The organism is Pseudomonas veronii (assembly GCF_001439695.1).
GTDB lineage: Bacteria > Pseudomonadota > Gammaproteobacteria > Pseudomonadales > Pseudomonadaceae > Aquipseudomonas > Aquipseudomonas veronii.
This window is the reverse complement of record NZ_JYLL01000004.1, coordinates 230685-346027: the sequence shown is the minus strand read 5'-3', so window position 1 is coordinate 346027 and position 115343 is coordinate 230685. Positions and strand designations below refer to the sequence as shown.

General features: G+C 60.2%; 100 protein-coding genes and 1 pseudogene (2 of these 101 cut by a window edge). 49 read left to right on the top strand and 52 right to left on the bottom strand.

The window, feature by feature from the left end; genetic code table 11:
• On the bottom strand, positions 1–489 hold the 5' portion of the coding sequence (modA, locus tag TU80_RS07645; RefSeq protein ID WP_046383545.1) for a molybdate ABC transporter substrate-binding protein. It extends 279 nt beyond the left edge of the window; only the first 489 of its 768 coding nucleotides appear in the window; it begins with the start codon at positions 487–489; the stop codon falls past the left edge of the window.
• Between the two features lie 221 nt (positions 490–710).
• On the opposite strand from modA, the gene TU80_RS07640 reads away from it, so the two are divergent.
• Entirely contained in the window at positions 711–4451 is a 3741-nt protein-coding gene (locus tag TU80_RS07640) for a hypothetical protein (RefSeq protein ID WP_057004178.1), read from the top strand.
• Between the two features lie 6 nt (positions 4452–4457).
• Here the strand turns inward: TU80_RS07640 and TU80_RS07635 are convergent, their stop codons facing one another.
• The 5 genes from TU80_RS07635 to TU80_RS07620 all read right to left on the bottom strand — a co-directional run bounded on the left by TU80_RS07635 (position 4458) and on the right by TU80_RS07620 (position 7923).
• Complete coding sequence (locus tag TU80_RS07635; protein ID WP_057004177.1) at positions 4458–5519, bottom strand: NAD(P)H-dependent flavin oxidoreductase; 1062 nt, start codon at positions 5517–5519, stop codon at positions 4458–4460.
• A gap of 118 nt (positions 5520–5637) precedes the next feature.
• Positions 5638–6684 (bottom strand): bifunctional DNA-binding transcriptional regulator/O6-methylguanine-DNA methyltransferase Ada, encoded by a 1047-nt coding sequence (gene ada / locus TU80_RS07630; RefSeq protein WP_017846315.1) that lies wholly within the window; start codon positions 6682–6684, stop codon positions 5638–5640.
• Between the two features lie 75 nt (positions 6685–6759).
• A complete protein-coding gene (gene alkB / locus TU80_RS07625; protein WP_057004176.1) occupies positions 6760–7425 on the bottom strand; it encodes a DNA oxidative demethylase AlkB in 666 nt (221 codons plus the stop codon).
• Between the two features lie 4 nt (positions 7426–7429).
• The gene (locus TU80_RS33020) at positions 7430–7594 is read right to left on the bottom strand and encodes a hypothetical protein (protein WP_017846313.1); all 165 of its coding nucleotides are present in this window, start codon (positions 7592–7594) and stop codon (positions 7430–7432) included.
• A gap of 26 nt (positions 7595–7620) precedes the next feature.
• Positions 7621–7923 (bottom strand): DUF1883 domain-containing protein, encoded by a 303-nt coding sequence (locus tag TU80_RS07620; protein WP_017846312.1) that lies wholly within the window; start codon positions 7921–7923, stop codon positions 7621–7623.
• A 214-nt stretch (positions 7924–8137) separates the two neighbouring features.
• Between TU80_RS07620 and TU80_RS07615 the strand changes: the two genes are divergently transcribed.
• From TU80_RS07615 to TU80_RS07600, 4 genes are all read left to right on the top strand, one after another.
• Positions 8138–8488, top strand: coding sequence for a hypothetical protein (locus tag TU80_RS07615; protein ID WP_046383541.1), 351 nt, complete (start codon positions 8138–8140; stop codon positions 8486–8488).
• A 175-nt stretch (positions 8489–8663) separates the two neighbouring features.
• Positions 8664–9311, top strand: coding sequence for a c-type cytochrome (locus tag TU80_RS07610; RefSeq protein WP_057004175.1), 648 nt, complete (start codon positions 8664–8666; stop codon positions 9309–9311).
• Positions 9308–10225, top strand: a complete 918-nt coding sequence (locus TU80_RS07605) for a c-type cytochrome (protein WP_057004174.1) — start codon at positions 9308–9310, stop codon at positions 10223–10225. The genes TU80_RS07610 and TU80_RS07605 overlap by 4 nt, the downstream gene beginning before the upstream one ends.
• A 77-nt stretch (positions 10226–10302) precedes the next feature.
• Complete coding sequence (locus tag TU80_RS07600; protein WP_046383538.1) at positions 10303–10533, top strand: hypothetical protein; 231 nt, start codon at positions 10303–10305, stop codon at positions 10531–10533.
• Positions 10534–10542: 9 nt separating this feature from the next.
• On the opposite strand, the gene TU80_RS07595 is transcribed toward TU80_RS07600, so the two are convergent.
• A complete protein-coding gene (locus tag TU80_RS07595; protein WP_017846307.1) occupies positions 10543–10824 on the bottom strand; it encodes a hypothetical protein in 282 nt (93 codons plus the stop codon).
• A gap of 192 nt (positions 10825–11016) precedes the next feature.
• Positions 11017–11202 (bottom strand): hypothetical protein, encoded by a 186-nt coding sequence (locus TU80_RS07590; RefSeq protein WP_017846306.1) that lies wholly within the window; start codon positions 11200–11202, stop codon positions 11017–11019.
• Between the two features lie 310 nt (positions 11203–11512).
• On the opposite strand from TU80_RS07590, the gene galU reads away from it, so the two are divergent.
• Positions 11513–12352 (top strand): UTP--glucose-1-phosphate uridylyltransferase GalU, encoded by an 840-nt coding sequence (galU, locus tag TU80_RS07585; RefSeq protein ID WP_003212579.1) that lies wholly within the window; start codon positions 11513–11515, stop codon positions 12350–12352.
• A 105-nt stretch (positions 12353–12457) separates the two neighbouring features.
• Positions 12458–13816, top strand: a complete 1359-nt coding sequence (gorA, locus tag TU80_RS07580) for a glutathione-disulfide reductase (protein ID WP_057004173.1) — start codon at positions 12458–12460, stop codon at positions 13814–13816.
• On the opposite strand, the gene TU80_RS07575 is transcribed toward gorA, so the two are convergent.
• The gene (locus TU80_RS07575) at positions 13817–14824 is read right to left on the bottom strand and encodes a DNA-binding protein (RefSeq protein ID WP_046383536.1); all 1008 of its coding nucleotides are present in this window, start codon (positions 14822–14824) and stop codon (positions 13817–13819) included.
• 170 nt (positions 14825–14994) lie between these two features.
• Here TU80_RS07575 and TU80_RS07570 point away from each other — a divergent pair, with 170 nt between their 5' ends.
• The 3 genes from TU80_RS07570 to ahpF all read left to right on the top strand — a co-directional run bounded on the left by TU80_RS07570 (position 14995) and on the right by ahpF (position 18307).
• Entirely contained in the window at positions 14995–15927 is a 933-nt protein-coding gene (locus TU80_RS07570) for a site-specific integrase (protein WP_057004172.1), read from the top strand.
• A gap of 133 nt (positions 15928–16060) precedes the next feature.
• Complete coding sequence (gene ahpC / locus TU80_RS07565; RefSeq protein ID WP_010210361.1) at positions 16061–16624, top strand: alkyl hydroperoxide reductase subunit C; 564 nt, start codon at positions 16061–16063, stop codon at positions 16622–16624.
• A 117-nt stretch (positions 16625–16741) separates the two neighbouring features.
• A complete protein-coding gene (ahpF, locus tag TU80_RS07560) occupies positions 16742–18307 on the top strand; it encodes an alkyl hydroperoxide reductase subunit F (RefSeq protein WP_057004171.1) in 1566 nt (521 codons plus the stop codon).
• A 129-nt stretch (positions 18308–18436) separates the two neighbouring features.
• Here the strand turns inward: ahpF and TU80_RS07555 are convergent, their stop codons facing one another.
• Complete coding sequence (locus TU80_RS07555; protein WP_057004170.1) at positions 18437–19432, bottom strand: aldo/keto reductase; 996 nt, start codon at positions 19430–19432, stop codon at positions 18437–18439.
• Between the two features lie 105 nt (positions 19433–19537).
• Here TU80_RS07555 and TU80_RS07550 point away from each other — a divergent pair, with 105 nt between their 5' ends.
• Positions 19538–20434, top strand: a complete 897-nt coding sequence (locus tag TU80_RS07550; protein ID WP_046383531.1) for a LysR family transcriptional regulator — start codon at positions 19538–19540, stop codon at positions 20432–20434.
• Between the two features lie 243 nt (positions 20435–20677).
• Here TU80_RS07550 and gloA read toward each other — a convergent pair whose 3' ends face one another.
• Positions 20678–21199, bottom strand: a complete 522-nt coding sequence (gloA, locus tag TU80_RS07545) for a lactoylglutathione lyase (protein ID WP_057004169.1) — start codon at positions 21197–21199, stop codon at positions 20678–20680.
• Positions 21200–21396: 197 nt separating this feature from the next.
• Here gloA and TU80_RS07540 point away from each other — a divergent pair, with 197 nt between their 5' ends.
• A complete protein-coding gene (locus tag TU80_RS07540) occupies positions 21397–21933 on the top strand; it encodes a DUF4946 domain-containing protein (RefSeq protein WP_046383529.1) in 537 nt (178 codons plus the stop codon).
• Positions 21934–22048: 115 nt separating this feature from the next.
• Here TU80_RS07540 and TU80_RS07535 read toward each other — a convergent pair whose 3' ends face one another.
• The 3 genes from TU80_RS07535 to TU80_RS07525 form a co-directional block, all read right to left on the bottom strand.
• Positions 22049–22411, bottom strand: a complete 363-nt coding sequence (locus TU80_RS07535) for a histone-like nucleoid-structuring protein, MvaT/MvaU family (RefSeq protein WP_017846297.1) — start codon at positions 22409–22411, stop codon at positions 22049–22051.
• A gap of 196 nt (positions 22412–22607) precedes the next feature.
• The gene (locus tag TU80_RS07530) at positions 22608–24149 is read right to left on the bottom strand and encodes an EAL domain-containing protein (RefSeq protein ID WP_057004168.1); all 1542 of its coding nucleotides are present in this window, start codon (positions 24147–24149) and stop codon (positions 22608–22610) included.
• 47 nt (positions 24150–24196) lie between these two features.
• The gene (locus TU80_RS07525) at positions 24197–25111 is read right to left on the bottom strand and encodes a LysR family transcriptional regulator (protein WP_046383527.1); all 915 of its coding nucleotides are present in this window, start codon (positions 25109–25111) and stop codon (positions 24197–24199) included.
• Between the two features lie 78 nt (positions 25112–25189).
• On the opposite strand from TU80_RS07525, the gene TU80_RS07520 reads away from it, so the two are divergent.
• The 3 genes from TU80_RS07520 (at position 25190) to TU80_RS07510 (ending at position 28825) form a co-directional block, all read left to right on the top strand.
• Positions 25190–26113, top strand: coding sequence for a DMT family transporter (locus TU80_RS07520; protein WP_057004167.1), 924 nt, complete (start codon positions 25190–25192; stop codon positions 26111–26113).
• 245 nt (positions 26114–26358) lie between these two features.
• The gene (gene hppD, locus TU80_RS07515) at positions 26359–27435 is read left to right on the top strand and encodes a 4-hydroxyphenylpyruvate dioxygenase (protein WP_057004166.1); all 1077 of its coding nucleotides are present in this window, start codon (positions 26359–26361) and stop codon (positions 27433–27435) included.
• Between the two features lie 175 nt (positions 27436–27610).
• Positions 27611–28825: a dermonecrotic toxin domain-containing protein gene (locus TU80_RS07510; protein WP_234427212.1), complete on the top strand. Its 1215-nt coding sequence runs from the start codon at positions 27611–27613 to the stop codon at positions 28823–28825.
• 53 nt (positions 28826–28878) lie between these two features.
• On the opposite strand, the gene rarD is transcribed toward TU80_RS07510, so the two are convergent.
• The 3 genes from rarD to TU80_RS07495 form a co-directional block, all read right to left on the bottom strand.
• The gene (gene rarD / locus TU80_RS07505) at positions 28879–29760 is read right to left on the bottom strand and encodes an EamA family transporter RarD (RefSeq protein ID WP_057004165.1); all 882 of its coding nucleotides are present in this window, start codon (positions 29758–29760) and stop codon (positions 28879–28881) included.
• A gap of 158 nt (positions 29761–29918) precedes the next feature.
• The gene (locus tag TU80_RS07500; protein WP_057004164.1) at positions 29919–30929 is read right to left on the bottom strand and encodes an aldo/keto reductase; all 1011 of its coding nucleotides are present in this window, start codon (positions 30927–30929) and stop codon (positions 29919–29921) included.
• A gap of 81 nt (positions 30930–31010) precedes the next feature.
• Complete coding sequence (locus TU80_RS07495; protein WP_057004163.1) at positions 31011–31913, bottom strand: LysR family transcriptional regulator; 903 nt, start codon at positions 31911–31913, stop codon at positions 31011–31013.
• A gap of 101 nt (positions 31914–32014) precedes the next feature.
• On the opposite strand from TU80_RS07495, the gene TU80_RS07490 reads away from it, so the two are divergent.
• On the top strand, positions 32015–32719 hold the full coding sequence (locus TU80_RS07490; RefSeq protein WP_017846288.1) for an SDR family oxidoreductase: 705 nt from the start codon (positions 32015–32017) through the stop codon (positions 32717–32719).
• Positions 32720–32757: 38 nt separating this feature from the next.
• Here the strand turns inward: TU80_RS07490 and TU80_RS07485 are convergent, their stop codons facing one another.
• Entirely contained in the window at positions 32758–34068 is a 1311-nt protein-coding gene (locus TU80_RS07485) for an MFS transporter (protein WP_057004162.1), read from the bottom strand.
• A gap of 161 nt (positions 34069–34229) precedes the next feature.
• Here TU80_RS07485 and TU80_RS07480 point away from each other — a divergent pair, with 161 nt between their 5' ends.
• Together TU80_RS07480 and TU80_RS07475 are read left to right on the top strand one after the other, a co-directional pair.
• Positions 34230–35336 carry a sugar diacid recognition domain-containing protein gene (locus tag TU80_RS07480; protein ID WP_046489470.1) on the top strand — a complete coding sequence of 369 codons (1107 nt, stop codon included), beginning with the start codon at positions 34230–34232 and terminating at the stop codon, positions 35334–35336.
• Positions 35337–35427: 91 nt separating this feature from the next.
• Complete coding sequence (locus TU80_RS07475) at positions 35428–36579, top strand: glycerate kinase (RefSeq protein ID WP_057004161.1); 1152 nt, start codon at positions 35428–35430, stop codon at positions 36577–36579.
• Here the strand turns inward: TU80_RS07475 and TU80_RS07470 are convergent.
• The 3 genes from TU80_RS07470 to ccoN form a co-directional block, all read right to left on the bottom strand.
• Entirely contained in the window at positions 36576–37268 is a 693-nt protein-coding gene (locus TU80_RS07470; protein ID WP_057004160.1) for an aspartate/glutamate racemase family protein, read from the bottom strand. The genes TU80_RS07475 and TU80_RS07470 overlap by 4 nt on opposite strands.
• Positions 37269–37358: 90 nt before the next feature.
• Complete coding sequence (locus TU80_RS07465) at positions 37359–37568, bottom strand: cbb3-type cytochrome c oxidase subunit 3 (protein ID WP_046383517.1); 210 nt, start codon at positions 37566–37568, stop codon at positions 37359–37361.
• Positions 37568–38995 (bottom strand): cytochrome-c oxidase, cbb3-type subunit I, encoded by a 1428-nt coding sequence (gene ccoN / locus TU80_RS07460; protein WP_057004159.1) that lies wholly within the window; start codon positions 38993–38995, stop codon positions 37568–37570. The genes TU80_RS07465 and ccoN overlap by 1 nt, the downstream gene beginning before the upstream one ends.
• Positions 38996–39235: 240 nt before the next feature.
• On the opposite strand from ccoN, the gene TU80_RS07455 reads away from it, so the two are divergent.
• The 4 genes from TU80_RS07455 (at position 39236) to TU80_RS07440 (ending at position 42673) form a co-directional block, all read left to right on the top strand.
• Complete coding sequence (locus TU80_RS07455; protein WP_057004158.1) at positions 39236–40900, top strand: nitrite/sulfite reductase; 1665 nt, start codon at positions 39236–39238, stop codon at positions 40898–40900.
• Positions 40897–41361, top strand: coding sequence for a DUF934 domain-containing protein (locus TU80_RS07450; RefSeq protein WP_057004157.1), 465 nt, complete (start codon positions 40897–40899; stop codon positions 41359–41361). The genes TU80_RS07455 and TU80_RS07450 overlap by 4 nt, the downstream gene beginning before the upstream one ends.
• A 68-nt stretch (positions 41362–41429) precedes the next feature.
• On the top strand, positions 41430–41924 hold the full coding sequence (locus TU80_RS07445; RefSeq protein ID WP_017846279.1) for a hypothetical protein: 495 nt from the start codon (positions 41430–41432) through the stop codon (positions 41922–41924).
• A gap of 77 nt (positions 41925–42001) precedes the next feature.
• Positions 42002–42673 carry a DUF3313 domain-containing protein gene (locus TU80_RS07440; protein WP_057004156.1) on the top strand — a complete coding sequence of 224 codons (672 nt, stop codon included), beginning with the start codon at positions 42002–42004 and terminating at the stop codon, positions 42671–42673.
• 13 nt (positions 42674–42686) lie between these two features.
• Here the strand turns inward: TU80_RS07440 and TU80_RS07435 are convergent, their stop codons facing one another.
• The 3 genes from TU80_RS07435 to TU80_RS07425 all read right to left on the bottom strand — a co-directional run bounded on the left by TU80_RS07435 (position 42687) and on the right by TU80_RS07425 (position 48388).
• Complete coding sequence (locus TU80_RS07435) at positions 42687–44087, bottom strand: DUF1254 domain-containing protein (protein WP_046383513.1); 1401 nt, start codon at positions 44085–44087, stop codon at positions 42687–42689.
• Positions 44088–44251: 164 nt separating this feature from the next.
• Positions 44252–44617, bottom strand: coding sequence for a response regulator (locus TU80_RS07430; RefSeq protein ID WP_057004155.1), 366 nt, complete (start codon positions 44615–44617; stop codon positions 44252–44254).
• Between the two features lie 147 nt (positions 44618–44764).
• Positions 44765–48388, bottom strand: a complete 3624-nt coding sequence (locus tag TU80_RS07425; RefSeq protein WP_232565618.1) for a hypothetical protein — start codon at positions 48386–48388, stop codon at positions 44765–44767.
• A 278-nt stretch (positions 48389–48666) separates the two neighbouring features.
• Here TU80_RS07425 and TU80_RS07420 point away from each other — a divergent pair, with 278 nt between their 5' ends.
• From TU80_RS07420 to TU80_RS07400, 5 genes are all read left to right on the top strand, one after another.
• Positions 48667–52164 (top strand): response regulator, encoded by a 3498-nt coding sequence (locus TU80_RS07420; protein WP_057004153.1) that lies wholly within the window; start codon positions 48667–48669, stop codon positions 52162–52164.
• Complete coding sequence (locus tag TU80_RS07415; protein ID WP_017846273.1) at positions 52165–52995, top strand: CheR family methyltransferase; 831 nt, start codon at positions 52165–52167, stop codon at positions 52993–52995.
• On the top strand, positions 52992–53591 hold the full coding sequence (locus TU80_RS07410; protein ID WP_057004152.1) for a chemotaxis protein CheB: 600 nt from the start codon (positions 52992–52994) through the stop codon (positions 53589–53591). The genes TU80_RS07415 and TU80_RS07410 overlap by 4 nt, the downstream gene beginning before the upstream one ends.
• On the top strand, positions 53585–54778 hold the full coding sequence (locus TU80_RS07405; RefSeq protein WP_046383509.1) for a hybrid sensor histidine kinase/response regulator: 1194 nt from the start codon (positions 53585–53587) through the stop codon (positions 54776–54778). The genes TU80_RS07410 and TU80_RS07405 overlap by 7 nt, the downstream gene beginning before the upstream one ends.
• A gap of 78 nt (positions 54779–54856) precedes the next feature.
• Complete coding sequence (locus TU80_RS07400) at positions 54857–55234, top strand: response regulator (protein ID WP_017846270.1); 378 nt, start codon at positions 54857–54859, stop codon at positions 55232–55234.
• A 50-nt stretch (positions 55235–55284) separates the two neighbouring features.
• Here the strand turns inward: TU80_RS07400 and TU80_RS07395 are convergent, their stop codons facing one another.
• The 5 genes from TU80_RS07395 to TU80_RS07375 all read right to left on the bottom strand — a co-directional run bounded on the left by TU80_RS07395 (position 55285) and on the right by TU80_RS07375 (position 65539).
• Positions 55285–60048 carry a hypothetical protein gene (locus TU80_RS07395; protein ID WP_057004215.1) on the bottom strand — a complete coding sequence of 1588 codons (4764 nt, stop codon included), beginning with the start codon at positions 60046–60048 and terminating at the stop codon, positions 55285–55287.
• 111 nt (positions 60049–60159) lie between these two features.
• A complete protein-coding gene (locus TU80_RS07390; protein ID WP_057004151.1) occupies positions 60160–61869 on the bottom strand; it encodes an ATP-binding protein in 1710 nt (569 codons plus the stop codon).
• Positions 61866–63368 (bottom strand): ATPase domain-containing protein, encoded by a 1503-nt coding sequence (locus TU80_RS07385; protein WP_046383506.1) that lies wholly within the window; start codon positions 63366–63368, stop codon positions 61866–61868. The genes TU80_RS07390 and TU80_RS07385 overlap by 4 nt, the downstream gene beginning before the upstream one ends.
• A 142-nt stretch (positions 63369–63510) precedes the next feature.
• A complete protein-coding gene (locus TU80_RS07380) occupies positions 63511–64569 on the bottom strand; it encodes a tetratricopeptide repeat protein (RefSeq protein WP_057004150.1) in 1059 nt (352 codons plus the stop codon).
• A gap of 76 nt (positions 64570–64645) precedes the next feature.
• Positions 64646–65539 carry a bestrophin family protein gene (locus TU80_RS07375; protein WP_057004149.1) on the bottom strand — a complete coding sequence of 298 codons (894 nt, stop codon included), beginning with the start codon at positions 65537–65539 and terminating at the stop codon, positions 64646–64648.
• 236 nt (positions 65540–65775) lie between these two features.
• Between TU80_RS07375 and TU80_RS07370 the strand changes: the two genes are divergently transcribed.
• The 5 genes from TU80_RS07370 to TU80_RS07350 are packed head-to-tail and all read left to right on the top strand — an operon-like array spanning position 65776 to position 71335.
• Positions 65776–67425, top strand: coding sequence for an AMP-binding protein (locus tag TU80_RS07370; protein WP_057004148.1), 1650 nt, complete (start codon positions 65776–65778; stop codon positions 67423–67425).
• Between the two features lie 22 nt (positions 67426–67447).
• Positions 67448–68215 carry an SDR family NAD(P)-dependent oxidoreductase gene (locus TU80_RS07365; protein ID WP_017846263.1) on the top strand — a complete coding sequence of 256 codons (768 nt, stop codon included), beginning with the start codon at positions 67448–67450 and terminating at the stop codon, positions 68213–68215.
• A gap of 13 nt (positions 68216–68228) precedes the next feature.
• Positions 68229–69413, top strand: coding sequence for an acetyl-CoA C-acyltransferase (locus TU80_RS07360; RefSeq protein ID WP_017846262.1), 1185 nt, complete (start codon positions 68229–68231; stop codon positions 69411–69413).
• Between the two features lie 9 nt (positions 69414–69422).
• Positions 69423–70550: an acyl-CoA dehydrogenase gene (locus TU80_RS07355; protein ID WP_057004147.1), complete on the top strand. Its 1128-nt coding sequence runs from the start codon at positions 69423–69425 to the stop codon at positions 70548–70550.
• 11 nt (positions 70551–70561) lie between these two features.
• Positions 70562–71335, top strand: a complete 774-nt coding sequence (locus tag TU80_RS07350) for an enoyl-CoA hydratase (RefSeq protein WP_057004146.1) — start codon at positions 70562–70564, stop codon at positions 71333–71335.
• A 63-nt stretch (positions 71336–71398) separates the two neighbouring features.
• Here TU80_RS07350 and TU80_RS07345 read toward each other — a convergent pair whose 3' ends face one another.
• The 14 genes from TU80_RS07345 to arnC form a co-directional block, all read right to left on the bottom strand.
• A complete protein-coding gene (locus TU80_RS07345; protein ID WP_057004145.1) occupies positions 71399–72550 on the bottom strand; it encodes an acyl-CoA dehydrogenase family protein in 1152 nt (383 codons plus the stop codon).
• A gap of 3 nt (positions 72551–72553) precedes the next feature.
• On the bottom strand, positions 72554–73657 hold the full coding sequence (locus tag TU80_RS07340) for an enoyl-CoA hydratase/isomerase family protein (protein ID WP_046383501.1): 1104 nt from the start codon (positions 73655–73657) through the stop codon (positions 72554–72556).
• Positions 73658–73791: 134 nt separating this feature from the next.
• Positions 73792–74637, bottom strand: coding sequence for an alpha/beta hydrolase (locus TU80_RS07335; protein WP_017846257.1), 846 nt, complete (start codon positions 74635–74637; stop codon positions 73792–73794).
• A complete protein-coding gene (locus TU80_RS07330) occupies positions 74634–76259 on the bottom strand; it encodes a cytochrome P450 (protein ID WP_057004144.1) in 1626 nt (541 codons plus the stop codon). Before TU80_RS07330 ends, TU80_RS07335 begins: the two co-directional genes overlap by 4 nt.
• A 2-nt stretch (positions 76260–76261) precedes the next feature.
• Positions 76262–77779, bottom strand: a complete 1518-nt coding sequence (locus TU80_RS07325; RefSeq protein WP_046383499.1) for an acyl-CoA dehydrogenase family protein — start codon at positions 77777–77779, stop codon at positions 76262–76264.
• A 233-nt stretch (positions 77780–78012) separates the two neighbouring features.
• The gene (locus TU80_RS07320) at positions 78013–78723 is read right to left on the bottom strand and encodes an HPP family protein (protein ID WP_046383498.1); all 711 of its coding nucleotides are present in this window, start codon (positions 78721–78723) and stop codon (positions 78013–78015) included.
• 188 nt (positions 78724–78911) lie between these two features.
• Positions 78912–80522: an ArnT family glycosyltransferase gene (locus TU80_RS07315; protein WP_057004143.1), complete on the bottom strand. Its 1611-nt coding sequence runs from the start codon at positions 80520–80522 to the stop codon at positions 78912–78914.
• A gap of 15 nt (positions 80523–80537) precedes the next feature.
• Positions 80538–81917, bottom strand: coding sequence for a UDP-glucose dehydrogenase family protein (locus TU80_RS07310; RefSeq protein ID WP_057004142.1), 1380 nt, complete (start codon positions 81915–81917; stop codon positions 80538–80540).
• Positions 81914–82327 (bottom strand): 4-amino-4-deoxy-L-arabinose-phosphoundecaprenol flippase subunit ArnF, encoded by a 414-nt coding sequence (gene arnF, locus TU80_RS07305; RefSeq protein WP_046489489.1) that lies wholly within the window; start codon positions 82325–82327, stop codon positions 81914–81916. Before arnF ends, TU80_RS07310 begins: the two co-directional genes overlap by 4 nt.
• Positions 82324–82671, bottom strand: a complete 348-nt coding sequence (gene arnE, locus TU80_RS07300) for a 4-amino-4-deoxy-L-arabinose-phosphoundecaprenol flippase subunit ArnE (RefSeq protein WP_017846250.1) — start codon at positions 82669–82671, stop codon at positions 82324–82326. Before arnE ends, arnF begins: the two co-directional genes overlap by 4 nt.
• Entirely contained in the window at positions 82668–84323 is a 1656-nt protein-coding gene (arnT, locus tag TU80_RS07295) for a lipid IV(A) 4-amino-4-deoxy-L-arabinosyltransferase (protein WP_057004141.1), read from the bottom strand. The genes arnE and arnT overlap by 4 nt, the downstream gene beginning before the upstream one ends.
• Entirely contained in the window at positions 84320–85204 is an 885-nt protein-coding gene (gene arnD, locus TU80_RS07290) for a 4-deoxy-4-formamido-L-arabinose-phosphoundecaprenol deformylase (protein WP_046489491.1), read from the bottom strand. The genes arnT and arnD overlap by 4 nt, the downstream gene beginning before the upstream one ends.
• Positions 85204–87195, bottom strand: coding sequence for a bifunctional UDP-4-amino-4-deoxy-L-arabinose formyltransferase/UDP-glucuronic acid oxidase ArnA (gene arnA / locus TU80_RS07285; RefSeq protein ID WP_057004140.1), 1992 nt, complete (start codon positions 87193–87195; stop codon positions 85204–85206). The genes arnD and arnA overlap by 1 nt, the downstream gene beginning before the upstream one ends.
• The gene (gene arnC / locus TU80_RS07280; RefSeq protein WP_032804319.1) at positions 87192–88229 is read right to left on the bottom strand and encodes an undecaprenyl-phosphate 4-deoxy-4-formamido-L-arabinose transferase; all 1038 of its coding nucleotides are present in this window, start codon (positions 88227–88229) and stop codon (positions 87192–87194) included. The genes arnA and arnC overlap by 4 nt, the downstream gene beginning before the upstream one ends.
• A gap of 512 nt (positions 88230–88741) precedes the next feature.
• On the opposite strand from arnC, the gene TU80_RS07275 reads away from it, so the two are divergent.
• Both TU80_RS07275 and TU80_RS07270 read left to right on the top strand, forming a co-directional pair.
• Positions 88742–89554, top strand: coding sequence for a M949_RS01915 family surface polysaccharide biosynthesis protein (locus tag TU80_RS07275; RefSeq protein WP_046383491.1), 813 nt, complete (start codon positions 88742–88744; stop codon positions 89552–89554).
• Between the two features lie 108 nt (positions 89555–89662).
• Complete coding sequence (locus tag TU80_RS07270; protein WP_017846244.1) at positions 89663–90577, top strand: site-specific integrase; 915 nt, start codon at positions 89663–89665, stop codon at positions 90575–90577.
• Positions 90578–90620: 43 nt separating this feature from the next.
• On the opposite strand, the gene TU80_RS07265 is transcribed toward TU80_RS07270, so the two are convergent.
• Complete coding sequence (locus TU80_RS07265) at positions 90621–91832, bottom strand: multidrug effflux MFS transporter (RefSeq protein WP_057004139.1); 1212 nt, start codon at positions 91830–91832, stop codon at positions 90621–90623.
• 190 nt (positions 91833–92022) lie between these two features.
• On the opposite strand from TU80_RS07265, the pseudogene TU80_RS33915 reads away from it, so the two are divergent.
• Together TU80_RS33915 and TU80_RS33910 are read left to right on the top strand one after the other, a co-directional pair.
• A pseudogene (locus TU80_RS33915) lies at positions 92023–92787 on the top strand (MCP four helix bundle domain-containing protein); the annotation flags it as partial.
• Entirely contained in the window at positions 92782–93645 is an 864-nt protein-coding gene (locus TU80_RS33910; protein ID WP_371920069.1) for a methyl-accepting chemotaxis protein, read from the top strand. The pseudogene TU80_RS33915 and the gene TU80_RS33910, both read left to right, overlap by 6 nt.
• Before the next feature lie 182 nt (positions 93646–93827).
• Here TU80_RS33910 and flgG read toward each other — a convergent pair whose 3' ends face one another.
• Both flgG and flgE read right to left on the bottom strand, forming a co-directional pair.
• Complete coding sequence (gene flgG / locus TU80_RS07255; protein WP_057004138.1) at positions 93828–94613, bottom strand: flagellar basal-body rod protein FlgG; 786 nt, start codon at positions 94611–94613, stop codon at positions 93828–93830.
• Between the two features lie 75 nt (positions 94614–94688).
• Complete coding sequence (gene flgE / locus TU80_RS07250; protein WP_057004137.1) at positions 94689–96005, bottom strand: flagellar hook protein FlgE; 1317 nt, start codon at positions 96003–96005, stop codon at positions 94689–94691.
• Positions 96006–96318: 313 nt separating this feature from the next.
• On the opposite strand from flgE, the gene TU80_RS07245 reads away from it, so the two are divergent.
• Complete coding sequence (locus tag TU80_RS07245) at positions 96319–96825, top strand: P-loop nucleotide/nucleoside kinase family protein (protein ID WP_057004213.1); 507 nt, start codon at positions 96319–96321, stop codon at positions 96823–96825.
• A gap of 87 nt (positions 96826–96912) precedes the next feature.
• On the opposite strand, the gene TU80_RS07240 is transcribed toward TU80_RS07245, so the two are convergent.
• Positions 96913–97815, bottom strand: coding sequence for a LysR family transcriptional regulator (locus TU80_RS07240; protein ID WP_046383487.1), 903 nt, complete (start codon positions 97813–97815; stop codon positions 96913–96915).
• Between the two features lie 147 nt (positions 97816–97962).
• Between TU80_RS07240 and TU80_RS07235 the strand changes: the two genes are divergently transcribed.
• The 5 genes from TU80_RS07235 to TU80_RS07215 all read left to right on the top strand — a co-directional run bounded on the left by TU80_RS07235 (position 97963) and on the right by TU80_RS07215 (position 103443).
• The gene (locus TU80_RS07235) at positions 97963–98736 is read left to right on the top strand and encodes an SDR family NAD(P)-dependent oxidoreductase (protein ID WP_046383486.1); all 774 of its coding nucleotides are present in this window, start codon (positions 97963–97965) and stop codon (positions 98734–98736) included.
• Between the two features lie 40 nt (positions 98737–98776).
• The gene (locus TU80_RS07230; protein ID WP_057004136.1) at positions 98777–100096 is read left to right on the top strand and encodes an MFS transporter; all 1320 of its coding nucleotides are present in this window, start codon (positions 98777–98779) and stop codon (positions 100094–100096) included.
• 316 nt (positions 100097–100412) lie between these two features.
• The gene (locus TU80_RS07225) at positions 100413–101144 is read left to right on the top strand and encodes a GntR family transcriptional regulator (protein ID WP_046383484.1); all 732 of its coding nucleotides are present in this window, start codon (positions 100413–100415) and stop codon (positions 101142–101144) included.
• Positions 101145–101279: 135 nt separating this feature from the next.
• Positions 101280–102569 (top strand): MFS transporter, encoded by a 1290-nt coding sequence (locus TU80_RS07220; RefSeq protein WP_046383483.1) that lies wholly within the window; start codon positions 101280–101282, stop codon positions 102567–102569.
• A 28-nt stretch (positions 102570–102597) separates the two neighbouring features.
• Complete coding sequence (locus TU80_RS07215) at positions 102598–103443, top strand: amidohydrolase family protein (RefSeq protein ID WP_057004135.1); 846 nt, start codon at positions 102598–102600, stop codon at positions 103441–103443.
• 122 nt (positions 103444–103565) lie between these two features.
• Here the strand turns inward: TU80_RS07215 and TU80_RS07210 are convergent, their stop codons facing one another.
• The gene (locus TU80_RS07210; protein WP_057004134.1) at positions 103566–104183 is read right to left on the bottom strand and encodes a CatB-related O-acetyltransferase; all 618 of its coding nucleotides are present in this window, start codon (positions 104181–104183) and stop codon (positions 103566–103568) included.
• Between the two features lie 613 nt (positions 104184–104796).
• Positions 104797–105336 (bottom strand): hypothetical protein, encoded by a 540-nt coding sequence (locus TU80_RS07205; protein ID WP_057004133.1) that lies wholly within the window; start codon positions 105334–105336, stop codon positions 104797–104799.
• A 374-nt stretch (positions 105337–105710) separates the two neighbouring features.
• Between TU80_RS07205 and TU80_RS07200 the strand changes: the two genes are divergently transcribed.
• The 7 genes from TU80_RS07200 to copD all read left to right on the top strand — a co-directional run bounded on the left by TU80_RS07200 (position 105711) and on the right by copD (position 111617).
• A complete protein-coding gene (locus TU80_RS07200; RefSeq protein WP_057004132.1) occupies positions 105711–106106 on the top strand; it encodes a hypothetical protein in 396 nt (131 codons plus the stop codon).
• A 101-nt stretch (positions 106107–106207) separates the two neighbouring features.
• The gene (locus TU80_RS07195; protein ID WP_057004131.1) at positions 106208–106639 is read left to right on the top strand and encodes a hypothetical protein; all 432 of its coding nucleotides are present in this window, start codon (positions 106208–106210) and stop codon (positions 106637–106639) included.
• Between the two features lie 265 nt (positions 106640–106904).
• The gene (locus TU80_RS07190; protein ID WP_057004130.1) at positions 106905–107177 is read left to right on the top strand and encodes a heavy-metal-associated domain-containing protein; all 273 of its coding nucleotides are present in this window, start codon (positions 106905–106907) and stop codon (positions 107175–107177) included.
• 267 nt (positions 107178–107444) lie between these two features.
• Positions 107445–109310 carry a copper resistance system multicopper oxidase gene (locus tag TU80_RS07185; protein WP_057004129.1) on the top strand — a complete coding sequence of 622 codons (1866 nt, stop codon included), beginning with the start codon at positions 107445–107447 and terminating at the stop codon, positions 109308–109310.
• A 9-nt stretch (positions 109311–109319) separates the two neighbouring features.
• On the top strand, positions 109320–110204 hold the full coding sequence (locus TU80_RS07180; RefSeq protein WP_057004128.1) for a copper resistance protein B: 885 nt from the start codon (positions 109320–109322) through the stop codon (positions 110202–110204).
• 78 nt (positions 110205–110282) lie between these two features.
• Positions 110283–110669: a copper homeostasis periplasmic binding protein CopC gene (gene copC, locus TU80_RS07175; RefSeq protein ID WP_057004127.1), complete on the top strand. Its 387-nt coding sequence runs from the start codon at positions 110283–110285 to the stop codon at positions 110667–110669.
• 3 nt (positions 110670–110672) lie between these two features.
• Positions 110673–111617, top strand: coding sequence for a copper homeostasis membrane protein CopD (gene copD / locus TU80_RS07170; protein ID WP_057004126.1), 945 nt, complete (start codon positions 110673–110675; stop codon positions 111615–111617).
• A 154-nt stretch (positions 111618–111771) separates the two neighbouring features.
• Here the strand turns inward: copD and TU80_RS07165 are convergent, their stop codons facing one another.
• The 3 genes from TU80_RS07165 to TU80_RS07155 all read right to left on the bottom strand — a co-directional run.
• On the bottom strand, positions 111772–112644 hold the full coding sequence (locus tag TU80_RS07165) for an ADP-polyphosphate phosphotransferase (protein WP_057004125.1): 873 nt from the start codon (positions 112642–112644) through the stop codon (positions 111772–111774).
• Between the two features lie 250 nt (positions 112645–112894).
• Entirely contained in the window at positions 112895–113542 is a 648-nt protein-coding gene (locus TU80_RS07160) for a response regulator (RefSeq protein ID WP_057004124.1), read from the bottom strand.
• On the bottom strand, positions 113535–115343 hold the 3' portion of the coding sequence (locus TU80_RS07155; protein WP_186355013.1) for a response regulator. Its footprint extends 1371 nt past the window's final position; only the last 1809 of its 3180 coding nucleotides appear in the window; its start codon lies off the right edge, out of view — the gene reads right to left on this strand; its stop codon occupies positions 113535–113537. The genes TU80_RS07160 and TU80_RS07155 overlap by 8 nt, the downstream gene beginning before the upstream one ends.

Here is a 115343-nt window from a genome sequence, read left to right as displayed (position 1 = left end):
CTTGAGCTTCTCGGTCAAGCCTTCCTTGGCCAGCACTTGGGTGGCGGCCAGCCCGTAGGGCGCGGCTTTCGGGTTGGCGATGGACAGGTGCTTGAACGCGTTCTGCTTGAGCACATCGCCCTTGGCATCGACATAACCTTCCTTCGCCGACCACAGCGCCAGGGTGCCGACCGCGTAGGTAAAGCGCGAACCCTTGACGGTATCGCCTTCGGTTTCGAGTTTTTGCGGGGTGGTGTCGTCGGCGCTGAGGAACACTTCGAACGGCGCGCCGTTCTTGATCTGGGTATAGAACTGCCCGGTGGCACCGTAGGCGGCGATCAGCTTGTGACCGGTGTCCTTCTCGAAGTCGGCGGCAATCGCCTGGATCGGTGCGGTGAAGTTGGCGGCGACGGCCACCTGGACTTCATCGGCGTGGACCGCAGCGGCGGTGACAAGCGCAATGACGGCCGCCAGGCCGGGGCGAATCAAGCGTGGGAGGCTGAAGGTCATGGATAGCTCCGTATGAGAAGGAAAAAAGCCAGTATTGAGCGCTGCCGGACCATGGGGGGCGGTCAAGCGGTGTATGTATAGGTATATAGCGAAAAAATGGCAAGGGGAATCCGCCGGCCCCGCGCTGACATTTCCCGGCGGCAACGGCCCGCCTCCTGACAGCCAATGCACGGGAACCCGTTGATAGTGCAGCTCCTTTAGCCGGCAAAGGAGCAAGTGCCATGCAAAGGGAATATGCCTATATCAACGTCGGTGCACCGAACAACCTTACCAGCGAGGCCGCCGTGAAAGCCTGGCTGGACCGCGTACTCAGCGCTTCGGCACTGGAACCGCAGGCCAAGGCGCTGATCACCACGCAATCGTTGATACCGGTGGAGTTTTCGATCCTGGAGGAGGGGGCCGAGCCGGGAAGTCCTGCGTTGATTGTCGAGCGCCAGGAAATGCCCCTGTGGAAAATCCTCGACAAGCGCTTCACCTGGCGCGCGAGTGTCGGAAAAAACCAATCGACTGACAGCGTGCAGGTCAATGTCCTGTTTCCCAAGTTTTACGGGGCATTGGCCCAACGCTTGACGGCCCATCGATACTTTCTCGACAGCCTGCGAGTGTCAGGCCAGGCCCAGAGTGTCGAGTGGGAAGAGCGTGGCCTGGCGATCGCGACACGGCCTTTGCTCAAGACCGAGGTGGTGCTGTTCTCCGTGTGGGGGGCCAGTAAGCGCCTGCTTGCGGATATCTGGTTCGATCTCCCGCTGATTTCCCTGGGGGCCGGGCAATGGCCCAGGGCGATTGGCACCGGTTGGCCGGGGATGCGTATTGGCGCACGCAGCGGCGATCACATTCGTTATTCCGATGAGCCCGGCAAAAACACGCTGTGGGTCAAGCCGTTCGGCGAGGCGGTACTCGACGCCGATTTCAGCATTTTCCCGCGCTGGACGCCCCGTGCCGTCCTCCTCGCCGACCAAGCGCTGAAGGCCGACGAAGTGATCGAGGTGACCCTGAGCGCAATGCCTTATCAGGCCGATGAGGAGCGCTACATCATCGAGGTTCCGGCCTCGCGCCGCGCCGCTGCGGATTGGCACTACTATCTCAGCGTCTACATGAGTTACCGCTGCCCCTGGGTCAACTGCGGCGTCTTGCAGGAAGACGGCGGCATCCGGCTGCAGAGCGAGCGGCCCAATCAATGGTTCGTGCGCTGCGATGCCGCGCGGCTGTTTATAGCGGTCAGCATTCAGCCCCGCGAACGTACCGGCTGGAAGGCCCCCACCGCGCCTCCGACGCCCGAGGCAACCACAACCCAGGCCTGGCAAAAATGGGATGGGCTGAGGGAGTGCGTGGGCAATAACAAGATCGCCAAAGACTATATCGAATCGTTGATCGATCGCTGCCTGAAGAAGTCCGGTCTGTCTCAAGACACCCAGCAATTGTTCAAAAAAGAACGCCAATTCAAGTTCAAATACCTGATAGGCCACCCCACATATTCTCCTGGCGTGAGTGCATTCGTGCCGCCACGCTACAAGTACTTTTCCTTTGAACAAGTGCTGTTGGGTGAGCCGCAACGGCGTGCGTACTTCCAGGAAAAACTCAGTGCCGTGCATGTGCAGGGGCAAGCCTTGCCAGCGTCGCAAGTCGCGACATTGACCGGGATGCGCGACGTGTTGCTGGCTGACTTCCTGGCGGATATCGATGCGCTGGCCGCCAGCGACGACTACCAGAAACTGTTCGGCGAAACCTGTGACGCCCTCGCCAGGGTGCGGGTCGCACGCTACCTCGCGCAAGTCGATGCAGCCGACGAAGACTTGCGAGGGTGTGCGTTCCGCTACTTGAAAGGCGAGTTGAAACCGCGACTGCTGCTATTCAATGAAGCGGTGGTGCCCAATGCGATTGTGCTCAAATTCAACTCACAGAAGGCATTGCTGATATCCCTCAACTTCACCGAGCTCAAGTGGGCGGTCTGGGCACCAAGCACCACCGCCGGGCAACCCTCGGAGGTGTTGATGCGATTTGTCGCGGAACATTCCCCTTTCCCGCAGAAAATGAACCTGGTGCCCCAGGATTTTTTTCCGCAAAAAAAACGCTATGGCTACCATTACCGGCGTTTCGCCCCGGAGCCGGTGTCCTTTCGTGATACCCAGCACATCAACGCGCAATTGCAATTGGCGGCCATCGCGGATATCAAGGGGCAGGTCGACTACGCAGTGTTTTCGTCCGACGAAGAGCGGCGCCGGGTAAAACTGGCGATGTTCAAAAGTGTCGCCCGTGCGGTGTCCGGCCTGGTGACGGCGGCCGTCGGGCCTCTGAGTGGGTTGGGCGCGCTGCTGCTTTCCGGCATGGCGCGCTTCATCGCCAATGTCGGTGATGTCGGCCTTACGTATGCGTTGGCGCAAAATACCGATCGTCCCGAGGACTACGCCCACTACATCCATGAGTGCAAGCTGGGGGTGCTATTGGCGATGGTCGACCTGGGGGCCGACCTGCCCAGCGCCAATGCCAAGTTGCGCATATTGCTCAAGCAGTCGACGCTCGGCGGTCGGACTGTCGCGCCGATTCTGAATGCGCCCATAGACTACGACGTCCCGATAAAGTTGAAACAGACCAGTGAGTCCGAGACTTTTGTCTCCACGCCGTTCTGGTTGATCGACCTGCGCCAGCGCATGGAAAAATCCTTCGACGACCGGGGCAAAGGCGCCGAACTCAAAGGTTACCTCCAGGCAACCGCCACCTGCGGTTATGCCGAGGCGAAAAGCTGTTCCGACTTTTTGCGCAGTCAGCGCTGGGAGACACAGGCCGTCGGCGTGCTGATTTTCTCCGAACTCGGCGATCAGCGCCCGCAAACGCATTTTGCGTTGTCGATTCGGGATGCGACGGACACCGCGATGGTCGATTTCAGCCTGGGCGACCTCGATGCCTCAATGAACGGTCGCGGCTATTTCGGTACGTTGAAAGGCTGGGAGGACTGCGTGCGCGGGTTGCCGGCCTTGGAGGGCGCGTTGGTGATTTACAAGTTTTATCCGGATTTTGCCAACGCAAGCCTGGAGGTTGACGGGGCGTTTGCGCTGGGCATCAGTTGGAGCCCCTTCGTCAATGGCGGCGATTACAGCGTGCTGTCGTTTCCCCTGGATTTCGTCTGCGGGGTTCGCGAGCAGTTGGAGCGTGTCTGGGCCCAGGTCTTTCACCAGTTGCCGATCAATGCATCGCTATCGCTCAATGAACCGGCGACCTTCAAGCAGTCTGAACTGCTGGCGCAAGTCAGCAACCTCAGCGGCCTGGTCGACGAGGCGGAAGGGCTATTGCGGCGCACCATTGGCGTGCAGGCGATCGGTGAGTTGCGGGCCTTGATGCTGGGCTTCCTTCAGGCATGGCGTAACGAACCGCGGGGCGGCTATCGAGAACTGATGGAGGGCGTGATGGCTGAGGAGGCAGACTTGGTCAACCAGGCATTGATCCACCTCGAAGCCCTGCAGGCCGGTTTGCCAAGCACGCTCGCGAGCGCGCAAAACGCGCTGGTCGATTGTGTCGACTGGGTCGCGGTGCGGGCCGGAATCGACGACGATGCGTGGCGACTGTTATTTAAACAACAACTGGAACTTCATGTGTCAGGCGAGCAGGCGATGGTGGATTTATACACCGCCGCTGAACTGGACGCGCTGTATGAACAGCTCGCCCGGGGCCAGCAGCGCGAGTGTCATCACCAGCGCAGCTCTGGTTATGAGCGACTGACCATGACCAGTAGCCGGGCGTTGCTGGGGATAGGGTTGGGATTGATCCGCAAGATGGCCCAGGAGCGCCAGGCCGAATGCTGTTTCGCGCTGATCATGGCGAGCCAGCCCTATGACGACAGCAACGAACACTTTGCCCGAGTCGTATATGGCATCTGTGCGTTGCGTCAACAGCGGTTTACTGTGTTGACGCCGCTGCACGAACGTCGGCTCAGCGGCCTTCCACCCGCAGAGCCGATACTGATCTGACTTGCGTTACCGAGACAGCCGGCTCAAGGCTTGTTCTGCCAGCCAGGTGGTCAGCTCGCGGGTTGCGAACGGATGCCGCAGGCCCACCGCCTGGCCCGCCCACAGGTTGCTGAAGCCGGCTTCATCCTTGGCCTTGAGTGGCAGCAACGCACCGCCGGCCCTGGGGAAGGCCGGGGCCAGCGGGTTGATCGCGCCGAGTTCTCGCATCACCCGGTTGACGATGCCGCGTGCCGGTCGGCCGGTGAACAGGTTGGTCAGCGCGGTTTCGCTGGCCTGGGCGTGGCGCAATGCATGGTGGTGCGAGGGGCTGACCGTGGCTTCGGGGGTCAACAGGTAAGCGGTACCGATCTGCACTGCCGAAGCACCCAAGGCAAAGGCGGCTGCGATGCCGCGTGCGTCAGCGATACCGCCGGCGGCGATCACTGGCACGCTCACGGCGTCGACGATCTGCGGCACCAGCGCCATCAAGCCGATCTGGCTGTTGAGGTCGTCGCTGAGAAACATACCGCGGTGGCCGCCGGCTTCAAGGCCCATGGCGATGATCGCGTCGCAGCCATGCTGTTCCAGCCAAATCGCTTCTTCGACGGTTGTGGCCGATGAAAGTACCTTGGCGCCGGTCGCTTTGACGCGGTCCAGTAAGGACTTTTCCGGCAAGCCGAAATGGAAACTGACCACCTCGGGACGGAACGCTTCCACCACTTCACAAGCCGCTTCGTTGAACGGCGCACGGTTGGTCACCGGCGTCGGAGCATCAAAGTCGGCGCCCAGTTCGCGGTAGTAGGGTTGCAGCAGGTCTTTCCAGCGCCGATCACGGGCGTCGTCCGCCTCGGGCGGTTGATGGCAAAAGAAGTTCACGTTGATCGGCCGCGTACTGGCCTGACGGATAGTGCTCAACGCATCGCGCAATTGCTCGATACTCAGCGCCGCCGCCGGCATCGAACCGAGCGCGCCGGCCTCGCTGGCGGCGATGACCATTTGCGCGGTGGTCGCACCGGCCATGGGCGCCTGGATAATCGGTACATCGATGCCCAGCAGATCGAGAATGCGCGTGTCTGACCAGGTGCTCATGGGATGCGTCTCCAGCGTTGGTAAGAGTTTTCGCTGTTTTAGCAGGGCCCTTGGCATCCGGCCAGTCTGTTTTATTCACTGGACGCAGCCTGGGTTTCGTGTAGTGGCGCGGGCTGTTTTAGCGATCGCGCTCGCGTTCCAGCAACTGGCGCTTGCGCTCCACACCCCATCGGTAGCCCGACAACTCGCCATTACTGCGCACCACGCGGTGGCAGGGAATCGCCACTGCGAGGCGATTGGCGCCACAGGCCTGGGCCACGGCCCGAAAGGCGGTGGGCGCGCCAATCCGTTCGGCGATCTGCGCGTAGCTGGCGGTGCTGCCCACCGGGATGTCGCGCAAGGCCTGCCATACCCGTTCCTGAAAGGCCGTGCCGCGCAGGTCCAAGGGTAAGTCCAGGCCCAGGGCCGGGGCTTCTATAAACCCCACCACCTGGGCGACCAACTGTTCGAAGGCTGGGTCGGCGCCCAGCAGTTCGGCGTTGGGGAATTGGTCCTGCAGGTCGCGCACCAGCGTGTCCGGCTCGTCGCCCAGCAGAATCGCGCACACGCCGCGATGACTTTGCGCCACCAGAATCGCGCCGAGGGAACATTGGCCGACGGCAAAATGGATGTGAGTATTCGTGCCGCCGGCTTTGTAATCGCTTGGCTTCATGCCAAGCAGTTGGTCCGCCGATTCATAGAAGCGGCTGTTGGAATTGAAGCCGGCGTCATACAGCGCGTCGGTAACGGTGTTGCGACCTTTGAGCCCCTTGCGCACTTTGCGTGAGCGCTGGGCGCTGGCATAGCCCTTGGGGGTGAGGCCGGTGACAGACTTGAACACGCGGTGGAAATGGAACGCACTCAGCCCGGCTTGCTGTGCCAGTTGGTCGAGGCTGGGCGGGGTTTCGGCGTGTTCGATCTGCCGACAAGCGTTGGCCACCAGTTCGGCGTGACGCGCCGCGCGTTGCGTCTGGTCACCGGTCGCGCGTTTGCTTGGGCGATAGCCTGCCGCCTCGGCCTGTTGAGGTGTCTCAAAGAATTCGACGTTTTCCGGGCGCGGCAAGCGCGAGGCACTGCTGGGACGGCAATACACACCGGTGGTTTTTACCCCATAGACGAACAGCGCGTCGGCCTGAGGATCACGGGCGAGGATCGCTGCCCAGCGCGGGTCATGTTCGTTATTCATTGCCTGCTCTCATGACGGGTCACGGCCAGATTAGTCGTGTCGCGGCGGCCTGGCACTCTGAAGCTTGCGGTCAAATCAGCCGGCGGTGCGAAAGGTCAGGTTGATGCGTTGCGGGCCCATGACCGGATGCGTGCCGTCCTTGACCGGCATGACTCCGTGGAAGCGCAGACGATCAACCCCGCCCCACACCACCACATCGCCATGGAACAACGAGATTTTTTGCGGCTTGTCGCTGCGTGCATGGCCGCCGAACAGGAAGATCGCCGGCAGCCCCAGCGACACGGAAACCACCGGCGCGGTATAGCAGCGTTCGTTCTTGTCCTGGTGCAACGACATCTTCGCCCCCGGCACATAACGGTTGATCAGGCAGGCATCGGGCACAAAATCGCTGAACCCGGCGTCGTCCGCCGCGTGTGCCGCCAGTTGGCGCAACGTTTCGGGCATGACTGGCCAGGGGTGGCCACTGCGCGGGTCAAGCGCGGTGTAGCGGTAGCCGCTGGGATCGGTGGTCCAACCCAGTTCTCCGCAACTGCTCAGCGCGGCCGACATGGTGAAACCACCGGGCGTGACCATTTGCCGAAACGGCGACTGAGCCAGCACGCAGCGCAACGCTGGCAGAAGATGCTCAATCCAGGGCAGGGCATAGCCCCTCAGAACGTGGGACTGTTCGCCAATCTGCTCACGCCCTGCGGGTTGTTGCAGGGCGTCGTCGGCGAACAGGTCGACGGTCGGGCCGGGCATGGGCTTACAGCGCCTTGCTCACGTTGATGTCAGTGATTTCATCGCTGGCGTCGTGAATCTTCGCCAGTACTAGCTTGGCTTCTTCGACGCTGTTGCTGTGCAGTTGGGCAAACTCAAAGCGGCGTTCGCCGTTGAGTTTGTACTTGATGACGTATTTGGTCGTGGTCACAGCTTTTTTCCTGTCGAGTGTTCGGGTCAGCTCAATTTGCTGTTGGTGCGACGAACGATGCGGATCTTGTGGGACAGCGCAGGTTTGCGGGTAACGCTGATGGCGCGGCGCGTCACAACGTCCAGGGTGATGTTCCAGAAACCGGTGCTCGGTGCGGTGATTTTCGCCGGGAACTTGTCGAACGCGCCGCCGTGGTAGGTGTGACGACCGCCATTCTTGAAACTGCGAAAATTCGCATCGCTCATCAGACGAATATTACAAGTCTGTGAGCATTCGATGACGACAATATCTCCCTCGTTGAGGTGCTCACGCTGGTGGATGAATTTCATGGGCGGGTGTCTCCAGAAGGGCTTTTTCTGAAAAATCAGAACGATACGTAGGTTAAGATAGAGTTTATCAGCCCCAGCGCGTTTATTATCGGGCCGTCGTCGACGACTTCGACAATTTAAAACAGTTATTTACCGAGTTATCAGGGATAAATCCTACGTGGGCGGGAGAAAATTACCATCCCCGCTGTCCTAGGGTCTTTATCGGAGGTTTTATATGAAGTGGAGTGTGTTGGTTCTGGCCTTGGCGATAGGTGGGTGTGCTTCGGTTGCAGATATCAAGCAGACCCCCCCGACCTTGGCGGTCATTTCAGGGAAAAAACCGCAGGAATATGCCGCCTGTGTGGTACGCAAATTGTCGACTACCCGCCGGCCGCCGCAGATCGAGCCGCATAAAGACGGCGTGCAGGTGATTGTGCCGCAGAAATTCTCCGCTGACCCGTCGGCTATTTTCGAGATTGACGAGCGCTCCAGTGGCAGCAGCATCAAGCTCTACGAGAGCATGTCCAATGTGCCGATCCGCCCAGGCGATGTGAAGAAGGCCGGGGAGGACTGCATTTCCGGCTGAGGCCGCGCGTTTACACGGTCCGTTTGAATCCGATAAAAAAGCCTGACCTGCCATTGCGGTGTCAGGCTTTTTTTTGCGCGCGTTTTCGCAGTTGTCGTGACGGGAAGGTTCTCCTACCATTTGTAGGCTTATGACATAAACGCCTAAATATATAACTATAAAAAATGGAGCCGTGATGATGTCTCTGGAACGAGTGCTGATAGGCAGTGCGCTGATGTTGCTGCTGGGCAATGCCCACGCGCTGGATGGGAAGAAGATATTCACCGAGGGCGGCTCGCAGCCGGGCGCCATGCCCTGCGTAGCCTGCCATGGCGCCGATGGCGCGGGGCTCGCCGCCGCGGGCTTCCCCAGGTTGGCGGGGTTGCCGGCCCTGTATGTGCGTAAACAGTTGGAAGACTTCAGGCGCGGCACGCGTGTCAACCCGGTGATGCAACCCTTGGCGAATGCCCTCACTGACGCTGAGATCGACGCTGTCAGCCAGGCGCTGGCGGCGATGCCAGGCGCCGTCCCGCAACCGATCCATCGCAGCGAGATGCCTATCGGTGCTGCGCAAAAGCTCGCCCAGCAGGGCGCGTGGGAACGGCAAATTCCGGCATGTGCAAGTTGCCATGGTCCTGCCGGTACGGGTGTCGGCGACACGTTCCCGCCTCTTGCCGGTCAGCCTGCCACCTACCTGGCAGCACAGTTGACGGCCTGGCAAAACGGCACCCGTCACAACGACCCGAATGATCTGATGGGCCACATCGCAAAATCCCTGACGCCGGATGAAGTACAGGGCGTGGCCCAGTATTTCGCCTCACTGAAACTGGAGGCCAAGCCATGAGCCCGTTTGTTTTAGTTCTAGGACTGTTGGGTCTGCCGTCCGCCCACGCCGCTACGATCGCCATGGAAGACCAGTCGCAGTTGCAGCCTTCTGCCGGCCACGCGGCTGTCAGTCAATTCCAGCCGCCCCAAGAGAGCGAGCTGCCTGACAATGCCTACGGCAAGCTGGTCAAGGAGGGCTACGCGTTGTTCGTGGATACCAAACGCCTGGCGCCAACATTCGTCGGTAACGGGCTCAACTGCAGCAATTGCCACCTGGATCAGGGCCGCCTGGCCAACTCGGCGCCGCTGTGGGGCGCCTACCCGATGTATCCGGCCTATCGAAAGAAGAACGACAAGGTCAACACCTTTGCCGAGCGGTTGCAGGGGTGTTTCCAATTCAGCATGAACGGCGGTACGCCGCCGACCGCTGATAGTCGCGAAATTACCGCGCTCTCGGTGTACGCCTACTGGCTGGCCAGCAAAGCACCGTTGGGCGTGGAGTTACCAGGTCGTGGGTATCCCGACGTGGCCCAACCGGCCAAGGGTTATGACCTGTCCGGGGGCGCGCAGGTTTACAAAGGGCAATGCGCCGTCTGCCACGGCCCCGAAGGGCAGGGCCAGAAGGCCGGTGACAGTTACGTGATGCCACCGTTGTGGGGGAAGGACTCCTACAATTGGGGCGCCGGCATGCACCGCATCAATACTGCGGCGTCCTTCATCAAGCACAACATGCCGCTGGGCAAGGGTGGCAGCCTGAGCGACCAGCAAGCCTGGGACGTAGCGGCCTACGTCAACAGCCACGAGCGACCGCAGGACCCGCGGCTGGTTGACGGTTCCGTGGAGAAAACCCGGGTCAAATTCCACGCCAACGATGGGGTCAATCTCTACGGCCAAACCGTAGAAGGCGTGTTGATTGGGCAGGGCATCCGTTAGACTCTCGCCCAATCAACGCAAAAATGCCGCGCAAACCCTCGGTTTGTGCGGCATGTGTCTTTTTTGGGAAGTCTTTCATGAAGCGTGAACACGTCAGGGCTCGCCAGGCCGAAGGTCAGATATCGGCCACTCACATCATCCAGAACCCGGCTGACCTCGGGGAATGGATCGTATTCTTCAAGAAAAGCGGCGGTCGCAGTTTTTTCCTGGTGGACGATCAGGATGAAGTCGAATCTTTCTCGCGCCTGGATGAGCTGGTGGAGACCGTCCGTGGCCTGGGTATCAAGTTTGCCGATATCCAGCTGTAGACGTAACGCTTACTTGCAGACCACCACCACACTGCGGCTTTTGAAATTGCCCACGTCCTGGCCCAGGGTCTTTTCACTTTCCTTGAGCGAAGGCGTGCCTTCGGTACCGACGATACGGTAGCCGGTGCCCGCACAAGAGGCGTCGGCCTTTTCGTAGCAACTGGCCCAGGAATTGGCTTCGCCCGAGCAGTCGATGGTCAGGCCTTGTTCGCCGTTTTTCAGGTAGACATCAGACGTGGTCGTGCAGCCGGCGAGCGCCAATACTGCAGTGAGTGCCAGAATCTTGTTCATGTGTGTTCATCATCGAGGGTGTTGGAGGGCGCGCTGACACTGTCATGGGGCGTTTCGACGAGACTATAGCGAACTGCCATCTACGTATAGACATGTCTCGTTCTGAAAGTCAGTTGTAAGCCTATTCCAGGGTTAGACAAAAGATACAAAAAAGCCCCGTTCACCGGGGCTTTTTTACGCAGCTTCCAAGGCTTACTTGCCCTTCGGTCGCTTGCTCGATGCGTGGCCCGCTTCATCCACAAACACTTCTGCAACCGCAGTTGCCTGGCTCTCGGTCGCGAATGCGCCAGCGACGCTGTCGCCGTGGAAGTTGATCAGGTGCCAACCGTCCGCTCGCTTAGTGATCAGGTAGCCGTTCACGCCTTTGGGTTCTGACATCTATTAACAATCTCGTAGTCTGGTTCAAGGGCGTAATGATAGCGCCAATTGTCGCGCCACCGCCCAAGTTATTCCAGGTCAATGTTTGCGGCGCCAAAGCGTGCTAAAAGGGTTGCAGCCCTTTTCAAGCCACAGGGCTACGCTGTTTTTGTCGGGGTATTGGTGAAGCTCTTTGTAGGATTAGCGGAACTTACGCCGACATTTTTTCTCTATGATGACATCGCAACGCCAGCAGGACCCATTGTAAGGTGACTGCGGCCTGATTAGACTGCGCCGAATTCCGTACGCACAGCCCTTTGTAAGGACCCATATGATCAAGAAATGCTTGTTCCCAGCAGCCGGTTACGGCACTCGCTTCTTGCCAGCGACCAAGGCCATGCCCAAAGAGATGCTGCCGGTGGTGAACAAGCCACTGATCCAGTACGGCGTCGAAGAGGCACTGGATGCCGGTTTGAATGAAATCTCTATCGTTACCGGCCGTGGTAAGCGCGCGCTGGAAGACCACTTCGACATCAGCTACGAGCTGGAAAACCAGATCAAAGGCACCGACAAGGAAAAATACCTGGTTGGTATCCGTAAGCTGCTCGACGAGTGCTCGTTCTCCTACACCCGTCAGACCCAGATGAAAGGCCTCGGCCACGCCATCCTGACCGGCCGTCCGCTGATCGGTGACGAACCGTTCGCCGTGGTACTGGCCGACGACCTGTGTGTGAACCTGGAAGGTGACGGCGTACTGACCCAGATGGTCAAGCTGTACCAGAAGTACCGTTGCACCATCGTCGCGGTTCAAGAGGTCGATCCTCAAGAAACCAACAAGTACGGCGTGATCGCCGGCGACGACATCGGCGATGGCCTGATCCGCGTGCGCGACATGGTCGAGAAGCCAGCGCCTGAAGATGCTCCGTCGAACCTGGCGATCATCGGTCGTTACATCCTGACCCCGGACATCTTCAAGCTGATCGAAGAAACCGAGCCGGGCAAGGGTGGCGAGATCCAGATTACCGACGCCCTGTTGAAGCAGGCCAAAGACGGTTGCGTGATCGCGTACAAGTTCAAGGGTCGTCGTTTTGACTGCGGTGGCGCCGAAGGCTACATCGAAGCGACCAACTTCTGCTACGAGCACTTCTACAAGACTGGCAAGGCTTACTGATTCACGGTTGCCCGCCTGTTGTAAGAGAAAGCCACCTTCGGGTGGCTTTTTCGTTTTTCGCCCCCAACTAAGTCGGTATGCTGATTGCCTGCCGAGGAGAGTGAAATGGCCTACGATTTTGACCTGTATGTGATTGGCGCCGGTTCCGGCGGTGTTCGTGCTGCGCGCTTTGCCGCCGGTTTTGGCGCCAAGGTGGCCGTGGCGGAAAGCCGCTACCTGGGCGGCACGTGTGTGAACGTCGGCTGCGTGCCGAAGAAACTGCTGGTCTACGGCGCGCATTTTGCCGAAGACTTCGAGCAGGCCAGCGGTTTCGGCTGGTCCCTGGGGGCGGCGAACTTTGACTGGGCGACCCTGATCGCCAACAAGGACCGCGAGATCAACCGCCTCAACGGCATCTATCGCAACCTGCTGGTCAACAGCGGCGTGACCCTGCATGAAGGGCATGCGCGACTGGTCGATCCGCATCAGGTGGAAATCAATGGCGAGCGCTTCACGGCCAGGCACATCCTGATCGCGACCGGCGGCTGGCCGCAGATCCCGCAGATACCGGGGCATGAGCACGCGATCGGTTCCAATGAAGCGTTCTTCCTCAAAACGCTGCCCAAGCGCGTGCTGGTGGTTGGCGGTGGCTATATCGCCGTTGAGTTCGCCGGAATTTTCCATGGTTTGGGTGCGCAGACGTCTTTGCTGTATCGCGGCGACTTGTTCCTGCGCGGTTTTGACGGTGCGGTGCGCAAGCATCTGCAGGAAGAATTGACCAAGCGTGGCCTGGATCTGCAGTTCAATGCCGATATCGAACGGATCGACAAGCAAGCCGACGGCAGCCTCAAGGCCACCCTCAAAGACGGGCGCGTGCTGGCAACAGACTGCGTGTTCTACGCCACCGGCCGTCGGCCGATGCTGGATAACCTGGGCCTGGAAAACACCGGGGTCAAACTGGATAAGCGCGGTTTTGTCGAAGTGGATGACCTGTACCAGACCGCCGAATCGTCGATCCTGGCGATTGGCGATGTGATCGGTCGCGTGCAGTTGACCCCAGTGGCCCTGGCCGAAGGCATGGCCGTGGCGCGTCGCTTGTTCAAGCCGGAGCAGTATCGTCCGGTGGACTACGCGATGATCCCGACGGCCGTGTTCAGCCTGCCGAACATCGGTACGGTCGGTCTGAGCGAGGAAGATGCGAAGGGCAAAGGCTATAAGGTGAAGGTTTTCGAAAGCCGTTTCCGGCCGATGAAGCTGACATTGACCGGCTGCCAGGAGAAAACCCTGATGAAACTGGTGGTCGACGCCGACACCGACAGGGTCCTGGGTTGCCATATGGTCGGCCCGGACGCCGGGGAAATCGTGCAGGGCTTGGCGATCGCGCTCAAGGCGGGCGCGACCAAGCAGCATTTTGATGAAACCATTGGCGTACACCCGACGGCGGCCGAAGAGTTCGTCACCATGCGAACGCCCGTGGCCGACTGATCAGGTGCTGGGCGTTGCCTCGGCGGTCGCTGCAACGGCGGCTGTCAGGCGCAACGCCTCGATGCTGGCCTGAGCCTTGATCAGGTCCAGTTCCAGCGCCTTGTTGGCCTGCTGGAATTCGCTCAGCGCGGCTTGGCGTGACTGACTGTCTTGCACCGCGACCCGCAGGCGTTCCTGGAGCAGGGTGCGTTCGCTGTCGATCTGCTTCAACTGTTCGCTCAGGTTGAGTTGCTGCGCCTGGTCCTTGCGCACTTGCTCCTGCAGTGCCGCCAACTCCTTCACCGTCACCCGATGTTCGATCAGCAGGCGCTCGTTGTCGCGGTGCAACTGGGTGATCTCGTCCTGGCGCACCATGGCGCTCTGCTGGGCCTGGCGCAGTTCCGCCTGGACCTGTTGCACCTGGCCTTCGTGGCGTCGCTGCTCCTGTTCGCGCTGCTCTTTGATGGCGTTGCGGTAATGCTCCAGGGCATCCCGAGCGTGCAGGTGTTTGTCTTCCAGCGAGCGAATCTGTTCGTCCTTGTCGCTGATGCGCAGCTCGTAGTCACTGCATGCCTGGCTCAACCCGGCGTTACGGGTTTGTTCGGTCTGCAGGCTGGTGCTGGCGGTTTGCAGGGCTGCGCTTTCTTCGGCAAGGGCCGCGGCCTGGATATCGAATTGCTGTTGCAGTTGGTTGTGGGCTGCTTGCAGCGTTTCGAGCTGGGCGAGCAGGGCGGTTTTCTGTTGTTCGAATTGCGCCAGGGCCAGGTCGATGGGCTCTTGGGCTTTCTCTTTCAGGCGCTGGGCAAGCCGTGCCACCAGTTCGCCGAGTTCATCGTCGATGGGCGCTTCGGTGATGGTCTGCCGCGTTTCGCTCTCGTCCAGTTCCTTCAAGTAGCGATGAATCGTGGTTTTCGAGCCGGTATTGCCCATTTCGATGCGTACCGCATCGATGCTGGGGTTTTCGCCGCGGGCGAGGATCGCCAAGCGTGCCGTTTGAACGACTGCTTTGTTTATGCCGCCACGAGCCATGGGGTCTCCGTCGATTTAGTACTGCGGTACATGGTATGTATTTACATATCATATCATGAATAAAAACGAGTTGAAAATCATGATCTAACAGATGGGATATTGGCGTATTATCCCGTATCAGCGCGGTTTTCACCGTGAGTGCGCCCTATCAGCAGTACGAAAAGGCTTTCATGAGCGATCTGGATCGTTACCTAAACGCCGCTACCCGCGATAACACGCGCCGCAGCTATCGCGCTGCCATCGAGCACTTCGAGGTGAGTTGGGGCGGATTCCTGCCCGCCACCAGCGACAGCGTGGCGCGTTACCTCGTGGCCCATGCCGGGGTGTTGGCGGTGAATACCTTGAAGTTGCGCCTTTCGGCATTGGCGCAATGGCATACGAGCCAGGGTTTTCCCGACCCGACCAAGGCGCCGGTCGTGCGCCAGGTGCTCAAGGGAATTCGCGCCGTACACCCGGCGCGGGAGAAGCAGGCGCAGCCGTTGCAGCTCAAGCATCTGGAACAGGTGGTTGCATGCCTGGAAGGGGAGGCGCGCGCAGCGAGCGAAGCCCAGGACCCCGCCCGGCTGTTGCGCGCCAAACGCGACAGTGCATTGATCCTGCTCGGCTTCTGGCGCGGCTTTCGCAGTGATGAGTTGTGCCGATTGAGCATCGAGAACGTCCAGGCCGTGCCCGGGGCCGGCATCAGCCTGTACCTGCCACGCAGCAAAAGCGACCGCGACAACCTCGGCAAGACCTACCAAACCCCGGCATTGCTGCGGCTGTGCCCGGTGCAGGCTTACAGTGAATGGCTCAGCGCTTCGGCGCTGGTCCGCGGCCCGGTGTTTCGCGGGATTGACCGCTGGGGCAACCTGGGCGAGGCGGGGTTGCACCCCAACAGCGTGATCCCGCTGCTGCGCCAGGCCCTGGAGCGTGCGGGCATTCCGGCCGAGCACTACACCAGCCACTCCCTGCGTCGGGGCTTTGCCACGTGGGCCCATCGCAGTGGTTGGGATTTGAAGTCGTTGATGAGTTACGTCGGCTGGAACGACATGAAATCCGCCATGCGCTATGTTGAAGCGACACCCTTTCTAGGCATGACCCTGGCAACTGCGCCGCTGATTTGAGGTTTCTTCTATTAATACTGTCGGCTGATAGAGAAAGCCAATCGCGAGCATCAGGTTTGCCAATGAGCCATCGGCCAAGAGAGTGGGTAGGATTCACTTCATCAACTTACCAACCCCTGACGGAGAATCAACGATGCCTATCATCAACAGCCAAGTAAAACCGTTCAAAGCGACCGCCTACAAAAACGGCAACTTCGTAGACGTGTCTGACGCTGACCTGAAAGGCAAATGGTCCGTAGTGTTCTTCTACCCGGCCGACTTCACCTTCGTTTGCCCGACCGAGCTGGAAGACCTGGCTGACAACTACGCCGAATTCCAGAAGCTGGGCGTCGAAATCTACAGCGTTTCCACCGACACCCACTTTGCCCACGCTGCCTGGCACAACACCTCGCCAGCCATCGGCAAGATCCAGTACACCATGATCGGCGACCCAACCCTGACCATCTCCCGCAACTTCGACGTGCTGATCGAAGAAGCCGGCCTGGCAGACCGCGGTACTTTCGTGATCAACCCAGAAGGTCAGATCAAGATCGTTGAACTGAACGACGGCGGTGTTGGTCGTGACGCTTCCGAGCTGCTGCGCAAAATCAAAGCCGCTCAGTACGTCGCTGCCCACCCAGGCGAAGTGTGCCCAGCCAAGTGGAAAGAAGGCGAAGCCACCTTGGCTCCGTCCCTGGACCTGGTCGGCAAGATCTAAGTCTGTGACACATCAAGGGCGGGATTCCGCACCTAAGTAAGCTGCAACCGCCCTCAAAAACGCCCGGGCGAGATTCGCTCGGGCGTTTTTTTTACCAAATTCAAAGGAATCGCCCGTATGTTGGACGCCAATCTTAAAGCTCAGTTGAAGTCATACCTGGAACGGGTCACCCAGCCGATTGAGATCGTCGCCTCCCTCGATGACGGCGCGAAATCCCAGGAAATGCTTGCACTTTTGCAGGACGTAACCAGCCTCACCACGCTGATTACCCTGAAAACCGAGGGTGACGATGCGCGCAAGCCCTCGTTTTCCATCAATCGCCCGGGTGCCGAGATCAGCCTGCGTTTTGCCGGCATCCCCATGGGGCATGAATTCACTTCGTTGGTGTTGGCCCTGCTGCAAGTCGGTGGCCACCCGTCGAAGGCCAGTGTCGAAGTGATTGAACAGATTCGCGCGCTCAAAGGCGAGTTCAGCTTCGAGACTTACTTCTCGCTGTCATGCCAGAACTGCCCGGACGTGGTCCAGGCGCTGAACCTGATGGCCGTGCTGAACCCGAACATCAAACATGTGGCCATCGACGGCGCGCTGTTCCAGGCCGAAGTCGATGAGCGCCAGGTCATGGCCGTGCCAAGTGTCTACCTCAACGGTGTGAACTTCGGCCAGGGCCGCATGGGCCTGGAAGAAATCCTCGCCAAGCTCGACACCAGCGGTATCGAAAAAGCCGCCGAGAAGATCAGTGCCAAAGCGGCATTCGATGTGCTGGTGGTCGGCGGTGGCCCGGCCGGTTCGGCGGCGGCTATCTACGCTGCGCGCAAAGGTATCCGTACTGGTGTGGCGGCCGAGCGTTTTGGCGGCCAGGTGCTGGACACCATGTCCATCGAGAACTTTATCTCGGTACAGGAAACCGAAGGGCCGAAACTGGCCGGCGCGCTTGAAGCTCATGTGCGTCAGTACGACGTGGACATCATGAACCTGCAGCGTGCCAGCAGCCTGGTGCCGGCGAAAAATGCCGGTGACTTGCACGAAATCCGTTTTGAAAGCGGTGCGACGCTCAAGTCGAAGACGGTGATCCTGGCTACCGGCGCCCGCTGGCGTGAAATGGGCGTTCCGGGCGAGCAGGAATACAAGGCCAAGGGCGTGTGCTTTTGCCCGCACTGTGATGGCCCGCTGTTCAAGGGCAAGCGCGTAGCGGTGATTGGTGGCGGTAACTCCGGCGTCGAAGCGGCCATCGACCTGGCCGGCATCGTCAGCCACGTTACCTTGCTCGAGTTCGACAGCAAGCTGCGGGCTGATGCTGTGTTGCAACGCAAGCTGTTCAGCCTGCCGAATGTCGACGTGATCACCAGCGCACTGACCAGTGAAGTTAAAGGCGATGGCCAGAAAGTCACCGGCCTGGTGTACAAGAATCGCGACAATGGTGAGTTCACGACCATCGGCCTGGAAGGCATCTTTGTGCAGATCGGTTTGTTGCCCAACACCGATTGGCTCAAAGGCACCGTCGAACTGTCGCCCCGGGGCGAGATTATTGTCGATGCGCGTGGCGAAACGTCACTGCCGGGTGTATTCGCTGCCGGTGACGTGACCACTGTGCCGTACAAGCAGATCGTGATTGCGGTGGGCGAGGGCGCCAAGGCTTCGCTGAGCGCGTTCGATCACCTGATCCGGACCTCGGCGCCGGCCTGAAGTCCGCGCCGTAAATAAAAAACCCCGTGTGTAAACATGGGGTTTTTTATTTCAGGATGGTTTCGGTAGCGTATTTTGCTGGGCTACGCCACTGCCCGATACACAAGGTCTGCACCTTCAGTGCGGGTTTTATTTCTGAGACATCACCTCAAACGCTGCCGGGTATCGGTTGCCCGAGATGTTTTCGGGCGAGAACGTCGCTTCGAGCCAGGTGCATTCCTCTTCGGTCAATTTCAGGCGGGTCGCGGCGACGTTCTGCTCCAGATGTTCGAGGCGTTTCGCACCGGGGATCGGAATGATGTCGTTGCCCTGGGCCAGCACCCAAGCCAGGGCGACTTGCGCAGCGCTCACTCCTTTTGCGGCGGCGATTTCTTCGATCACGCTCACCAACCTGCGGTTTGCCTCGACGTGCCCAGGCTGGAAGCGCGGCAGGTTGTGTCGGAAATCTCCCGCTTCCAGCGTGGCGGTAACGGGCGCCTTGCCGGTCAGGAAGCCGCGGCCGAGCGGGCTGAACGGCACGAAAGAAATGCCCAGCTCGCGGCAGGTGTCGAGAACGCCATTGGTTTCGACATCACGCGTCCACAGAGAATATTCGCTCTGTAACGCGGTGATCGGGTGGATGGCGTGGGCTCGGCGCAATGTCTCGGCAGAGACTTCGGAAAGGCCGATCGCGCGAACCTTGCCCTCGGTGACCAGTTCGGCCATTGCTCCGACACTCTCTTCGATGGGCACCGCTGGGTCGACACGGTGCAGATAGTAAAGATCGATGACGTCGGTATCGAGGCGCTTGAGCGAAGCGTGCGCGACGGCCCGGGCATTTTCGGGACGGCCATCCGTTCCGGTGATTTCACCGAAATCGTTCCGATCCCGGTTGTAGATGAAGCCAAACTTCGTCGCGATGACCACGCGTTCCCGATACGGCTTGAGCGCCTTGCCCAGAAGTATCTCGTTGCGATACGGGCCATAAACCTCGGCAGTATCGAAGAAGGTTACGCCAAGTTCGACTGCACGATGCAGTGTCTGGATTGAACTGGTTTCATCTTGGACGCCATAGGCCTGGCTCAGTCCCATGCAGCCCAAACCGATGGCCGAGACGTCGATTTTGCCTAATTTGCGATGTTCCATAACGTGTTCCTCTGTGAAGTTAGCCGGAATACGAACAGGGTAGTGCGAGCGACTAGCGCTGATAATCCGTGCAAGCGAGATTGTGTTGATCTAAAATTTAGAACAATGGACAGAACACAGCTTTCCCAACTCGTCGTTTTCGTCGCCGTCGCCAAGACAGGCAGCTTTCGCGCGGCGGCCGATCAACTCGGCATCGCGCCTTCTGCGGTCAGCCATGCGGTCTCCACGTTAGAGGGCGCCTTGGGGCTGCGCCTATTGGCAAGGACCACACGCTCGACACGCCCGACAGAGGAGGGCGAACGCCTTCTGGCACGGGTCACAGGCCCCCTCGCCGAAATCGAAACCGGGTTCGCGGAAGTTACGGAGGATGCTGTTGCGCCTTCTGGTCCCTTACGGATCACGATGCCGCTCCTCGCTGTCCAGGAAGTCATCATGCGTCGACTGCCGGCATTCGTGGCGCTCTATCCTGCGATTGAGCTCGACATTCGCGTTTCGGATACGTTTGAGAACATAGTCGAGGAAGGGTGTGACGCCGGGATCAGGCTCGGGGAGAGCCTGGAGATCGACATGATCGCGGTACGTGCTGGTGGGGCACGGCGCGGCATGATCGTTGGGGCCCCGGCTTACTTCGCCGGGCATCCCAAACCTCTGCACCCCCGCGACCTGGCCGCACACAACTGCATCCGCCGCAGGTTCCAGAGTGGCCGTATCTACCGCTGGGAATTGGAGCGCGACGGGCATGCCGTCAGTGTCGGGGTGAACGGCAATCTGATCCTGCCACAGCAGGAACTGATGAGGCAGGCCGCCCTCGACGGCATTGGGCTGGCTTTTTTGTTTGAGGAAAGCGTTTTGGCCGATGTCCGCGCAGGCAGGCTGATTTCCGTCATGGAAGAATGGTGTCCACCCTTCGATGGCTTTTATATCTACTATCCTTCCCGGCGACTGATGCGTCCTGCATTGCGGGCCTTCATAGAATTCTTCCGTTATGGAGAGTCTGCGTAACACGCCATTCGTGGCACGCTTGGGGATTGCGCGATGACGTCCGCCGGCCTGGGTCGTGTCATTGCGATTGCCGGGGCCTGGTTCTGACATGCCCACGCGTGCAACCGCTGCACACCCATATGGCCCCCAGCCCACCAAAGCGCCAGTGCTTCAGTGAGCGGAGGGCTGCGCCGTGTAGGTTTTCTTGGCGTCTCATGTCCTCACGCTAGGCGTGGCATCGGACATTTTGATGGCGTCGGATTTTTACAGCGGCGTGGGCTGAATGATCTCAACCCAGTAAGCGTCCGGGTCCTTGATGAACGCCAGGCTTTTCATGCGGCCATCGCTCAGGCGCTTCTGGAAGTCGCAGCCCAGGGCTTCGAAGCGCTCGCACGCGGCCACGATATCCGGCACCGAAATGCAGATATGGCCAAAGCCGCGTGGGTCGGTGTTGCCGTTATGGTAGGCGAAGTCGGCGTCGTTTTCGGTGCCGTGGTTGTGGGTCAGTTCCAGGATGCCTGGGATCGAGTTCATCCACTGGGTACGCTCGGTGGCGTCTGCGGGGATCAGGGCCTTGTCCACCAGTGCGAGGAAGTACAGGCTGAATTCGGCTTCCGGGAAGTCGCGCTTTTCGAGCAGCGAGAACCCGAGGACGCGGGTGTAGAAATCCAGGGATTTGGTGATGTCCTTGACCCGCAGCATGGTGTGGTTGAACACGAAGTTCGACGTGGCGGTGTCAGGCTGGGCGGTGACGCCCGGGAAAGTGTTCAGATCGTGCAGGCTCATGGGCCCTCCAGAAAAAATGGGGCAAACGCGGCGTGAGATGAGAGGTGCGTTCCCTTGGCTTGCGGCAAGCATTCGTGCGGCTGGGCCATGATACGCAAGGCCCGCCCGCCGCGCCAAATGAAAAAGCCCACGCAGGCCTTGCGAGCCGCAGGGGCTGGGCCGCAAACTTCGGCGCTTGAACCTGGGATGTTTTTGTAATGAGCGAATGTCGTACAGCGTTGTTGAGCACGTTGTGTTTGTTATTGGGTAGCCCTATGGCGCTGGCGGCCGAACCGGAAATTCACTGGCCCAGCGGCTGGCAAATCGAAGAAGTGGAGCCTGCCGGGGAGACGCCCGCCAACACTCAACCGGTGTCTCGGCAACGGGCAATCAAGAATGATGAAAATGGCGCGACAGTGATGGTCATGGAGTTGACGGGCACGCCGATCGAGGCCGGGCATGCCGTCAATCTTGAGGGCGTGTTACTGGAAATGCGCAAGTCCATCCAGAAAGACTTTGCCCAGGGCGGCTATCAAAGTGTGTGCAGCAAGATGCATCCTACAACATTGAGTCGTCTTGAGGCGCTGGAAACTACTTGTGTGATTACCGAGAACGGCCGCCACGTACTCTCGCAAACATTGGTGGGCGCTGTTGATACCGATAAAGCCTTTGTTTTTTCATACGCAGGCCAGGCGCAAGCATACGAAGCGAGCAAGGATGAAGTCCGTTCGGTGCGCGACAGCCTGAAACTTTGAAAAGGCCCCACAGTAAGCGTTTTTGAACAAAGTGAAATGTTATTTAAGTTCGCATTCGAACGTTTAAACAAAAAAAGCCCCGCTGTTGCGGGGCTCTTTGCAAGTGCGTTGTCGATCAGCCGCGAAGCCAGGAATCTACAGTGGCAGCGCCGTACTGTTCTTTCCAGGCTTTCAGGCCGCGGTGGTTGCCGCCTTTGGTCTCGATCAGTTCGCCGGTGTGCGGGTTCTGGTAAACCTTAACCACGCGTGCGCGACGCTGTTTTGGTGCGGTGGCGACCGCTGCGGCCTTGCCTGGGTTAGGGTCAAGGATGGAAATGATATCGCGCAGGCCCTTGCCATAGCTCTTCATCAACGCTTGCAGCTTTTCTTCGAATTCGATTTCTTTCTTCAGGCCAGCGTCGTTCTTCAGGGATTCCAGCTGGGCAAGCTGCTCTTGAAGGGCTTTTTCTGCTGCGCGAAATTCGGCGAGTCTGGACAAAATCTTTACTCCAATAGTGTATTTGGCTGATATCAACTGCAGATAACGCTATAAGCCAAGAGCTGTAAGGCGACTCAAGAAAGAAGCCTTCCTGCGAGTTCTGCACAGGTATGAAAAATTGTAGTAGTTAATCCGTCACGAGTAAATCATGTCTTTAGCTAATTAACACTCTTTCATCGGCGCGGTAGATGGCTATTCAATGGCTGATCAGGGATTTAATGAACTCATCGCAGGGCAGCGGGCGCCCGAACAGGTAACCCTGCAGGAAATCCACGCCTTGTGCCGCCAGGTATTCACATTGCTCGATTGTTTCCACGCCTTCGGCAACGATGCCCAAGTCGAGCTTGCCGGACAGCTCTATGATGCTGTCCAGAATATGCCGCGAGAGAGCATCTACACCGATCATGGCGACAAAGCTTTGATCGATCTTCAAGTAGTCGACATTGAAGTTGCGCAAGTAGGCCAGGCTGGAGTGACCGGTACCGAAGTCATCGATTGCAATCATCACACCCAGTTCATGCAGCGCATCGAACAGGCGGCGGGTGATGTCCGTAGGGTTGATCAGCTCGCGCTCGGTCAGTTCCAGCACCAAGGTTACCTGGCCAGGCGGGAAGGCCGCGAGAAACTCGCGACAGTCCTGCACCAGGGCCAAGTCCTGGCAATGACGCGCGGTGATATTCACGCCGATATGGAAGCCACGGGGAAAACGCTCGGCATGCGGCGCCAGTTGCGCTGCCGTCTGGCGCAGCAGCGCGCGCGTCATGGGTACGATCAGGCCGCAATCTTCGGCCAGCGGAATGAACAGGTCCGGCCGCACCAGGCCTTCCTTGGGGTGGTTCCAGCGCATCAAGACTTCGCAGCCGGCCCACTCGCGCGTATCGCCGCGTACCACCGGCTGGAAATAGGCGACGAACTCATTGGCACCCAGGGCCCGTTGCAGCTCGTGGGTCGGGGCCGACGAGCGTTTCTGCAGCCAGTGAGCCAGCACGCCCGCCAGTACACCGAAGAACACCACCAGGCTGAACAGCGCCGGGTAACGCTCTTGCATATAGCGCCAGGTTTCCCCGGCCGGCAGGCCGGCGTCGACACTGTAGTGATAACGCGGCGACACCAGATGGTGATGGGCCACGGCAAATACCGGTAGCGCCGTGTCCTGCACCTTGCCGTCAGCGCCCATCCAGTGCGGCCCGACCTGCAGGACCAGCTCTGCGTGGCGGCTGATCAGGCGCAGGGCGTTGGTCAGGTGGTAGCCGTCAATCGACGCAAAGGCGCCTTGATCGCCGTCGACCAGGCGGTATACCAGCAGCGCGGTATCCGGTGTGACCGGGTTGCCATCCATCAACCACAAGCGCCCATCGACATAATCGCCCGGGTTGACCTGCGATTCATAACCACCGCCGAACAAGGAACTGCAATAGATGTTTTTCTGCCAGGACAAGGTGGTTGCCCGGACAAACGGCCGGCGCGTGACTTGCTCGCGCAGTGCCAGCTGCACGCCGCTGTCACAGGGCTGGCCGGCCAGTGGCAGCAAGGCCTGGGCGGCGAGGGCGGTGTTGTCGAGCATCAGGTCGAACTGGCGCACCGCTTCCTGGGCCATCTGCGCGGTACTTTGTTGCAGCGTGCGTTCAGCCTGCCAGTGCAGGATGAGTATGCCCAGGCCGATTGGCAGCAGCGCGCTGAGTGCGCTGATCAGGTAGCGGGTGGCGCGTTTTTGCGGGCCGTTGACGGTCAGGGGCATGGGGCGAACGGTCTGTGGTGGGAGGCGGAACGCCGCAAGGCGCAGGATTAACTCGATGATAGATGGCCGGGCTCAATTAAGCTCGCCGCGGCAGAGAAATCCACGCTTTGTGCAACTTGAATAAAGGCCAGGGTCGCCGGCGTCGACTGGCGTTGATCCAGCACCGCCAGGCCAACTTCGCGGCTGACCGGCGGCGACAGCGGGCGCACGGTGTAGCGCGCATCCGGCGTTTCGGGCAGCGACGCCTGCGCCACCACGCTGACGCCGTCGCCGCGACTCACCGCCTCCAGGGTGCTGAGCAATTGCGAACAGCGATAACGCACATTCGGGGTCAACCGGGCGCTGTCGAACAGTCGCGAGACCAGTTCCAGCGAGCCGGCTTCGGTGAGGATGAACGGGTCGGTGCACAGCGCCTTCAGTGCCACGCAAGGGCGTTCGGCCAAGGGGTGGGCGGCGGGCAAAAGGGCGACCATCTGGTCTTTGAACAGCGCAAACGTATCGAATCGCTCGTGCTCCAGTACCACAAACCCGACGTCGATACGCCGCTCATCCAGCCATTGGATCACTTGGCGATCCGGGCCTTCGTCGACATGCACTTCAATGCCCGGATGCTGCAGCCGATAGCGCTTAAGAATGCGCGGCAGCAGGCGATTGGATGAGGTGGGGCCGAAAGAGCCGATGCGCAGCGTACCGCGTTTCATCCCGCGCGCGTCGCAGGCTTCCTGCTGCAAGGTGTCGGCCACGCCGAGCAACGTGCGGGCGCGCATCAGCAGTTGCCGGCCGATGTCGCTGAGCTCGATTGGGGACTGATGGCGTCGAAACAACTCCACCCCCAGCTCTTGCTCCAGGGCTTTGATCGCATGGGACACGGCAGACTGACTGATCCCCAGGCGAAGGGCCGCACTGGTGAAACCTTGCAGTTCGGCGACCCGCGAGAATATTTCCAATTGCGTGAGGGTCATGAGTATTTACTCATTTTACGATGAATGATCATTAGCTGGAGGATACGCCAATCCTACAGGCCACAGAGCAACCCGCCGATGACATCTTCCCCCGACCGCTCGACTTATCTGAAGCTCACCGCTGTGACCATGATCTGGGGCGGGACCTTTGTGGCCGGCCGCTACCTGGCGGCCGACCTTGACCCGCTGCTGGCCGCGACCCTGCGTTTTCTATCGGCGAGCGTTGCACTGTTGCTGTTCATGGCCTGCGCACGCGTGCGCCTGACTCGCCCTGACGCCAGGCAATGGGTGCGCCTGGCCGTGCTGGGTTTTTTCGGCATCTTTTTCTACAACCTGTGCTTCTTTTACGGCCTGCATTACATCAATGCATCGCGAGCCTCCTTGATCGTGGCCCTAAACCCCGCAGTGATCGGCGTGGCTTCATGGTGGCTGTTCAAGGAGCGCCTGGGCGCGGCCAAGTGGCTGGGGATTGCCTTGTGCCTGGTCGGCGCGGGCACGGTGATTGTCAGCCGCAATCCCCAACTGCTGCAGGCCGCAGCCAACGCGTGGGTCGGCGATTTACTGATCTTCGGCTGCGTGGTGGGGTGGGGCGTGTACTCATTGTGTTCCCGTGAGCTCAATCACAGCCTGGGCGCGTTGCAAACAGTCACGTGGTCGATTCTGCTGGGGACAGTAATGCTGACGGCCACCACCCTCATCAGTGGCAGGATCAGCCTGAATGCGCTGGCCGCCGTGCATTGGCCGCAACTGTTCAGCCTGTTGTACCTCGGGGTGCTGGGCTCGGCGCTGGCGTATATCGGCTGGTACGACGGCATCCGCCGAATCGGCGCGACCCGCGCCGGTGTGTTTATCGCGCTGAATCCGCTGACCGCCGTCATTTGCGGCGCGGTGTTGCTGGATGAGCGACTGACTCTGCCGATGCTGTTGGGCGGCGCGGTGATCCTGCTCGGTATCTACCTGTGCAACAAACCCCTTGCTCCGAGCAGGCCAATGGGGATTTGATAAGAGTGCGGACAAACACTGTTACGCTGTGTAGAATCGATTTACGCATACAAGAATATGGACTTGCGCTCACGCAAGCCTCAGCCGTCAGAGACTGATGTACCCATGAAGCTACTCGGCTCCCCCCTCATCTTCGGTGACTTCCTCGCCCGCAGCGTGCGAGGTCTCTCGTGTGCGCCTCCCTCCCACTTCATCCTTGCTGGCAATTGACATCCGTTCATCCCAAGAATGAAGAGGCGCCGAAAATGGCTGACCAATACGAAAACCCAATGGGCCTGATGGGCTTTGAGTTCATCGAATTCGCATCACCCACCCCAGGCACCCTGGAGCCGATCTTCCAGATCATGGGCTTCAGCAAAGTCGCGACCCACCGATCCAAGAACGTTGACCTGTATCGCCAGGGTGAGATCAACCTGATTCTCAACAACGAACCCAACAGCATCGCCTCCTACTTCGCGGCCGAGCACGGCTCATCGGTGTGCGGCATGGCGTTCCGTGTGAAGGACTCGCAAAAGGCCTACAACCGCGCCTTGGAACTGGGCGCCCAGCCGATCCATATCGACACCGGGCCGATGGAGCTGAACCTGCCGGCGATCAAGGGCATCGGCGGCGCGCCGTTGTACCTGATCGACCGTTTTGGCGAAGGCAGTTCGATCTACGACATCGATTTCGTCTACCTCGAAGGCGTAGAGCGCAACCCGGTCGGTGCCGGCCTCAAGGTCATCGATCACCTGACCCACAACGTGTATCGCGGGCGCATGGCCTACTGGGCCAACTTCTACGAGAAACTGTTCAACTTCCGTGAAGCGCGCTATTTCGATATCAAGGGCGAGTACACCGGCCTGACCTCCAAGGCCATGAGCGCCCCGGACGGCATGATCCGCATCCCGCTCAACGAAGAGTCGTCCAAGGGCGCCGGGCAGATCGAAGAGTTCCTGATGCAGTTCAACGGCGAAGGCATCCAGCACGTGGCGTTCCTCACCGACGACCTGGTCAAGACCTGGGACGCATTGAAGAAGATCGGCATGCGCTTCATGACCGCGCCGCCGGATACCTACTATGAAATGCTCGAAGGTCGCCTGCCGAACCATGGCGAGCCGGTGGACCAACTGCAAGCGCGCGGCATCCTGCTCGACGGTTCGTCCATTGAAGGCGACAAACGCCTGCTGTTGCAGATTTTCTCGGAAACCCTGATGGGCCCGGTGTTCTTCGAATTCATCCAGCGCAAGGGTGATGATGGCTTCGGCGAGGGCAATTTCAAGGCGCTGTTCGAGTCCATCGAGCGTGACCAGGTGCGCCGCGGTGTACTGAACACCGACTGATCACCTTCTCGTCACAACAAGCCCGGTCGAGGTCGCCTCTGCCGGGTTTTTTTGTACGCCAGGTGTGAGGAACTGTATTTCGAACCGCGTCCACAAAGATGGCAGGGCCGCAGGAAACCTCCTGTGCCTTGATGCAGGGATGCCGAACTTCAGTAGTCACGTCGGGATACATTTTATGATCAATACATCCTATGCAAGCCAACATCCGCTTACCCCTTACGCGCAAAACGAGCCCGCAGTGTCCACTCGCAGCATCCGCTCGACCAGCGACTCGGACCCAGTCGACCAGGCGTTTCAAAACTACATGGACCGCATACAGTCAGAGTTCCGCGACGGTTCGCTGAGTGCCGGCGGGCGAGCGCTGGCGACTGCCGTCGTAAGGCCTGGCAAACCGGGAGCACCCGGTGTGCAGGTGTCGACCTTTGCCGTCGATGGCGCGCAAGCCAAAGACATCGTCATGGCCAAGCGCACGCCGGCGACCGCCGAAGGGCCGAACTTTCTGATGTATTTGCCGGAGCAAGAAGGTCAGTCGTTTCACGCATTCAACACCCGTGAAGAAATGACAGCCTCGCTCAAGGCGGCGCTCAGCGATCCAAAGAAGGTGGACCAGCTTGCCGCACACTTCTCCAGTGACGCGGCGCCAAAGCAAGTGGAGCGGGTCAAGCAGGTGCTGGGGAAATTTGCCGCTGGCGATATCAATGCGGTGGTCGGCAGTTATGGGTATGAGAAGGGGGACATCTTTACGCGTCTGGACAAAGACGCCAGCACCCCGCCGGTGCCCGTCAACGGCCTGACCGACACGCGCCTCCACAGCCTGTCGCCGGATGGCAAGGCCACCTACATCGGGACACGCGAGGATGGCAATAAGGTGATTTACAATTATGACGCTTACGGCAACCTGCATGGCGGTAGCAAGGATGGTCTCTACTTAGTGCGTAACGGGCTGAACAATAACGACCCGCTCGTACTGATGACGCCTCAGGAATACAAAGCGGATGTCGGCAATCTGATCCTGAGCAATGTGGGCGCCAATGATCTGAATGGGCTCTACGGCGAATTCCTCAAGCAGCTCAGAAACCCAGGCCATGGCCTGGGGACGGCGCTGGAGGCGTTGGGCGTTCCTGAAGACGTGGCTTATTCTATCGAAAAAATCGCCAAGAACCCGGTCACAGGCACGTTGCTCGAGCTGAACCAGGGCAATCGACTGGGCAATCTGTTTGGCGTCAAGAAAGAAGTGATGGATGCCTCCCTGGAAGAGGTAGGCAATCAAGTGCAGAGCGACATCCCGTTCTACGGCTCAGGGCGCGAGCGACTGAACGCCTTGGCCGACATGTTGGAAAAGCAATTCGGCACGCCTGTTCAGCCAACAGTCCAGGTGCAAACCCGCTGAATGGCGGCGCAGCCCTGAGCAGGAGGGCATGGATGCGCCCCACGCTCTCGCGCTTATGCCCTGCGTTGGCGCACCAGGTGCTTGAAGCCTTCGTACACCAGCACCATCACCGCCAGCCAGATCGGGATGTAGGTCAGCCATTCGCCCGTCTTGATACCTTCACCCAGCAGCAACGCCACCCCCAGCAGCAGGACCGGCTCCACATAACTGAGCAACCCGAACAGGCTGAATGCGAGCAAGCGGCTGGCAATGATATAGCTCACCAGCGCCGAGGCACTGATGACGCCCAGCATCGGGATCAATGCGTACAGTTTCGGATGGGCCGCCATCACCGCAAAGCCCTGTTCGCCGCTTTGCACAAACCACCAGGCCACCGGCAGCATCAGCGCCATGTCCAGCCACAGCCCGCCCAAATGGTCGGTGGTCAGGTATTTGCGCACCACGAAATAGACCGGGTAGCCGATGATCACCACCAGCGTGGCCCAGGAAAAACCACCGGCCTGATACAGTTCGTTAAGCACCCCAAGGGCTGCAAAAAACACCGCGATCTGTTGCAGCCGCGACAAGCGTTCGCCGTACACCAGGCGTCCGGTCAGCACCATGGTCAGCGGCAGCAGGAAATAGCCCACCGACACATCCAGGCTGCGCCCATTCAGCGGCGCCCACATGAACAGCCACAATTGCACGCCGAGCAGCGCCGAGGACACCACGATGCCGCCGATCAGTCGCGGCCTGGCCGCCAGCATCCGCAGCACGTCCCATACCCGTCGCCATTCGCCGCTGATGAGCATGAACACCGTCATGCACGGCACGGTGAGTAACATGCGCCAGCCGAAAATCTCCAGGCCACTCAAGGGCGTCAGCAGCGACGTGAAGTAATACATCACGGCAAACAACACCGAAGCCAAGACCGATAACACAACACCTTTAGACACGCTGTCCTCGCGAAAACCGTTGGATACAAAAGAGGGGGGATTTCAGCAGGGGAATATAGTGCTTTTGGCGTCAGAAGGTGGCTCTGTTTTGGGGCGTTTCATCCAGGTTTGCTCACTGCCCTCGGCAGAAGGGCAGTGAACTGCGATTTTCCGGGGGGTTACGTGCGTGCCATGCGGCCCGACACAAAGTGACCGACATCATTGAAGCCCGGGGTGGACGAGTGCCCCGGCGTCACCAGCGAGTCGATAAAGGCCTCGTCCTCAACCGTGAGCTTCACATCCAGCGCGCCGGTGTACGCATCCCACTGCGCTTCGGTGCGCGGGCCGACAATCGCAGAGCTGACGGCCGCGTTATTCAGTACCCAGGCGATTGCGAATTCGACAATCCCCACGCCACGTTCTTTGGCGTATTGCTGGATTTGCTGGGCAATGCGCAGCGACTCGACCCGCCATTCGGTTTCCAGAATACGCTTGTCCTGCCGCGCGGCGCGGCTGCCGGCCTCGGGCGTGGCATCGGGTGCGTATTTTCCGCTGAGTACGCCACGGGCCAGTGGGCTGTAAGGCACCACGCCCAAGCCATAGGCGGCTGCGGCGGTGATCTGTTCGATCTCGGCCTGGCGATTGACGATGTTGTACAGCGGCTGGCTGATCACCGGCTTGTCCACGCCCAGGCGCTCGGCCACGCAAATCACTTCGGCAATGCGCCAGCCGCGGTAGTTGGACAGGCCCCAGTAACGGATCTTGCCCTGGCGAATCAAGTCGCCGATCGCCGATACGCTGACCTCCAGCGGGGTGTTGTGGTCTTCGCGGTGCAGGTAGTAGATATCCAGGTAGTCGGTGTCGAGGCGGGTCAGGCTGGCTTCCAGTGCATTGAAAATACGCTTGCGGCTCAAACCGCTGCGGTTGGGCAAACCGTCCGGTGGGCCAAAGCCGACCTTGGACGCCACCACCCAATCCTGACGCTGGCGGGCGATGGCTTCACCGACCAGCTCTTCCGAACGTCCGCCTGTATAAACGTCGGCGGTGTCGATGAAGTTGATGCCCTGGTCCCAGGCCTTGTCGATGATGCGCAACGAGTCTTCGGTGTTGGTCTGTTCGCCAAACATCATGGTGCCCAGGGTCAAGGCGCTGACCTTCAACCCGGATTGGCCCAACGTGCGATAAATCATGCAAAGCTCCTCAAATCAGGAAAACGTGTGCCATGCAATACCAGACTCGCAGGCTCTGGGACAAGCCCTGGGCGTGTTTCTTCATACGCTCAGCAGCGTCCGGCAACGTGTCTGGAGGAAGCGATGCAACACTTTCACCCGTTCCGACACTTGCAGGCGATGGGGGCACATCAGATTGAAGGGCGTGGGTTCGCCCTGCCAGTCGGTCAACAGCGGCACCAGGCGCCCGGCCTGAATGTCGCTGGCGATATCCAGGTTGGCTTTATAGGCGATGCCATGCCCGGCCAATGCCCAGCGCCGCACGATTTCGCCGTCATCGCTCAAATAGTCGCCCGTCACCTCGACTTCCTGCAGCTCGGCGCCTTGGCGGAAGTACCAGGTGTTGTTGGCCCGCCCCTGGCGCATGTAGCGCAGCGTATTGTGATGCGCCAGTTCTGCCGGCGTGCTCGGTGCGCCATGGCGCGCGAGGTAGGCGGGGCTGGCGCAGGCGATGCGGCGGTGGTCCGGCACCACTGGCAACGCCACCAGGCTGGAGTCACGGGGTACACCGAAGCGCAGGGCGATGTCGACAGTTTCGCGGAACAGGTCGGCGTTACTGTCGTTCAGCAACAGTTGAACGCGGATGTTCGGGTGCTCCAGCTTGAACTCATCCAGCCAGCCCAGCAGCACGTTGCGCCCGAAATCCGAAGGCGCGGCCAATTGCAGCCAACCGCTGAGGCTTTGGCCTTGTTGCTTGATCGCCTGTTCACCTTCGGACAGGGCTTCCAGGGCCACGCGCACGCTGTCCAGATATCGCCGGCCTTCCTCGGTCAGGCGCATGCTGCGGGTGGAGCGCGCCAGCAGCCGTATGCCCAGGCGGGTTTCCAGGCGCTTGAGCGCAATACTCGCGGCGGCCGGGGTGAGGCTGAGGCTGCGCGCGGCCGCCGACAGGCTGCCGGTGTCGGCGCTGCGCACGAAGACTTCCAGGTCGAGAATCGAGCTCATTTGTAAAAATCCTTTAAATATCTTGTCGTTTTACCGGGATTTTTTGCTGATTGCCAAGCTGGGAAGATGAACGCTCATTTTTTGACCCAGGATCTTTCTCCATGACCCATTCCCTCAGCGGTAAAACTGTCATCGTTATCGGCGGCAGCAGCGGCATTGGCGCGGCAGTGGCCAAGGCGGCAGCCGCGCGTGGCGCACAGGTGGTGCTGGCCGGACGGCGTGTGTCCTCCGGCGTCGATAACGGCGTGCGCAGCGAACCGGTGGACGTCACCGACAGCGCCTCCCTGCAACGCCTGTTCGAAGCCGTGGGGCACTTTGATCATCTGGTCTATACCGCCGGCCCGTCGGTGCGCGCCAAGAACCTGATCGACACCGACCTGGACGAAGCCCAGGATAATTTCAACGTTAAACTCTGGGGTTCGTTGCGTGCGATTCAACGGGCGCTGCCGTTCCTCGACGAGCACGGCAGCATCAGCCTGACCTCCGGTCAACTGGGACGCAAATTGGCGCCCGGTCAGTTCATCAAGACCGGTATCAATGCCGCCACCGAAGCGCTGGGCAAGCAATTGGCCAAGGAGCTGGCACCGCGTCGGGTGAATGTGATCAGCCCTGGCGTGATCGACACGCCGGCGTATGCCGGGTTGGACGACACGCAGCGCCTGGCGATGTTTGCCAAGGTGGAGGGCGCATTGCCAGTAGGTCGTGTCGGGCAGGCCGACGAAGTGGCGGCGGGGTTTGTGCTGGCCATGGAAAATGGCTTTATGACCGGCGCCGTGATCGATATCGACGGCGGCGGCCAGTTGTAAATCCCCAACCCAGAGTAGGAGCAAGCCTGCTCCAACTGTCAGACTTTGAGGGTGCGGGTCATACGCAGTGCCAACACACTGCCGCCGACGATCACCGCCGCCAGCAGGTACAGCGCGATATCCGTGGACCCGGTGGCATCCTTCACAAAGCCGACGATGTACGGGCTGAGGAAGCCGGCCATCTGGCCCATCGAGTTGATCAACGCCAGGCCACCTGCCGCCGCGCCCGCACTGAGCATGGCGGTGGGCACCGGCCAGAACATCGGCAGGCCGGTGAGGGCGCCCATGGTGGCGATGGTCAGGCCGAGAATGGCGATGGCCGGGGTGGTGGCGAAATTCACCGCGATCACCAGGCCCAGCGCGCCCATCAACATCGGCACTACCAAATGCCAGCGCCGCTCCTTGCGCAAGTCGGCGGAGCGGCCCACCAGCAACATGAACACCGCGGCCAGCAGGTAGGGAATTGCGCTGAGCCAGCCGATCACCAGGTTATCGCTGAAACCCAGGTTCTTGATGATCGACGGCAACCAGAAGTTGATCGCGTAGACGCCGCTCTGAATGCAGAAATAGATCAAGCCGAACGCCCAGATCGCCGGGTTCTTGAACACTTCGGCGAGGGAATCGGTGGTGGTTTTCGGCTTGTTCGCCAGGTCAGTCGCGTGGTCGGCTTCCAGCATTGCGCGCTCATGCGGTTGGAGCCATTTGGCGTTGGCAAAACTGTCGCTGAGCAGGAAATAGGCGAGGGCGCCCAGGATTACGGTCGGGATGCCTTGCAACAGGAACATCCACTGCCAGCCGGCGAGCCCGCCTTGGCCGGCGCCGAAGTGGTTGAGTATCCAGCCGGAAAACGGGCTGCCCAACAGGCCGGACACCGGAATCGCCGACATGAACAACGCCATGATCCGCCCACGGCGGAACGTCGGGAACCACTGCGAGAGATACAGCACCACACCGGGGAAGAAGCCGGCTTCGGCGGCACCGGTCAACAGGCGCAACGTATAGAAATGCGTCGGCGTGGTGACGAACAGCAGGCAGGTAGACAGCGCGCCCCAGACGATCATCATCAAGGCAATCCAGCGCCGCGGACCGAACTTGGTCAGCGCCAGGTTGCTCGGCACGCCACACAGCACGTAGCCGATAAAGAAGATCCCGGCACCCAGGCCGTACACGGTTTCGCTGAACTTCAACGCATCGAGCATCTGCAACTTGGCAAAGCCAACGTTCACCCGGTCAAGGTAGTTGAACAGGTAGCAGATAAAAATGAAGGGGATCAGGCGCAGGGTAATGCGCTTGTAGATGGCGTTTTTATCGTCATCGGTGGCCAGTGGTGCAACGGCGCTCTGTGACATGGGAGTCTCTCTTTATTATGATTTTTTGCGATGCGAGGGTAACGTTGATCGCCCCATGAGTCTCGGCCACCTGGCGGGGTGCTGTCTTTGTGCTCGCGCACAGTGAAGCATCCTTTGCGCTGTGCCGATGAACAACCGCCGCTTTCAAGGAAATTAGCCCCATGTTCGAGCTGGATCATGACCTGGCGCAGGATATCGTCGATCGCACCATGGCGATCCTGCCGCATAACGTCAACGTCATGGACAGCCAGGGCCTGATCCTCGGCAGCGGCGAGCCGGAGCGCATCAACACGCGGCATGAAGGCGCGCAACTGGTGTTGGCCAACGGCCGCGTGGTGGAGATCGACGGGCAGACCGCCAAGCACCTCAAGGGCGTGCAACCGGGCATCAACCTGCCGTTGATGCACGACCAGCGCCTGATCGGCGTGCTCGGCATTACCGGCGAGCCGGAGGGGCTGCGCACGTATGCCGAACTGGTACGCATGACCGCAGAAATGCTGGTCAGCCACCGGCATCAGCAAGCCGAGCAACAATGGCGACGCCAGCGCTGCGACGATCTGTTGGCGTTGCTGCTGGCCGACACCGGCGACTCGCCACGCCTGGTGGATGAGGCGCAGCAACTGGGGCTCAAGCCGCAGATGGCGCGCACGCCGTATCTGTTCGAGTTGGGGGCGGGGCAGACGGCGGAAGCGCTGAGCGCCTGGTTGACGTCGCGCTATCCGGACAGCTGGTGCGTCAGCTCCGCGCAGTATTCGCTGCTATGGTGCCGGCCGGCGGCGGTGCCGGTGGACAATCCGCGCCTGCTGGAAAAGCTCGAAGGCCTGGGCTGGACGATTCTGCGGGTGGCGGTCGGTGGGCAAGCCGATGGCTTGGCGGGGTTGCGTCGTTGTTATCGACGCGTGGGCGACCTGCTGGCCTACGGCCGCGATGTCCTGCCGCATTCACGGCTGCTGACCCTCAACCGCTATCGCCTGCCGGTGATGCTCTGGCGGCATCGCAACGATGATGCCCTGGACGAATTGCTCAACCCGCTGCGAAAAGTGCTGGCCAAGGACAACAACGGCCAACTGCAGGCGACCTTGCGCAGTTGGTGCGAACACGACGGGCAAAGCCAGGCATGCGCCGATGCGCTGGGCATTCACCGCAACAGCCTGCGCTACCGCATGGAACGCATTGCCGAACTCAGCGGGGTCGACCCGTTGACGCTGGATGGCATGCTCGCGCTGTACCTTGGCGTCCAGCTGCTGCCCCAGGTTTTGTCGGAATGACCAACAAGCCGGGTTCGCACTTGTGCATCGGACCAGCGTCATTGCCGCTGCCAACTGGCAGCATGGGCGGCATAAAAACCGGAGAACGCCCATGAAAATCATCATCGCCCCCGATTCGTTCAAGGACAGCCTGAGTGCCGAAGGCGTCGCCCAGGCCATTGCCGAAGGCTTGGCGCAGGTCTGGCCGGATGCACACGTGGTCCAGTGCCCGATGGCGGACGGTGGTGAAGGCACGGTGGAGTCGGTACTCGCCGCCTGCCAGGGCGAACTGCGGCACCAGTCGGTGAAAGGTCCCTTGGGCGCTGCGGTTGACGCGCATTGGGGCTGGCTGGCCGACAGTCACACCGCACTCATCGAAATGGCCGAAGCCAGCGGCCTGCAATTGGTGGCGCCGGGGCAGCGCGACGCGTGCTCCACGACCACTTTCGGCACCGGCGAACTGATCCGCGCGGCCCTGGACGCCGGTGCCCGGCGCATCATCCTGGCGATTGGCGGCAGTGCCACCAACGATGGCGGCGCAGGCGCGATGCAGGCACTCGGCGTGCAGTTGTTCGATGCCGAGGGTCACCCTCTGGCACCGGGCGGCCTGGCTTTGGCCCGCCTGGCGCGGATCAGCCTGGAACAACTCGACCCGCGCCTGGCCCAGGTGCGCTTTGAAATCGCCGCCGACGTGAATAACCCGTTGTGCGGCCCCCATGGCGCCTCGGCGATTTTCGGCCCGCAAAAAGGCGCCGATCCGCAGCAGGTCGAACAACTCGACGCGGCCCTCGGCCATTTTGCCGACCATTGCGCCAAGGTCCTGCCCAATGACGTGCGCGACGAACCCGGCAGTGGCGCCGCCGGCGGCCTGGGGTTCGCCGCCAAGGCCTTCCTCGGGGCGCAGTTCCGTGCGGGGGTGGAGGTGGTCGCCGAACTGGTCGGCCTCGACGAAGCGATACGCGGCGCCGACCTGGTGATCACCGGTGAAGGTCGTTTCGACGCCCAGACGTTGCGCGGTAAAACACCCTTCGGCGTGGCGCGCATCGCCCAGCGGCACCAGGTCCCGGTGATCGTGATCGCCGGCACGCTGGGTGAAGGCTACGAGCAGATGTACGCCCACGGCGTGGATGCAGCCTTCGCCTTGCCGTCCGGGCCGATGAGCCTGGAGCAGGCCTGCAGCGAGGCACCGCGCTTGTTGCGTGAGCGAGCGGCGGATGTTGCGCGGCTGTGGCGCCGCGCGGCGGGGTCAAGAACCTCGGCTTAGTCCCGTAACGCGAACGCCACCGCTGCCTGCGCATGCAGCACCGTGGTGTCGAGCAGCGGCAGGTCGCTGTGTTCGGGTTTGATCAGCAGGCCGATTTCCGTGCAGCCCAGGATGATTGCCTGGGCGCCGCGTGCGGCCAGGGATGCGATCACGCGCTGATAGACCTGGCGTGACGCCTCGCTGATCACGCCGACGCACAATTCCTCATAGATGATCCGGTGGACGGCCTGGCGCTCGTTCGCATCGGGCACCAGCACGTTCAGGCCGTGGGCGGCCAGGCGCGAGGTGAGAAAGTCCTGTTCCATGGTGAACGCGGTGCCGAGTAAACCCACGGTCAGGGTGCCGGCGGCGACGGCCGCGGCACCTGCGGCATCGGCAATATGCAGAAAGGGAATCGACACCGCCGCTTCGATCCGCGGCGCCACCAAATGCATGGTGTTGGTACACAGCACCACGCACTCGGCCCCCCCTGCTTGCAGGCGGCGCGCAGCATCCTCGAGGATCAGCGCGGCGTCGTCCCAGCGTCCGGCATGCTGGGCCTGTTCCACCGGGCCGAAGTCCACGCTGTACATCAGCAGTTGCGCCGAACGCAGCGGACCGAGCTGGTTGATGATGCGCTGGTTGATGATGCGGTAGTACTCGGCGCTGGACTCCCAGCTCATGCCGCCGATCAGGCCGATGGTGTGCATGCGATGCTCCTGACAAGAAATATCGCATCACCTTACCCATCGGCCGCCGAATAGTCATACGCAGTTGCGCGCCAAATCAGCGGAGCAGTTTCACATATCCAGATTGCCCCAGCCCGGCCTGGCTTGCTCCGCTGCCACCGCGTGGATCTGTTTGCCGGTGGCCAGCTCCACCCGGCGCGCCACCTCCGGGTCGTCGGCGAACGGAATCAAACTGGCCTCATCCAGCGTCTCCTCGGATTGACCGCGCAAACAGTACTCCACCGCGCCATACAGGCACACCACCATCAGAAAGCTCCACATCAGACGATCCTCGCGTCAAGCTGCGCGACCCGCAAGTCGGCAACCCGCACCGTGCGCCAGGTGTTGTAGGCCATCAGCAGCATGCCGCTGAGAAACAACACGCCACCGGCAAAGCGCACCACAAACCCCGGATGGCTGGCCTGCAAGGCCTCGACAAACGAGTAGGTGAGGGTGCCGTCATCGTTGATCGCACGCCACATCAGGCCCTGGGTAATGCCGTTGACCCACATCGAGGCGATGTACAGCACGGTGCCGATGGTCGCCAGCCAGAAGTGCAGGTTGATCAGCGTCACGCTGTGCATCTGCTGGCGGCCGAAGACTTTCGGGATCATGTGGTACAGCGAGCCGAAGGTGATCATCGCCACCCAGCCCAACGCGCCGGCATGGACGTGGCCGATGGTCCAGTCGGTGTAGTGGGAGAGGGCGTTGACGGTCTTGATCGCCATCATCGGCCCTTCGAACGTCGACATGCCGTAGAACGCCAGCGACAACACCAAAAAGCGCAGGATCGGGTCGCTGCGCAACTTATGCCAGGCGCCCGACAAGGTCATCATGCCGTTGATCATGCCGCCCCAGCTCGGCGCGAGCAGGATCAGCGACATCGCCATGCCCAGCGACTGCGCCCAGTCCGGCAGCGCCGTGTAATGCAAGTGGTGCGGACCGGCCCAGATGTACAAGGTGATCAGCGCCCAGAAATGCACGATGGACAGGCGATAGGAATACACCGGCCGTCCGACTTGTTTCGGCACGAAGTAGTACATCATCCCCAGGAAGCCGGTGGTCAGGAAAAAGCCCACGGCGTTATGCCCGTACCACCATTGCACCATCGCATCGGTGGCGCCGGAATACACCGGGTAGGACTTGAACCAGTCCACCGGAATCGCCAGGTGGTTGACCACATGCAGCATGGCGATCACCAGGATGAACGCGCCGAAAAACCAGTTGCCCACGTAGATGTGCCGGGTCTGGCGGCGTACTACGGTGGTGAAAAACACAATGGCGTAGGCCACCCACACCACCGTCATCCATACCGCGCCGGAGAATTCGATCTCGGCGTATTCCTTGGTGGTGGTGTAGCCCAACGGCAGGCTGATCAACATGATCACGATGACCGATTGCCAACCCCAGAAGGTAAATGCGGCGAGCTTGTCGGAAAACAGCCGCACCTGGCAGGTGCGCTGTACCGTGTAATAACTGGCGGCGAACTGCGCGCTGCCGGCGAACCCGAAGATCACCAGGCTGGTGTGCAACGGTCGCAGTCGGCCAAAAGTCGTCCAGGGCAAATCGAGGTTCATTTCCGGCCAGACCAGCTGCGAAGCGATCCACACGCCCATGGCCATGCCCACCACGCCCCAGACGATGGTGGCGATCACGAATTGGCGGACGACCTTGTAGTTATAGGCCTGTCCGATTGTTGCTGTGCTCATGCTCAGTCCTCCCACGGTTCCAAGTGGCGGGCACTGTAGGAAGTGTGGGTAAAACAAAACAGACTCAGAAAAAGCTGATTACTACGGATCAGTTTATTCGGCGTGAAAGCACGGCTTATAGCCCATCTGATCCGCTTTTTAAGCCTGCACCTGAATCTTTAATGCCCTGCGCCGCAGGCGCATAGTCGCCCCCCTAGAAGCCGCGCCCTGGGACGCGGCCAACCCTGATGAGGCGGTGATATGTACCAGTACGATGCATACGACCGGGCGCTGGTGTTCGAGCGCGTGGCGCAATTTCGTGATCAGGTCGAGCGTTTTATCGCCGGCGACTTGAGCGAAGAAGAGTTTCTGCCCTTGCGCCTGCAGAACGGCCTGTACCTGCAAAAGCATGCCTACATGCTGCGGGTGGCGATTCCCTACGGCACCTTGAGCGCCGAACAGATGCGTACCCTGGCCAGCATCGCCCGCGACTACGACCGTGGCTACGGCCACTTCACCACCCGGCAGAACCTGCAGTTCAACTGGATCGAGCTGCACCAGGTGCCCGACATCCTCGAACGCCTGGCCCAGGTGGACATGCATGCGATCCAGACCTCCGGTAACTGCGTGCGCAATATCACCACCGAAGCCTTTGCCGGGGTCGCGGCCGACGAGCTGCTGGACCCGCGCCCGTTGGCGGAGATTCTGCGCCAGTGGTCGACCATCAACCCGGAATTCCTGTTCCTGCCGCGCAAGTTCAAGATCGCCATCTGCTCGGCCCGCGAAGACCGCGCGGCGATCATGATGCATGACATCGGCCTGTACCTTTACCGTGATGACCAAGGCGAGATGCTGTTGCGCGTGATGGTGGGCGGCGGCCTGGGCCGCACGCCGATCCTCGGTTTGCAGATTCGCGAGGGCTTGCCGTGGCGGCACCTGCTGTCCTACGTCGAGGCGGTGTTGCGCGTGTACAACCGGCATGGCCGGCGGGACAACAAGTACAAGGCGCGCATCAAGATCCTGGTCAAGGCGCTGGGGATCGACGCGTTTTCCCAGGAGGTGGAGGAAGAATGGCAGTACCTGCGCGATGGCCCGGCGCAGTTGACCGATGCCGAATACGCGCGCGTGGCGTCGGCCTTCGTACCGCCGGCGTATGCGTCGCTCAGCGATACCAGCCTGGCCTACGGCACCGAACTGGCCGACAACCCGGGCTTTGCGCGCTGGGTCAGCCGCAACGTCATGCCGCATAAAGTCGCGGGCTACGCCAGCGTGGTGTTGTCCACCAAACCCGGCATCAGCGCGCCGCCTGGCGACGTCAGCGCCCCGCAAATGGAGGCCGTGGCGGAGTGGGCGGAGCGGTTCGGTTTTGGCGAAATCCGTATCGCCCATGAACAGAACATCGTGTTGCCGGATGTGCCCAAGGAGCATCTGCATGCCGTGTGGCGCCTGGCCTGCGAACACGGCCTGGGCGCGGCGAATATCGGCCTGTTGACCGACATCATCGCCTGCCCCGGCGGTGACTTCTGCGCCCTGGCCAATGCCAAGTCGATCCCCATCGCTCAGGCGATCCAGCAGCGCTTCGATAACCTCGACTACCTGCACGACCTGGGTGACATCAGCCTGAACATCTCCGGCTGCATCAATGCCTGCGGCCATCACCACATCGGCAATATCGGCATCCTGGGCGTCGATAAGAATGGCAGTGAGTGGTATCAGATCACCCTCGGCGGGGCCCAGGGCAAACACAGTTCACTGGGCAAAGTGATCGGCCCGTCGTTCAGCGCCGCCGAGATTCCGGATGTGATCGAGCGCGTGATCAGCACCTTCGTGCGCTACCGCGAAAGCGAAGAACGCTTTGTCGATACCGTGCAGCGCATTGGCCTGGAGCCGTTCAAGGAGCAGGTGTACGCGGAGCAGCCGGCATGAACAATCTGTTGAAGCTTGAGCAGGGGCAGGCGCGTCTGGTGGCGGATGATCCGTGGGTGTTGGTGCGTGACGAGGTGCCGGAGGGCGCTGCGCTGATCCTGCCGCTGGCGTCCTATGCGCCGGGGCATGGCGTGTGGCTGGGCCCGGATGATGAGGTCGAACTGCTGCAGCCCTGGCTCGCCACGCTGCCGCTGATTGCCCTGGATTTCCCCAGCTTTCGTGACGGCCGCGCCTATAGCCAGGCCTATCTGTTGCGCACGCGTATGGGCTGGCGAGGCGAGTTGCGGGCGATTGGCGATGTGCTACGCGATCAGCTCAGCCATATGCGCCAGTGCGGGTTCGATGCGTTTGCGGTGCGCGCGGACAAGTCGGCTGAAGACGCCCTGAAAGGGCTGGCGGGGATGAGCGTGCAGTACGGGCGTAGCGTGATCGAGCCGCGCCCGCTGTTTCGCAGGCGTTAATCATACGGTGAGTTGCCGCATCTGCCATGATCGCGGTTCGCACTACGGCTCACCCGAGGAAAACCGCAATGGATGATGTACAGCAACTGGGCGAGATGCTTCGTCATTACGCCGATAGCGAAGCGCACAAAAAACAGCAGTTCGAGGTGCAATCGGCGCGCTGGGCGCTAAAGCTCGGCGAGCTGTTCCAGCAGATCGAACAATGGCTGGAACCGGTCAATACCGCTGGTTTGCTTGAAGTCCACCGTGAAGCGTATGTCGCCAGCGGCCCGAGCGTTCCGGTGGAGACATCGCCGTTCAAGAGCGAAAAACTCACCGTGCAGATCACCGGCAAGAATGTGGAGTTCGTGCCGGACGTGATGGGCGTCGGCGGCTTGATTTCGGTGTCGGTCATGGGCCTGACGGCGGCACGGCACGGCAGTGTTTCACTGGTGCTGCCGGCGGACAAAAACGACTGGTTGTGGAAGAAAACCAACGGTTTGAAAGACCCGGACACCTTCGCCTTCAACGCGAACTTCCTGGCCGCACAGTTGCAGAGCCTGATCCCGCGCGAGCGCAGCTGAGCTTTTCAGCGCTTTTTTCCAGGATTGGCTATACCTACAGCTCAACGTTCTGATGATGACTGCCAAGGAGTTCGAGGATGAAACTAAGGCTAATGATCAGCACGCTCTGCATCGCCACGATCGGGATGGTGGGCTGTGCCAGCGAAGTCACGCAACCGGATGAGTATTCAGGATTCCTGTCCGATTACAGCCGCCTCAAGCCGGCCAAGTCGCCTTCGGGCGTCGAGGTGCTGCGTTGGGTCGATCCGAAACTGGATATGAGCCGCTACAACGCGGTGTATATCGAACCGACGCAGTTTTACCCCAGGCCCCAAGCCACCGCGAAAATTCCTGAGAGCACGTTGCGTGGCATCAATGACTACTTCAACCAGGCCCTCAAGCGCGAAGTCGGCAAGTCATTGCCCCTTGCCCAAGGGCCCGGCGCCGGAGTGTTAGTGGTGCGTGCGGCGATTACGGCAGTCAGCAGCAAAACCCAGGGCCTGAAACCTTATGAGTTCGTGCCGGTCGCCCTGGTGGCCGCTGCGGTGAGTACCGGCACCGGCATCCGCGACCAGGACACGGTGCTGGGCACCGAGGCGCAGTTTCTCGACGGCGCCAACGGCAAGGTGGTTGCCGAGGTAGTACGCAAGGGCACCGGCAAGCCGCTGGAAAACGACTCGCAGGTGATGACGCCCAATGACGTGAAAAGCGTGATCGACGGTTGGGCGTCGGATTTGCATCAGTCGTATCTGAAACTGAAAAAGCGGTAAGTCGCCGACCGTATCACTTCAGTGGCGTCAGCGGCGGCAGCTTCCACTGGCCGTTGTTCGCCTCGGGTTTGGGCAGGTACAGGCGCAACACCGCGTAGAACGGGCCGGGCGGTGCCGGCAACCAGTTGCTCTGTTCGGCTTTTGGCGGTTCGTGGTGTTGCAGCGCCAGGGTCAGGCCGCCATCGGCGTCCAGTTTGAGGTTGGGCAACATCCGCGAATTGATCACATAGCGCTTTTTGTGGTTGGGCACCAGCAACTTGGTCTTGGCGTTGTACAGGGTCAGTGACCAGAAGGCGTCGGCCGGCGGCAGTTGGTCCTTGGCGAAGTGGACGGTGTAGCTATGGCGCGCGCCGTTGGCGGGCTTGCCTTCACTGTCGACGACGTAATTGAAGTAGGTGGCTTCATCGGCAGAGTTGCCGAAAAGCCCCACCTCGGCACCGGCATAGCGGTACAGGTCGTTGTTTTTCAGGTGATCGCGGTTGCCGAACAGGTCGCCTATGGCGACCTGCTGGGTGTCGAGTTTGTCTTTTTTGAACGCCGCGAACTCAGCCTTGGCGTCGGCGATCCCGTCTTCCAGCGCTTTACGCTGTTCGGCGCTCAACTGGTTGACCTTGAACGGCGCACCCGGTGCGATGCCGATGGTGGCAAAGCGTGCGAGCTGGTCTTTCTCGCTGTCCTGGGGGGCAGCGAAGGCGAGCATGAAGTTCAAGTAGCGAAACAGTTGCGGGCCTTCGGTCATGTTGGCCAGCGGTTTGGGCCAATCGATCTTCGGCGCCTTGGCGGGGGCGGCTTGTTTCACATAGCTGCTGAGCGACTGCACTTTGTAGCCATTCTGGATCTGCTTGACCTTGTTCAGGTCCTTTTCATCAAACAACTGCGTGCGGTACAGCGCATAAGCGAGGTTACTTTCGCTATACACCACGCGATCCACATCGACCGGCTGCTGACCTTTCCAGTCGGGCCCGGCGATCATGTAGTGGCCGCCATTGTTGCCGGTGCTGCGCGTGCCCAGGTACGCGAAGTTATGCGTATAGAGGTCGACCAGTTGCACCGAGTAATAGCGGTTGTCTTCGATCTTGGGCAGCGTCAGCACCAGCGGCTCGCTACGCAGGTCCATCCAGACGAAGGAGTAGGGCGTGTCGGGGTTTGGCGTGGCCAGTGTGGTGTCTTTGGGGGTGAAGACCTGGGCGGTGTTGCCAATATGGTTGAACGGCGCCTTGAAGTTGACGCCGCCCTTGTCGACCGCCTGGGTGTAGAGCGTTTTGTACATTTCCACGACCGGGTAACCATACAAATAGGCTTCCTTGGCGATTGCCCGAGCCTCAGAGGGGGTGGCCGTGAAGTCGGCCCAGGCGCCAGAGCTCATGAGTATCGAGAGGCTCGCCAACAGCAGGCGCGTCGGTTTTCCAATCATGTTGTTGCGTCCTTCCAGAGGGCTTGTGAGGAGTACTATTGAATGGTGTGGCAAAGCGGCGAGTTTCCAACTTTATTGGCCGAACGTCACGTTAATCCCGGTATGACATACAGCTTGACGTAAAAATGCCGCCCCTGTGGGCGGCACTGGACAAAAACGCAACGTCAGGCTGCGTCAAGCATTTGCTTAACCTTATTGCGCAATTGATCGATGGAGAACGGCTTGGCGATCGATTGCATGCCCGGCTGAACCTCGATGCTCTCGGGATAACCACTGGCAAACAGGACCGGCAGTTGCGGGCGCAGTTTACGCGCCTGGGTGGCCAAGTCCCGGCCATTCATATCCGGCAGGCCGACATCGGTCATCATCAGATCAATGACCTTATTTGTGTCCTCTACGAATTCAAGCGCCGATTTGGCGTCTTCAGCCTCCAGCACACCGAACCCCAGCTCTTCGAGTACGTCGACGATCAGCATACGCACAATGGAGTCGTCTTCGACTACGAGAATGGTTGAGGTGGGTGCCGACATAGTGAACATTCCTGAAAAAGTGAAGGTGCTGGGCGCGACAGGTCTAAAGGCAATCCACTAGTGAGTAGCGACAAGGCCAGCAAGTTCCGAAAAATTGCTGGCATTGTGAGCTTCGCGCCGGAGAATGTCGCGTCAGGGGCGGAAAAACTACAACGGAACCGACGCGATACGGTGGACCTGTGCGGAATCGCGGTAGAACTGCATGTCACCGGACTCAAAATAACTCACTTGATACTCAGGCGTGCCCGGATTCGTACCGTAAGCCCGATGCTGAAACGGGCTGGTGCCGCGATTCAGGGTACGTTCCAGGCCATTTTTCATGGCCTCGGCCGAGTCAAATTGGGCCATCCCGAAATTCGGATCGAAGTAGAACCAGACGGGTTTGTCGTCACGCACCATGACGCCGGCCAGCAGGGCGTGATCCTTCGTTGCAATCCTCAGGCTCCTTGGCGGGCTCGCATCGGTCAGCTCGGTGGCGATCTGATGATAGGGAATCTGCCTGGGCTGCTTGCCCATATGAAAGGTATCCACGTGTTTGACTGCTTCATGAAACGACCTGAGGGTGCGGATGAACTGCGTCGCCACAGGGTCCTGTGGATCGGCGGCCGCCTTGAACATATTGCCCAGGTAGGTCGTCTCTTGGCCCGATTGCATGGACAGTGCCAGGGTATTGGCGATACCCGCACATTCGCCTGGTGAAGCCAGATTGACTTGGCTGAGGTAAAACTCCTGGGGCATCGGGGTCAAGGTGCCGCCGACGGCGTGGATATCCCGCTGGAACAGGGTAAAGCCTTCCTGGATCAGTCTGACTTTCTTGCGTTCGATCTGTTTGACCAGCGTGCCGACGTCTTCGGCGCCCAGCCACCCACGGGAGATCAGCATCTGAAGCTCGAGAATCGTCGAGTCTGATGAGAAACCCGGCACCTTGTGCGGGTCACCGTTCGCATAGCCGGCGTTGAAGTCGGAAACCTTCTCGGGGCGTTGCGCGCGTTTCAACTCGTTTTCGAACTCTTTGGGTGCATATTGACCGAGTACGGTCGGCGGGCCCTCCGGCGACTGTATTTCGCCCGCCAGTTTCTTGTAGAGCCAGTCGGTGAAGCTCTGGTTGATCTGCCCCTTCGCCGACACCGTGGTGGGTGCGAAGCCCTGGAGTGGCCCGCCGTAGGCGCGCATTTTTTCCGCGTCGAAGGCATACCACTGGCCATTTTTCAGCACCGCGGCACCGTCAATACTGTGTTCGCCGATCTTCACGGTGCCTGTGGCGACGACGCCATGCTCGTTGCTGGCGGCTTTGAGCAGGTCGTAACGGCCCGACGCGCCACGCAATGCGTTCACACCTTGCGCGCCTTTGGCGCCGAGGAACTTGAGCCCGCCACCGGCCAGGCGGGCCCCGCCAACCGCCAGGTCGCCTGCGCCGCTCAGCGGGTTGAATGCGCCGAACGTGGCCATGCCGATGACTTTGGCCGACCGTGCCACCTTGGTCGCCGCCGAAACGGTGGTCCCTGCGATCTTGACCACTTTTCCGGCCGCACCCACACCCGCCGTCACGATGCCGAACGCGTCCAGGCTCAGATCGATCAAGCCTTCAGCAATGTTGCCGTTGCGGAAGTGGTTGATCGCGGAGCGCAAAGGGACCAGGTCCAACAGGAAGTTTTCAATCATGTCGGACCGGTTCCGAATATTGTCGTCGGTGGTGAGGCCACGCGCCTGTTGCTTGATTGCCGGATCATCGAGGTTGATATGTTCAACGAAGGCATCGGCGATCAGTTGGACGCGGGGCGAGGCGAAGGTATCGCTGGGTGAATCGCCAGGCGGTGTCTGTTCTGTGTCAAGCGTGGTTTGACCGGCGCTGGGGGTGAACACCTTTGTTTCGGAGACGATATTCGCCTTCCTTGAAGAGCCAGGCTGTGCCTGCCACTGCGGAATACTGCGGATAGCGCCGGCATTGAAGTCGATCTCATAGGCCGTGGTCACCCCACCGCGCTCGATCCTTACCAGTAGTTCTTCGCCTTTGGGCAGCTCGGTTTTGTCACTGAACAAACCCAGCCCAAGTTTATGGGCGTGATTTTGATAAAAAGTGACGTTGCCATATTCAAAGTTTTTTCGGTCGTCTGCCGGCAACTGGCTGATCAAGTGCTTGATATACGTGCCGACGGCGTTCTTCTTTTCCTCGATCACCTGCTTGAATTGCGACTCGAACGCCGTGGCCACCCCAAACTCGGGATTGGCGTTCAACGCCCCCACGGGGATACGGCTGTCACGGGAGCCGTAGACCGCGTCGGGTCCAACGTCCATCATCGCGACATCCAGCAGCGAGTGCACGCCCGGCACCTGATTTCTACGCCGGATATCCCCGCCCGGCATATGGGTGACGCGAATCAAGGGTTCTTCGAACAGCGCCTCCTTGTCGGGAAAGCGTTGTTTCAGCTCGGCCAATGCCATCGCTTTACGGGACGGGATGTCTTTGTCGAAGGCCTCTGAGGCGGCCAGCATCACGGACTGGCGTTCGCTGAAGCGAGTCACCAGGTTGTTCAGTTCATCGGACGCGTACAGATGCTCGGCTTTTTTCTCCAGCAGGCCATTGGCCGTGCCCCAATCGATCAAGGCGTTACGTTGAGCGGTGTTCGTCATGTTCACGTCTGCGCCGCTGGCGTGTTCGGCTTCCAGCATGACCGCGGCGAAGCTCATATTGGCGACCCGGCCGGGTATGTGCGCGTCGACCATCGTCGCGGCGATTGCGAGGTTGACCCAGGCCGGGCTGCCAAAGGTCACGCTGTCGGGAATGTCCTTGACCAGAAATACCGGCGCACGACCCGCCAGCAGCAGGTGGGCGGCTGCGCCAGCCAGTTCTGGGCTGGTTTTACCCTGAGCCACCAGGTGTTGGCGCAGGGCATCGACGATTTGGGCGGCCGACTTGCCCCTGAGTGAGTCGTCGGCCAGGTCGAAGCCGGCCACGTTGTTGCGTTGGGGGGCGGTGATGGACTCTGGGTCCAGCTGCAGTATCACGGCCGCGAGCAGGTAATCGAGGCTGCTGCTATCGGTGGCAATGCCCTGCATCTGTTCCTGAAGCGCGTGGCCCAATGATTGTGCTTCTGGCGAACTGACAAGGGCGTTCAACGTCGCGCCCGGGCTCGTCAGCGCTTCGGCCGCGAGAGGGGTTCGATGCCGCAGGAACTCCAGTACTCCGCCAGTGGTGTGCTTGAGCGGCTGTTTTTGCCCAAGAGGGTCGGTGTAATCCTGGGTGCGGGTGTGCAAGCGTTGTTGCTCATCGGCGCTCAAGGGCACCGGCCAGCTGAGGGCGCCGCCCAGGTTACCCAACGGGTGCGCCTGGGATCGGGCGGCCATGGCGTCCGACAGCCCGGTCAGGGATAAATGGCTATAGGGTGAAAGCAATCCTCCCTGGCGATTGATAAAGCTATCCACGCTGGTGCTGCCGCCGACTTCGCTGTGATAAACCGAGTCGGGGTGAACGTCCATCGGCGTGGTCTTGAGGGCTGCCTGCACGGCCGGGGTGGAGGCGTCAGGCCCAAGCCGCAGGGCGATTTCATTGAGTTTGTCGGCAAGTGTTTTGAGGTTGTGATAATGCCCCAGCTTCGCCTTGAGGCTAGCGCTTTGCGCGACGGTGACGCTGGCTGGCGGCTGCACCGTTGGCGCAGGCGAGTCGTGGCTGGGGACGGGTGTCAACGTCGGCGGTGTAGCGGCGGGTATTGCGGGTGGCGTGGAGAGCGGCATCAATGAAACGCTGGGGAGGGTTTGCAAGGAAATAGTCATACGAGCACCGTTTTGTTGAACAGAAGGTGAGCGCCTTTCTCGCGGAGTTTCCTTATTCCCAAGACGCTTTAGTCTGTGGGAAGGCTGGTCAACCAGGTTCCGGTTCAGCACGGGCGGAGTGTGAGCAACTGAAACTGCGACGGGATGTGGGCGGCGTTCAGGGTGCCGTTGCCCGATTGCGCCGTTTCGGGTTGCAGCGGTTCATGGCAGAAAAATAGCGTTCAACCGCAACTTTGGGGCAAACTCCCGGTTTTTCCGCATTTGGCAAAGGCATGCCCATGACTCCCGCGTCGACCGTCGATGAAAAGAGCTTTCGTACACTGTTGAGCCGCAACGTCGCACTGCCCCTCGGTGTGGGTGTGCTCAGTGCGGTGTTTTTTGTGTGCCTGATCACTTATTTGTTGTCGGTGATCCAGTGGGTAGAGCACACCGACCGGGTCATCAATAACCTCAACGAAACGTCCAAGCTGACGGTTGACCTGGAAACCGGCATGCGCGGTTTCCTGATCACCGGCGACGAGCATTTCCTCGACCCCTATGAAGTGGCCAAGCCGCGGATCATTGCCGACTTACACAATTTGCAGGAGCTGGTGGCGGACAACCCGCAGCAGGTAGATCGCCTCAAGCGCCTGGAAAGCCTGCAACTGGAGTGGAACAACTACGCCCAGTCGATGATTGATATGCAGCGCGAGAACGGCGACTACCGCAGCGCGGTGAAAGCCGGCCGGGGTAAACGCCTGACCGATGAGATTCGCAATGAGTACGACGACGCGGTGGCGATGGAGCAACAGTTCCGGATTACCCGCAACGCGGAAGTCACCCGTACCACCCTCATCAGCGTCACCCTGTACTTGGTGTTCGTGCTGGGGCTGAGCGGCTTTCTGGCTTACATTGGTCGTAAAAATTTACTATCACTTTCAGATAGTTACAGTGCGAACTTCGCGTCGCAACAGAAGATCGCATTGCGTCTGGAGCAACAAGCTTGGCTGCGCAATGGCCAGACCGAACTGGCCGAACAGGTGCTCGGTCAACTGACCCTGAACATGTTGGGACGCAATATCCTGCAGTTCTTTGCCCAGTACATGGGCTCGGTGGTGGCGGCGCTGTATGTGCGCGAAGAGCACGGCGGCCTCAAGCGCGTGGCCGCCTATGGTTTCTCCCGCGAGCAGGAGCAGCAGGAGCAGGCGATCTACAGCGACGAAGGCATCGTTGGGCAGGCCGCCCAGCTCGGTCGCCTGATTCGCCTGGACGACGTGCCGGTGGATTACTTCAAAGTGAGTTCCGGCCTGGGCGAAGGCACGACCCGCAGCGTGCTGGTGGTGCCGACCAGCGATGACGACCGGATCAACGGCGTGATCGAACTGGGTTTCCTGCGCCCGCTGCAGGAGCGCGACATCGAACTGCTGGAACTCATCGCCGGCAATATCGGTACCTCCATCGAAGCCGCCCGCTATCGCCAGCGCTTGCAGGAAGTGCTGGCCGAGACCCAGCAGCTCAACGAAGAGCTGCAAGTGCAGCAGGAAGAGCTCAAGACCGCCAACGAAGAGTTGGAAGAGCAATCGCGCATCCTCAAGGAGTCCCAGGCCCACCTGGAAACGCAACAGGCGGAACTCGAGCAGACCAACGAGCAATTGGCTGAGCAGACGCTTACCCTGGCCGAGCAGCGCGATGCCATGGACCGCAAGAACGTCGAGCTCAACCAGGCCCAGCTTGAGCTGGAAGACCGCGCCGACGAGTTGCAACGCTCGAGCAAGTACAAATCAGAATTCCTCGCCAACATGTCCCACGAACTGCGTACGCCGCTGAACAGCTCGCTGATCCTGGCCAAGTTGCTGGCGGAGAACCCTCAGGAAAACCTCAGCGCCGAGCAAGTCAAGTTTGCCGAGTCGATCTATTCCGCCGGCAATGACCTGCTCAACCTGATCAACGACATCCTCGATATCTCCAAGGTCGAAGCCGGCAAGCTGGAAATGCGCCCGGAAAACTCCAGCGTGGCGCGCCTGGTCGATGGCCTGCGCGGGATGTTCGAGCCGCTGGCGGCCGATCGCAAGCTGGGGTTCCAGGTGCAGGTGCAGGAAGGTACGCCGACCATGCTCTTTACCGATCGCCAGCGCCTGGAGCAGATTCTCAAGAACCTGCTGTCCAACGCGGTCAAGTTCACCGAGCAGGGCCAGGTCAGCCTGTCGGTGTCTCGCGCGCCGGGGGAGGGCGTCGCCTTTACCGTGCGCGATTCCGGGATAGGCATCGCCCCGGACCAGCAGGAGAGCATCTTCGAAGCCTTCCGTCAGGCCGACGGCACCACCAATCGCCGGTATGGCGGCACCGGCCTGGGCTTGTCGATTTCCCGCGACCTGGCCGCGTTGCTCGGCGGCTATATCAGCGTCACCAGCGAACCCGGCCAGGGCAGCACGTTCACCCTGGTCATCCCGGAGCAGTACGTCGAACGCGAGGAAGACGCTGCGCCTATCGAGCAACCGCGCCAGGTGATTGCCGCCCCGGCGCCCAAGCCCATCGCGGTCTCGCCGCTGCCGGTGGCCGATGCCACACAGATCCCGCGCTTTGCCGACGACCGCGAGAAAGCGCCGTTCGCCACGCGCTGCATCCTGGTGGTGGAAGACGAACCGAACTTCGCGCGCATCCTGTTCGACCTCGCCCATGAGTTGGGCTACCACTGCCTGGTGGCCCATGGCGCGGATGAGGGTTACAGCCTGGCCGAGGAATACATCCCCGACGCGATCCTGCTCGACATGCGCCTGCCGGACCATTCCGGGCTGACGGTGCTGCAACGCCTCAAGGAACACGCCAATACCCGCCACATCCCGGTGCATGTGATCTCCGTGGAAGACCGCGTCGAAGCCGCCATGCACATGGGCGCCATCGGTTACGCGGTGAAACCCACCACCCGCGAAGAGCTCAAGGATATATTCACGCGCCTGGAAGCCAAGCTGACCCAGAAGGTCAAGCGCGTGCTGCTGGTGGAAGACGATGACCTGCAGCGCGAGAGCATTGCCCGCCTGATCGGCGACGATGACATCGAGATCACCGCCGTCGGCTTTGCCCAGGAAGCCCTCGACCTGCTGCGCACGAACATCTACGACTGCATGATCATCGACCTCAAGTTGCCCGACATGCTCGGCAACGAGCTGCTCAAGCGCATGGCCACCGAGGATATCTGCTCGTTCCCGCCGGTGATCGTCTATACCGGGCGCAACCTGACCCGCGACGAAGAGGCCGAGCTGCGCAAGTATTCGCGCTCGATCATCATCAAGGGCGCCCGTTCGCCGGAGCGCCTGCTCGACGAAGTCACACTCTTTTTGCACAAAGTCGAATCGCAGCTGTCCCATGAACGCCAGAAGATGCTCAAGACCGCGCGCAGCCGCGACAAGGTCTTCGAAGGGCGCAAGATCCTGTTGGTGGACGACGATGTGCGCAACATCTTCGCCCTGACCAGCGCCCTGGAGCACAAAGGCGCCGTGGTGGTGATCGGGCGTAACGGCCATGAAGCCATCGCCAGGCTCAATGAAGTCGATGATATCGACCTGGTGCTGATGGACGTGATGATGCCGGAAATGGACGGTTACGAGGCCACCGCCCTGATCCGCCAGGACCCGCGCTGGAAGAAGCTGCCGATCATCGCCGTGACGGCCAAGGCCATGAAGGACGATCAGGAACGTTGCCTGGCGGCCGGCTCCAACGATTACCTGGCCAAGCCGATTGACCTGGATCGCCTGTTCTCGCTGATTCGCGTCTGGTTACCGAAGATGGAACGTATTTAAGTGGAACGCAGTTTTTTGGAAAAAAGCAGTGATATTGAGCTGCGCCTGCTGATTGAGGCGATCTACCTCAAGTACAGCTATGACTTTCGCGACTACTCCGGTGCGTCGGTCAAACGCCGTGTGGCCCACGCCTTGCGCCAGTTTGAATGCGCGACGATTTCGGCGTTGCAGGAGCGCGTCCTGCACGATCCGGCAGCGTTCATGCAATTGCTGCAGTTTTTGACGATTCCGGTCAGCGAGATGTTTCGCGACCCCTCGCACTTCCTCGCGATCCGCCAGGAAGTGGTGCCGCTGCTCAAGACTTATCCGTCGATCAAGATCTGGATCGCCGGTTGCAGCACCGGGGAGGAGGTGTACTCCATGGCGATCCTGCTGCGCGAAGAGGGGCTGTTGGAACGCACCATCATCTACGCCACCGACATCAACCCGGCATCGCTGGATAAAGCCAAGCAGGGAATTTTTTCCCTGGAGAATGTGCGTGCCTATACCGCCAACTACCAGCAGGCCGGTGGGCAGCGTTCCTTTGCCGATTACTACACGGCGGCTTACGATCATGCGATCTTCGACAAGACGTTGCGCGAGAATGTCACGTTCGCCGACCACAGCTTGGCAACCGACAGTGTTTTCTCAGAAACTCAATTAATTTCATGTCGTAATGTACTGATTTACTTCAATAAAAAATTGCAGGATCGGGCGTTTGGATTGTTCCATGAGTCGCTGTGTCATCGTGGCTTCCTGGTGCTGGGCAGCAAGGAAACCCTGGATTTTTCCGCCTACAACAAGCATTTCGAGCCCTTGGTCAAACAGGAACGGATCTACCGGAAATCATGAACGACGCTGCCGCCAACCCCATGTGTGGGATAGAAGCCATCGTCGTCGGCGCGTCCGCCGGCGGCGTTGAGGCGTTGCTGAGTATTTTTGGCGATCTGCCGCAGGCCTTCGGGCTGCCGATCATTGCCGTGCTGCACCTGCCGGACGAGCGCCGTAGCCAGTTGGCGGAAGTGTTTGCGCGACGTTTGCAGATTCCGGTACGCGAAGGGCAGGACAAGGAAGTGATCCAACCGGGCACCTTGTACTTCGCCAGCCCCGGCTATCATTTGTCGGTGGAGCATGACCGCAGCCTGTCTTTGAGCCAGGAAGACCGGGTACATCATTCCCGGCCCGCCATCGATTACCTGTTCGCCTCGGCCGGCGATGTCTACGGCAAGCGCCTGCTGGCCATACTGCTGACCGGTGCGAACCAGGACGGCGCCCAAGGGCTGGCCCACGTCAAGCAATCGGGCGGTATCACTATCGTACAGGACCCCGACGAAGCACGGATTGCCGTGATGCCGCGGGCGGCGCTGGCCCTGCACACGCCTGACCATATTCTGACCTTGAGCCGCATTGCCTCATTGCTGGCTTCCCTGGAATCTTCCCCATGTTAAGTACTATCCAGGCCAAACTGCTGATCGTCGATGATCTGCCGGAAAACCTGCTGGCCCTCGAAGCGCTGATCAAGCGCGAGGACCGCCAGGTCTTCAAGGCCTTGAGCGCCGACGAGGCCTTGTCCCTGTTGCTGGAGCACGAGTTCGCCATGGCGATCCTCGATGTGCAGATGCCTGGCATGAACGGTTTCGAGTTGGCCGAGCTGATGCGCGGCACCGAAAAGACCAAGAACATCCCGATCGTATTCGTCAGCGCCGCCGGCCGCGAACTCAACTATGCCTTCAAGGGTTATGAAAGCGGGGCCGTGGACTTCCTGCACAAGCCGCTGGATATCCATGCGGTGAAGAGCAAGGTCAATGTGTTCGTCGACCTGTACCGCCAGAGCAAGGCGATGAAGCAGCAGGTGGAAGCGCTGGAGCGCAGCCGCCGCGAACAGGAGTTGCTGCTGACACGCCTGCAGGCCACTCAGGCAGAGTTGGAGCAGGCGGTACGCATGCGCGATGACTTCATGTCGATCGTCGCCCACGAAGTCCGCACGCCACTCAACGGGCTGATTCTCGAAACCCAACTGCGCAAGATGCACCTGGCCCGGGACAACGCCGCCGCGTTCACCCTGGAGAAGATGCGCGCCATGGTCGACCGCGATGAGCGGCAGATCCAGAGCCTGATCCGGCTGATCGAAGACATGCTCGACGTGTCGCGCATCCGCACCGGCAAACTGTCGATTCGTCCGGCGCGCTTCGACCTCACGCAACTGGTGCGCAACCTGCTGGAAAACTTCGCGCCGCAAGTGGCCGCCGCCGAGTCGTCCATGCAACTGGAGGCGGAAGGTCCGGTGGAGGGCAGCTGGGATGAATTCCGCATCGAGCAAGTGGTGTCCAACCTGCTGACCAACGCCTTGCGCTATGGGGCCAAGAGCCCGGTGGGCGTGCGGGTGTACAGCGAACACGGCGAAGCACGGCTGGAGGTGCGGGACCACGGGATCGGCATCAGCGCCGACAATCAGAAGCGCATTTTCCAGCAGTTCGAGCGCGTGTCCGCCAGCCATGTGGCCGCCGGTCTGGGCCTCGGGCTGTTTATTTCCGAACAGATCGTCGCGGCCCATGGCGGTACCATTGAGGTGGAGAGCCAGATAGGCGAGGGCGCCCTGTTCCGGGTGTGCCTGCCCCTGGACGCGTCGGCGTGAAAACAATCGTCACTTCGACGCAACCTCTGCGTGACTGCATGGTCGTAAGTGCAGCAATTGACCGGACAAAGGCTTCCCATGAGTGAAGATGCACAAGATGTCGTTCTGATCGTCGAGGACGACGAATCGATTATGTTTGTCCTGGATGAATACCTCAAAGGCTTGGGCTATCGGGTATTGAAGGCGATCAATGGGGAGCAGGCTTTTGAAATCCTCGCCAGTAAACCGCACCTGGACCTCATGGTGACGGACTATCGCCTGCCTGGCGGCGTCACCGGCGTGCAGATCGCCGAGCCGGCGGTGAAGTTGCGCCCGGAGCTGAAGGTGATTTTTATCAGTGGCTACCCGCAGGAAATTCGTGACTGCGACAGCCCGATCACACGCAAGGCGCCGATCCTGGCCAAGCCGTTCGACCTGGATACGCTGCAAGAACATATCCTGCGGTTGTTGGCGTGACACCTGCATGTGTCAGTCCAACAACCGCTGATGCCCCTGGCCGGTCAGGATTACCAGGCAAGCACCTCGTCCTTTGCATGTGAATCAAGTACCCGTGCGGGGTTGGTTCCCTCGAAGAGCTCAAACGATCCATCGGGTTTTATGTCAATACGGTTGGCCGTTGCGATCGTAGTGGACGCCGGGTATTTGTTTGCGATGTTGAACAGCACTTGTTCACCGGCGTCACCTTGTTTCAGAGCGATGCCTAATCCCGGAATGGTCCGGACATAATCGCCGCCCACATAAATCACTTTGCTTGTCTGGTCTAACGATCCCTCCAGTTGTTTCAGCACGCGCTGTTGTTCTGTCGTCGGCACGCCGCCTTGGAAGTGCATTAATGTTCGTTTCTGGTAGACACCCTCTTTCAAGTCGGTAAGCACCGCCAGGGCCGTACAATCACTGATGCCACTGGTGCTGATGATTGCGGTCGGGTCAGTGACGGTGACGTCCTTGTAATCCGACATAGCGATGTGGTGGGTCGGGGCGGGGGGCTTCAGGTGAGTAACCGTCGTCGGGATGGATTCTTCATAAAGCCGTTTGACCGGTCTGTCATGAAGACTCGCGGTGCTTATCCACGACTCGTGATGGTCGCTGATCTTGAATTCAAGTTTTTTGGGGTCATTGCTATAAGTTTTGTATTGGACCGGCAGCTTCTTGTCATTGAATATTTTTTCGAGACCACGCCTCATCATGGCCTCGCTTGAAAACTCGGCCACTCCCATATTAGGGTCGTAAAAAAAGAACTTCTTACCGTCGCCATCCGGCACGGACCCGGCCACCATCGCATGGCCGGGAGAGTCGATCATCACGGTCTTACCGTCAGGTGCGTTGGCCAGTTCCGTAATCATGTCCTGATACGTTACCTGGCGCTGTGGGTTACCGGCGTGAAACATGGTCGGTGTACTGATGCTTTTTTGCACATCGTCTAATGTGCGAGCAAATACTCGCGACCCCTCAGCCCGCGGATTGGCGGCGGCAACGTACAGGTTGTCAATAAATACGCGTTCTTTTCCTTGCGCCTTGGCCGATGCGAACGTACGCGAGAGAGCGGCGCACTGCCCATCGGAAAGGTGGTTGACCTGGCTAAGGTAGATGGTCTGAGGTACGGGGGTGAACGTTCCTCCGACGGCATTTACGTGGGTGTTGAAATGCTGTGTGCCGTTGAGCCCGTGCTGGACAGCCAGCCTTTCCTGCTGGCGGACCAAGGTGCCCACCTCTTTTGCTGTTTTGTCCGGGCGTAGCGCCAGCTTCATCACGTCTTCTGATTTCATGCCCTTGGCATAGCCTTTAATCAGTTCCGGCGCGCCTTCCTCATAGCCACTCTTAAACGCTGCGCTGGGCGTCACCCCATCGCCCTGGTAACGGTCCAGTAGCTTTCCCCAGTCTTTTCGAATTTGAATCGACTCCGGCGAGAGCGCGCGCTGCGTGTTTTGCCACGCATGAAGCTCCTGAGTACCGCCTCGTATTGACGGCTGGAAATCGTCCAGTGCTTTGCCAAACAGGCGTCGGGTCGTCGTATCAAAGGCATACCATTTACCGTCCTGAAGAACCGCGGCACCTTGCAAGGTCTCGCCGGACGTCTTGAAGGTACCCATCGCTGCTGCGTCGTATTGTTTGCTCGCGGCGACCAGGTCGTAGCCAGTGTGGGTACCGCGTAGGTGCCGGATGTCTTGAATCGTGTCGGTGATGACGCGTTTACCGACGCTTGCCACGCCGCGACCGGTAGCGCGCAGTAAATCCGCCGCGCCGTCCAACGGATTAACCAGGCTGATCGCGCTCAAACCCAGGGTCTTTCCTATATGCAAGGCCTTGCTACCGGCAGACAGGGTCTTGGTTGCAACGTTAGCCAGTTTCCCTGCGGTGGAGGCTCCAACGGTCATGATGCCAAACAGGTCGAGTGATAAGTCGATGATCCCTTCGCCGAGGTTGCCCTCCGTAAAATGCTTGATGGCTGACCGTAATGGGATCAGGTTAAGAAGCAACTCATTTAACTTTTTGTAAAAGGGTACCTCGGACTCAACCGTCGTCACCCCTCGAGCCTCGGCCTCCAGCGCGCCCCATACGCTGCTGACCTTGGCCACCGTGGCACCGATGGCCGCGCTCCGGGGGCTGGCGAAACTGTTCAACGGCCCGGTGGTGTCGGTGTTTTCTTGTAGCAGCTGTTGCCGTACCAGCGGGGAACCTTCATCGGGAATGGACAGTGTGACGGGGACCATGTCGGTATACGGCGTGTTGTTATCGCGCGGTTTTCCGTCTTCTATATGAGCCCCAGGCTGATAACCGGGCTGGAAATCGCCGAGGTCCCCGCGTTTGGTGAGCGTGTTCTTCTGGACATTCAGTTCATAGGTATGGGCAATCCCGTCGCGCATCACTTTCAATAGCACAGGGTTGCCGTCGGCAGCCGGGACCCGGACGATACCGCTGAGCTGATGTTCGCCCTTGAACTCCTTGAAGATCGAAAGGCTTCCGTATTCGATATTCTGCCGGTCCTCCAGCGGCAACTGGGCGATCAGGTGCTTGACCTGCGTGGCGACGCTGCTGTCGAGGGCGCGACCAAACTGTTGGAACTCACTGACGAATTCCCTGCTGATATTTTTCAGGTTTTGCGTCTTGCTCAAGACCTCCTCGAGGGTGAAGTTAGGCGTGTTTGCAGCAGAGCGTCCGGGGCCCCTGCGCGGTGGCGTGTAAGGCTCGATCACCCATTGATTGGGGTGTGACGCATTGTTGTGCCGGGCCGGGTGGTAGGGCACATTGGGCGGGTTGTGCAGCATGTTCTCCATGTACAAATCCAATATCGAATACGGCCCGGGTCGATCTTTATCGTAAGTGTCCAGTACGATGCACTTCAGTTCCAGGCGCGCGTCATCGCCCAAAACTTCGCGCAGTTCGGCCAGGGCCATCTCCTTGCGAGACGCCGGCGCGGGCGTGCGCTGTGCTTCGGAAGCTGTTCGCAGTTCGCCGACCTGTTGGTTAAAGGCGTCGGCGATGGTTTGCATATCTGCAGGCGACGTCACACTCGTGACGATGCTGTTGGTCAGGCCCCATTCCTTGAGCGCGTCATGCTGGGCGACATATTCGATCTGACGCTGAGCCTGGGACACTGGAGCGATATCCGCGTACAACATGACCTCGCCGTAACTCATGGTGGATGCCCGGCCCGGCGTCTCAGCCTCTATGCGCGCCACCGCCGTACTGAAGCTGACGTGGGCGGGGGAGCCGTGAGTGACCGTGGCCGGGATATCCTTGACCAGCAACTCTGGCGCCTTGGAGGCCAGTTTCAGGTTGGCCTGGATATTGGCTTTTTCCGGTGACGAAGCCTCTTTCGTGACGTAGTACAAATGGTCGGCCACACGCTGGGCCGTCTCTGATAAAGGTTTGCCTTTAAGCTGCTGGCCGGCCAGGTCAAAGCCTGAAATGTGCTTCTGGGGCAAGGTTGCCTGGGTGAATGCATCGGTGTAATTCAGGTTCAAGGCCGCCATTAACCAATCATTGACGCTGCCTTTGACCGACAGTGTGTTGAACTTGGCCTGGATGGCCGCCCCCAGCGCCTGGCCCTTGGGCGACTGGATGATGCGGTCGAGCAGTTGCCGTGGGTTGCGAAGCTCGTAGGCTTCGACTGCTACACCTTGCATCAACGCTTCCAACACATTGCGGTTGCTCCCCAGGTTCAGGTCACCCACATTGCCGTGCTGCAAGAACGCCAACAGTTGGCGCTGGGTGTCCGTGTCAATCGGCTGCGGCCAGGACAGGGCACCGCCGTAGTTACCATGGACGGGGCTTCGCGGTGTGGGGGTGAGGAGGAATAGCCTGAGGTTCTCCACGTCCTGTGCGGTGCCGGGTTTTTCAAAGCCGTGGTATTCAAGAAAATCAGCCAGGTTAGCCACGCCTCCTTGCTGCACGCCTCGATCCCGTTCGTATGAGGAGTGGGGGTTCAATTCGAAGGTGGTTTCACGCAGATACGCGGGGACCTGCGACAGCTGAAGGCTGCCTGAGGCAAGCACTGTCCCCAGATGCTTCAACAACACAGTCGCTTGGTGCCGGTTGTTGATGTTCCCCAGCAGCGTCTGCTGCTGCTCGAGTGCGTCCTCGCTGCGCGTTTCCTGGAGCCCAGGGAATACAGCGGGGTCAAGCGGGGCAAAGGTTTTATCGTGCTCCAGTTCGGCGGCGCGTTGCTGGAGTTCGGAAGGGGCGATTCGCGTCGGCTCTTTGTAGAACTGCCCAACCAGCCAGGCCGGCGCACGGTTGGCGCTCTCGGACGACGGAAGGGGAAACGGCCTGTTCCTGTCGGAGATGACCCCTCCGGCATCCATTAACGGCCCTCGTACCGCCGACCAGCGCTTGTCCTCGCTCGCACGCAACTGTAAGGGCGCATTGAGCGAAACATCTGGGGTTACACGGTAGGTGACTTGACCACTTTGCGGCAGGATTTTGATCGAGTCGGGCAGGGCTCTGACCGTGAGCCGCCAGTCGAGGAACTCCGGCGACCGAGCGGCATTGCCTAGTAACTTCCACCACTGGCCAAATGTTGAATTCGGCGGAATATCCACCATGATCGCGTTGTCGTGGGCGGGAACGCCGCTGAAGCCCTGCAATGCCTTGCCGTAGTTCTGCGCCAACGCACTGTCGCCCCTGGCCCGGGGGGAATCGCCAGGGGCAGAGAGGTGGGGGCTTTCGCGGTCAGGCTCTACAGCTACCTGCTCGACTGGCTCCAGCGTGTCGCTGGCAATGGAAGAATGCGGGGGAAAAGCGTGGGCAAGGCTGTTGGAAATCGTCATGGGGGGCGGCTCTATCATCAGGATTGAGGTCCACTGGGTGAAAATTCCAGGTCCCAGTGGTAATCCTTCGTACCCAAGCCCCTTGACCGATTCCATTTTCGAACCGTGGCTTTATTGCACCTTGTTGCCGGTCGCCTCCGCTTGGCTGGCGGCTGCGCGGATCATTTCCCTGACTTTCGCCGTCAAGAGATCAAACGTGAACGGCTTGGTAATCAACTGCATCCCAGGGTCCAGAAAACCACCGCGCACCGCCGCGTGTTCGGCATAGCCGGTGATAAATAGGACCTTGAGTTCCGGCCGAATCTGCCGGCCGATTTCCGCCAGTTGCCGGCCGTTCATACCCGGCAGCCCGACGTCGCTGATCATCAGGTCAATGCGCTGGTCGGACTCGATGATCGGCAGTGCGGTGTTGGCATCGCTGGCCTCGACAAAGGCATAGCCCAGTTCCTTGAGCACCGCGCTGACCAGCACCCGTACCGCCGGGTCGTCCTCGACGATCAACACTGTTTCACCGGCATTGGCAAAGGGCAGCCGCGCGGGGTTCGCCGCTTCGGCCACGACCATTTCACCGACGAAACGCGGCAGGAACAGGCTGACGGTAGTGCCTTTTCCGACTTCGCTGTGGATCGTCACATGGCCACCGGATTGACGTGCAAAGCCGTAAATCATCGACAGGCCGAGGCCGGTGCCCTGGCCGATCGGTTTGGTGGTGAAGAAAGGATCGAAGACGCGCCCCATTAAACTTTCCGGGATACCGCAGCCGCTGTCGCTGACGCTCAATTCAACGTAGTCACCGGGTTGCAATGTGCCGTAGGCGGCGGTGAACACGCTGTCGAGATGGCGGTTGCTGGTTTCCACGGTGAGGTTGCCGCCGTTCGGCATGGCATCGCGTGCGTTGATCACCAGGTTGAGCAGCGCGCTTTCCAACTGGTTGGGGTCGGCTTCGGCGGTCCAGAGCGGGTCGCTGAGGCGCATGTCCAGCGCAATGCTTTCATTGATGCTGCGTTGCAACAGTTCGCCCATGGAGGTCACCAGTTGGTTGATCTCGACGGGTTTTGAATCCAGCGACTGCCGCCGGGAGAACGCGAGCAGGCGGTGGGTAAGGCCGGCGGCCCGGTTGGCGGAGGTGACGCCCAGGTCGATCAGGCTGTCCAGGTCGTCCAGCTTGCCGCGGGAGACGCGCCTGCGCAGTAACTCCAGGCTGCCGATGATGCCGGTGAGCATGTTGTTGAAGTCATGGGCGATGCCGCCGGTCAACTGGCCGACGGCCTCCATCTTCTGCGATTGACGCAGTGCTTCTTCATTGCTGCGCAGCTGCGCCGTGCGTTCTTCTACTTGCTGCTCGAGTGTCTCCAGCGTGCGTTGCAAGCGCAGTTCGCTTTCGCTCAGGTCGATCAGCCGGTCGCGCGCATCGTATTGTCGGCGTCGTCCGCGCAGTGCCGCCGTAACCAGGCTGATCAACGTCACAGGATGGAAAGGCCGCTCGAGGAAGGTGACATTGCCCAATAACCCGCTCAGGTGCGAGGAACCGTTCTGCTCGGCGCCGCCGTGATGGGTCATCAATACGATGGGCAAGTCCGACCACGCAGGCTGTTGGTGCAAATACTCGAGCAGCGGCTCCAGATCGACGCCGCGCAAGGCTTCGGCAGCAATAATCAGCAGGCCGGCCCCTTCTTCCAGTGCGTTGCACAAGGCCGTCAGGCCCGTGGCGATCACGCCGTTGTACCCGGCCTCGTTGAGCATCATCAGCGCCAACGCGCCGTCGCGGCCCATCGGCGCAAGTACGATGGCGCGCTCGGAGACGGGGGATAGGCTCGTCACTGGCCCTCATCCTTGAGCAGAGGAGAGCCGGCGCCCATGTACGTGGGGATACCGCGCAGTACGCCCTGGAAATTATCGAGCGGCTCGCCGACAGTCATGCCCTGGCTGCTGATGCGGTACTCGCGAATGGTCGATTCATGGGCACCGGTGCGTTTCTTGATGATTGAAATGGCGCGGCGCACCTTGCCCAGCGCTTCGAAATAGCGCAGCAGAATGACCGTGTCGGCGAGGTAGGTAATGTCGACGGGCGCCTGCATGTCACCGACCAGGCCGTGCTGGGCGACGGTCATGAACGTGGCGGCGCCGCGGCGGTTGAGATACAGCAGCAGTTCGTGCATGTGCAGGATCAGCGCATTTTCTTCCGGCATGGCGGCCTGATAGCCGTTGATGCTGTCGATCACCACAGTCTTGATCCCGCGCTCATCCACGCAGCGCCGCACGCGGTGCGAGAACTCGCCGGGGGTCAACTCGGCCGCGTCGACTTGTTCGATCAGCAGGTTGCCGGTGGCTTGCAGCGCGGCGAGGTCGATGCCCATGTTTTTCATGCGCTCGAAGAGCAGGCCCAGTTCCTCATCGAAGATGAACAGCGCGGCTTTTTCGCCCCGCGCCACGGCGGCGGCGGCAAACACCATCGAGATCAGCGACTTGCCGGTGCCGGCGGGGCCGAGGATCAGGCTGCTGGAGCCGGTCTCGACTCCGCCGCCCATCAAGGCATCCAGTTCGCGAATGCCGCTGCTCAGGGTCTCGCGCACATAGCCGCCGCGATGCTCGGCCGCCACCAGCCGCGGGAACACATGCACGCCATCGCCCATGATGGTGAAATCGTGGAAGCCGCCGCGGTACTTTTGGCCGCGGTACTTCACGACCCGCACGCGACGGCGTTCGGCGCCGTAATTGGGCGTCAGTTCTTCCAGGCGAATCACCCCGTGGGCGACGCTGTGTACGGTTTTGTCGAGGGATTCGGTGGTCAGGTCGTCGAGCAGCAACACCGTGGCGTCGTAGCGCACGAAATAGTGCTTGATCGCCAGGATCTGTCGTCGATAACGCAGGGAACTTTGCGCCAGCAGGCGGATTTCGGAGAGGCTGTCGACCACCACGCGGGTCGGCTTGACCCGTTCCACCACTTCAAAGATCTGCCGCGTGGCCTCGCCCAGTTCCAGGTCGGAAGAGTACAACAGGCTTTGCTGTTGTTCGGCATTGAGCAGGCTTTCCGGCGGGGTCAGCTCGAAAATATGGATATTGTCATCCAGATCCCAGCCGTGGGATTTTGCGCCCTGGCGCAATTCACGCTCGGTTTCGGACAAGGTGATATAGAGCGAGCGTTCACCATTTTCTGCCCCTGCCTTCAGGAAGTGCAGGGCGACGGTGGTTTTGCCGGTCCCTGGTTCGCCTTCGAGCAGAAACAGATGGCTGCGGGACAAACCGCCGCAAAGAATGTCATCAAGACCTTCGATACCGGTGGCCGCCTTTTCGGATAACAGCGCGTTGGACATAGACAAGAAGTGCCCTCAGGTCACATACGAGTAAGGGGTGCGCGTTCGTTCGAGCGCGCTATACCTTCTTGACCCTGGCGTATGAGCGGGGTTCCACCTTTTCGTCTTTTGCGCGCAATGTCAGCGCCTGGGCGGCGATGCGGCGCGCCTACAGGCCCTGTTGCAGCGCCGGATCATCCGGGTTTTGTTGCTCCAACTGCGCCAGCAGCACCTGAACGTTCTGCAATTGACCGCTTTCTTTCCAGTAGCTGACCAGCAGCACTCGCGCCTTGCGATTGGCCGGGTGGCGCTGGATGATTTCTTCCAACTGGCGCTGGGCGGCTTCGAGTTCTTCCTGAGCGTGCAGGGTGGTGGCCAGGTCGTAACGGTAATCCTGATTGCTCGGTTCCAGTTCCACTGCCTTGGACAGGCCGAGCAAGGCGTAAGCACGCTCGCCATGGTGCAGCAACCACATGCCCAGGGCGTGTTGCAGGTACGCGGATTCGGGGTGCGCCGCGAGCTGGCGGGCGAGCAGTTGGCGGGACTCGTCGGTCTTGCCCTGTTTATCCAGCAGTTCGATTTGCGCAACCACGGCTTGCAGGTTGTCCGGCTGCAGGCGCATCGCTTGCTCCAGGGCGTTCTGCGCCTCCGGCAGCAGCGCGCTGTGGATGTACAGGCGCGCCAGTTGGAGCCAACCTTCGGCGGTTTCAGGTTGCGCCTTGAGCTTCTTCACGAACTCATCGAGTACCTGCTGCAAGGGTCCGAAATACAGGCCGAGGGTGTCGGGCGAGAGGCCGAGCAATGCGTTGGCGGCGGCAAAGCGCACGTCTTGTTGCGGATCGTCGAGCAACGGCCCGAGCAGCAGCGTGCGCTGGCCCGTGGGCACCAGGCCGACGATGCTGTGAATCGCCGCTTCACGCACCTGCGGCGAGTCATCGGCCAGGTCCTTGTCGGCGAGCTTCAGTGCCTGGGGGCTGGGGTAATTGGGCAGCTCGGCGTGCAAGGCCACACGACGCTCGTCGGACAAGTCCGGCCGGGCCAGTTGCTGGTACAGCACGCGGGCGGCGCCCGGTTCGCCGTTGCGCGCCTGTTTCAAGGCTTTCGCGTAGCTATGGGCAATGGCGGGCGGCACGGCCACCGGGGTGGAACGGGAGAAATACCAGGTGATCAGCACAATCAACAACAGGGCGCACAGGCCGATGATGGAGTAACGGCGTGACTTTGACATGCAGGCGTCCGAGAGCTTAGGCAGCTGGGGCAAAGCTCTCAGCTTCGGTCAGACCACGGCGAGTGTCAAACCTGTATCAGGTCAGCACGTATTCCACCGGCTCCAGGGCAGGCGGCAAGGCCGTTTCGCCGAGGGCCGCCAGGATCTCGCGCTCCAGGGTCCGCACGATCGCGTTGCAGGGCAGGTCGTTCTCATCGAAGCCGAAGGGGTCCTCCAGGTCGTCGCCGATTTCGTCGAGGCCAAAGAAGGTGTAGCTGACGATTGCGGTGAACACCGGTGTCAGCCAGCCCAGCGGTTCGGCCATGGCAAACGGCAACAGAATGCAGAACAGGTAGATGGTGCGGTGCAGCAGCAGGGTGTAGGGGAAGGGCAGCGGTGTGCTTTTGATCCGCTCGCACGCTGCCTGCACCTGGGTCAGGCTGACCAGTCGGGTTTCCAGCTGGGTGTAGCGCCATTCACTGATCACGCCCCGTTCGGCCAGCCCGGAAAACCGCGCGCCGAGCTGTTGCAGGACCTGGTCCGGGAGGTTGGGGTGGCCTGCTTCGACGTCGATCCAGGGCTTCACCGCTCGCGCCTCATCTTCCAGGCGCAGGCGCGCGATCAATCCATGGGCAAAGCCGCACAGACCGCGCAGCAGGCCAGCCCGCTCCAGCGGGTCGCTGAATACCTGGGTTTCACGGATCAGTGAGCGCACTTCGATGGTCATCTGCCCGAGTTGCTTGCGGCCTTCCCACCAGCGGTCGTAGCAAGCGTTGTTGCGAAAACTCATGAAGATCGACAGCGACAGCCCGAGCAAGGTGAACGGCGTGGCATTGACCTTGGAGAAATAGGCCGGGTGCAGGGTTTCCACCAGCACGATGACCGAGGCCAGCAACGTGACCAGCAGGCTGCGCAGGGCGATGCGCTTGGCGATCGAGCCCTTGAGCGAAAACAGAATGCCCAGCAGGTTGGGTTTGGGGCGAACGATCATCGGGAGGGGCTTCTTCGGTGGCGCAGGCCATCAGGTTAGAAGCTGGCGGCCGGCGCGTCCAATCGCTTGGGCCGACCGCTTGATCGGCGGGGTCTATGATCAAGCGGCATTGGCCAAACCAGTCAGGCATGTTGGTGGCTTTGACCATTGCTGCTGCAGCGCTCTAGAGCGACTATTTCCGCGGCTCTCGTCCGAAAAAACGTCCTGAAAATAAAAATACTGAAGGATTTGAAGCGATGCGTGACTATTTGGCTGCCACTACCGAGTTCGATTACCAACATACCGTCGACAGCGCCTTGGCCGGTAACCTGCAAGGCCTCAATGCCTGCGTGGAATGCTGCGACCGACATGCGTTACCAGGGCGCATTGCGCTGTTCTGGGAAGGCAAGGATGGGCGCAGTGCCACATCCACCTTCAGCGACTTGCAAGACCAGGCTGCACGCTTCGCCAATTTCCTGTTGGCCCAGGGCGTCAAACGCGGCGACAAGGTGGCCGGCCTGTTGCCACGCACCGCCGAATTACTGGTGGTGGTCCTTGCGACCTGGCGCATCGGCGCCGTCTATCAACCGTTGTTCACCGCCTTCGGCCCCAAGGCCATTGAGCATCGCCTGAACAGTTCCGGCGCGGCCGTGGTGGTCACCGATGCGGTGAACCGGCCCAAGCTCGCGCAAGTGGAAGGCTGCCCGACGATCGTCACGGTCACTGGCGCCAAGGGCGAAGGCCTGGTACGCGGTGATTTCAGTTTCTGGGCCGAGCTGGCCACCTATTCCAACCACTGCGAGCCGGTGCTGCTGGGCGCTGACGACCCGTTCCTGCTGATGTTCACCTCGGGCACCACCGGCCCGTCGAAAGCGCTGTCGGTGCCGCTCAAGGCCATTGTTGCGTTCCAGAGCTACACCCGCGATGCGGTGGACCTGCGCCCCGAAGACGCATTCTGGAACGTTGCCGACCCGGGCTGGGCCTATGGCATCTATTTCGGTGTGACCGGACCGTTGTCCATGGGCCACCCGATTACTTTCTACGATGGCCCGTTCACCCTCGAAAGCACCTGCCGGGTGATCAATAAATACGGGATCACCAACCTGACCGGCTCGCCGACCGCGTATCGCCTGTTGATTGCCGGCGGCGAGCAATTCGCCCGCTCGATCAAGGGCAAGCTGCGTATTGTCAGCAGCGCCGGCGAGCCGCTGAACCCGGAAGTGATCCGCTGGTTTGCCGACAACCTGGGGGTGACCATCCATGACCACTACGGCCAGACCGAGTTGGGTATGGTGCTGTGCAATCACCACGGCCTGGAACACCCGGTGCATGTCGGTTCGGCGGGTTTTGCCTCGCCAGGGCATCGCATCGTGGTGCTGGACGACGATCACCAGGAATTGCCCGCCGGCCAGCCAGGGATTCTCGCCGTCGACCGCGAGCAATCGCCGATGTGTTGGTTCGCCGGCTATGACGGCGTGCGGACCAAGGCGTTTGTCGGCAAGTACTACCTCAGCGGCGACACCGTCGAACTGAACCCGGACGGCAGCATCAGCTTCGTCGGGCGCAGTGACGATGTGATCACCACTTCCGGCTACCGCGTCGGCCCGTTCGATGTGGAAAGCGCGCTGGTCGAACACCCGGCGGTGGTGGAAGCGGCGGTCGTCGGCAAGCCCGACGCGGAACGCACCGAACTGGTGAAAGCCTTCGTGGTGATCAACGAGCAGTTCCGCGCCACCCCCGAGCTGGCCGAGGAATTGCGCCTGCATGTACGCCAGCGCCTGGCCGCGCATGCCTACCCGCGGGAAATCGAATTTGTCAGCGACTTGCCCAAGACCCCGAGCGGCAAGCTGCAGCGCTTCATTTTGCGTAATCAGGAAATCGCCAAGGCGCAAGCCGTGTTGGCCTGATCCACTTTTCAAGGAAACAACGATGCAGATTGCAAACAAGGTTTTTCTGGTCAGCGGCGGCGCGTCGGGCCTCGGCGCAGCCACCGCTGACATGCTGGTCGCCGCTGGCGCCAAGGTGATGCTGGTGGACCTGAACGCCGATGCCGTCGCGGCCAAGGCCAAACAACTGGGCGACAACGCCCGCAGCGCGGTGGCGGACATCAGCCAGGAAGCCGCTGCCGAAGCCGCCGTGCAGGCCACCGTTGCGGCCTTTGGGGGCTTGCACGGGCTGGTGAACTGCGCCGGTGTGGTACGTGGCGAGAAGATCCTCGGCAAGAACGGCCCCCATGGGCTGGCCAGCTTTGCCCAGGTGATCAACGTCAACCTGATCGGCAGCTTCAACCTGCTGCGCCTGGCCGCTGCGGCCATCGCAGAAACCCAGGCGGACGCCGACGGTGAGCGCGGCGTGATCATCAATACCGCGTCGGTAGCGGCGTTTGACGGGCAGATCGGCCAGGCGGCGTATGCTGCGTCCAAAGGTGCGATCGCCAGCCTGACCCTGCCCGCCGCGCGCGAATTGGCGCGCTTCGGCATTCGGGTGATGACCATCGCCCCCGGCATTTTCGAAACCCCGATGATGGCCGGCATGACCCCGGAAGTCCGCGATTCCCTGGCCGCTGGCGTGCCGTTCCCGCCACGCCTGGGCAAACCGAGCGAATACGCCGCGTTGGTTCGACACATCATTGAAAACAGCATGCTCAATGGCGAGGTGATCCGTCTCGACGGCGCCTTGCGCATGGCAGCCAAGTAAGAGAGGAAGCGTCATGAGTGACCCCATCGTAATTGTCAGCGCCGCACGCACCCCCATGGGCGGGTTCCAGGGCGATCTCAAAGGCCTGACCGCACCGCAACTGGGCTCCGCGGCGATTCGCGCCGCCGTCGAGCGTGCCGGCATCGCCAGCGATGCCGTGGATGAAGTGCTGTTCGGCTGTGTACTGCCGGCCGGCCTCGGCCAGGCCCCGGCACGCCAGGCCGCGCTTGGCGCCGGGCTGGACAAGGCCACCCGCTGCACCACCCTCAACAAAATGTGCGGCTCGGGCATGGAGGCGACGATGCTTGCCCATGACTCGCTGCTGGCCGGCAGCGTTGATGTGGTGATTGCCGGCGGCATGGAAAGCATGTCCAACGCGCCGTACCTGCTGGACCGCGCACGCAGCGGCTACCGCATGGGCCACGGCCGCGTGCTCGACCATATGTTCCTCGACGGCCTGGAAGACGCTTACGACAAAGGCCGCCTGATGGGCACCTTTGCCGAAGACTGCGCACAACATAACGGCTTTACCCGCGAGGCCCAGGATGCGTTTGCCATTGCATCCCTGAGCCGCGCACAAGCGGCGATCAGCAATGGCAGCTTCGCGGCCGAGATCGTCCCGGTGCAGGTCACAGTGGGCAAGGAGCAAAAAACCATCCTGCATGATGAGCAACCACCCAAAGCCAAGCCGGAGAAGATCGCCAGCCTGAAGCCGGCGTTCCGTGAAGGGGGCACAGTGACTGCGGCCAACTCCAGTTCGATTTCCGACGGTGCGGCGGCCTTGCTCCTGATGCGTCAGTCCGAGGCGCACAAGCGCGGGCTGCAACCCTTGGCGGTGATCCGTGGGCATGCGGCGTTTGCCGATGAGCCGGGCCTGTTTCCGGAGGCGCCGGTGGGGGCGATCCGCAAGTTGATGAGCAAGACCGGCTGGAACCTGGGCGACGTGGACCTGTTCGAAATCAACGAAGCCTTTGCCGTGGTCAGCCTGATCACCATGAGCAAGCTGGAGATCCCCCACGACAAGGTCAACATTCATGGCGGCGCCTGTGCCCTGGGCCACCCGATCGGCGCCTCAGGCGCGCGGATTCTGGTGACGCTGCTGTCGGCCCTGCGCCAGAAAGGCCTCAAGCGTGGCGTCGCCGCCATTTGCATCGGCGGCGGTGAAGCCACGGCCATGGCAGTCGAATGCCTGTATTAAGGATTGAACATGCTGCCCAATGACGAACAACTGCAAATCAGCGACGCGGCCCGACAATTCGCCCAGGAACGCCTGAAACCGTTCGCGGCCGAATGGGACCGCGAGCACCGCTTTCCCAAGGAGGCCATCGGCGAAATGGCCGAACTGGGCTTCTTCGGCATGCTGGTGCCGGAACAGTGGGGCGGTTGCGACACCGGCTACCTGGCCTACGCCATGGCCCTGGAAGAAATCGCCGCCGGCGACGGGGCCTGCTCGACCATCATGAGCGTACACAACTCGGTGGGCTGCGTGCCGATCCTCACGTTCGGCAACGATCAGCAGAAAGAGCAGTTCCTCAAGCCCCTGGCCAGCGGCGCGATGCTCGGCGCCTTCGCGTTGACCGAGCCGCAGGCCGGTTCCGATGCCAGCAGCCTGAAAACCCGTGCGCGCCGCGAAGGCGACCACTATGTGTTGAACGGCTGCAAACAATTCATCACCTCCGGGCAAAACGCCGGCATCGTGATTGTGTTTGCCGTCACCGACCCGGCCGCGGGCAAGCGCGGCATCAGCGCGTTTATCGTGCCGACGAATTCGCCGGGCTACACGGTGGCGCGGGTCGAGGACAAGCTGGGCCAGCATGCGTCGGACACTTGCCAGATCCTGTTCGAAGACGTCAAGGTGCCGCTCGCCAATCGTCTGGGGGAGGAGGGCGAAGGCTACCGCATCGCCCTGGCCAACCTCGAAGGCGGGCGGGTCGGCATTGCCTCGCAATCGGTGGGCATGGCCCGCGCCGCCTTTGAAGCGGCGCGCGACTATGCCCGCGAGCGCGAAAGTTTTGGCAAAACCTTGATCGAACACCAGGCCGTGGCCTTCCGCCTGGCGGACATGGCCACGCAAATCGCCGTCGCGCGGCAAATGGTGCATTACGCCGCCGCCCTGCGCGACAGCGGCAAACCGGCGCTGGTCGAGGCGTCCATGGCCAAGCTGTTCGCCTCGGAAATGGCCGAGAAAGTCTGCTCTGCCGCCTTGCAAACCTTGGGCGGTTACGGTTACCTGAGCGACTTCCCCTTGGAGCGGATCTACCGCGATGTGCGGGTCTGCCAGATTTACGAAGGCACCAGCGATATTCAGCGCATGGTCATCTCACGCAATCTTTAAGGAGCCACTATATGAGTTACGAAACTATTTTGCTCGACGTGCAGGGCCGTGTCGGGTTGATCACCCTCAACCGCCCGCAAGCCCTGAACGCGTTGAACGCACAACTGATCAACGAGTTGAATCAGGCGCTGGACACCCTGGAACGCAACCCTGAAATCGGCTGCATCGTGCTGACCGGCTCGAAAAAAGCCTTCGCCGCCGGCGCCGACATCAAGGAAATGGCCGAGCTGACCTACCCGCGGATCTATATCGACGACCTGTTCAGCGAAGCCGATCGCGTGGCCAACCGTCGCACGCCGATCATCGCGGCCGTCAACGGCTTCGCCCTGGGCGGCGGCTGTGAGCTGGCGCTGATGTGCGACTTCATTCTGGCGGGCGACGGCGCCAAGTTCGGCCAGCCGGAAATCAACCTCGGCGTGCTGCCGGGCATGGGCGGCACCCAGCGCCTGACCCGCGCCGTGGGCAAGGCCAAAGCCATGGAAATGTGCCTGACCGGGCGCTTTATCGATGCGGTGGAAGCCGAGCGTTGTGGGGTCGTGGCGCGTATTGTCCCGGCCGATGAACTGCTCGAAGAGGCGCTGAAAGTCGCCACGCTGATTGCCGGCAAGTCGGTGCCGATCAGCATGATGGTCAAGGAAAGCGTGAACCGGGCGTTTGAAGTGAGCCTGTCGGAAGGCGTGCGCTTTGAGCGTCGGGTATTCCATGCGGCGTTTGCGACGCAGGATCAGAAGGAAGGCATGGCGGCATTTGTGGCCAAGCGCGCGCCTGAATTCAAAGACCAGTAAGCAGCTTATAAACGCCACACCCCCCCTGTGGGACGCTCCCACAGGGGGGGTGTGGCGTGTCAGTCAGAGCTGGTAGTTCTTCAGCTCCCGTGCAATCACCATCCGCTGAATCTCGCTAGTGCCCTCGTAGATCTGCGTGATCCGCGCATCGCGGTAGTAGCGCTCCACCGGATAATCCTCCAGATACCCATACCCGCCATGAATCTGCATCGCCGAGGAGCAGACCTTTTCGGCCATTTCCGAGGCGAACAGCTTGGCCTGGGACGCTTCCGACAGGCACGGCTTGCCCGCACTGCGCAGGCGTGCGGCGTGCAGGATCAGTAAACGTGCGGCATTGAGCCGGGTTTGCATGTCGGCCAGCAGGTTGGCCACGCTCTGGTGCTCGATGATGGCCTTGTCGAACTGCACGCGGTCACGGGCATACGCCAGCGCCGCTTCAAACGCAGCACGGGCGATGCCCAGGGCTTGAGCGGCAATGCCGATGCGCCCGCCTTCCAGGTTGGACAGCGCAATCGCCAGGCCTTTGCCGCGCTCACCCAGCAGGTTGGCCTCAGGCACGCTGCATTGGTTGAGGGTGACGGCACAGGTGTCCGAGGCGCGGATGCCCATTTTGTGTTCGGTACGGTCGACCACGAACCCCGGCGTGTCGGTCGGCACCAGGAAGGCAGAAATGCCGCGCTTGCCCAGTTCCGGATCGGTCACCGCAAACACAATCGCCAACTTGGCGCGCTTGCCGTTGCTGACAAACTGCTTGGCGCCATTGATCACCCACTGGCCGTCGCGCAGTTCGGCACGGGTACGCAGGTTGTGGGCTTCGGAGCCGGCCTGCGGTTCGGTCAGGCAGAAGCAGCCGATGGCCTGGCCGCTGGCGAGGTCGGCCAGCCAGGTTTGTTTCTGTTCAGGTGTGCCGTAGTTGAGGATTGGCCCGCAACCCACTGAATTATGGATACTCATCAGGGCGCCTGTGGCACCGTCGCCGGCGGAAATCTCTTCCACGGCCAAGGCATATGCCACGTAATCGACATAGGTGCCGCCCCATTCTTCCGGCACCACCATGCCCAGCAGGCCCAGTTCGCCCATCTTCGCCACCAGGGCATCATCGATCCAGCCGGCTTTTTCCCAGGCCTGGGCGTGAGGGGCGATTTCGCCACGGGCAAAGTCGCGCGCCATGTCGCGAATCATGATCTGTTCTTCAGTATATTCAATATCTTGCATGGCTTATCTCGCAACCTGCGTGAAGTTGTGGAAGAAGCTTTCCACGTGGCTCGGGTCCAGTCCATGGAGCGTCGACGGGTTCCAGCGCGGGCTCTTGTCCTTGTCGATGATCAGGGCGCGGACGCCTTCAATCAGGTCGCCACGCTCGAACCACTGGCGATCCAGATGCAGTTCCAGGGCGAAACACTGCTCCAGCCGCAAACGGCGCCCGCGCCGCAGCATTTCCAGGGTCACGGCCATGGCCAGCGGCGAACGGGTTTGCATCAGGTTGGCCGTGGTCAGCGCCCATTCATGGCTGTTGGCAACCGTTACTTGCTGCAGTTGTTCGACAATGCTCGGCACGTCCGGCAAGGCAAAGAAATGATCGATGGCGGGGCGCAAGGCGGCGAGCGGGGCGTCCGGCAGTTGTTGCACGGCCAGCTTGGCCAACACGCCTTGCAGGTCCTTGAGAGGGGAGTCTTGCCATTGCAGTTGATCGAGTTTCTGGTCGAGGTCGGCCAGCTTGGTGCTGTCCAGGTACCAGTCCGCCAGCCCGCAGTACAGCGCATCGGCCGCGCGAATCTGCACGCCGGTAACGCCCAGATAAATGCCCAGTTCGCCAGGAATGCGCGGCAGGAAGTAGCTGCCGCCGACGTCGGGGAAGTAACCGATCGCCACTTCCGGCATCGCCAGGCGGCTGCGTTCGGTGACCACGCGCAGATCCGCGCCTTGCACCAGGCCCATGCCGCCGCCTAGGACAAAACCGTCCATCAGGGCCAGTATCGGTTTGCGGTAATGGTGGATGGACAGGTCGAGGGCGTATTCCTCGACGAAGAAATCCTGGTGCAGGCTGTCGCCGTTCTTGAAGCTGTCGTAAAGCGAGCGAATATCGCCGCCGGCGCAGAAGGCTTTTTCACCGGCACCGCGTAGGACCACGGCGTACACCTGGGGATCGTCTGCCCAAGCCTGTAACTGTTCGGTCAGGCTGCGAACCATGTTCAGGGTGATGGCGTTCAAGCCGGCGGGGCGATTGAGGGTAAGGTGGCCAATATGGTTGCGAACGTCGGCCAGAACCTCTTGCTGAAGCCTGTCGGCGTGGCTTGCCTCGGATGAAACCTGAGCAGTCATCTGTAACTCCCTGCTTTTATTGTTCTTTATCAATATGTTCGGGGACGAACGCTCCCGCGATCGTACCAGTGCAAATTTGCCCAGTACAACCCGGAATCATGCAGGTCGTTTTTGCATTTATGCAGAACCGGCGATCAGGCCGCCGAAGGATGAAAATAGCCGGCCAGAGCCTCGGCGCAGAGCAGCACGGCCCGCCTGGCCGCAGGCTCGGCAGCGGGGTGGTTGATAAACCCGTGGCGCATGCCTGGGTACTCTTTGTGCCGCACCGGCACCCCGGCGGTTTTCAAGCGTCGCGCGAAGGCGCGCCCTTCATCGCGCAGCGGATCGCAGCCGGCGGTGATGATCAAGGCCGCAGGCAAGCCCTGCAGGCACGGATCGCGGGCGGGTGAAAGCCAAGGATGCGCCCGCGGCGTATCGGCGGGTACGTAGTGGCTCACGTACCACTCCAGCAATTCGGCCGTCAGCCCGAAGCCTGTGGCGAAGTCATGTCGGGAACGATTGCGCGCCAGGCAGTCGAGAAGCGGGTAGAGCAGTAATTGAAAACCGATGTGCGCCTCGCCCAGGTCCCTGGCCATTTGGCCGATCACCGCGGCAAGCCCGCCGCCCGAGCCACCGCCCGCCACGGCGATACGCCGAGTGTCCAAGCCCAGGCTGGCACCGTGGCGGGCGATCCAGACCGTGGCGGCGTAACAGCTTTTTACCGCGGCGGGGAAGCGTTGTTCCGGTGGCCTCGGGTAGTCCACCGCCACCACGGCGCAGCCGGCCCACTCCGCCATCACCCGGCAAAAGCTGTCGTGGGTATCGAGGTCGCCTGTGACCCAGCCGCCGCCATGGAAATACATCAGCACCGCTGCCGGCGCAGGACGGGCCGGCCGGTACAGCCTCACGGCCACCGGCTGCCCCGGTGTGGCCAGGGTCAGGTCGCTGACATCCATCACCACCGCATCACGCACTTCCCGACGTGCCTGCTCGGGGCTCATGGCCTGGCCTCCGGTGCCTGTGCCTGGGCTTCGATTTCCACCAGGTAGTCCGGGGTTATCAGCGCCTTGACGCCCAACAACATGGTGGTCGGTTCGCAGCCCTCGAAAAACTCCTTATGCGCTTGGGCGATTTGCGGCCACCACTTCACGTTGGTGGTGTACATGCGTGTGGCAATCACTCGGGTGCGATCGGTGCCCAGCCGTTTAAGCGCCGCTTCGATGATTTCCAGGCAGCGACGGGTCTGTAAGTACACATCGTCGCTGGCGTAGGGGTTGCCCTGCTCGTCGAAGGCTACCGTGCCACTGGTGACGATGGTTTCACCGACGCGCAAGGCACGGCAGTAACCGCCATTTTTCTCCCAGGGGGCGGCGGAAAAGCAGCGCTGGATCGATGCGCCCTTTGGAATCGGTTCAAGTTCGACGTGGAGGGTCTTCAAGCCGCGGAACTGCAGGTTACTGGTACGCCACACCGGCGGCTTTTTCTCCTGCAGGCGCAGGTTCGGGAAGCGCTTGAGCAGGCTGCTGAACACCACCTCGGCCTCCAGCCGGAACAGCGCCGGGCCCAGACAGAAATGCACGCCACGGCCAAAGGCCAGGTGGTCGTTTTTCGCGCGTTGAATGTTGAAGCGGTCCGGGTCGGCGAAGTGCTCCGGGTCGCGGTTGGCAGCGGCACGTATCAGGTACACCAGATCGCCTTTGCGCAGGGTCTGGCCTCTGAGCTCGATATCTTGCGTCACGACGCGATGGCTGAACTGCCCCGACGGATCAATGCGCAGCATTTCTTCGATCGCGGGTTTCATCAACGAACCATCGGCCAGCAGTGCGTTCAACTGGGCAGGGTTGGTCAACAAGTACCACAGGCCGATGCCCAGCATATCGGCGCTGGTGGTGTAGCCAGCCACCAGAACAAAGGCCACCTGGGCCAGCAGATCGTCTGTGCTCGTGTCGGGGCCGGCGGCGGCAATGACACGGCTGACCAAGTCGTCACGCGGGGCCTGTCGGCGTCGCTCGATCAGGTTGCCGAAGTACGCATACATCTCCTCCAGGCCTTGCGCGGCGGCGCCGGGAGTATTCGCCGGGTCAAGGTTGCCGACCAGAAACATCAGGATCACATCGGTCCAGCGCCGCAGCTTGAGCGCATCTTTTTTGGGGATGCCGTAGAGCATCGCCAGCACTCTGGCCGGCACCTGATTGAACAGGCGGCTCATCAGTTCGGCGGAAGGGCCCACTGTGGCGAGGAGTTCATCGGTAACCGCCTGGATGTTTGCCCGCAGCGCTTCAATCGAGCGCGGCGTGAATGCGCGGCCGAGCAGATGGCGGCTGGCCTCATGGACTTTGCCATCCTGGGCGTACATCCAGCGCGATGCTTTTTCAATAAAGGGCTCGTACATCGCGCGTTTTTCGGGCGGCAGTTGCGCGTTTACCAACTGGCGTATCCGATCCGAGGAGTAGCGCGCGGCGTCGCTTTGCGCCTTGAAGACGTCATCGAAGCGAGTCAGCATCCACGCCTTGTGCTGGGAACTCCAATACACGGGATGATGGGTGCGTAGAAACGCGTAGGCCGGGTAGGGATCGCGAACCGTGTCGGGGTCGCGGAAGTCGGGTTTGCCTTGAGGGTTCATGGTTATTGATCCTCATACAATGCGCGGGTGAACTGCTGGATGTAGTCGGCTTTCGCGATAGGCGCGTCGACCAGCTCGTCAGGCGGCTTCAGCCAGTCGCCGAGCCAGGCAATGCGCGCAATGCTGGCGCACGGTTCGTCATCGTGAGCGAGCCCCCAGCGGTGCAAATAGGCGACAAACACTGCGATCAAGTCGCGCAGCAGGCCCGGTTCGAGCGGCTGGCCTTCGAGCGCCTGAATGATCAGATCGAGGGCGCGGGCGTAAGTCAGCCCCACCGCTTGCGGGTGGGAAAAATCACCGGCGTCTCGGCACTGCCGGACAATGCTCCGCTCGATTGCCTGGCCCGGGTTACAGGGCGCGACCCGGTCAAATCGCGGACGGGACAGCGCATCCTTGATCACTTGGTAGGCCATCACGCTGTTGTCCCCGGCGAATGTCGGGCTGATCTCGAAGTCCATGCGCAGGGTGACGATCTGGTTGTAGTGGTGAAACCCTTGTGAACCACACAACTCACGGCACTGGGCGATCACTTCCAGGCCCATCCAGGTGCCGATGCATTTGCTTAATGCCGCGAGAATGTGCAGGTCTTTACGCCGTTCGGTCTGCGGCCATTGCGCTTCGAAGCGTTCGAGGATGGCTTGCTCAAGATACTTGAGGGCCAATGCCTTGAGCTGGACGTTGTACAAGCGCTGGCGAAACAGCGGGTTGCCCAGTAGCGGGCCGGCCTGTGTCAGGCGGTGGCGGGCGAATTGATAGGCCAGGTGCGCGCTCAATCCTGCACCAAGGCGCGAGGCGGCCATCAACAGCAGGCGCTCCTGAAGGAATGTCTCCAGTGCATTGATAAAACGTTCGTTTTTGGGCAGGTCGCTGACGAACTGGCCGTTGCGGGTAAACCTGGCGTGGCGTTGCAACAAGGCGTCGGTGTCCAGCTGCATCTGGCAAAAGCGCAAACCGCCGACCTGATTGGCGTGAATGCCGCCCTTGGGGTCGCAAGCCATGACCTTGACACCCGGGCGCAACGGGCCGTTCTCCGCGTCGCGAATCACCACGCGAAACCAGTGGTGCCCCTGGTCTTCGCCATTGACCTGCAATCGCGCGAGTACCATCGCCACCTGGGCAGCATACAAACTGTTGCCGATCCAGTATTTACAGGCGCCGGCGCACGGTGAGTCGAGCACCAGGCAGTGCCGGGCAGGATCGTAGGTAACGGTCGTCTTGAGGTTACGCACGTCGGTGCCGCTGGCGATTTCAGTGCAGCCAAAGGCATACACAGCGCGCATCTGAATGACTTCATCGCGGTAGCGCGCCACTTGCTCCGGGCTGCCCTGGGTCAGTAAGGCGTTGGCGGCAATCATGTGGTCGACCAGCGAGGAATACAGTGCGTAATCGTAGGCGCCGATCACGCCGATCTGTTCGCACAGCGCCCTGAAATGTGATTCGTCCGGTTGGCCGAGCCACATGTCATTGTTGATCACTCCGGCATTGAAAATGGCGTGCATACGCCTGATGGTCAGGTCCATGTAGGCCCTGAGGGGGAGGTGGTGACGTTCTCGAGCAGCAAATAACGGGGTGCGAAGCAGGTGTTGCAGACATTCGTTCATACCGTAACCCTCAGCCAGACTCTGCATGTCTTCGCTACTGGGTTACGGCGTTCCAGACCTCAAGTGAACCACTGACATAGTTAGAACTTTAGCCGCCGTGTACTGCGTCGCAACTCTGTGGACACGCCACTCGTCGTGCGCCATGCACGGGCTCAATTGACACGGCTTGCCAGTACCTCACCGATACTGCGGCGGCGCGCGTGGGTTTCTGCGGCGTGGATCAACTGTTCCAGTTCATTGGGTTCCACATCGTAGAACTGTTCCATCTCGGCCAATGCCAGCTTCAGGTCGGCGGCGGTAATCGCCGGATCGCGTGCGGCCCTGGCATCCTTAAAGATTGCTGTCGGCGACTCGCTGGCACCTTTGGGATAGCGCGTGCGGGTGGCATTGTTGTAGGCCAGTGCACAGGTCAATAACGCTCCGGCGCCGAGCATCACCACCGGCAGTTCCTGCCAGCCGAGCGCCGCCGAGGCCGGATCGGCCAGTACCAGCGTCATCGCCAGGCCTCCCGCGGGCGGGTGCAGGCAGCGCAGCCAGCAGATCAGGATCACAGTCATGCCCGCAGCCAGGCAGGCGCTGCCCAAGGTGCGCCCCAGGACCCGCGCGACTAACAGCGCGACCACGGCCGCACACAGGTAGCTGCCGATGATCGACCACGGCTGGGCCAGGGCGCCGGATGAAACGGCAAACAGCAGCACGGCCGACGCGCCCAGCGGGCCGAGCAGGTGCAGGGCGACCTCCATGCCAAACACTTGGGCGCAGAGCCATACGCTGAGCAGAGTGCCCAAGGCCATGCCGATCGCGGCACGGCTCCATTCGGCAGGGCGGGTATTGATGGCGGCGGGTAACCAGCGAGCGAGCATCGACAACTTCCATAAACAGCGGGCAAAAAAAAGGCTTGTCTGGTTTCCCGGAAAAGCCCTTGAAAGTTCCTGCATTTGGGGGAGGAACCTGCGTAGTGTGCCGAGCGCGATGCAAGGTCGCCAATGCATATTAATGCAGGTTAAATACAAAAATAATGGACTCAACTGGCCGGCTGCCGCCGGCGCAGTCAAGGTTGGAGGGGCTTGTCCAAGTGCAGCAGCACGTAGGGATTCTTGTCGAATGTGCCGGTGAGCGTCGGTGTGATCGAGCGCAATCGCGGGTCTTGCAACGCTTCGAAGTCGTCCTGGCTCATGACCAGCCACGCCGGGCCTTGCAACGTCGCCAGGTCGGCGGGCTGCTGTGTGAACAACGGCACTCGGTCGCAATCGAGGTTGACGATGAACTTGATGGCTTTGGCATCTTTGCCCAGCGCATGCAGCACGACGGGCGCCGGTTGCTGGTGGACCTGGGCCTGGACTTGCAGGCTGAAGGTACGCGTGTCATAGAGGCTACGCTCCAGTGGCTCGACCACCCAAATATAGGTGGTCCATACCGCCAGCACGGCGGTCAGCGCCGGCGCCAGCATGCGCAGGCGTGCCTGGAACACTGCCACCAACGCCAGCACTTGAAGCACGCCAAGCACGCCCAACACCCAGCCGATGTGCGCCAACTGCTCCGGGTAACGCGGGCGCGCCATCCAGAGCCCGGCGATCAGCAACGCAGGTAACACGGTCCACAGGCTCAGCATCAAACCGCGCAGCCAGCCGAACAACCGGCCGTGGGCGACTTGAAACGGATACGCCGCAATAATGGCCGCCATCGGCAGCATCGGCAGCACGTAACGCGCTTTCTTCGCCTGGGGCACCGACAAGCCGAGCATCACCAGCAAGCCCGCCGCGGCGCAGTACAGCACCAACTGCAACGCCGGATCAGGTGCGCGTCGGCCGCCCAGCGCTATCGCCAGCAGCACCAGCAACGCCAGCGGGTAAGCCAGCGCGTAGTTGCCCAGGGAACTGCTGAAGTAATACAACGCACCGCTGGAGCCTTCACTGCCATCCATCCGCCCGAGGAACTGCATGCGGATCACGTCCTGCATGAACGCTTCGCCGCCACTGAGCTTGGCCAGCAGCAACAGCAGGCCGACGCAGGCCCCCAGCAGTGCCAGGGCCAACAGGCCGAAGCTGAACAGTTGGCGCCATTGACGGTTGATCAGGAAGTAGCTGCACAGCACGCCTGTGGGAATCACCAGGCCAATCGGCCCACGGATCGCAAAGCCCACGATCAACAGCAGGTACAGCCAATGCAAGCGCTTGGCGGCGCCGAAGTGATCATGTGCATAACCCAGGTAGAACACCGTCAGGGCCACGGCCGCGAGCATCTGGTCCAGCGACACAGCGCGGGTTTCGCTGATAAACGTGCTGCTGAGCAACAGCAGCGCAACACTCAGCAGGCCCCAACGCTGGGAGTAGGGCGCCGTCAGGCGATACACCAGCATGACGATCAGCGCCGAAGCGATGGACGTCGGCAACCAGGCCGTGAAGCTGTTGACCTGGCCCAGGGGCAAGGACAGCAGCCACGTCATCAGCGTCGAGGTCGCCAGGTAATCGGCATACGGTTGCCCGTAGGTCGTGGGGAAGAAGCTCGGCCCATGGCGCAGCATCTCCTGGGCGAATACCACGAAGCGCGAGTCAAACCCGATGATTGCCTGGTGCCAGTTACCGGCGATGAATAACAGCAACGCCAGCAGCGCCAACCCCAGCGACTGGCGCCGGATCGCTGCGTTCATCAGCTGGGGCATTTGATCTTTCACTTGTCAGGCTTCCCCTGCTTGCGGCACCCACTGTTGCTGGGGAATCGGCAACTGGCAGGAGTCGCCACGGCCCATCGGGAAGTACTGGAAGCCTTTGCGCGCCAGGCGCTCGCCGTCGTACAGGTTGCGCCCATCGAAGATCACCGGAGTGTTCAGGCGTTGGTGGATCAGGTCGAAGTCCGGTGCCTTGAACTGCTGCCATTCCGTGCAGATGATCAGCGCATCGGCGCCGCTCAGGGTGGATTCCGGAGTGCCCATCAGCATCAGCCGTGGGTCGTCGCCGTAGATCCGCAGGGTTTCCTGCATGGCTTCGGGGTCAAACGCGCGCACATTGGCGCCGGCTGCCCACAGCGCTTCCATCAACACGCGGCTCGGGGCATCGCGCATGTCGTCGGTGTTGGGCTTGAAGGCCAGGCCCCACAGGGCGAAGGTTTTACCGCGCAGGTCGCCCTTGAAGAAGGCGTTGACGCGCTCAAACAGCTTGCTCTTCTGGCGCTGGTTGATCGCTTCGACGGCTTCGAGCAGGTCGCTCGAGCAATGGGCCTGCTTGGCGCTGTGGATCAGCGCGCGCATGTCCTTGGGGAAGCACGAGCCGCCGTAGCCGCAGCCTGGGTAGATGAAGTGATAGCCGATGCGCGAGTCGGCGCCGATGCCCAGGCGTATCGCTTCGATGTCCGCCCCCAGGTGTTCGGCCAGTTCGGCGATCTGGTTGATGAAGCTGATCTTGGTGGCCAGCATGCAGTTGGCGGCGTACTTGGTCAGTTCGGCGCTGCGCAGGTCCATGAAGATGATGCGATCGTGGTTGCGGTTGAAGGGCGCGTACAGGTCGCGCATGACTTCGCGCACTTCTTCACGCTCGCAGCCGATGATGATGCGGTCCGGGCGGCGGCAGTCGGCAACCGCCGAGCCTTCCTTGAGGAATTCCGGGTTGGAGACGATATCGAACTCCAGGTGCCGGCCGGTCCCGTGCAGGGCCTTTTCGATATGGGCGCGCAAGGTGTCGCCGGTGCCGACGGGTACAGTGGATTTTTCCACCAGGATCACCGGCTCGATGCGATGGCGGGCAACCGCATCGCCGACCGACAGCACGTATTTCAAGTCCGCCGAACCGTCTTCATCCGACGGCGTACCTACCGCGATAAACAGCACTTCGCCATGTTCGACGGCGAGCTTTTCATCGAAGGTGAAGCTCAGTCGTCCGCTTTCAAGGTTCTCCTTGACCATCGCCGCCAACCCTGGCTCGAAAATGCTCACATGGCCCTGCTGCAATTGCCTGACCTTGTGTTGATCAACGTCCATGCAGATGACATCGTGACCGACTTCGGCCAATACAGTGGCCTGTACCAGACCGACGTAACCACTACCAAATACACTGATTTTCATGGGGCATTCCTGGGGCTTGCTGTGCTAGCACGACGAGAGTTAATAACCAGTACACCGAGGATGACCAAGGCCACCCCCAGGGTTTTTGAAAGCGAAAAATGTTCGTTGAACACCGGCAGGCTGGCGGCCAACAGGTAGACCAGCGCGTAGCTGATGCTGAGCAGCGAATAGGCGCGGCCCAGGGGCAAATCCTTGAGCGCACAGAGCCAGCACAGCATCGACAGCGCATAAGCGAGGATTGCCAGGCTCACCACGCCGAGGGCGCCCAGGTCGATGGCGTTGCTGCTGAATGCGCCGAGCCATTCGTCCGGCAGGGGCAGGCGCGTCATGCTCCAGCGCATCCCCAACTGGGCGGCGCTGACCAGGCCGACACTGCCCAGGGCGAAGGCAAACCCGCGAGCCCGGCTCATACCTGGCGCCCCAGCAGCACGACGCCGGCAATCACCAGCGCCACACCCAGCCAATGCCGGGTGTCGATGTGCTCCTTGAATACGAAGCGCGCCATTAACGTGACCAAGACGAAATTGAGGCTGAGCATCGGGTAGGCAATCCCGACTTCAAGGCGCTGCAGCACCAGCAGCCAGACCAACAAGCCAAAACCCAGGCACAACAGCGCGGCCCACAACCAGGCAGAGCGCAGTTTCAGGGCCCAACCGTCAGGCTGGTCGCGCCAGCTTTCCACGGCGAACTTCTGAGCGACCTGGCCCATGCAAGTGAGCAGGCAGGCGGCCAATAACAGGAACAGGGTGATCATGGCGCAACCCGCGGGAAAATCAGGATCACGATATTGCCTTGCTCATAGCGCTTGCCGTCCGGGGGCAGCAGGTTCACTTCGGCGATCTCCTCGTCACCCTTGACGCGCATCACCACGCCCACAGAGCCTTGCCGGCGGGCCTCGTTCATCCATTGCTGGACCTGGGTCATGTCGACCTTGCGCTGGGCGGCGTCCGGGTAGGCGAGGCCGTATTTCACTTCGCCGATGGTGTTATAGAGGGTGATGTCGGTGCGTTGCAGGCGCCAGGCCAAGGCCGATGCCGCGCCGAGGTCATTGCTGAGCAGGGCGGATGTCGGTTGCAGTTCCTGCAGGTGGTCGATGATGAATTGATCCGGCGTCTTGTTGTACACCACCGAATGGGGCAGCGCGGCCGGGGCCAATGCCAACAGCAACCAGCTGCCCAGCGCCGGCGCAGCCCACAGTTTCAGTGGGCGTGCAACCTGCAACAGGTTGGCGATGATCCAGCCGAACAGGCCGGTGAATACCAGCACCAGGCTGAGGGTTTCCTGGCCGTGTTCGTACAGCGGTTTTTTCAGTTGGAACCACGTCAGTGCGAGCAAGGCCACGACACCGAGGATCAGGTTCAGCCAGCCGTTGATGCGCAAGGCACGGTCACGCGCCTGGGCCAGTTTGTCGGTGAGCGCGTTACCCATGAGCAACGCCAGCGGCAGCAGGCACGGCATGATGTAGGACGGCAGCTTGCCTTTGGCCAGGCTGAACAGTGCCAGCGGCATCAGCAGCCACAACAGCAGGAACGCGGTGCCGGGCGCGCGCTTCTGCTGCCAGGCCTGCTTGACGGTGGACGGCAACAGCGCCACCCACGGCAGGCTGAATGCGACCAGCAGCGGCAGGTAGTACCAGAATGGCTCGGCGTGCTGCGCGTCTGCGCCGGCAAAGCGTTGGATATGCTCATGCCAAAAGAAGAAGTTCCAGAAATCCGGCTCCTGACTCTGCACCGCAAGCGCCCAGGGCAGGCTGATGACAATCGCCACGGCGACGGCGACCAGGCCGTAACCGAGCAGCTCGCGCAAGCGCTTCTGCCAGATCGCGTAGGGCAGGGCGATCAGCACCGGCAGCAGCCAGGCGAGGAAGCCTTTGGTCATGAAACCCATGCCACAGGCAACCCCAAGCAGCGCCCAGGACCCGACGCGACCGTTGCGGGTGGTGCTGTCGAAGCAAAACCACAGCGCCACGCCGGTCAGGTTGACCCAGAAGGTGAACTGCGGGTCCAGGTTGGCATAACCGCCCAGCGCCACGACGCTGACAAAGCTCATGTACAGCACTGTGCTGACCAGGCTCTTGTGCGGGTCATTCCACAACCGGCGCGACACCAGGTACACCAGCAGAATGCTGAGCCCGGTGCTCAAGGCCGACGCAAAGCGCACGCCGAACAGGTTTTGCCCGAAGATCGCCTGGCCCAGCGCGATCATCCAGTAACCGGCAGCCGGTTTTTCGAAATAGCGAATGCCCATAAAGTGCGGCGACGCCCATTTGCCGGTCAGCAGCATTTCCTGGCTGATCTGTGCATAGCGGGTTTCATCCGGAATCCACAGGCCATGGGTGGCCAGGGGTAACAGATAAAATGCGCCGAATGCCAACAGCAGCAGGGGCAGCGCCCAACGGCGGATCATGCCTGCTGCACTCCGAGCCAACCCTCACGGCCGCTCAGGGCGCCGCGCACCAGTTGTTGCTGGGGCAGGGTGGAGACGTCCGCCGGGAGCAGATCGCCCAGCGGTTTGAAATGGATGCCGCGCTGCCCTGCCTGGGCGAGCAACTGGCGAAAATCGTTGGCCATCAGAATCCCTTCTACTTCTGCGTGGATCGTGTAGACGTTCAGCTTCGACTCTGCGAAGCGGTCGAGAATGAACCCGTTGAAATCCTTGGCAGCCACCACCGGCCCGACGACTTCGTCGAAGGTCGGCAGGTCTACCGGAATCTGTGGGGTGCCCGCGCTGCCATCGGCCAGGGTCGGACGAAACAGGCTGGTGCCCCGGCAATCGCTGTTGTAGCGAAAGTTGAAGGCTTGCTTGGCTTGCACCACGCGTTCATCGGCGCGCCAACCGGCGGCCGCTGAACAGTCGATACGTTCACCGAGGATGTCGCTCAAGGTGTCCACACCGCGTCGGACCTGCTCGATCAACTGTGCGTCGCTCCAACGTCCGGCGTTGGCCTGCCAGCCATGGTGATCCCAGGCGTGCAGGCCGACTTCATGCCCGGCGGCCTTGGCCTGGCGCATCAAGTGCCCGAGGTCGCGGCCGATCGGCTTGCCCGGCCAGGCGGTGCCGGCGAGCAAGATATCCCAGCCATACAGGCCGGCGGCGTTGGAACGCAGCATCTTCCACAGAAATTGCGGGCGGATCAGGCGCCACAAGTGGCGCCCCATATTGTCCGGCCCGACACTGAAGAAGAACGTTGCTTTTACCCCGGCTTCATCCAGGGACTCGAGCAACCGTGGCACGCCTTCGCGGGTGCCGCGGTAGGTGTCGACATCAATGCGAAGACCTGCCTGCATCAGCGCTTGTCCGAGATTTCGAGCATGGCTTCACGCAGGAAGAAATCCAGGGTGTTGCCGATGGTTTCGCTCATCTCCACGGTCGGCTCCCAGTTCAGCAGGCGCTTGGCGTTTTCGATGCTTGGTTTGCGGTGAGCCACGTCCTGGTAGCCGGTGCCGTAGAACGCCTTGCTTTCCACGTCGCGGAAACCGGCGAACGGCGGGAAGTTGCTGCGCAGCGGGTGAGCTTCGAACTGACGCAGCAGTTCTTCGCCCAACTGGCGGATGCTCGCTTCGTTTTCCGGGTTGCCGATGTTGATGATCTGGCCGTTGCACACATCGTTGTCGTTATCGATGATGCGCGCCAGGGCTTCGATGCCGTCGGCGATGTCGGTGAAGCAGCGTTTCTGCTCGCCACCGTCGAACAGGCGGATCGGCGTACCTTCCACCAGGTTCAGGATCAACTGGGTGATCGCACGGGAGCTGCCGATACGTGCCGAGTCCAGGCGGTCCAGACGCGGGCCCATCCAGTTGAATGGACGGAACAGGGTGAACTTCAGGCCCTTGGCGCCGTAGGCCCAGATCACGCGGTCCAGCAGTTGCTTGGAGACCGAGTAGATCCAGCGTTGCTTGTTGACCGGGCCGACCACCAGGTTGGAGGTGTCTTCGTCGAAGTACTGGTCCTGGCACATGCCATAGACTTCAGAAGTCGACGGGAAGATCACGCGCTTGTTGTACTTGACGCAGTAGCGCACCAGCTTGAGGTTCTCTTCGAAGTCCAGCTCGAACACGCGCAGCGGGTTGCGGGTATATTCGATCGGGGTGGCGATGGCCACCAGCGGCAGGACCACGTCGCACTTCTTGATGTGGTACTCGATCCACTCGGTGTGGATGCTGATATCGCCTTCCACGTAATGGAAGTTCGGGTGGCTGCGCAGGCGCTCGATGGCGTCGGAGCCGATGTCCAGGCCGTAGACTTCGTAACGGTCGTCACGCAGCAGGCGTTCGGACAGGTGGTTACCGATAAAGCCGTTCACGCCCAGGATCAGCACACGGGTGCGACGTGGCTTGCGGCCGGACTCGGCGCCGCGCAGGACGGAACCGTCTACCAGGCCCAATTCGTTGGCCAGGGACGGGCCGGTCAGGTACAGACCGTTGTCGTTGCGCTGACCGAACTTGATCACCAGCGAGTCTTCACCGCACGCGATGCGCAGCGGGTTGACGCTGATCACGCGGCCAGGCGCCAGGCCTTCGTTGCCCTGGACCACTTCGGCTTGCCACACGATCAGCTTGTGCTCGCCCACGGCGCAGAAAGCGCCCGGGTACGGTTGCGTCACGGCGCGTACCAGGTTGAACAGTTCTTCAGCCGGTTTTTGCCATTCCAACTTGCCATCCGCTGGAGTGCGGCGGCCGAAATAAGTGGCCTTGCTTTCGTCCTGGGCGGTTTCCGCCAGTTTGCCCGCGGCCAGTTGCGGCAAGGCGTCGCGCAGCAGGCTGCTGGCGGCGTCACGCAGTTTGGCGTGCAGGGTCAGGCCGGTGTCGGAACGCTCGATCGCGACTTTCTGCTGGGCCAGGATCGCGCCGGCATCGGCACGCTTGACCATGCGGTGCAGGGTCACGCCGGTTTCGGTTTCGCCCTTGACCAGCACCCAGTTGGCGGGCGCGCGGCCACGGTATTTCGGCAGCAGCGAGCCGTGCAGGTTGAACGCGCCTTTGCGGGCGGTGGCCAGCAGGGGTTCGCTCAGCAGGTTGCGGTAGTAGAAGGAGAAGATGAAATCCGGGTTGAGCTTGGCGATGCGCTCGATCCACAGCGGGTGGTTGGCGTCTTCCGGTGCATGCACCGGGATGCCTTTGCGGGCGCACAGTTGCGCGACGGAACCGTAGAAATTGTTTTCCTTGGGGTCATCGGCATGGGTGAACACGGCAGCAATGTCGTAACCGGCAGTCAGCAGGGCTTCAATGCCAGCACAGCCAATATCGTGGTAAGCGAAGACAACAGCTTTTGAATTCATGACGAAACCTGATCGGAAGGGGAAGTAGTGGTGGTATGGGAGGACACCATGCCGTCAACGACGACCACGGGTGCCGGTGCTGCCGGTTGGTTGCGCAGCACTTTTTCAATAAAGAACCGAGGGCGGGCGCGCACATCGCTGTACATGCGGCCCAGGTATTCACCCAAGAGGCCCATGCCGATGAACTGGCCGCCGGTGAACACGAACAGCACCGCGAACAGCACGAACGTACCGCCGCCGGCCCATTGGGCGCCGAAGGCCAGGCGCAGGACGATCAGCGCAACGGCGAACAGCACGCCCAGGCCCGCCAGGCTGAAGCCGACGATGGACAGCAGGCGAAGCGGGGTGGTGGTCATGCAGGTCAGCAGGTCGAACATCAGGCTGATCAGGCGCATGGCGCTGTATTTGGATTCGCCGTGTTCGCGCTCAGCATGGTGCACGAGGATTTCAGTCGTGTGACGGGCAAAACCGTTGGCCAGGATCGGAATAAACGTGCTGCGTTCGCGGCAGGCGAGCATGGCGTCGACGATGGTGCGGCGGTACGCGCGCAGCATGCAGCCGTAGTCACTCATGGCAACGCCGGTCGAACGCTGCACGGCCAGGTTGATCAGGCGCGACGGCCAGCGGCGGAAGGCCGAGTCCTGGCGGTTGTTGCGCACGGTGGCAACCACGTCGTAGCCCAGCGCGGCTTGTTCCACCAGGCGCGGGATTTCTTCCGGCGGGTTCTGCAGGTCGGCGTCGAGGGTAATCACCACATCGCCCCGGCACTGCTCGAAACCGGCCATGATCGCCGCATGCTGGCCATAGTTGCGATTGAGGATCACCGCGACCACATTGCTGCCGTCTTCGGCGGCAGCGTCTTCAAGTAATTGTGCGGATTTGTCGCGGCTACCGTCATCCACCAGGATGATTTCGTATTCGTAGGCCAGTTGCTTGCAAGCTGCCGTCGTGCGACGCAGCAATTCAGGCAGGCTTTCTTGTTCGTTGTAGACCGGGATAACGATCGACACACAATGAATAGGGTAGGGTTTCAAAGATTCATAACCTCGGGGTTTGAGCAACTTGGAGCGTGAAGACAACAGCCACTGGCCGAAAAGGCGGGTGTCTGGTTAAACCTAGTGTGGAATTGGGGAGTTCATCCGACCATCCTGGTGGGGTATTGAGGTCTTCCATGTGTAGCAGAGAGTAAAGACCAAAAACCACAAAGGTAAAGGGGAATCAACAAGTTAGTCGGCACAGTGCGGCTCGTTCTCAAGTCCTATGGCCAAGATTAAGCGTAAAAATGTTCAACGAATATGAAAGCCGTATGAAAAACTCGTTTATTTGACAGGTAGACAGCTAGGGTTCAGCTACACAACTAAGGCTCTGAGGGTGTTGTTTATTTAGCGTAATAGGAACGTTTTGCATGACGCCGGGCTCCACTGAGTAGGCGCGGATCTGCGTGGTGCGTGGCGGCAGTGTCTGCTACGTGTGTTTATTGAAGAATCTTCTCTGCATTGCGCCTCAAGTGCCGGTAAAGTAAGCCATCTCTTGCCAGGGTACTCGGATGAATAGCGTGCAGCGTTTAGGCGGCCAATGGCGGCCGGTGTTGATGGGATTGTTGATGAGCGCAGCCTGCGTCACCACCGCATGCGCCGATGACGCAGTGGCGCTGACCACGGTGGCCCAACTGCCGGAAGGGGTTGAAGTGCGCGGCAAGCAAGTTGCCGCCTACACCTGGGACGACCGCCAGGGCAAGAACCTGCTGGTGTTGGCCGAGCAAATCAGCGAACGCGAGGATGACGGCACCCAGTCGGCGTTTGTCTACGCGGCCCAGTATCTGATCGACGGTGACCGCCCCAAGCGCATGTGGATGCTCTACGACGACGTGCAGCACTGTGAATTCGATGCCGCGCTGCGCTTCGACATGGCGGCGACCAAAGTCACCGACCTTGCCGGCGACGGCACCACCCAGGCTACGGTGGGTTACACGCGCACCTGCACCAGTGATGTCAGCCCTAATGAATTCAAACTGATCATGCATGTCGGCAAGGCGCAGAAGTACCGCCTGCGCGGGGTCGACCGGGTCGGCGCCGCCTGGTGGGACGAAGAGGCCGGGGCACTGCGTGGCATGCCGCTGCCCAGGGATTGCAGCGTCGCCGGGCAACAAGCGTTGGTCAGCCAGTACAAGGAGCAGGGCACCGAGTTGCCTTTGCCGGGTTGCTACAGCGACGAGAAAGACTTTGCCAAGGCGCCGGAGGCCTACCTGACGTTCATGCGTCAGCACTGGTTCGCGCTGATGCAGAAACAGGATGCTGAATGGGGCCAGGCGCAGACCCCGTCCCAGGAGCCGACCGAGGACGAAGAGACCGCCCCGTGATTTGGCGCCAGGGCCGATCGTGCGTTAGACTCGGCCGTCGCCAATTCAATAAATACCTCGAATAAACAATTGGTTACTCGAGGTATTTAATCCAAAGGCTGATCTACCTTGACTGAGTCTATCCGCAACCCTCTGACCCTCTACCTCACCCGCCTGGCGCCCTCCAGCCAACTGACCATGCGTTACGTGCTGCAGGATGCCGCCGACCGCCTGGGCTTCGAGGACATCAACCTTGAGGAGATCGACTGGCACCTGCTGCAACCCGAACAGGTGATCGCGCTGGTTGCGGCCTTGCGCGAGGACGGCTACGCGCCCAATACCTCATCGCTGTATGTCAACGCTGTGCGCGGGGTCATGAACGAAGCCTGGCGCATGAGCCTGATCAGCCAGGAACACCTGCTGAAAATCCGCACGGTCAAGGCTGCGCCCGGTACACGCCTGAGCCAGGGGCGCAATCTGCGTCGCACGTTGATCCGCGAAATGATGGATGTGTGCGCTGCCGATCCGCGCCCCCAGGGCCTGCGCGATGCTGCAGTGATCGGCATCTTGTATGGCTCAGGCATGCGCAAGTCGGAGTCGGTCAACCTCGACCTGGCGCAGATCAACTTTGGCGAGCGCAGCCTGCGCGTGATCGGCAAGGGCAACAAGGAACTGATCAAGTACGCGCCGGGCTGGGCCTTCGCCAAATTACAGGCCTGGCTCGAATTCCGGCGCGAACAGCTCAAGGAAGGCGAGCCAGACGATGCGTTCCTGTTCAACCGCATCCGCCGGGGCAGCCACATCACCCGCGAACGCATCACCAAGCATGCGATTTACTACATCGCCCGCCAGCGAGGTCAGCAAGTCGGGGTGACGATCATGCCCCATGATTTCCGGCGGTCCTTCATCACGCGGGTGATCGAGGAACATGATCTGTCGATTGCACAAAAACTTGCGCACCACACCAATATCCAGACCACCGCCAGCTATGACATGCGCGACGACAATGAGCGCCGGCGCGCGGTGGATCGGTTTGACCTGTAGCCGCCGGCGAGCGCGGTCGCCGCGTTCCATCCTCGGGCATGGCTCAGGAGGAAGGCGGGGCGCCGGGCAGCAGGTGCGCCGGTAGACGGCGCAAGGTCCACAACGTGGTGAACATTGCCGCGACCGCACACAGGGCGATGCCAATCAACATCGGCGCCGGGGTGTGATCGGCGAAGATTCCCACCAGGGTCATGGAGACCGCGGCCGTGATCATCTGGATCGCGCCGAGCAGTGCCGACGCGGAACCCGCCACCGCACCATGATCCTCCAGGGACAACACACCGGCCGCCGGTAACAGCAAGCCGAGAAACCCGAAACCGATAAACAGCAGTGTCATCATCAAGCCCAGGTGACTGCCCCACAGCGTGGTGGCGGCCAACACCACCATGACCGCCGCCACGCCCACCACCGACCAGCGAATCAGCGGTGCCAGCCCGAAGCGTGCGCTCAGGCGGGCGGTGAGCTGGCTCATGGCAAAAAATGACGCAGCGTTCAGCGCAAAGCACAGGCTGAATTGGGTCGGGGTCAACCCGAAGTACTCGATGTATACGAACGGCGCGCTGCCGATAAACACAAAGAACGTTGCCAGGCCGAACCCGCACACCACCGATAAACCGATGAACACCGGGTCGCGCAACAACGCCCCATAACTGCTGAATGCATGCCCCAGGGTCTTGCCCAGTCTGCGCTCGGCGGGGTGGGTTTCAGGCAATTGCACGATGGTCATGCCCAGGCACAACACGGCCACCACCGCCAGCACGGCAAACACCTCGCGCCAACTCCAGAGCGCAATCACCAGGCTACCGGCCAATGGCGCGAGGATCGGCGACACACTCATCACCAACATCAGCAAAGCCATCAGGCGTGCCGCTTCATGGCCGGTATACAGGTCACGCACAATCGCCCGCGGAATCACCATCCCCGCGCATGCGCCGAACGCCTGCACGGCGCGAAAACCAATCAGCACTTCGATGCTCGGCGCCAGGGCGCAGCCGATACTGCCCACGGCGAAGATCACCAACCCGGCATAGATCGGCGGCTTGCGCCCGAACACATCACTGATCGGGCCATAAAATAGCTGGCAGACGCCGATGATCATGAAGAACACCGTGAGGCTCATCTGCACCGCTGCCGGCGAGGCCTGCAGGCTGGCGCCCAGGGTCGGCAGCGCTGGCAGGTAGATATCGATGGCAAAGGGGCCGACGGCCGTGATCAGACCTAGCAGCAAAGCAAGGCGGGCGATACGTTTAGGCATGGGCAGTTCCGGGTGAAGCAAAGGTCGGTCAGCTTAAAGAACCGCCCCCGCGCAAACAAGGCGGGGAAGGCTTTGAGTTTATCTGCGCAGATCTGCGCAATTGAGCTTCAATAACAGGGAGCCTCTGCCGATAACAGTATCAGTGACGCTCTAGCGGTTGGGTTCCCAACCGGCTGTCCAGGCTACGGGGATGACCAGCATGACGATCAAATTACGCTTATGGCTATTGATTGCGACCGGGTTGCTCACCGCTTTGATCATGAGCCTGGCCGGTTACCTGGGAAACGTCCGGATGGCCGATGCCGTGCAGGATAACGAGATCAGCATGACGGTGCTGCGCAACCACATGGAAGCCGACATGATGCACGACGCCCTGCGCGCCGATGTGTTGTCGGCGATGTTGGTCGGGTTGGGTAAAAGCACCAGCACCAAGGCCGAGGTCGGCAACTCGCTCAAGGAGCATGCCGAGCACTTTCGCCAGGTGCTGGAGGACAACCTCAAGCTGCCGCTGGGCGACACGCTCAAGACCAGCCTGGAAAAAATCAAACCCAGCCTGGATACCTATATCAGCGCCGCTGAACGCATTGTGGCACTCGCGCTGGACAACCCGGAGGCCGCTCGCGGCGAACTGGAGACCTTCAATACAGCCTTCAGCCAGTTGGAAGGTCAGCTGGCGAGCCTCAGCGAGCTGATCGAAACCAATACGCAGCAAACCAGCATCGGCACCCGACAAACCATCAGCAACGCCAACTTCACCTTGGGCGTGGTGTTGATTGCGAGCCTGCTGCTGCTCCTGGCGCAGGGCCGCTGGGTTACCCGGAGCATCATGGGGCCGTTGCAGGCCGCAAGCCGCATCGCCGACAGCATTGCCCGTGGCAATTTGAGCGAACCGATTGTCGAGCCCCAGCGCAAGGACGAGGCCAGCGCGCTGATACGCAGCCTCGGCACCATGCAGCGGGACCTGCGCGGCATGATCGAAGTGGTGCGCAGCAATGCCCATGGCGTCAATGGCATGAGCGAGCAGTTGAGCCAGGGTTGCCATGAGGTGGCGGGCAGCAGTCAGCAGCAAAGTAGCGCCGCCAGCACCATGGCGGCGGCGGCCAGTGAAATGACCGCCAGTATCGAGGAAATCACCCAACATGCGGCGCGCGCACTGAACATGGCCAACCAGGCAGAAGCCTTGGCCAAGGACGGCGGTCGGGTGATCCACCAAGTGGTCAGTGACATGGCTGGCATTGCCCGTTCGGCGCAGCAGTCGGCTCACGTCATCCGCACGCTGGACAAGGAGTCCGAGGCAATCTTCAGCATTATCCAGGTCATCAAGGGCATTGCCGATCAAACCAATCTGCTGGCCCTGAATGCCGCGATCGAAGCCGCCCGTGCCGGTGAACAGGGGCGCGGTTTTGCGGTAGTCGCCGATGAAGTGCGCAGCCTGGCCGGACGCACCAGCGCCTCGACCCAGGAAATTGCCAGCATGGTCGGCCGTATCCAGCAAAACACCCGCGAAGCGGTGACCAGCATGGAGGAGGGCGTCACACAAGTGGACAAGGGCATGGCCGTGACCGCCGAAGTCGAGCGCGCCATCCGCGAGATTCTCCAGGCCACCCTCAACACCACCGAGTTGGTCAACGACATCTCCCGCACCATCAGCGAGCAAAGCCTGGCCAGTAACGAAATTGCCCATCAAGTGGAGATGATTGCCAGCATGTCGCAGCGCAACAGCCAGGTGATCGGCACGACGGCCTCGACGACGGACGAGTTGTCTGCGTTGGCGGGGAAATTGTCGCAGTCGGTGGATCGATTTCGGCTCTGAGCATCACCGCTGATTTAGACAACTCGACTCAATCCTAACGCCAGCAGCCATCGGCAATTCGTGATGGCTGAGGGATGAGGGATGAGGGATGAGGTTTGGCTGTTTGGTAGGCTGGCGGCTGGGGATATACGATCGTGACAGTCGTCATGGCAGCATTGAATCGGTGCTGTCTCGTTACTCAATCAAAGACTCTTTGTAAGGTTGCCTAGCATCTCTTTTGCGGTAGAGACAACTTTGGAGTTCATTTCATAGGCTCGTTGAGTGGTGATCATGTTGACCATCTCTTCAACGGTACTCACGTTTGAGGTTTCCAAGGTGCTCTGCAATGTTGTGCCGATACCATTGACTCCTGGAGTGCCGACTTGAGGAGCCCCGCTGGCGGCGGTTTCCAGAAAGAGGTTGGCGCCTTGTGCTTGCAAGCCTGCCGGATTAATGAAATCGGCTATCTGCAGATTGCCAATCACCTGCGAGGCAGGGCTGCCGGCGACAGTGATCGATACAGTCCCGTCCTGGCCCACGGTGAATGTCTGGGCGTTGTTGGGGACAACGATCGCCGGTTCCAGGGCGAACCCATTCGCGGTGACGATCTGACCGTTTGCATTTAAGTGGAACGTACCGTCCCTCGTGTAGGAAAGGCTGCCGTCGGGTTGCAGTATCTGGAAAAAACCACGGCCGTTCAGCGCCAGGTCCAGAGGTTGACCGGTCGTTTGCAGGCTGCCGGCAGAGAAGTTTTTCTGGGTGCCGACGACATGCACCCCGGTGCCTAGTTGCAGGCCAGAGGGCAGTGCACTGTTCTGGGTTGACTGTGCGCCTGGCTGTCGTTTGATCTGATAGACAAGGTCTTGAAACTCGGCGCGATCACGTTTGAAGCCGGTAGTCGAGACGTTCGCCAGGTTGTTGGAAATAGTGGTCAGGTTAGTGTCCTGGGCAGAAAGCCCGGTTTTTGCGACATACAGTGCAGGCAGCATCCAAATCTCCTTGGCGGCGGTGGTGCGGGGTCAGGATCTATCGGGTGGAGCAAACAATGGACTTCCGACCACGCCTCACGTCATCTGGAGCAACGTTTTGTTGATGGTGCTCTCGGTCGAAATCGTCTTGGCGTTTGCCTGGTAGTTGCTCTGGGCCTTGATCAGGTTCACCAGCTCGGTGGTCAGGTTAACGTTGGAGTTCTCCAGAGCATTGGCGACGATCGATCCCAGCGTTCCGGCCTGAGGGACGTCATAACCCGGCTGGCCAGAAGCGAAGGTTTCCTTCCAGGCAGTGCCACCCGCCGGCTGCAGGCCTTGCTCGTTGTTGAAGCTGGCCAGCGACAGCTGGCCGATCGCTTTACTTTGTTGGTTGCTGAACGTGGCGAACATCACACCGCTACCGTCGATTTTCAGGCCGGTAATTTGCCCCGTCGCGTAACCATCGGTGATCGGCGGGTTGCGATAGCTGGCAGAGTTGTACTGTGTAATGTTGCCCATGTTGATCGCAACGCCACCCGGGTTGGCGGCAGCGCCGTTATCTTTCCATGCGCCATTGACCAGCGCGCCCGGCTTCCAGTCGGTAATCGTCAGGGTGGTCTTGGACGTGGTGGAGGGCGGTACTGTAATAGTCGAAAGGGTGCCCGACGTATCAAATGTCAACAGTGAGCCGCTGGGCGCGACACCGGCGGGGCCACTGATCGCCGTGCCGTCTGGATTGCGTCCATCGATCAGCGTGTAAGACATCCATTTATTGGCGTCCGTCTTCACCATGTACTGCACCATAGCGTGCGAGTTGCCTTGGGTGTCGTACAAGGTGGTGCTGTATTGGGTCGTGAAGCTGCTGGTGTCGGTTGGGTCGAACGGCTTGGTGGCTTGGTTGATCGCCGGCGCAGACGCGTTCAGGTTGCTGGTGGAGTCCACCTTGCTGGAAGCCTTTGGCGGCAGGTTCGACAGGTTCAGCCGCAGGTCGGTCAACCCGCCCTTGATGATCTTGCCGTCGGCGTCTGCGGCGTAGCCTTGCAGGCGAGAGGTGCCCGTATTGTTGGTGATGTAGCCATCTTTGTCTGCGCTGAAGGCACCGTTACGGGTGTACTGCAGAGAGCCGTCGCTGCCTTTCTGCACAAAAAAACCACCGCCTTGGATCGCCATATCCAGTGTGCCGCCACTGCCGTTGACATCGCCTTGAGTGAACTGCTGGGACACAGCGGACAGGTTCACACCATTACCGATAGCGTTACGCCCAGTACCCAGCTTGGCAGCCGCATAGATATCAGCAAATTCTGCACGGGATGATTTGAAACCGGTGGTGGCGACGTTGGCGATGTTATTGCCAGTGACATCCAACTGTTTGTTGGCCGCAAACAGCCCGCTGAGCCCAATATTAAAAGACATAGCCACTCCTTATTTTGCCATTCGGTTTGAATTTGAAGCAGGGGGCTGATCTGGCCGGGATTGAAGCATGGGGTTGCTGAGACACCCTTGGAGTATCTTTTTCAGGCCGTCAGTTAGTCATCCAAGCGCCCACCGCTTAATCGGCGATGACATTAGAGATGCTGATTGTGCGCAAAGAATGTCGGGTTTTATGGGAGGAACCATGGAGGAATGATGGAGGCGTCAGATTTCTTGTGGGAGGCATAACTTAAACGGTGATCTGATGACCGACGTTACAAGGTACATTGTGTTCGCACTCTTCCAAGGACAGACAATGCTTATCGTATTCAGCGGCCTTCCGGGCACTGGAAAAACCACTATCGCCAAGGCCCTCGTTGCTACGACAGGCGCCCTCTACCTGCGGATCGATACGATCGAACAAGCGATTCGAAACTCCGGTGCTCTTGCGCAAGACGTGGGACGCAGTGGCTACATGGTCGCGAATGAACTTGCCCTGAGTAATCTTAGTCTAGGCCGTATGGTCATCGTTGATTGCGTAAATCCAGTCGTCGAAAGCCGAATGGCGTGGAACGAAGCCGCCTCGAAAGCGGGTGTTCGGTTGGTAAATATTGAAGTGATTTGCTCGGATAAAAACGAACATCGGCGCCGGATAGAAACGAGGCTGGGTGATATTCCCGGGTTGATTCCACCAACCTGGCAATCTGTGTTGGATCACGAATATGAAGCGTGGGCCGAAGCGCCGTTTTGCATAGACACCGCGCTGAGTTCGCCGGAGCAAGCAGTATCGATGCTCACCGAAGGCTTATTGCCCAGTGAGTAGTGGCGGCTAATGGGCGCTTAGTCTGCGGTGAGGGCAGGGGAGTTTGCGCACTTGCCTGCGGCGCGGCACGAGCAACCGCTGTTTTCGCTAGCGAAAACGCTCGGCAGCGGGGTCAGCCAACAGCTCGTTCACCAGGTTGAATACGGTGTTCTTCACCGGACTGTCCAGATCAACCCAGGCAAGGCCGGTCGTTGCCCGGTAATCGCCCAACTCCAGGGGCTTGGACATCACGTTGGCGGGCAGGGCACGCCCGGCACGAGCCGGCAGTAACCCGACGCCGAGCCCGGCGGAAACCAGCGCGAGCATGGTGGTGAACTCGCCGAGTTCCGATGCTATTTCCAGCTGCGCGCCGTGGGTGCTCACGGCATGCATTAGGCCATCGTAAAATCCGGGTGCATAGCGTCTGCCGAGGACGAAAACGGGTACGTTTGCCAGCGCTGTGGGGTGCAGCGTGCCGCACACAGCCAGAGGATGATCGCCGTGCAAAGCCACTATGAAGGTCTCCCGTAGCACTTCCAGGGTTTGAATCCCCGGGGCCACGGCCGGCAAACGCATCAAGCCGAAATCGAGCTGGCCATTTTTCAGCGCCGCTGTCTGATCCGGGCCCGGCATGTCCTTGAGTTCCAGTTCAATCCGCGGGAATCGTTGATGCAGTGAGCGGATCAAGGTGGGCAGCAATTCGGGTAATACCGAGGAGACGAAACCTAAACGCACGCGACCTATTTCACCGCGCCCTGACGCCCTGGCCACGTCCGCTGCATGGGCCGCTTGATGCAAGGTCGCGCGCGCCTCCGGTAGGAAAATCAGTCCCACTTCGGTCAAAGCGACCGAGTGCCGACTGCGCTCGAACAGGCGCACCCCCAGTTCTTCCTCGAGCAACTTGATCTGCATGCTCAGCGCCGGTTGAACGATCGACAGTTGTTGCGCGGCTCGACCGAAGTGAAGCTCCTGAGCCAAGGTCACAAATGCTCTCAAATGTTTGATTTCCATCTGAATACTCCGAGCTTTCAGGGGCTGTTTCGCGCTTATCATGAATTTTGATCACGATATCATTAATGACGATTGGACGTGACCGCTGGGCTGCGATGAAGTGACGGCAAGGCCGAAAAAAACAAATGGCCATTTGTGGAGAACAGCATGTCATTCAATACCAGTAGCTTCCAGCTTAACGGGCGCAGGGCCCTGATCACCGGTTCGGGCAAAGGCATCGGGCTTGAACTAGCCAGGGGCTTGGGAGCTGCGGGCGCCACTGTGGTGATCAATGATCGTAATAGTGACAGAGCGCAACTCATCGCAAGTCAATTGCGTGACGAGGGTGTAAGCACAGAGATCGCGGTGTTTGATGTCACCGATCAGGCTCAGGTTTTCGAAGTGATCAATAGCTTTGAGGCGCAGACCGGAGCCATCGATATCCTGGTGAACAATGCCGGCATTCAGCGGCGGGCACCGCTGGAAGATTTTGCCGCGAACGATTGGCACGAATTGATGCGGGTCAATCTAGACGGCGTCTTCCATGTGTCCCAGGCAGTCGCCCGGCACATGATTGCCCGGCGTCGCGGCAAGATCATCAATATCTGCTCGGTTCAGAGCGAATTGGCCCGGCCGACGATCGCTCCTTATGCGGCGTCGAAAGGTGCCGTGAAGATGCTCACCAAGGGCATGTGCGCCGAATGGGCGTGCCACGGTATTCAGGCCAATGGGTTGGCACCTGGCTATTTCGCGACGCAGATGAACCAGGCGCTGGTAGACAATCCGGAATTTTCCCAATGGCTGTGCAAACGCACGCCCGCGGGCCGTTGGGGGCGCGTCGAGGAGTTGTGTGGTGCCGCCGTATTTCTCGCATCCGCTGCCTCGGACTTCATCAACGGCCAAACGATCTTCGTCGACGGAGGCCTGACAAGCGTCGTTTGAATGTTACTCCCGCCGCAAACAACAATAACAGGGGACATCCATGAGCAACCTCAAAGAGCAGGTAGCGTCGCTGGTCGATATTGCCGGGCAGGCTACCGACGAAAATCGTCAACACGTCAAAACCAAAAGCTTCGCACCCAAGCGTTGGCGGTATCTGATTCCGCTAATTTTCATTACCTACAGCCTCGCGTATCTGGATCGCGCCAATTATGGCTTTGCCAGTGCTGCGGGCATCGAGCAGGACCTGGGTATCACCAAAAGCATATCCTCGTTGATCGGGGCCCTGTTCTTTCTGGGCTACTTTTTCTTTCAGGTTCCGGGCGCTATCTACGCGCAGAAATACAGTGTGCGCAAATTGGTGTTCTGGAGCCTGATCTTGTGGGGCATCTGCGCGATGGCCACGGGGCTGGTGACCAATATTCCGATGTTGATGGTGATCAGGGTGTCGCTGGGCATCGTCGAGGCCGCAGTGATGCCCGCCATGCTGATTTTCATCAGTAACTGGTTCACCCGCAAGGAACGCTCGCGTGCCAATACGTTTCTGGTTCTCGGCAATCCGGTCACCGTACTTTGGATGTCGGTGGTCTCGGGCTATTTGATTCACGCGTGGGGCTGGCGCGAGATGTTCGTGATTGAAGGCGCGCCAGCAGTGTTGTGGGCGTTCATCTGGTGGCGGCTGGCGCGGGACAAGCCCGAGCAGGTCGACTGGCTGACTCAGCAGGAAAAAAACCAGCTGGCCGCGACACTGGCAAACGAACAGAAAGGCATGAAGGTGGTGCGTAATTACCGCCAGGCGTTTACCAGCCCGGTGGTGATCCAACTGTGCTGCGTCCACGCGCTGTGGAGCATCGGGGTTTACGGATTCATCATGTGGCTGCCGACGATCATCAAACAAGCCGCGGCTACGGATATTGTCACGGTAGGCTGGTTGAGCGCTGTGCCTTATGTCGCGGCCGTGGCCGCCATGCTTGCGGTGTCTTGGATGTCAGATAAATCCCAGCAGCGTAAACATTTTGTCTGGCCGCTTCTGGCGCTGGGTGCGCTGGCATTTTTCTGCTCCTACTTGCTTGGCCCGAGCCATTTCTGGTTGTCATTTGCTTTGCTGAGCATCGCCGGGGCGGCTTTGTACGCGCCTTACGGACCATTTTTTGCGCTGATCCCGGAAGTTCTGCCCTCCAATGTTTTCGGTGGCGCAATTGGTTTGATCAACGCTTGCGGGGCATTAGGTGCCTTTGTGGGCTCATGGATTGTCGGCTACCTGATCGGCCTTACCGGCAACCCCGGAGCGGCCTATATTTTCATGACGGTCGGGGTACTGTCCTCGGCGTTGCTCATGGCTTGGGTGAAGGTGCGGCGATGAGACACAAAATTGACTGCGCGGTTGTCAGCGATCCTGGCAATGCGTCAGTAGCCGTTCTGGTGATCCGCGATCAGTGCCGCCCTCAAAATCCTTGAGCAGGGCAGCGGTGTGGCTCAAGCGTTGATGGACAAGATTTGCGGGGGGGCAGGGGAGACAACGGAGAGGATTTCCGAGTCGAACTGACGCAGATTGGCTACGGCTTGGCCCCGCTATTCGTCAGCAAAATGCCTTGACCCTTATTGACAGCCAAGCGGTATGGGGAAATACTCACCTCTATATTCATATATATGACTAGATAACAAGGTGAATAAAGTCGATGAATGCTCTTTCCAGTGATGTTCGCCTGCCGCTTTACCAACGCCTGCGTGACCATTTGGCTGAACAGATCGCCAACAATCGCTGGCGTCCGGGGGAAGCGATTCCCACCGAAGCTGCGCTTTCAGCGGAATACCAACTGTCTACTGGCACCGTGCGCAAAGCGGTCGATGCATTGGTCAGTGAAGGTATCCTGGAACGTCAGCAAGGTCGAGGCACTTTCATTCGCCGGCCTCAGTTCCAATCTTCGCTGTTCCGATTCTTCCGTTTTCAAACCGCTGCCGGCGAGCGCCGGGTGCCAGAGAGTCGCATCCTGTCGATCGAACCGGTGGCCGCGCCCTCGGCGGTGGCCCAGGCGTTGGGGCTGCCACTCGACGCGCCGGTGATCCGCATTGTTCGTGTGCGTCTGCTCGATGTTCAGCCGGTGCTCGCCGAAGAAATCTGGTTGCCCCGCAACCGCTTTCAGCCGCTGCTGGAGATCGACCTGAGTAGCAAAGGGCCGCTGTTGTATCCGATCTATGAAGAGGTCTGCGGTCAGGTCGTCGCCTCGGCCGAAGAAACGCTGACCGCTGAATCGGTGAATGACGTGCACGCGCGATTGCTGCAAGTCCCGGTCAACAGCCCGGTGGTGGTGATCGAGAGGCTGGCGCGTGATTACGCCGGCACACCGCTGGAGTGGCGTCGTTCTCGCGGGCATGCCGAGCACTTCCGTTACCGCGTGGATATTCGCTGACCCGTGCCTGGGTAGCGTTTCGTTCAGCGGCGAGTCGGTCGCCGCTGGTTTGATCGTTTTGTTTGTTCTGACTGGCCTCGTAGCGGCGCGGTTCGCTCTCGGCTGCCTCACGTTCCACCTATAAGGATAAGAATCATGTTTAGCTGGTATCGCCAAGTCACTCCTCGGGAGCGCAAGACGTTTTGGGCCTGCTTCGGCGGATGGTCGCTCGACGCGCTGGAGGTGCAAATGTTCGGCCTGGCGATTCCGGCGTTGATCGCCGCGTTCGCCCTGACCAAGGGCGACGCCGGGCTGATCAGTGGTGTCACCCTGGTCACTTCAGCCATTGGTGGCTGGGTAGGGGGGACGTTGTCCGACCGCTACGGCCGGGTACGCACACTTCAGTGGATGATTTTGTGGTTCTCGGTCTTCACCTTTCTGTCCGCGTTCGTGACGGGATTCAATCAGCTCTTGATCGTCAAAGCGCTCCAGGGTTTTGGCATCGGTGGCGAATGGGCTGCCGGCGCAGTGCTGATGGCTGAGACAATCAACCCTCAATATCGCGGCAAGGTCATGGGAACGGTACAAAGCGCCTGGGCCGTAGGTTGGGGCCTGGCGGTAGGGGTGTTTACGCTGATTTACTCCTTTGTACCGCAGGACATGGCCTGGCGTGTGATGTTCCTGGTCGGATTGCTGCCGTCGTTCCTGATCATCTGGGTACGTCGCAACGTCGAGGAGCCCGACAGCTTCCAGCGCCTGCAAAAAGAAAACGCCATCCCGCAAAGCTTCTTCAAATCCCTGGCCGGCATTTTCCGCCCTGAACTCATCCGCGTGACGCTGTTCGGTGGCCTGTTGGGCCTCGGCGCGCACGGCGGCTACCACGCAGTGATGACCTGGCTGCCGACGTTCCTCAAGACAGAGCGCAACCTGTCGGTGCTGAACTCTGGCGGCTACCTGGCGGTGATTATCTTCGCCTTCTGGTGTGGCTGTGTGGTCAGCGGATTTTTGATCGACCGTATTGGCCGTCGCAAAAACATCGTGTTGTTTGCGTTGTGCTGTGTCGTCACCGTGCAGTGTTATGTTTTCCTGCCGCTGACCAATACCCAGATGCTGTTCCTGGGGTTTCCGCTCGGCTTCTTCGCCGCTGGCATTCCGGCGAGTCTTGGTGCGCTGTTCAACGAGTTGTATCCAGCGGACGTGCGCGGCGCCGGTGTCGGTTTCTGCTACAACTTTGGCCGAGTACTTTCCGCGGTGTTCCCGTTCCTGGTCGGCCACATGAGCGACTCCATGTCCTTGGGGTCTGCAATTGGCATCGACGCAGGGGTCGCCTACGGTGTGGCGGTGATCGCGGCACTTTGCCTGCCGGAAACCCGTGGGCGCAGTCTCGAGGCCTCGACTGCACCGGTGCAAACCACGGTCGACGGCAACGAGACCGCCCGGGCCTGATGACCATTACCTTCGATAGATGAAATCCATGCCTGATACCTGTCCTGCGCCGATCACCGGCATCGACTCCCACGCTCATGTGTTCAGCCGCGAGCTGAACCTGGCCGCTGCACGACGCTATACCCCTGGCTACGACGCCACACTTGCGCAGTATCTGAAGCACTTGCAAACCCATGGCCTGAGTCATGGTGTATTGGTGCAGCCGAGTTTTCTCGGCACCGACAATAACTACCTGCTGGCGGCGCTGAGGCAGGTGCCGGAACGATTGCGAGGGGTGGTGGTGCTGGAGCGAGGTGTCAGCCGCGTCATGTTGAACGACATGGCTCGGCTGGGTGTGGTCGGCATTCGCTTGAACCTCATGGGCAAAGCCTTGCCTGACTTTCACGATGCTGCCTGGAAGGACTTCTTCGGCCACATCGCTGAACTGGACTGGCACGTGGAGTTGCACCGCCAGGTGGAGGATTTACCGAAACTGATTCGTCAGCTGATGCCGTTTGGGATCAAACTCGTCATCGATCACTTGGGGCGTCCGGACGCGCGTTTTGGCCTTGATCAGCCAGGTTTTTCCGAGGTGCTGGAACTGGGGCTGAGCGGGCAAGTGTGGATGAAGGTGTCCGGTATCTATCGACTGGAAGGTACGCCACAACAGAACCTCGAGTTTGCCCGGATGGCGTTACCGCTGCTGGAGCAGAGCTTCGGCCGTCGCCGTTTGGTGTGGGGCAGCGACTGGCCGCATACGCAACATGAAGAAGGCGTCGGTTTCGATACGGTGATCGATCAACTTCAAGCACTGGAGTGCTCGACGGAGCTTATGCGTGCGCTGCTAGTGGACTCGCCACGGATGTTATTCGGGTTTGCAAAAGGCGAAAGTTGAAACTTACGCGTAAATTTCTGGCTACTTCAGACCTTCCTTAGTTGTAGAGTGGGAGGAAGGAATGAAGGAGTATATTAATAACTCAACTAAATGGCTATTTAGTTGAGTTATATTTTCCCAGTTTACTGGCGTTGTTTTAAGTACTCGATAAACGGCTCGATATCAGAGGAGCACAGCAGATGTGCAACGCTGCGTACCTCGGTCTCAGGCCAATACCACCAGGCGGATTGTTCCAAGACCTGGCGAACAGGCTCATCAAAACGCCAACGGATAAACTTGGCGGGATTTCCGCCTACTATGGAATAGGGCGCCACATCTTTAGTCACCAGCGCGCCGGCCGCCACAACGGCGCCATCGCCAATGGTGATACCCGAAAGGATCTTTGCATGGGAACTGATCCAGCAATCATTGCCGATCACGACGTCGCCATTGCTGCCGCCGAAGTCAGTGATGTAGGCAACTTCTTCGACCTTGGCGGGAAACGGATAACAGCTTAGCCAGTCGATGCGATGATGACCGCCCAGATAGACTTCGACGTTACCGGCAATCGACGTATAAGCGCCTACACGCAATGTGGTTCCTTCATGCCAGTCATGTACCTTGAGATCGCCATAGGTGCCAATTCCAAAGCTGAATTGCGGATAACGGTTGCGCAGTTTTTGTGTTGCACGCTCAAGCTTCGGCAGTGCACGCAGCGCTTTGCGTTCCTGACGATCGCGCCAGATGCGCAGTAGCTTCATGGGAAGAACCTTATTCAAACGTTGGAATGGGACGTTATCCTGAAGAATGAAAAACGGGGTTGCAAGCTAGCAAGTGAAATGGAGGGTTTGTTTTTTCGACCTGTTGGGCCTCAGGTCTGAGGGCGAGAGGCAGTGCCAGGCATAAAATCTGACCACAACAGGCCCACAGTTCTGCATATGGAGGTTCGCATAATGTATATTATGTTAAATCCTGTGCCAGGTTAGGAAGCCGCGGATTCGCGCTGTCCATTTCCACTTACCCCTAGTCGCTTTTCCACAAAACCCCGTTTGCTGAAAAATCAGTGCCGTTGACGCTCCATTCTCACACCCGCCCTTAGGTCGCCCTGTCACGGAATCTCCGTTTCCGTATCTGAAGCTTTGGTGACTGGCTAGCACCCAGTACGTCTGCTAAACGTAAATGCACCACGCAAAGATTCTAGCGCGGGTTCACCAATGACGCGGCCATTCATCCCATTCCCAATCTTTCCTCCCTACAGTCATTGGCGGCCTATTTGCATCCAGGGGCTAGAAAAGATGCTCAACTATTGATAGCGGCAAATGTGGACTAGCAGATACATCGCCGATACCGGCCTCTTTCGGCTTACGGCAGAAATTATTTACCTTGCACCACTCGAACATGTGCATGGCTGATGGCTTTGTAGACACGCATCAATCTTAAAAGCGGCCACCAGTCATATAGAAAAATCTGCAGCGGTCGCCACATTGCCACCCAGCCAACGATCATCAGGCTTTCGCGCGCTGTGTCGACTACAGCGCCAGTGCCCAGTTGGCCAATGACATCGACTGCAATCAGGCAAAGGGTAACAAAGGCGATGCCGATCACCAGACTGATGCGGCCATCTCGAAGGAGGTGTTTTAACTCACTGCGCGTGAGGCCTGCCTTATGATCAAAGTAATTGTGGATTGCCTCGATCATGATCGCACTTGGATCGCCCTCTGCTGGTAGGTGCTCAAGGTGGATTGTGATACGAAGCCGGCTGTCCGACGAAAATTCCGCCGCCCAAGTCTCAATGAACGCTTCAGCTTCGCGATCTAGATCCTTGTTAAGAAAAGGTGTCGGATCCATCGAGTTAAACAACTGCCCAAGCTCGCGTACTCGAAGTTGAAGGTGATGCTCTGGTTTTTTTCTCATGGCACTTACCGATTGTTATGCATTGGCAGTTTCGAGTTGCGCGACTCGCTTTCGCTGCGCCTCAGTCCTTATGCAGCGCTCTGATCGCCGCCGGCATCACCGTCAAACCCAAGCTCCCATTTAAACAGCCTGCCGATGAACAGCCGGCGAGGATGGCCAGCATCCAAGAAAGCTGAGTTTAGTTTTGCCGAAATAAACCGACTCGGGGAGATTGCACTCTCGGAATCATGACCGCAGCAACACCTGCTTGCCGTGCAACAGCCTTGCTGCCCAACCGCACCCAAAAACCCACTTACCTGATTGAGGTCAACTCTGCGACTGCCTGGGTGTCTACACTGAAACAAATAGGGTCTAACAGGCCCGTGGAGCACGTCATGTATTGGTTCCGTCATCACTACCGCGATCTTTTGCGACTCACCCTAGGGGTGTGGGTGTTGGCTGTGATCGTGACGGTATTTCACGGCTGCCTGGTGCAGCCGCAGCACAGCCTGAGTGCAACGCACGAGGCTCCTTCCACGCTGCAACAGGTGGATGAACATGCGCTGCATGCCAGCGGTTGCCTTAAGCATTGTGCCGATGCAGCAAAGGCGATCAGTCCCACATCGCAGATCCCGACAGTGGATCTCGCCAGTTTAGCGCTTGCCTTGCTGTTACCTGCGATGCTGCTGCTTAACCTCGCTCAAACAATAACCTTCGCTGCACTCGCACTGAAGCGCCCCGCCCCATCGGGGCCGCCAGCCCGCCTTATATTCGTCCGCTTCAACGATTAATTCGCCTTTCAGGGCGGTCACACCGTGGCCGCTCTGCTTCATTGCGCCGATTCGGCGCGGCTTAGTAGTCCCTGCTTATCTCTAAATACCCGGAGTTCACCATGCAAACACAATTGAAACTGGTTCTTGCCGCCATTTTGGCCAGCAGCGTCTTCATGGCTTCTGCCGAAGATGAGCATCACCCTGTCGACGCACCTGCCAGCGCAACGGCTGCCAGCGCACCGTCCGAGTCGGCGATGAATAAAGCGATGAGCGAGCAAATGCAGAAAATGCAGGCCGCTCATGACAAAGTCGCCGCCGCGAAGACACCAGCCGAACGGCAAGCAGCCATGCAAGAGGGCATGAAAACGATGAAGGACAGCTTGGCCATGATGAGTAAGCAGCAAGGTGCTGCTGGTTGTACGGGCGCGGAGATGGGCTCAGGCATGGGAATGTCTGGCTCCAAGGACGGTATGGGTAAAGGAATGATGGAGATGATGATGAAAATGATGGATCAGCAGTCGTCGATGATGGATATGCCAATGAAGAAGTGACGACCGCTATCCACCGAGGATTGCGGCGCTGGCAATGCAACGGCGGTGTCGCCATGGCCTGCATGGCTAGAGCGACACCGCCGTACTACTCGATAGCACTCCCTTAGGAGTACAAAATCACGATGGCCTGCGCCAGGCTTCCATTGATTGAGTGATAACGACCGCTTGACCTTGCCATCGCAGCAAGGTTGAAGATAAGGCAACGTCGCAGAAAAGCCGAATGCCTCAGCCTTTGCATGATGCATTTTGTTATGAGGAGTCACCGATGAAAACCGTTGAACTGCAAGTCCAGGGCATGAGCTGTGGCTCATGTGTCAAACACGTCACCGAAGCGCTGCGCCCACTTGAAGGCGTCAGTGACATAGCAGTGGATCTACAAGCTGGACGGGTGAAGGTCAGCGGCGATTCGGACAGCCATGCGCTGCTTACAGCCCTGCAGGAGGCTGGCTATCCAGCACAGTTGGCGACAATGGAAAGCGTACCGAGTAAGAACGCCTCGGGTTGTGGCGGGAACGGCGGCGGTTGCTGCTGTCGGTAAGCGATATTTTTAAACGGCAATTGACGACTACGTCAGGGCTAACCTGACACGGCCTATCACAACAAGACAACTCTATCGATGCTGCCCTATCGCAGCGCAGCCAAATTGCCGCCGCCAACCTGACGGAAATGTAATCACGCGCGGGCTGATGATGTGACATCTTGCTCGCAAAATGGCGGCTGGCACCGACTCTCTGAAGCGAGCCATGGCCCTACTGTGGCAGCGCTTTCGTATCTGCCTGGACTCCGACTGACTGGATACCCCTCGATGCATTCCAGAACATCAAGACGCACTTTCGTGAAAGCCTTGGCGGCAGGCGGGGTACTCGCAGGCTTTGGGCTGTGGCGCAGCCCGGTGTGGGCAATTACCAGTCAGGGGCAGCCGAATGTGCTCGCGGGCACTCATTTCGATCTGACTATCGGTGAAATGGGGGTGAACTTCACGGGCACGCCCCGCTCCGCCATGACCATCAACGGCAGCCTCCCCGGCCCGATACTGCGCTGGCGCGAGGGCGATACGGTGACGTTGCGGGTCAGGAATCGGCTCAAGGAAAACACCTCGATCCATTGGCACGGCATCATTCTGCCGGTGAACATGGACGGTGTACCGGGTCTGAGTTTTCACGGCATCGAACCGGGCGGCCTGTACGTTTATTCGTTCAAGGTCAAACAGAACGGCACCTACTGGTATCACAGTCATTCCGGGTTCCAGGAGCAGGTCGGCGTCTACGGCCCTTTGGTCATCGATGCAAAGGATCCCGAACCCTTCAGCTATGACCGCGACTATGTGGTGATGCTGTCCGACTGGACGGATGAAGACCCAGCGCGGGTCATGAAGAAACTCAAGAAACAATCCAGTTACTACAACCTGCACAAGCGCACCGTCGGCGACTTCATTGATGACGTCAGCAAGAACGGTTGGTCTGCCACCGTCGCGGATCGGAAAATGTGGGCTGAAATGAACATGAACCCCACCGATCTTGCCGACGTTAGCGGCGCCACCTACACCTACTTGCTCAACGGACAGGCTCCTGACAGCAACTGGACAGGCATTTTCAAGCCCGGCGAACGGCTGCGCCTGAGGTTCATCAACGGCTCGGCGATGAGCTACTTTGACGTGCGTATTCCTGGGCTGAAAATGACTGTCGTCGCCGCAGACGGGCAGTACGTGAAACCGGTGAGCGTCGATGAGTTCCGCATCGCCGTGGCCGAAACCTTTGATGTGATCGTCGAACCCACCGAAAATGCATACACCTTGTTCGCCCAGTCGATGGATCGCACCGGTTTCGCGAGAGGCACATTGGCTGTACATGAAGGGCTCTCGGCCCCTGTGCCGCCCCTGGATCCACGTCCGTTGATCACGATGAGCGACATGGGCATGGGGGATATGGCCGGCATGGATCATGGCGATATGACGGGTATGACCCAGGACTCGATGCAAGGCATGGAGAGTATGGATCACAGCCAAATGGCGGCCGGCGAGGACAACGGCATGCAGGGTATGACGGGCATGGACGGTGGATCGATGCAGAGCATGGATCACAGTCAGACGCCAGGCTCGGCAGACACGTCGGGGCACTCGATGCCGGGCATGAGCAGCATGGACTCGATGGAGCCTCACCCGGCCTCGGAAGCGAATAACCCGCTGGTCGACATGCAGACGATGAGTCCCACACCGAAACTCAACGATCCTGGCATGGGACTGAGAAACAACGGTCGCCGGGTGCTGACCTACTCAGACCTGAAGAGCACCTTCCAGGATCCCGATGGTCGGGAACCCAGCCGCACCATCACGCTGCACCTGACTGGACACATGGAAAAGTTCTCGTGGTCTTTTGACGGCGTCAAATTCGCGGACGCCGAACCACTTCATCTCAAATATGGAGAGCGCATCCGAGTGGTTCTAGTCAACGACACCATGATGATGCATCCCATTCATCTGCATGGCATGTGGAGTGACCTGGAGGATGAAAACGGTGATTTCATGGTTCGCAAACACACCATCGACATGCCGCCCGGCACCAAACGCAGCTACCGCGTGACCGCCGACGCCCTGGGGCGATGGGCGTACCACTGCCACCTGATGTACCACATGGAAATGGGCATGTTCCGCGAAGTCCGTGTACAAGAGTAGGAGCCAGACATGAACTTCGATAGAACCGCTAAACCGCTACTCGCCGGCCTGGCCATCCTCGGGATGGGTGTCATGACGCTTGCTTATGGGCAGACCGAGCCAATGCAAGGTATGGACGGCAACCAGATGCAGGAGATGGATCACTCCCAGATGCAGGGTATGAAACCCGCAGCGCCCCAGCAAAGCCGTACACCCATTCCGGCGCTCACCGATGCCGATCGCGCGGCGGTGTTTGAAAGCCATGCCGGCCACCAGATGCACGACAGCGCCATCAACTCATTTTTCCTGATCGATCAACTCGAATGGCAAGACGCTGACAAGGGCAGCGCATTACGTTGGGAAGCCAACGGCTGGATTGGCGGCGACACGGATCGCCTCTGGTTGCGTACCGAAGGCGAGCGAACCAATGGCGTGACCGAAAGCGCTGAGCTTCAGGCACTCTGGGGACACGCCGTCAGTCCCTGGTGGGACGTGGTCAGTGGTGTGCGACAAGACTTCAAACCTGGTGCACCGCAGACCTGGGCGGCGCTGGGACTGCAAGGCATGGCGCTCTACGACTTTGAAACTCAAGCCACCGCTTACCTGGGCGAGGCCGGCCAGACCGCGCTGCGGCTCAAGGGTGACTACGACATTTTGCTGACCAACCGTTTGATTCTGCAACCCACTGCGGAAATCAACCTCTATGGCAAAAACGACCCGCAACGGGCCACAGGCTCAGGGCTGTCGGACACCGAGGTCGGCCTGAGACTGCGCTATGAAATACGCCGCGAGTTCGCACCTTACATCGGCGTGACCTGGAACCGCGCCTACGGCAAAACGGCAGATTACCGCCTCGAAGAAGGCGAAGACCAGAGCGATACGCGCTTTGTCGTCGGTGTGCGAATGTGGTTCTAAACCTGACCGAAAGATACATCCCTACATCCATTCTAACAGTAACACCCCACCCACGGCCCAGGCCGTCAGGAGCCTTGCATGTCATCGTTTAAAGCCCTCGGTGTTGTCGCTGCACTCAGCATCGGTTTGTTGTTGAGCACTGCCGCCCAGGCGCATCCAAAATTACTGTCCTCCACCCCGGTCGATGGCGCCACCGTGGCTGCACCGGCAAAAATCGAACTGAGTTTCTCGGAAAAGCTCACCACCCAGTTTTCCGGCGCGAAACTGATCATGACCGAAATGCCGGGCATGTCCGCCCACTCCCCCATGGGTGTCAAAGCGAGTGTCGCGGGTAGCGACGATCCGAAAATGATGGTCATCACTCCGGCAGCGCCGCTCACACCTGGCACATACAAGGTCGAGTGGAGGGCGGTTTCTTCCGATACCCACCCGATCACAGGTACCGTGACCTTTAAAGTCAAGTGATCCATGGACGACTCCATCTACATTAGCCTTCGCTTCGCGCTCTATATCGACTTGATGCTGCTCTTCGGGCTGGCACTGTTTGGCCTGTACAGTCTCAGAGGAAAGGAACGTGCAGACGGTGCCGTGTTGAATTTTGGGTCGTTGCTGGTGGGAACTGCCCTTATCGGCATACTGCTATCGATGGTGGCCATGCTACAGATGGCCAAGACGATGAGCGGCGTGTCCAGCGTCATGGAGCTGCATCACCACATCCTGCAGATGATGTTGATGGACACTGACGTCGGGTTGACCTGGATGGTTCGGATAGCCTCATTGACCTTGGCGGTCATCGCCGCGACTCTCAATCGACGAAGCCCGGCATTGAGCCTCTGGCTGGCCACATTGTGTGGGGCCATCGCCCTCGCGACGCTCGCCTGGACGGGACATGGCGCCATGGATGAAGGCAGTCGACGCTACCTGCACTTCACCAGCGATATTGTCCATCTTCTGGGTGCAGGCAGTTGGTTGGGCGCTCTCGCTGCATTTGCGCTGTTATTGCGCTCAACCAACCTCACAGGCGATCTGCAGATACGGTTGCTGGCTCGAACGCTGACTGGTTTCGAATCAGCGGGGACGCTTATCGTCGCAACCCTGACTATCACCGGGATCGTCAACTATCTGATGGTTGTCGGGCCAGCATTCGAGACATTGACCTCCAGCACGTATGGGGCCCTGCTGTCTTTGAAGGTCTTCTTGTTCGCGGGGATGCTGGTATTTGCGGCGGTAAACCGCTTTCACCTGAGCCCGCTGCTTGAGCGATCCATTCAGGCAGATACTCACACCGTCGCGATAAACGCTTTACGGCGCAGCATGATTCTAGAGTTCTCGGTCGCGGTGATCATTATGGGCCTGGTTGCCTGGCTCGGCACACTCAGCCCAGAGATGGAGATGTCCGCTGAGTCCCCATGAAGTGAATGATGAGCGACCAGCTCCGGGACAAACCAAACTGCTCAATTCTGAGCCTGCCAAGTTCCGCCAGATTTTCAACCAGGTCCCAAAGCATGTTTTTTTGAACTGGCATCTATCAGCCTCTCACGCATACTGATAAAGCGGCACCGTTCATTCATTCTTCCAGAAGCTGCTTGCGGATATCCAGCAGTTCTTGGTGACGCTCCTCACTGGTCTTTGGATATGACATTTTCAGCCCATCCAGCACATCTGAAAATATCTGAGATACGATCAGTCGGGCATTTTTCTTGTCATCGGCAGGCACAACATACCAAGGCGTCTCAGTCGTGCTCGTTGCACTAAGGCATTTTTCGTAGGCCTGCATATAGTCTTTCCAATACTTGCGTTCCTCGATATCCGCAGCACTGAATTTCCAGTTTTTTTCCGGCTTGTCGATGCGGTCCAGGAAGCGTTTTCGTTGCTCTTCTTTCGACAGATGGAGAAAAAATTTGATGATGCGTGTTCCGTTACCTGACAGGTGGCGCTCCAAATTGGAGATTGAACGATATCGCTCCCGCCAGACAGTACTATTGTTTTCAAGAGCATCCGGGAGGCCCTCGCTTCGGAGAATTTCCGGATGGACACGGGCTATCAGTACCTCCTCGTAGTACGACCGATTGAATATGCCAATCTGTCCGCGTCCCGGTAGGTTGCGTGTGGTTCGCCATAGAAAGTCGTGCTCCAACTCAGCCGCGCTGGGATGCTTGAAGCTGAATACCTGGCAACCTTGCGGATTCACACCTGACATCACATGCTTGATGGCACCATCTTTTCCTGCGGCATCCATCGCCTGGAAAATCAGCAGAATGGCATGGCGATTGGACGCGTAAAGCAGCTGCTGCTGCGCGCTCAGTTGCGCAACATGCGTTGTCAGAAGCTGGCGATATTGCTGTTTTGACTTGTAGAAAGGTTCCACCTTGGTCGGCCACTTATGGAGATTGACCTCGTCGCCTTCCCGTACTCTAAAATCCGCCGAGTTTATTTTCATATTCCGCCTTTCGGTGCCGCTGGCGCGGTGACTGGTTGTCTTGAAGCTGCATTGGCAACTCGCCATCTGATCAATGCAACCTTCAAAGTGTCGTTCAGGATTAGACAGGAGACTAGCGCATAACCGAATAATGCGATCACCCGCCTTCCGCGCAATACGCTGGGCCTGGTGATCAACGCCCTGCCCCTTCGCAGGCCTGCCCCACCCTACCCCATCGGCCCGCGACCACTGAGCAAGAGCACAACGCCGGTTATTGATCCTCTCCAAGCAGACCTAGCCGATAAGCCCACTGGGTCATATCGGCAGCGTTGTGTGCGTCCAGTTTCTTCATCAGGTTGAGCCGATGGGTCTCTACGGTTTTGAGGCCGATACACAAGATCTCGGCAACGTCGCGATTACGCGCGCCTTCGGCGACCAGCTTCAAGACCTGGCGTTCTCGCCCGGTCAGGCCGACACCGCTGGCCGTGTGCCCAGCGCCGCGTAGTGCCATGACTTGAGCGGCATCGAGACCGGCATCGATATAGATTCTCCCCGCGCGCACCTGGGCGATCGCCTGGAGCAAATCTTCGCGGCGGCTTCGCTTGAGCACATAGCCGACCGCGCCGGCCTCCAGCGCCAGCGCGGCGTTATGCTCGGAGACCGTGGAAGTCAGGGCGATGATCAGGATGGCCGGCCAGCGCCTGGCGATCAGGGTCAGGGCCGAGACGCCATCGAGCAACGGCATATTCAGGTCCATCAACACCAGATCGGGTTGCAAGGCACGGCACATGGCGACGGCTTGCTGACCGTCTTCGGCCTCGCCAGCCACGCTCAGCTCAGGCACATCGGCCAGCAGCGCACATAACCCTTCGCGAATCATCGCGTGGTCATCCACCAGCAGTAAACGGCACTCAGGCATCGTCAGGGTTTCCAGTTTTTTCAGAGAGGCCGGGCTGACGCGCAGCCAGGGTCAGACCATGCATTTCCAGTTGCAACAGCGCAGCGACCATCGTGGCGGTATCCGCGTCAGCGGCGGCCCGTTCCATCAACGCAGCCGACGCCTCCAACGCTGCTTCAGCGAATTGCCCGGCACTTCCCTTGAGGCTATGGGCGATACGCGCAGCTTCGGCATGATCGACCTGCGCGACCGCCTCCTTGAGCCGAACCAGCAAGGCCTGGCAGTCCGCCATGAACAAACGCTGCAGACGAGGTGCGCGGAGTGGATCTTGTTCCTGGAGAGGCGTCAGCGGCGGTACGGTCCGTGCCAGTCTCGGTGCGGTGGGCTCTACGCTGCGCAACTCCATCCCGCGTGCCTGCTGGCGCACAATCACCTGCGTGATCGCATCGAACAGCTGCGTCGGTAGCACGGGCTTGGCGAGATAGTCATTGGCGCCGGCTTCGATGAAACGTTCCCGGTCACCGCTCATGGCATTGGCGGTCAAGGCGATGACGTAAACATCCTCATCCAGCACTGGGCGCTGCCCCGAACGCAATTGACGAACCGCCTCCATGCCATCCATTCGCGGCATTTGCCCGTCCATCAAGACCGCATCGAAGATCTTCCGGCCGAGTATTTCCAGGGCCTCGACACCGTCGCGGGCATGAGCGACGCGATGGCCGAAACGCTCCAGGAACAACTGCGTAATCTCGCGATTGGTGGCGATGTCATCGACCACCAGGACATCCAGGCTGACGTCATGCCGCTCCAGGCTGCGCAGCGGCGAGGCCGTTTCGCAGAGCGTCGGCGTTGCGCCGCTCTGCACCTCGCACAAGGTGCGATAGAAATGCTGGCGACGCAGTGGCCTGACAACGCACGCAGCCAGGCCGTGGGCGCGCAGTTCATCGGCGGACGGCAGTGATTCGACCTGCGAGGCCATCAGCACGATACGCGCGGTTGCCAACGCCGGGGCTGCACGGCACAGGTCGGCGAACTCGACACCATCGACCCTGGGCAGGCGCCAATTGACCAATACCAAGTCGAACCGGACACCCAATTGCGCCTGCTCGTGCATCAGGCTCAGTGCTTCTTCGGCAGACGCCGCTTCCTGGCACAGCATCTGCCACTGGCCGAGCATCTCCATCAATGCCCCGCGTTCATCGGCGTGCTCATCCACCACCAGGGTCCGCAGCCCCCACAACCTCGGGGCGTCGGCCGCGCGCGCCGGACACTGCGGCAAGGGCAAGGTCAGTGCAAAGGTCGAACCCACTTCCGGTTGGCTGTGCAACGCGATACCGCCGCCCATCAAGCCGGCCAGACGCTGGCTGATGGACAAGCCCAACCCGGTACCGCCGTAGTTTCGGGTGGTGGAGGCATCGGCCTGCAAAAACGCCTCAAACACCGAGCGCTGTGCGGATGGCGCGATACCGATGCCGGTATCGATCACCTGAAATCCGAGCAGGTCGCCATCCCCCCGCCAGACCAGCAGGCGAATCGAGCCGCTGGCCGTGAACTTGACCGCGTTACTCAGCAGATTGAGCAGAATCTGCCGCAGTCGCCACGGATCGCCGATCACCTGCCCCGGTACATCGGTGGCGATATGGCAGATCATCCGCAGGCCCTTTTCCGCTGCGCGCGGCGCCAACAGCTCGGTGACATCTTCCAGCACTTCGGTCAGATCGAACTCGACCTGCTCGATATTCAGGTTGCCCGATTCGATTTTGGAAAAGTCCAGGATGTCGCTGATCAGCGCCAGCAAGGCTTCGGAGTGCTCACGGATGGC

Bases quoted from the DNA above. Each gene is read 5' to 3' on its own strand.
- TU80_RS07215 (WP_057004135.1), top strand. From the start codon at position 102,598: ATGCCTGATACCTGTCCTGCGCCGATCACCGGCATCGACTCCCACGCT.
- TU80_RS07400 (WP_017846270.1), top strand. From the start codon at position 54,857: ATGAGTGAAGATGCACAAGATGTCGTTCTGATCGTCGAGGACGACGAA.
- TU80_RS07265 (WP_057004139.1), bottom strand. From the start codon at position 91,832: ATGCCTAAACGTATCGCCCGCCTTGCTTTGCTGCTAGGTCTGATCACG.
- TU80_RS07500 (WP_057004164.1), bottom strand. From the start codon at position 30,929: ATGATTTATCGCACGTTGGGCCAATCCGGGTTGAAGGTCAGCGCCTTG.
- arnF (WP_046489489.1), bottom strand. From the start codon at position 82,327: ATGAGCCGGGCTCGCGGGTTTGCCTTCGCCCTGGGCAGTGTCGGCCTG.
- ccoN (WP_057004159.1), bottom strand. From the start codon at position 38,995: ATGAGCACAGCAACAATCGGACAGGCCTATAACTACAAGGTCGTCCGC.
- ahpC (WP_010210361.1), top strand. From the start codon at position 16,061: ATGCCTATCATCAACAGCCAAGTAAAACCGTTCAAAGCGACCGCCTAC.
- TU80_RS07345 (WP_057004145.1), bottom strand. From the start codon at position 72,550: ATGCAAGATATTGAATATACTGAAGAACAGATCATGATTCGCGACATG.
- arnE (WP_017846250.1), bottom strand. From the start codon at position 82,671: ATGATCACCCTGTTCCTGTTATTGGCCGCCTGCCTGCTCACTTGCATG.
- TU80_RS07375 (WP_057004149.1), bottom strand. From the start codon at position 65,539: ATGATCGTTCGCCCCAAACCCAACCTGCTGGGCATTCTGTTTTCGCTC.
- gorA (WP_057004173.1), top strand. From the start codon at position 12,458: ATGGCCTACGATTTTGACCTGTATGTGATTGGCGCCGGTTCCGGCGGT.
- TU80_RS07530 (WP_057004168.1), bottom strand. From the start codon at position 24,149: ATGCCCCTGACCGTCAACGGCCCGCAAAAACGCGCCACCCGCTACCTG.
- TU80_RS07365 (WP_017846263.1), top strand. From the start codon at position 67,448: ATGCAGATTGCAAACAAGGTTTTTCTGGTCAGCGGCGGCGCGTCGGGC.
- TU80_RS07610 (WP_057004175.1), top strand. From the start codon at position 8,664: ATGATGTCTCTGGAACGAGTGCTGATAGGCAGTGCGCTGATGTTGCTG.
- TU80_RS07485 (WP_057004162.1), bottom strand. From the start codon at position 34,068: ATGTCACAGAGCGCCGTTGCACCACTGGCCACCGATGACGATAAAAAC.
- TU80_RS07245 (WP_057004213.1), top strand. From the start codon at position 96,319: ATGCTTATCGTATTCAGCGGCCTTCCGGGCACTGGAAAAACCACTATC.
- TU80_RS07325 (WP_046383499.1), bottom strand. From the start codon at position 77,779: ATGGACCTGACCATCAGGCGTATGCACGCCATTTTCAATGCCGGAGTG.
- galU (WP_003212579.1), top strand. From the start codon at position 11,513: ATGATCAAGAAATGCTTGTTCCCAGCAGCCGGTTACGGCACTCGCTTC.
- TU80_RS07520 (WP_057004167.1), top strand. From the start codon at position 25,190: ATGACATCTTCCCCCGACCGCTCGACTTATCTGAAGCTCACCGCTGTG.
- TU80_RS07450 (WP_057004157.1), top strand. From the start codon at position 40,897: ATGAACAATCTGTTGAAGCTTGAGCAGGGGCAGGCGCGTCTGGTGGCG.
- TU80_RS07330 (WP_057004144.1), bottom strand. From the start codon at position 76,259: ATGAACCCTCAAGGCAAACCCGACTTCCGCGACCCCGACACGGTTCGC.
- TU80_RS07165 (WP_057004125.1), bottom strand. From the start codon at position 112,644: ATGAAAATAAACTCGGCGGATTTTAGAGTACGGGAAGGCGACGAGGTC.
- TU80_RS07635 (WP_057004177.1), bottom strand. From the start codon at position 5,519: ATGAGCACCTGGTCAGACACGCGCATTCTCGATCTGCTGGGCATCGAT.
- TU80_RS07310 (WP_057004142.1), bottom strand. From the start codon at position 81,917: ATGAAAATCAGTGTATTTGGTAGTGGTTACGTCGGTCTGGTACAGGCC.
- TU80_RS07210 (WP_057004134.1), bottom strand. From the start codon at position 104,183: ATGAAGCTACTGCGCATCTGGCGCGATCGTCAGGAACGCAAAGCGCTG.
- TU80_RS07230 (WP_057004136.1), top strand. From the start codon at position 98,777: ATGAGCAACCTCAAAGAGCAGGTAGCGTCGCTGGTCGATATTGCCGGG.
- flgE (WP_057004137.1), bottom strand. From the start codon at position 96,005: ATGTCTTTTAATATTGGGCTCAGCGGGCTGTTTGCGGCCAACAAACAG.
- ahpF (WP_057004171.1), top strand. From the start codon at position 16,742: ATGTTGGACGCCAATCTTAAAGCTCAGTTGAAGTCATACCTGGAACGG.
- TU80_RS33910 (WP_371920069.1), top strand. From the start codon at position 92,782: ATGCAGCGGGACCTGCGCGGCATGATCGAAGTGGTGCGCAGCAATGCC.
- TU80_RS07540 (WP_046383529.1), top strand. From the start codon at position 21,397: ATGAGCGAATGTCGTACAGCGTTGTTGAGCACGTTGTGTTTGTTATTG.
- ada (WP_017846315.1), bottom strand. From the start codon at position 6,684: ATGAATAACGAACATGACCCGCGCTGGGCAGCGATCCTCGCCCGTGAT.
- TU80_RS07410 (WP_057004152.1), top strand. From the start codon at position 52,992: ATGAACGACGCTGCCGCCAACCCCATGTGTGGGATAGAAGCCATCGTC.
- TU80_RS07220 (WP_046383483.1), top strand. From the start codon at position 101,280: ATGTTTAGCTGGTATCGCCAAGTCACTCCTCGGGAGCGCAAGACGTTT.
- TU80_RS07380 (WP_057004150.1), bottom strand. From the start codon at position 64,569: ATGTCAAAGTCACGCCGTTACTCCATCATCGGCCTGTGCGCCCTGTTG.
- TU80_RS07370 (WP_057004148.1), top strand. From the start codon at position 65,776: ATGCGTGACTATTTGGCTGCCACTACCGAGTTCGATTACCAACATACC.
- TU80_RS07605 (WP_057004174.1), top strand. From the start codon at position 9,308: ATGAGCCCGTTTGTTTTAGTTCTAGGACTGTTGGGTCTGCCGTCCGCC.
- hppD (WP_057004166.1), top strand. From the start codon at position 26,359: ATGGCTGACCAATACGAAAACCCAATGGGCCTGATGGGCTTTGAGTTC.
- TU80_RS07440 (WP_057004156.1), top strand. From the start codon at position 42,002: ATGAAACTAAGGCTAATGATCAGCACGCTCTGCATCGCCACGATCGGG.
- TU80_RS07340 (WP_046383501.1), bottom strand. From the start codon at position 73,657: ATGACTGCTCAGGTTTCATCCGAGGCAAGCCACGCCGACAGGCTTCAG.
- TU80_RS07200 (WP_057004132.1), top strand. From the start codon at position 105,711: ATGTATTGGTTCCGTCATCACTACCGCGATCTTTTGCGACTCACCCTA.
- TU80_RS07465 (WP_046383517.1), bottom strand. From the start codon at position 37,568: ATGTGGAGCTTTCTGATGGTGGTGTGCCTGTATGGCGCGGTGGAGTAC.
- TU80_RS07510 (WP_234427212.1), top strand. From the start codon at position 27,611: ATGATCAATACATCCTATGCAAGCCAACATCCGCTTACCCCTTACGCG.
- TU80_RS07590 (WP_017846306.1), bottom strand. From the start codon at position 11,202: ATGTCAGAACCCAAAGGCGTGAACGGCTACCTGATCACTAAGCGAGCG.
- TU80_RS07620 (WP_017846312.1), bottom strand. From the start codon at position 7,923: ATGAAATTCATCCACCAGCGTGAGCACCTCAACGAGGGAGATATTGTC.
- TU80_RS07475 (WP_057004161.1), top strand. From the start codon at position 35,428: ATGAAAATCATCATCGCCCCCGATTCGTTCAAGGACAGCCTGAGTGCC.
- arnD (WP_046489491.1), bottom strand. From the start codon at position 85,204: ATGCAGGCAGGTCTTCGCATTGATGTCGACACCTACCGCGGCACCCGC.
- TU80_RS07355 (WP_057004147.1), top strand. From the start codon at position 69,423: ATGCTGCCCAATGACGAACAACTGCAAATCAGCGACGCGGCCCGACAA.
- TU80_RS07180 (WP_057004128.1), top strand. From the start codon at position 109,320: ATGAACTTCGATAGAACCGCTAAACCGCTACTCGCCGGCCTGGCCATC.
- TU80_RS07430 (WP_057004155.1), bottom strand. From the start codon at position 44,617: ATGTCGGCACCCACCTCAACCATTCTCGTAGTCGAAGACGACTCCATT.
- flgG (WP_057004138.1), bottom strand. From the start codon at position 94,613: ATGCTGCCTGCACTGTATGTCGCAAAAACCGGGCTTTCTGCCCAGGAC.
- alkB (WP_057004176.1), bottom strand. From the start codon at position 7,425: ATGCCCGGCCCGACCGTCGACCTGTTCGCCGACGACGCCCTGCAACAA.
- TU80_RS07275 (WP_046383491.1), top strand. From the start codon at position 88,742: ATGAATAGCGTGCAGCGTTTAGGCGGCCAATGGCGGCCGGTGTTGATG.
- TU80_RS07425 (WP_232565618.1), bottom strand. From the start codon at position 48,388: ATGACTATTTCCTTGCAAACCCTCCCCAGCGTTTCATTGATGCCGCTC.
- TU80_RS07395 (WP_057004215.1), bottom strand. From the start codon at position 60,048: ATGACGATTTCCAACAGCCTTGCCCACGCTTTTCCCCCGCATTCTTCC.
- TU80_RS07190 (WP_057004130.1), top strand. From the start codon at position 106,905: ATGAAAACCGTTGAACTGCAAGTCCAGGGCATGAGCTGTGGCTCATGT.
- TU80_RS07235 (WP_046383486.1), top strand. From the start codon at position 97,963: ATGTCATTCAATACCAGTAGCTTCCAGCTTAACGGGCGCAGGGCCCTG.
- TU80_RS07335 (WP_017846257.1), bottom strand. From the start codon at position 74,637: ATGAGCCCCGAGCAGGCACGTCGGGAAGTGCGTGATGCGGTGGTGATG.
- TU80_RS07185 (WP_057004129.1), top strand. From the start codon at position 107,445: ATGCATTCCAGAACATCAAGACGCACTTTCGTGAAAGCCTTGGCGGCA.
- gloA (WP_057004169.1), bottom strand. From the start codon at position 21,199: ATGAGCCTGCACGATCTGAACACTTTCCCGGGCGTCACCGCCCAGCCT.
- TU80_RS07240 (WP_046383487.1), bottom strand. From the start codon at position 97,815: ATGGAAATCAAACATTTGAGAGCATTTGTGACCTTGGCTCAGGAGCTT.
- TU80_RS07570 (WP_057004172.1), top strand. From the start codon at position 14,995: ATGAGCGATCTGGATCGTTACCTAAACGCCGCTACCCGCGATAACACG.
- TU80_RS07455 (WP_057004158.1), top strand. From the start codon at position 39,236: ATGTACCAGTACGATGCATACGACCGGGCGCTGGTGTTCGAGCGCGTG.
- TU80_RS07550 (WP_046383531.1), top strand. From the start codon at position 19,538: ATGGACAGAACACAGCTTTCCCAACTCGTCGTTTTCGTCGCCGTCGCC.
- TU80_RS07315 (WP_057004143.1), bottom strand. From the start codon at position 80,522: ATGCCCCAGCTGATGAACGCAGCGATCCGGCGCCAGTCGCTGGGGTTG.
- TU80_RS07405 (WP_046383509.1), top strand. From the start codon at position 53,585: ATGTTAAGTACTATCCAGGCCAAACTGCTGATCGTCGATGATCTGCCG.
- TU80_RS07225 (WP_046383484.1), top strand. From the start codon at position 100,413: ATGAATGCTCTTTCCAGTGATGTTCGCCTGCCGCTTTACCAACGCCTG.
- TU80_RS07525 (WP_046383527.1), bottom strand. From the start codon at position 25,111: ATGACCCTCACGCAATTGGAAATATTCTCGCGGGTCGCCGAACTGCAA.
- copD (WP_057004126.1), top strand. From the start codon at position 110,673: ATGGACGACTCCATCTACATTAGCCTTCGCTTCGCGCTCTATATCGAC.
- TU80_RS07640 (WP_057004178.1), top strand. From the start codon at position 711: ATGCAAAGGGAATATGCCTATATCAACGTCGGTGCACCGAACAACCTT.
- TU80_RS07470 (WP_057004160.1), bottom strand. From the start codon at position 37,268: ATGCACACCATCGGCCTGATCGGCGGCATGAGCTGGGAGTCCAGCGCC.
- copC (WP_057004127.1), top strand. From the start codon at position 110,283: ATGTCATCGTTTAAAGCCCTCGGTGTTGTCGCTGCACTCAGCATCGGT.
- TU80_RS07615 (WP_046383541.1), top strand. From the start codon at position 8,138: ATGAAGTGGAGTGTGTTGGTTCTGGCCTTGGCGATAGGTGGGTGTGCT.
- TU80_RS07320 (WP_046383498.1), bottom strand. From the start codon at position 78,723: ATGCTCGCTCGCTGGTTACCCGCCGCCATCAATACCCGCCCTGCCGAA.
- TU80_RS07350 (WP_057004146.1), top strand. From the start codon at position 70,562: ATGAGTTACGAAACTATTTTGCTCGACGTGCAGGGCCGTGTCGGGTTG.
- TU80_RS07575 (WP_046383536.1), bottom strand. From the start codon at position 14,824: ATGGCTCGTGGCGGCATAAACAAAGCAGTCGTTCAAACGGCACGCTTG.
- TU80_RS07205 (WP_057004133.1), bottom strand. From the start codon at position 105,336: ATGAGAAAAAAACCAGAGCATCACCTTCAACTTCGAGTACGCGAGCTT.
- TU80_RS07555 (WP_057004170.1), bottom strand. From the start codon at position 19,432: ATGGAACATCGCAAATTAGGCAAAATCGACGTCTCGGCCATCGGTTTG.
- TU80_RS07435 (WP_046383513.1), bottom strand. From the start codon at position 44,087: ATGATTGGAAAACCGACGCGCCTGCTGTTGGCGAGCCTCTCGATACTC.
- TU80_RS07595 (WP_017846307.1), bottom strand. From the start codon at position 10,824: ATGAACAAGATTCTGGCACTCACTGCAGTATTGGCGCTCGCCGGCTGC.
- TU80_RS07420 (WP_057004153.1), top strand. From the start codon at position 48,667: ATGACTCCCGCGTCGACCGTCGATGAAAAGAGCTTTCGTACACTGTTG.
- TU80_RS07160 (WP_057004124.1), bottom strand. From the start codon at position 113,542: ATGCCTGAGTGCCGTTTACTGCTGGTGGATGACCACGCGATGATTCGC.
- TU80_RS07360 (WP_017846262.1), top strand. From the start codon at position 68,229: ATGAGTGACCCCATCGTAATTGTCAGCGCCGCACGCACCCCCATGGGC.
- arnA (WP_057004140.1), bottom strand. From the start codon at position 87,195: ATGAATTCAAAAGCTGTTGTCTTCGCTTACCACGATATTGGCTGTGCT.
- TU80_RS07600 (WP_046383538.1), top strand. From the start codon at position 10,303: ATGAAGCGTGAACACGTCAGGGCTCGCCAGGCCGAAGGTCAGATATCG.
- arnT (WP_057004141.1), bottom strand. From the start codon at position 84,323: ATGATCCGCCGTTGGGCGCTGCCCCTGCTGCTGTTGGCATTCGGCGCA.
- TU80_RS07490 (WP_017846288.1), top strand. From the start codon at position 32,015: ATGACCCATTCCCTCAGCGGTAAAACTGTCATCGTTATCGGCGGCAGC.
- TU80_RS07445 (WP_017846279.1), top strand. From the start codon at position 41,430: ATGGATGATGTACAGCAACTGGGCGAGATGCTTCGTCATTACGCCGAT.
- TU80_RS07480 (WP_046489470.1), top strand. From the start codon at position 34,230: ATGTTCGAGCTGGATCATGACCTGGCGCAGGATATCGTCGATCGCACC.
- TU80_RS07495 (WP_057004163.1), bottom strand. From the start codon at position 31,913: ATGAGCTCGATTCTCGACCTGGAAGTCTTCGTGCGCAGCGCCGACACC.
- TU80_RS07195 (WP_057004131.1), top strand. From the start codon at position 106,208: ATGCAAACACAATTGAAACTGGTTCTTGCCGCCATTTTGGCCAGCAGC.